The organism is Streptomyces sp. NPDC019890 (assembly GCF_044903445.1).
Taxonomy (GTDB): domain Bacteria; phylum Actinomycetota; class Actinomycetes; order Streptomycetales; family Streptomycetaceae; genus Streptomyces.
The window spans coordinates 400,464-515,806 of record NZ_JBJDQK010000002.1 but is presented as its reverse complement, the minus strand read 5'-3'; the positions used below and the strand labels follow the sequence as shown (position 1 = coordinate 515,806).

At 69.7% G+C, this 115,343-nt stretch carries 94 protein-coding genes, 4 tRNA genes and 1 pseudogene (1 of these 99 only partly in view); 70 read left to right on the top strand and 29 right to left on the bottom strand.

From position 1 onward, the window contains the following. Positions 1 to 303: the start of a mechanosensitive ion channel family protein gene (locus tag ACI2LP_RS06720; RefSeq protein WP_404723449.1), read on the bottom strand. 762 nt of this gene lie to the left of the window's left edge; 303 of the gene's 1,065 nt are visible here — the first part of the coding sequence; it begins with the start codon at positions 301 to 303; its stop codon lies beyond the left edge, outside the window. A gap of 249 nt (positions 304 to 552) precedes the next feature. Between ACI2LP_RS06720 and ACI2LP_RS06715 the strand changes: the two genes are divergently transcribed. After that, positions 553 to 1,089, top strand: coding sequence for an HNH endonuclease (locus ACI2LP_RS06715; protein ID WP_142217192.1), 537 nt, complete (start codon positions 553 to 555; stop codon positions 1,087 to 1,089). Between the two features lie 56 nt (positions 1,090 to 1,145). On the opposite strand, the gene ACI2LP_RS06710 is transcribed toward ACI2LP_RS06715, so the two are convergent. After that, positions 1,146 to 4,061, bottom strand: a complete 2,916-nt coding sequence (locus tag ACI2LP_RS06710) for a beta-N-acetylglucosaminidase domain-containing protein (protein ID WP_404723448.1) — start codon at positions 4,059 to 4,061, stop codon at positions 1,146 to 1,148. Between the two features lie 241 nt (positions 4,062 to 4,302). Here ACI2LP_RS06710 and ACI2LP_RS06705 point away from each other — a divergent pair, with 241 nt between their 5' ends. The 6 genes from ACI2LP_RS06705 to ACI2LP_RS06680 all read left to right on the top strand — a co-directional run bounded on the left by ACI2LP_RS06705 (position 4,303) and on the right by ACI2LP_RS06680 (position 9,817). Continuing rightward, positions 4,303 to 4,497, top strand: a complete 195-nt coding sequence (locus tag ACI2LP_RS06705) for a hypothetical protein (RefSeq protein WP_360876049.1) — start codon at positions 4,303 to 4,305, stop codon at positions 4,495 to 4,497. Positions 4,498 to 4,507: 10 nt separating this feature from the next. After that, positions 4,508 to 6,754, top strand: a complete 2,247-nt coding sequence (gene malQ, locus ACI2LP_RS06700; protein ID WP_404723447.1) for a 4-alpha-glucanotransferase — start codon at positions 4,508 to 4,510, stop codon at positions 6,752 to 6,754. 20 nt (positions 6,755 to 6,774) lie between these two features. Next, on the top strand, positions 6,775 to 7,008 hold the full coding sequence (locus tag ACI2LP_RS06695) for a hypothetical protein (RefSeq protein WP_404723446.1): 234 nt from the start codon (positions 6,775 to 6,777) through the stop codon (positions 7,006 to 7,008). A gap of 184 nt (positions 7,009 to 7,192) precedes the next feature. After that, positions 7,193 to 8,116, top strand: a complete 924-nt coding sequence (locus tag ACI2LP_RS06690) for a DMT family transporter (RefSeq protein WP_404723445.1) — start codon at positions 7,193 to 7,195, stop codon at positions 8,114 to 8,116. A 132-nt stretch (positions 8,117 to 8,248) separates the two neighbouring features. Continuing rightward, entirely contained in the window at positions 8,249 to 8,827 is a 579-nt protein-coding gene (locus ACI2LP_RS06685; protein ID WP_404723444.1) for a dihydrofolate reductase family protein, read from the top strand. Between the two features lie 78 nt (positions 8,828 to 8,905). Beyond that, on the top strand, positions 8,906 to 9,817 hold the full coding sequence (locus ACI2LP_RS06680) for a LysR substrate-binding domain-containing protein (RefSeq protein ID WP_404723443.1): 912 nt from the start codon (positions 8,906 to 8,908) through the stop codon (positions 9,815 to 9,817). Between the two features lie 105 nt (positions 9,818 to 9,922). On the opposite strand, the gene ACI2LP_RS06675 is transcribed toward ACI2LP_RS06680, so the two are convergent. Next, entirely contained in the window at positions 9,923 to 10,525 is a 603-nt protein-coding gene (locus tag ACI2LP_RS06675) for an NADPH-dependent FMN reductase (RefSeq protein ID WP_404723442.1), read from the bottom strand. Positions 10,526 to 10,673: 148 nt separating this feature from the next. Here ACI2LP_RS06675 and ACI2LP_RS06670 point away from each other — a divergent pair, with 148 nt between their 5' ends. The 3 genes from ACI2LP_RS06670 (at position 10,674) to ACI2LP_RS06660 (ending at position 13,659) form a co-directional block, all read left to right on the top strand. Further along, a complete protein-coding gene (locus ACI2LP_RS06670) occupies positions 10,674 to 11,534 on the top strand; it encodes a helix-turn-helix domain-containing protein (protein WP_404723441.1) in 861 nt (286 codons plus the stop codon). 126 nt (positions 11,535 to 11,660) lie between these two features. Continuing rightward, entirely contained in the window at positions 11,661 to 12,545 is an 885-nt protein-coding gene (locus ACI2LP_RS06665) for an SAM-dependent methyltransferase (RefSeq protein ID WP_404723440.1), read from the top strand. Between the two features lie 4 nt (positions 12,546 to 12,549). Beyond that, complete coding sequence (locus tag ACI2LP_RS06660; RefSeq protein WP_404723439.1) at positions 12,550 to 13,659, top strand: terpene synthase family protein; 1,110 nt, start codon at positions 12,550 to 12,552, stop codon at positions 13,657 to 13,659. Between the two features lie 2 nt (positions 13,660 to 13,661). On the opposite strand, the gene ACI2LP_RS06655 is transcribed toward ACI2LP_RS06660, so the two are convergent. The 6 genes from ACI2LP_RS06655 to pepN (ACI2LP_RS06630) all read right to left on the bottom strand — a co-directional run bounded on the left by ACI2LP_RS06655 (position 13,662) and on the right by pepN (ACI2LP_RS06630) (position 20,559). Then, positions 13,662 to 15,029: a cytochrome P450 gene (locus tag ACI2LP_RS06655; protein WP_404723438.1), complete on the bottom strand. Its 1,368-nt coding sequence runs from the start codon at positions 15,027 to 15,029 to the stop codon at positions 13,662 to 13,664. Continuing rightward, on the bottom strand, positions 15,026 to 15,646 hold the full coding sequence (locus ACI2LP_RS06650) for an ATP/GTP-binding protein (protein ID WP_360876071.1): 621 nt from the start codon (positions 15,644 to 15,646) through the stop codon (positions 15,026 to 15,028). The genes ACI2LP_RS06655 and ACI2LP_RS06650 overlap by 4 nt, the downstream gene beginning before the upstream one ends. Next, a complete protein-coding gene (locus ACI2LP_RS06645; protein ID WP_404723437.1) occupies positions 15,627 to 15,986 on the bottom strand; it encodes a DUF742 domain-containing protein in 360 nt (119 codons plus the stop codon). The genes ACI2LP_RS06650 and ACI2LP_RS06645 overlap by 20 nt, the downstream gene beginning before the upstream one ends. Further along, positions 15,983 to 16,399 (bottom strand): roadblock/LC7 domain-containing protein, encoded by a 417-nt coding sequence (locus ACI2LP_RS06640; RefSeq protein WP_404723436.1) that lies wholly within the window; start codon positions 16,397 to 16,399, stop codon positions 15,983 to 15,985. Before ACI2LP_RS06640 ends, ACI2LP_RS06645 begins: the two co-directional genes overlap by 4 nt. Further along, positions 16,396 to 17,817, bottom strand: a complete 1,422-nt coding sequence (locus ACI2LP_RS06635) for a sensor histidine kinase (RefSeq protein WP_404723435.1) — start codon at positions 17,815 to 17,817, stop codon at positions 16,396 to 16,398. The genes ACI2LP_RS06640 and ACI2LP_RS06635 overlap by 4 nt, the downstream gene beginning before the upstream one ends. 171 nt (positions 17,818 to 17,988) lie before the next feature. Further along, a complete protein-coding gene (pepN, locus tag ACI2LP_RS06630) occupies positions 17,989 to 20,559 on the bottom strand; it encodes an aminopeptidase N (protein ID WP_404723434.1) in 2,571 nt (856 codons plus the stop codon). 173 nt (positions 20,560 to 20,732) lie between these two features. Between pepN (ACI2LP_RS06630) and ACI2LP_RS06625 the strand changes: the two genes are divergently transcribed. Further along, the gene (locus ACI2LP_RS06625; protein ID WP_404723433.1) at positions 20,733 to 21,248 is read left to right on the top strand and encodes a DUF1203 domain-containing protein; all 516 of its coding nucleotides are present in this window, start codon (positions 20,733 to 20,735) and stop codon (positions 21,246 to 21,248) included. A gap of 121 nt (positions 21,249 to 21,369) precedes the next feature. Here the strand turns inward: ACI2LP_RS06625 and ACI2LP_RS06620 are convergent, their stop codons facing one another. From ACI2LP_RS06620 to ACI2LP_RS06610, 3 genes are all read right to left on the bottom strand, one after another. Beyond that, positions 21,370 to 22,398: an aspartate-semialdehyde dehydrogenase gene (locus tag ACI2LP_RS06620; RefSeq protein ID WP_360876083.1), complete on the bottom strand. Its 1,029-nt coding sequence runs from the start codon at positions 22,396 to 22,398 to the stop codon at positions 21,370 to 21,372. A gap of 172 nt (positions 22,399 to 22,570) precedes the next feature. Beyond that, positions 22,571 to 25,891: a S8 family serine peptidase gene (locus ACI2LP_RS06615; protein WP_404723432.1), complete on the bottom strand. Its 3,321-nt coding sequence runs from the start codon at positions 25,889 to 25,891 to the stop codon at positions 22,571 to 22,573. 189 nt (positions 25,892 to 26,080) lie between these two features. Continuing rightward, entirely contained in the window at positions 26,081 to 26,626 is a 546-nt protein-coding gene (locus ACI2LP_RS06610; protein WP_404723431.1) for a CGNR zinc finger domain-containing protein, read from the bottom strand. A 118-nt stretch (positions 26,627 to 26,744) separates the two neighbouring features. Here ACI2LP_RS06610 and ACI2LP_RS06605 point away from each other — a divergent pair, with 118 nt between their 5' ends. Genes ACI2LP_RS06605 through ACI2LP_RS06595 form a run of 3 tightly spaced genes read left to right on the top strand, consistent with a single transcriptional unit; the run spans position 26,745 to position 28,604 of the window. After that, complete coding sequence (locus ACI2LP_RS06605; protein ID WP_360876089.1) at positions 26,745 to 27,200, top strand: VOC family protein; 456 nt, start codon at positions 26,745 to 26,747, stop codon at positions 27,198 to 27,200. A gap of 12 nt (positions 27,201 to 27,212) precedes the next feature. Continuing rightward, a complete protein-coding gene (locus tag ACI2LP_RS06600; RefSeq protein WP_404723430.1) occupies positions 27,213 to 28,121 on the top strand; it encodes a pyridoxamine 5'-phosphate oxidase family protein in 909 nt (302 codons plus the stop codon). Positions 28,122 to 28,130: 9 nt separating this feature from the next. Then, a complete protein-coding gene (locus ACI2LP_RS06595) occupies positions 28,131 to 28,604 on the top strand; it encodes an NUDIX hydrolase (RefSeq protein ID WP_404723429.1) in 474 nt (157 codons plus the stop codon). A 37-nt stretch (positions 28,605 to 28,641) separates the two neighbouring features. Here the strand turns inward: ACI2LP_RS06595 and ACI2LP_RS06590 are convergent, their stop codons facing one another. Together ACI2LP_RS06590 and pepN (ACI2LP_RS06585) are read right to left on the bottom strand one after the other, a co-directional pair. Then, the gene (locus tag ACI2LP_RS06590) at positions 28,642 to 29,664 is read right to left on the bottom strand and encodes a hypothetical protein (protein ID WP_404723428.1); all 1,023 of its coding nucleotides are present in this window, start codon (positions 29,662 to 29,664) and stop codon (positions 28,642 to 28,644) included. A 248-nt stretch (positions 29,665 to 29,912) separates the two neighbouring features. Further along, positions 29,913 to 32,492, bottom strand: a complete 2,580-nt coding sequence (gene pepN, locus ACI2LP_RS06585) for an aminopeptidase N (RefSeq protein WP_404723427.1) — start codon at positions 32,490 to 32,492, stop codon at positions 29,913 to 29,915. A 127-nt stretch (positions 32,493 to 32,619) separates the two neighbouring features. Here pepN (ACI2LP_RS06585) and ACI2LP_RS06580 point away from each other — a divergent pair, with 127 nt between their 5' ends. Then, complete coding sequence (locus ACI2LP_RS06580; protein ID WP_404723426.1) at positions 32,620 to 33,255, top strand: DsbA family protein; 636 nt, start codon at positions 32,620 to 32,622, stop codon at positions 33,253 to 33,255. 136 nt (positions 33,256 to 33,391) lie between these two features. Here ACI2LP_RS06580 and ACI2LP_RS06575 read toward each other — a convergent pair whose 3' ends face one another. The 3 genes from ACI2LP_RS06575 to ACI2LP_RS06565 all read right to left on the bottom strand — a co-directional run bounded on the left by ACI2LP_RS06575 (position 33,392) and on the right by ACI2LP_RS06565 (position 36,747). Next, on the bottom strand, positions 33,392 to 34,027 hold the full coding sequence (locus ACI2LP_RS06575) for a superoxide dismutase (RefSeq protein ID WP_404723425.1): 636 nt from the start codon (positions 34,025 to 34,027) through the stop codon (positions 33,392 to 33,394). 182 nt (positions 34,028 to 34,209) lie between these two features. Continuing rightward, a complete protein-coding gene (locus ACI2LP_RS06570; protein WP_404723750.1) occupies positions 34,210 to 35,634 on the bottom strand; it encodes an amino acid permease in 1,425 nt (474 codons plus the stop codon). 387 nt (positions 35,635 to 36,021) lie between these two features. Further along, a complete protein-coding gene (locus ACI2LP_RS06565) occupies positions 36,022 to 36,747 on the bottom strand; it encodes a hypothetical protein (RefSeq protein ID WP_404723424.1) in 726 nt (241 codons plus the stop codon). A gap of 89 nt (positions 36,748 to 36,836) precedes the next feature. Here ACI2LP_RS06565 and ACI2LP_RS06560 point away from each other — a divergent pair, with 89 nt between their 5' ends. Further along, positions 36,837 to 38,612 (top strand): serine/threonine-protein kinase, encoded by a 1,776-nt coding sequence (locus tag ACI2LP_RS06560; RefSeq protein ID WP_404723423.1) that lies wholly within the window; start codon positions 36,837 to 36,839, stop codon positions 38,610 to 38,612. Here ACI2LP_RS06560 and ACI2LP_RS06555 read toward each other — a convergent pair. Beyond that, the gene (locus ACI2LP_RS06555; RefSeq protein ID WP_404723422.1) at positions 38,576 to 40,054 is read right to left on the bottom strand and encodes an amino acid permease; all 1,479 of its coding nucleotides are present in this window, start codon (positions 40,052 to 40,054) and stop codon (positions 38,576 to 38,578) included. The genes ACI2LP_RS06560 and ACI2LP_RS06555 overlap by 37 nt on opposite strands. A gap of 182 nt (positions 40,055 to 40,236) precedes the next feature. Between ACI2LP_RS06555 and ACI2LP_RS06550 the strand changes: the two genes are divergently transcribed. Beyond that, positions 40,237 to 40,722: a ribose-5-phosphate isomerase gene (locus tag ACI2LP_RS06550; protein ID WP_404723421.1), complete on the top strand. Its 486-nt coding sequence runs from the start codon at positions 40,237 to 40,239 to the stop codon at positions 40,720 to 40,722. A gap of 159 nt (positions 40,723 to 40,881) precedes the next feature. Continuing rightward, entirely contained in the window at positions 40,882 to 41,691 is an 810-nt protein-coding gene (locus tag ACI2LP_RS06545) for an Fpg/Nei family DNA glycosylase (protein ID WP_404723420.1), read from the top strand. A 64-nt stretch (positions 41,692 to 41,755) separates the two neighbouring features. Here the strand turns inward: ACI2LP_RS06545 and ACI2LP_RS06540 are convergent, their stop codons facing one another. Beyond that, positions 41,756 to 42,985, bottom strand: coding sequence for a GNAT family N-acetyltransferase (locus ACI2LP_RS06540; RefSeq protein WP_404723419.1), 1,230 nt, complete (start codon positions 42,983 to 42,985; stop codon positions 41,756 to 41,758). A 106-nt stretch (positions 42,986 to 43,091) separates the two neighbouring features. Here ACI2LP_RS06540 and ACI2LP_RS06535 point away from each other — a divergent pair, with 106 nt between their 5' ends. Both ACI2LP_RS06535 and ACI2LP_RS06530 read left to right on the top strand, forming a co-directional pair. Next, positions 43,092 to 44,237: a PP2C family protein-serine/threonine phosphatase gene (locus ACI2LP_RS06535; protein ID WP_404723418.1), complete on the top strand. Its 1,146-nt coding sequence runs from the start codon at positions 43,092 to 43,094 to the stop codon at positions 44,235 to 44,237. A gap of 109 nt (positions 44,238 to 44,346) precedes the next feature. Further along, complete coding sequence (locus ACI2LP_RS06530; RefSeq protein WP_404723417.1) at positions 44,347 to 44,808, top strand: HD domain-containing protein; 462 nt, start codon at positions 44,347 to 44,349, stop codon at positions 44,806 to 44,808. 81 nt (positions 44,809 to 44,889) lie between these two features. Here ACI2LP_RS06530 and ACI2LP_RS06525 read toward each other — a convergent pair whose 3' ends face one another. Continuing rightward, positions 44,890 to 46,056, bottom strand: a complete 1,167-nt coding sequence (locus ACI2LP_RS06525; protein ID WP_404723416.1) for an acyltransferase family protein — start codon at positions 46,054 to 46,056, stop codon at positions 44,890 to 44,892. Between the two features lie 423 nt (positions 46,057 to 46,479). Between ACI2LP_RS06525 and ACI2LP_RS06520 the strand changes: the two genes are divergently transcribed. After that, a complete protein-coding gene (locus tag ACI2LP_RS06520; protein WP_313946321.1) occupies positions 46,480 to 46,674 on the top strand; it encodes a hypothetical protein in 195 nt (64 codons plus the stop codon). Positions 46,675 to 46,799: 125 nt separating this feature from the next. On the opposite strand, the gene ACI2LP_RS06515 is transcribed toward ACI2LP_RS06520, so the two are convergent. Further along, positions 46,800 to 46,870, bottom strand: a tRNA-Gly gene (locus tag ACI2LP_RS06515). A gap of 188 nt (positions 46,871 to 47,058) precedes the next feature. On the opposite strand from ACI2LP_RS06515, the gene ACI2LP_RS06510 reads away from it, so the two are divergent. The 5 genes from ACI2LP_RS06510 to clpX all read left to right on the top strand — a co-directional run bounded on the left by ACI2LP_RS06510 (position 47,059) and on the right by clpX (position 51,729). Further along, positions 47,059 to 47,135, top strand: a tRNA-Pro gene (locus tag ACI2LP_RS06510). Positions 47,136 to 47,312: 177 nt separating this feature from the next. Next, complete coding sequence (gene tig / locus ACI2LP_RS06505; protein ID WP_404723415.1) at positions 47,313 to 48,716, top strand: trigger factor; 1,404 nt, start codon at positions 47,313 to 47,315, stop codon at positions 48,714 to 48,716. A 253-nt stretch (positions 48,717 to 48,969) separates the two neighbouring features. After that, complete coding sequence (locus ACI2LP_RS06500; RefSeq protein WP_360881024.1) at positions 48,970 to 49,575, top strand: ATP-dependent Clp protease proteolytic subunit; 606 nt, start codon at positions 48,970 to 48,972, stop codon at positions 49,573 to 49,575. 41 nt (positions 49,576 to 49,616) lie between these two features. Further along, positions 49,617 to 50,291 carry an ATP-dependent Clp protease proteolytic subunit gene (locus ACI2LP_RS06495; protein WP_360880933.1) on the top strand — a complete coding sequence of 225 codons (675 nt, stop codon included), beginning with the start codon at positions 49,617 to 49,619 and terminating at the stop codon, positions 50,289 to 50,291. A gap of 145 nt (positions 50,292 to 50,436) precedes the next feature. Further along, entirely contained in the window at positions 50,437 to 51,729 is a 1,293-nt protein-coding gene (gene clpX, locus ACI2LP_RS06490; RefSeq protein WP_360880935.1) for an ATP-dependent Clp protease ATP-binding subunit ClpX, read from the top strand. Positions 51,730 to 51,793: 64 nt separating this feature from the next. Here the strand turns inward: clpX and ACI2LP_RS06485 are convergent, their stop codons facing one another. Beyond that, positions 51,794 to 52,771 carry a hypothetical protein gene (locus ACI2LP_RS06485; protein WP_404723414.1) on the bottom strand — a complete coding sequence of 326 codons (978 nt, stop codon included), beginning with the start codon at positions 52,769 to 52,771 and terminating at the stop codon, positions 51,794 to 51,796. A gap of 136 nt (positions 52,772 to 52,907) precedes the next feature. On the opposite strand from ACI2LP_RS06485, the gene ACI2LP_RS06480 reads away from it, so the two are divergent. The 19 genes from ACI2LP_RS06480 to ACI2LP_RS06390 all read left to right on the top strand — a co-directional run bounded on the left by ACI2LP_RS06480 (position 52,908) and on the right by ACI2LP_RS06390 (position 80,522). Next, positions 52,908 to 55,529 carry a valine--tRNA ligase gene (locus ACI2LP_RS06480; RefSeq protein WP_404723413.1) on the top strand — a complete coding sequence of 874 codons (2,622 nt, stop codon included), beginning with the start codon at positions 52,908 to 52,910 and terminating at the stop codon, positions 55,527 to 55,529. A 162-nt stretch (positions 55,530 to 55,691) separates the two neighbouring features. Further along, entirely contained in the window at positions 55,692 to 57,182 is a 1,491-nt protein-coding gene (locus ACI2LP_RS06475) for a bifunctional folylpolyglutamate synthase/dihydrofolate synthase (RefSeq protein WP_404723412.1), read from the top strand. A gap of 6 nt (positions 57,183 to 57,188) precedes the next feature. Continuing rightward, a complete protein-coding gene (locus ACI2LP_RS06470; protein WP_404723411.1) occupies positions 57,189 to 57,524 on the top strand; it encodes a DUF4233 domain-containing protein in 336 nt (111 codons plus the stop codon). 156 nt (positions 57,525 to 57,680) lie between these two features. Continuing rightward, positions 57,681 to 58,094, top strand: a complete 414-nt coding sequence (gene ndk, locus ACI2LP_RS06465; RefSeq protein ID WP_360880945.1) for a nucleoside-diphosphate kinase — start codon at positions 57,681 to 57,683, stop codon at positions 58,092 to 58,094. Positions 58,095 to 58,348: 254 nt separating this feature from the next. Then, positions 58,349 to 59,368, top strand: coding sequence for a rod shape-determining protein (locus ACI2LP_RS06460; protein ID WP_020610253.1), 1,020 nt, complete (start codon positions 58,349 to 58,351; stop codon positions 59,366 to 59,368). A gap of 143 nt (positions 59,369 to 59,511) precedes the next feature. Beyond that, on the top strand, positions 59,512 to 60,477 hold the full coding sequence (mreC, locus tag ACI2LP_RS06455; protein WP_404723410.1) for a rod shape-determining protein MreC: 966 nt from the start codon (positions 59,512 to 59,514) through the stop codon (positions 60,475 to 60,477). A 13-nt stretch (positions 60,478 to 60,490) separates the two neighbouring features. Beyond that, positions 60,491 to 61,159 (top strand): rod shape-determining protein MreD, encoded by a 669-nt coding sequence (gene mreD, locus ACI2LP_RS06450; RefSeq protein WP_404723409.1) that lies wholly within the window; start codon positions 60,491 to 60,493, stop codon positions 61,157 to 61,159. Between the two features lie 16 nt (positions 61,160 to 61,175). Further along, complete coding sequence (mrdA, locus tag ACI2LP_RS06445) at positions 61,176 to 63,344, top strand: penicillin-binding protein 2 (protein WP_404723408.1); 2,169 nt, start codon at positions 61,176 to 61,178, stop codon at positions 63,342 to 63,344. A gap of 3 nt (positions 63,345 to 63,347) precedes the next feature. After that, positions 63,348 to 64,550 carry a rod shape-determining protein RodA gene (rodA, locus tag ACI2LP_RS06440; RefSeq protein ID WP_404723407.1) on the top strand — a complete coding sequence of 401 codons (1,203 nt, stop codon included), beginning with the start codon at positions 63,348 to 63,350 and terminating at the stop codon, positions 64,548 to 64,550. Between the two features lie 107 nt (positions 64,551 to 64,657). Then, complete coding sequence (locus ACI2LP_RS06435; RefSeq protein ID WP_404723406.1) at positions 64,658 to 66,241, top strand: CHAD domain-containing protein; 1,584 nt, start codon at positions 64,658 to 64,660, stop codon at positions 66,239 to 66,241. 52 nt (positions 66,242 to 66,293) lie between these two features. Next, positions 66,294 to 68,219, top strand: coding sequence for a TIGR03960 family B12-binding radical SAM protein (locus ACI2LP_RS06430; protein WP_404723405.1), 1,926 nt, complete (start codon positions 66,294 to 66,296; stop codon positions 68,217 to 68,219). A 44-nt stretch (positions 68,220 to 68,263) separates the two neighbouring features. Beyond that, entirely contained in the window at positions 68,264 to 68,797 is a 534-nt protein-coding gene (locus ACI2LP_RS06425; RefSeq protein ID WP_404723404.1) for a GNAT family N-acetyltransferase, read from the top strand. Positions 68,798 to 68,803: 6 nt separating this feature from the next. Beyond that, positions 68,804 to 70,003 (top strand): hypothetical protein, encoded by a 1,200-nt coding sequence (locus ACI2LP_RS06420; protein WP_404723403.1) that lies wholly within the window; start codon positions 68,804 to 68,806, stop codon positions 70,001 to 70,003. A gap of 124 nt (positions 70,004 to 70,127) precedes the next feature. After that, a complete protein-coding gene (locus ACI2LP_RS06415; RefSeq protein ID WP_404723402.1) occupies positions 70,128 to 70,952 on the top strand; it encodes a TIGR03936 family radical SAM-associated protein in 825 nt (274 codons plus the stop codon). Positions 70,953 to 71,184: 232 nt separating this feature from the next. Beyond that, positions 71,185 to 75,129, top strand: coding sequence for a ribonuclease E/G (locus ACI2LP_RS06410; RefSeq protein ID WP_404723401.1), 3,945 nt, complete (start codon positions 71,185 to 71,187; stop codon positions 75,127 to 75,129). A gap of 341 nt (positions 75,130 to 75,470) precedes the next feature. Further along, positions 75,471 to 76,589 carry a DegT/DnrJ/EryC1/StrS family aminotransferase gene (locus tag ACI2LP_RS06405; RefSeq protein ID WP_404723400.1) on the top strand — a complete coding sequence of 373 codons (1,119 nt, stop codon included), beginning with the start codon at positions 75,471 to 75,473 and terminating at the stop codon, positions 76,587 to 76,589. 44 nt (positions 76,590 to 76,633) lie between these two features. Next, the gene (locus ACI2LP_RS06400; protein ID WP_404723749.1) at positions 76,634 to 77,602 is read left to right on the top strand and encodes a Gfo/Idh/MocA family protein; all 969 of its coding nucleotides are present in this window, start codon (positions 76,634 to 76,636) and stop codon (positions 77,600 to 77,602) included. Positions 77,603 to 77,613: 11 nt separating this feature from the next. Continuing rightward, a complete protein-coding gene (locus ACI2LP_RS06395) occupies positions 77,614 to 79,242 on the top strand; it encodes a glycosyltransferase family 2 protein (RefSeq protein WP_404723399.1) in 1,629 nt (542 codons plus the stop codon). Further along, positions 79,239 to 80,522, top strand: a complete 1,284-nt coding sequence (locus ACI2LP_RS06390; RefSeq protein WP_404723398.1) for a nucleotide sugar dehydrogenase — start codon at positions 79,239 to 79,241, stop codon at positions 80,520 to 80,522. Before ACI2LP_RS06395 ends, ACI2LP_RS06390 begins: the two co-directional genes overlap by 4 nt. A gap of 53 nt (positions 80,523 to 80,575) precedes the next feature. Here the strand turns inward: ACI2LP_RS06390 and wecB are convergent, their stop codons facing one another. Next, the gene (gene wecB / locus ACI2LP_RS06385) at positions 80,576 to 81,664 is read right to left on the bottom strand and encodes a non-hydrolyzing UDP-N-acetylglucosamine 2-epimerase (protein WP_360880979.1); all 1,089 of its coding nucleotides are present in this window, start codon (positions 81,662 to 81,664) and stop codon (positions 80,576 to 80,578) included. A 203-nt stretch (positions 81,665 to 81,867) separates the two neighbouring features. On the opposite strand from wecB, the gene ACI2LP_RS06380 reads away from it, so the two are divergent. From ACI2LP_RS06380 to ACI2LP_RS06370, 3 genes are read left to right on the top strand one after another with little or no spacing between them, the layout of a single operon-like run. Further along, positions 81,868 to 82,983 carry a glycosyltransferase family 4 protein gene (locus ACI2LP_RS06380; protein ID WP_404723397.1) on the top strand — a complete coding sequence of 372 codons (1,116 nt, stop codon included), beginning with the start codon at positions 81,868 to 81,870 and terminating at the stop codon, positions 82,981 to 82,983. 9 nt (positions 82,984 to 82,992) lie between these two features. Then, positions 82,993 to 83,547, top strand: coding sequence for a hypothetical protein (locus ACI2LP_RS06375; protein ID WP_404723396.1), 555 nt, complete (start codon positions 82,993 to 82,995; stop codon positions 83,545 to 83,547). Between the two features lie 21 nt (positions 83,548 to 83,568). Next, positions 83,569 to 85,005, top strand: a complete 1,437-nt coding sequence (locus ACI2LP_RS06370) for a glycosyltransferase (protein ID WP_404723395.1) — start codon at positions 83,569 to 83,571, stop codon at positions 85,003 to 85,005. Positions 85,006 to 85,071: 66 nt separating this feature from the next. Here ACI2LP_RS06370 and ACI2LP_RS06365 read toward each other — a convergent pair whose 3' ends face one another. The 3 genes from ACI2LP_RS06365 to ACI2LP_RS06355 all read right to left on the bottom strand — a co-directional run bounded on the left by ACI2LP_RS06365 (position 85,072) and on the right by ACI2LP_RS06355 (position 89,943). Next, positions 85,072 to 87,321, bottom strand: coding sequence for a glycosyltransferase family 4 protein (locus ACI2LP_RS06365; protein ID WP_404723394.1), 2,250 nt, complete (start codon positions 87,319 to 87,321; stop codon positions 85,072 to 85,074). A gap of 122 nt (positions 87,322 to 87,443) precedes the next feature. After that, positions 87,444 to 88,043 carry an acyltransferase gene (locus ACI2LP_RS06360; protein WP_404723393.1) on the bottom strand — a complete coding sequence of 200 codons (600 nt, stop codon included), beginning with the start codon at positions 88,041 to 88,043 and terminating at the stop codon, positions 87,444 to 87,446. A 55-nt stretch (positions 88,044 to 88,098) separates the two neighbouring features. Next, positions 88,099 to 89,943, bottom strand: coding sequence for a hypothetical protein (locus ACI2LP_RS06355; protein WP_404723392.1), 1,845 nt, complete (start codon positions 89,941 to 89,943; stop codon positions 88,099 to 88,101). A 284-nt stretch (positions 89,944 to 90,227) separates the two neighbouring features. Between ACI2LP_RS06355 and rplU the strand changes: the two genes are divergently transcribed. From rplU to ACI2LP_RS06295, 12 genes are all read left to right on the top strand, one after another. Next, on the top strand, positions 90,228 to 90,548 hold the full coding sequence (gene rplU / locus ACI2LP_RS06350) for a 50S ribosomal protein L21 (RefSeq protein ID WP_015033583.1): 321 nt from the start codon (positions 90,228 to 90,230) through the stop codon (positions 90,546 to 90,548). 14 nt (positions 90,549 to 90,562) lie between these two features. Next, on the top strand, positions 90,563 to 90,817 hold the full coding sequence (rpmA, locus tag ACI2LP_RS06345; RefSeq protein ID WP_307663554.1) for a 50S ribosomal protein L27: 255 nt from the start codon (positions 90,563 to 90,565) through the stop codon (positions 90,815 to 90,817). Between the two features lie 120 nt (positions 90,818 to 90,937). Next, complete coding sequence (gene obgE, locus ACI2LP_RS06340; RefSeq protein WP_404723391.1) at positions 90,938 to 92,374, top strand: GTPase ObgE; 1,437 nt, start codon at positions 90,938 to 90,940, stop codon at positions 92,372 to 92,374. A gap of 240 nt (positions 92,375 to 92,614) precedes the next feature. After that, a complete protein-coding gene (locus tag ACI2LP_RS06335; RefSeq protein ID WP_404723390.1) occupies positions 92,615 to 94,636 on the top strand; it encodes a glycosyltransferase family 4 protein in 2,022 nt (673 codons plus the stop codon). A gap of 251 nt (positions 94,637 to 94,887) precedes the next feature. Further along, positions 94,888 to 96,387, top strand: coding sequence for a D-ribitol-5-phosphate cytidylyltransferase (locus ACI2LP_RS06330; protein ID WP_404723389.1), 1,500 nt, complete (start codon positions 94,888 to 94,890; stop codon positions 96,385 to 96,387). A 162-nt stretch (positions 96,388 to 96,549) separates the two neighbouring features. Further along, on the top strand, positions 96,550 to 98,673 hold the full coding sequence (locus ACI2LP_RS06325; protein ID WP_404723388.1) for a hypothetical protein: 2,124 nt from the start codon (positions 96,550 to 96,552) through the stop codon (positions 98,671 to 98,673). A gap of 138 nt (positions 98,674 to 98,811) precedes the next feature. After that, positions 98,812 to 100,005 (top strand): glycosyltransferase family 2 protein, encoded by a 1,194-nt coding sequence (locus tag ACI2LP_RS06320; protein ID WP_404723387.1) that lies wholly within the window; start codon positions 98,812 to 98,814, stop codon positions 100,003 to 100,005. Between the two features lie 98 nt (positions 100,006 to 100,103). After that, positions 100,104 to 101,231 (top strand): glutamate 5-kinase, encoded by a 1,128-nt coding sequence (proB, locus tag ACI2LP_RS06315; RefSeq protein ID WP_404723386.1) that lies wholly within the window; start codon positions 100,104 to 100,106, stop codon positions 101,229 to 101,231. A 132-nt stretch (positions 101,232 to 101,363) separates the two neighbouring features. Then, positions 101,364 to 101,891, top strand: a complete 528-nt coding sequence (locus tag ACI2LP_RS06310; RefSeq protein ID WP_404723385.1) for a hypothetical protein — start codon at positions 101,364 to 101,366, stop codon at positions 101,889 to 101,891. A 64-nt stretch (positions 101,892 to 101,955) separates the two neighbouring features. After that, a complete protein-coding gene (locus tag ACI2LP_RS06305) occupies positions 101,956 to 103,245 on the top strand; it encodes a glutamate-5-semialdehyde dehydrogenase (RefSeq protein WP_404723384.1) in 1,290 nt (429 codons plus the stop codon). A 78-nt stretch (positions 103,246 to 103,323) separates the two neighbouring features. After that, positions 103,324 to 103,932: a hypothetical protein gene (locus ACI2LP_RS06300; RefSeq protein WP_404723383.1), complete on the top strand. Its 609-nt coding sequence runs from the start codon at positions 103,324 to 103,326 to the stop codon at positions 103,930 to 103,932. 208 nt (positions 103,933 to 104,140) lie between these two features. Continuing rightward, a complete protein-coding gene (locus ACI2LP_RS06295) occupies positions 104,141 to 105,217 on the top strand; it encodes a hypothetical protein (protein WP_404723382.1) in 1,077 nt (358 codons plus the stop codon). Between the two features lie 104 nt (positions 105,218 to 105,321). On the opposite strand, the gene ACI2LP_RS06290 is transcribed toward ACI2LP_RS06295, so the two are convergent. Then, on the bottom strand, positions 105,322 to 106,446 hold the full coding sequence (locus tag ACI2LP_RS06290) for a M48 family metallopeptidase (protein WP_404723381.1): 1,125 nt from the start codon (positions 106,444 to 106,446) through the stop codon (positions 105,322 to 105,324). Between the two features lie 120 nt (positions 106,447 to 106,566). Here ACI2LP_RS06290 and ACI2LP_RS06285 point away from each other — a divergent pair, with 120 nt between their 5' ends. The 7 genes from ACI2LP_RS06285 to ACI2LP_RS06255 all read left to right on the top strand — a co-directional run bounded on the left by ACI2LP_RS06285 (position 106,567) and on the right by ACI2LP_RS06255 (position 110,903). Further along, entirely contained in the window at positions 106,567 to 106,731 is a 165-nt protein-coding gene (locus tag ACI2LP_RS06285; RefSeq protein ID WP_404723380.1) for a hypothetical protein, read from the top strand. Positions 106,732 to 106,850: 119 nt separating this feature from the next. Beyond that, on the top strand, positions 106,851 to 107,012 hold the full coding sequence (locus ACI2LP_RS06280) for a hypothetical protein (protein ID WP_360881018.1): 162 nt from the start codon (positions 106,851 to 106,853) through the stop codon (positions 107,010 to 107,012). A gap of 38 nt (positions 107,013 to 107,050) precedes the next feature. After that, positions 107,051 to 107,674 carry a nicotinate-nucleotide adenylyltransferase gene (gene nadD / locus ACI2LP_RS06275; RefSeq protein WP_360881020.1) on the top strand — a complete coding sequence of 208 codons (624 nt, stop codon included), beginning with the start codon at positions 107,051 to 107,053 and terminating at the stop codon, positions 107,672 to 107,674. Positions 107,675 to 107,693: 19 nt separating this feature from the next. Beyond that, the gene (locus tag ACI2LP_RS06270; RefSeq protein WP_404723379.1) at positions 107,694 to 109,442 is read left to right on the top strand and encodes an LCP family protein; all 1,749 of its coding nucleotides are present in this window, start codon (positions 107,694 to 107,696) and stop codon (positions 109,440 to 109,442) included. A 189-nt stretch (positions 109,443 to 109,631) separates the two neighbouring features. Then, positions 109,632 to 110,063 (top strand): ribosome silencing factor, encoded by a 432-nt coding sequence (gene rsfS / locus ACI2LP_RS06265; RefSeq protein ID WP_360881029.1) that lies wholly within the window; start codon positions 109,632 to 109,634, stop codon positions 110,061 to 110,063. Next, positions 110,060 to 110,725 carry a histidine phosphatase family protein gene (locus tag ACI2LP_RS06260; RefSeq protein WP_404723748.1) on the top strand — a complete coding sequence of 222 codons (666 nt, stop codon included), beginning with the start codon at positions 110,060 to 110,062 and terminating at the stop codon, positions 110,723 to 110,725. Before rsfS ends, ACI2LP_RS06260 begins: the two co-directional genes overlap by 4 nt. Before the next feature lie 105 nt (positions 110,726 to 110,830). Then, positions 110,831 to 110,903, top strand: a tRNA-Ala gene (locus ACI2LP_RS06255). A gap of 97 nt (positions 110,904 to 111,000) precedes the next feature. On the opposite strand, the gene ACI2LP_RS06250 is transcribed toward ACI2LP_RS06255, so the two are convergent. Then, on the bottom strand, positions 111,001 to 111,882 hold the full coding sequence (locus tag ACI2LP_RS06250) for a helix-turn-helix transcriptional regulator (protein ID WP_404723378.1): 882 nt from the start codon (positions 111,880 to 111,882) through the stop codon (positions 111,001 to 111,003). Between the two features lie 193 nt (positions 111,883 to 112,075). Here ACI2LP_RS06250 and ACI2LP_RS06245 point away from each other — a divergent pair, with 193 nt between their 5' ends. Next, entirely contained in the window at positions 112,076 to 113,413 is a 1,338-nt protein-coding gene (locus ACI2LP_RS06245; RefSeq protein ID WP_404723747.1) for an MFS transporter, read from the top strand. Between the two features lie 238 nt (positions 113,414 to 113,651). Beyond that, positions 113,652 to 113,885 carry a hypothetical protein gene (locus ACI2LP_RS06240; RefSeq protein WP_040916346.1) on the top strand — a complete coding sequence of 78 codons (234 nt, stop codon included), beginning with the start codon at positions 113,652 to 113,654 and terminating at the stop codon, positions 113,883 to 113,885. A 226-nt stretch (positions 113,886 to 114,111) separates the two neighbouring features. On the opposite strand, the pseudogene ACI2LP_RS06235 reads toward ACI2LP_RS06240, so the two are convergent. Continuing rightward, a pseudogene (locus ACI2LP_RS06235) lies at positions 114,112 to 114,861 on the bottom strand (glycosyltransferase 87 family protein); the annotation flags it as partial. Positions 114,862 to 115,189: 328 nt separating this feature from the next. Here ACI2LP_RS06235 and ACI2LP_RS06230 point away from each other — a divergent pair. Then, a tRNA-Ala gene (locus ACI2LP_RS06230) sits at positions 115,190 to 115,262 on the top strand. The last annotated feature ends 81 nt before the right edge of the window (positions 115,263 to 115,343 follow it).

Below are 115,343 nucleotides of genomic sequence, written 5' to 3'. Positions count from 1 at the left end.
GCCGATGGCCTCCGAGCGCTGCCGACGCCGCTCGGCGTTGACCAGCAGGCCGCCGAGGGCCGTGCCCTCCACGGCCTGGGCCGAGCGGTTCATCCGCTCGATCAGCTTGGTCAGGGCGCGGCGCATCAGCATGCGCAGCACCAGCGCGACCACCAGGATCAGCGCGATCCGCAGGCTGGTGTTCAGCCAGGTGGACCAGTTTTCCTCCACCCAGCCCGCGGCGTCTCCTGCCTGCTTGGCGGCCTCGTCGAGCGAGACGGGCTCGGAAGACGGGTCAGCGGCCAGTAGGACGGATAGGGGCACGACGGGAACCTCCAGGCATTGCGGGTGGCAGCCATCCACACTAACGGGGCCCACTGGGTGTTCCGTCCCCGTGTTCGAGGGAGAGACGAGGCTCACCTGGGGATGAACCAGTCGTAGTCGCTGTGGTCGAAAACACTTCGAGCCCGTTACCCGCACGTGGTGGCGCTCGGACCTGGCATGAGGCGACACTGAAGAGCAGATCGTCCCGGCGCGAGCCACGCGCCGCCGGCGTACAAGGAGGCATCCACCGTGCCGCACGTTCTGGTCCTCAATGCGTCGTACGAGCCCCTCGGCGTCGTACCGCTTCGCCGCGCGCTCATCCTCGTACTGGAGAACAAGGCTCTCTGCCTCGAGGAATCCGGCGCCTTTATGCACAGCGCGACCCGTGTCATCGCCGCACCCAGCGTCGTACGGCTGAAGCGGTTCGTACGGGTCCCCTACCGGGGGCCCGTTCCGCTCACCCGCAAAGCACTCTTCGCCCGCGACGGCGGGCGCTGCATGTACTGCGGTGGCGTCGCAACCAGCGTCGACCATGTCATTCCGCGCAGCCGTGGCGGACAGCACGCCTGGGACAACGTGGTGGCGGCCTGCCGCCGCTGCAACCATGTCAAGGCGGACCGGCATCTGCGGGAGCTGGGGTGGCGGCTGCACCAACATCCCGCCCCGCCGAGCGGGCTCGCGTGGCGCATCATCGGGACCGGGCATAGGGACCCGCGCTGGCTGCCATACCTGCAGCCGTACGGCGCGGACGATGCGATGGCCCGGATCGACGGCATCTCTGCCTGAAGACCGGGCCTTCGTCGTCCCTCGCGCCGTCGGTCCTCAGGCACCCGTCCGCGCCCTCAGCCGGCTACCGCATATGCCTCCACCGACCACAGTGAGTAGCCGTACTGGGTGGCGCGCGCCTCGCCCTGGACGCGGATGAAGCGGGTGTCGCGGCTGTCCATGCGGACCGCCTCGCGGCCGCCCCTGCCGTCGGTCACCGTCGCGGCCGTACGCCAGGTGCGGCCGTCCGCCGACGTCTGGATGCGGTACTTCGTCGCGTACGCGTCCTGCCAGTGCAGCACCACCTGGCCGACGCGGGCCGGGCGGGCCAGTTCCAGCTGCCACCAGGCGCCGTCCTCGACGGGGGAGGACCAGCGGGTCTTCGGATCGCTGTCGATCGCCGACGCGGCCGGGAAGTCGGCCGTCTCGTCGCCCGACGAGGAGGCGGTCGAGCCCGCGGCCCGCGCCAGGTCGGGGCCCGCCGTGCGCGGATAGGCGCGGACCGTCAGCGTGCGTTCCTGGCCGGCGAAGGACAGCGGTATCCGGTACTCCCCGGCCGGGGTGCCCGCGGGGACCGTGACCTCGACCGGCACGGTCGTCCGCACGCCACGCGGGACCGTCGTCTGCTTCGGCACCGTCACCTTGATCCCCGCCGGGGCCTTGGCGGTGAGCTCGCCGCGGACCTCGGCCGGGCGCTGCGCGGTCAGCCGGACGCCGGCCCGCTGCGGTCCGCCGCCGATCTCCGCGTCCGTCCGGCCGCGTACGAGATCGAGGCCGGCCACCGGCTCGTCGGCGAACCACGGCACCACGGACCGTACGGCGACGGGCTCGGCGCTCTGAGAAACCACACGCACGGCATCCACTCGCAGGCCCTTGGCGTCCGCCTGGGTCCAGCCGCTCGCCGAGAGGGGGCCGAGTGTGCGCCAGCCCTGGCCCGGCACGTGCGCCTCCAGACGGCCGGAGCCCGAAGCGGCGGGCTCGGTCATCGCGGTCACCGCCGCGACCGGCCGGGACCGCTCCAGCCACACGGTGTCGTCCCCGGCCGTCTGCGCGACGCGGTCCGCGCCCGTCCAGGCCGCGGACTCCTTCGCCGCCCGCTCCAGGAAGGGGTTCAGCACGCCCTGCCCGACCGCCGCCCGGCTCGCCGCGAGGGCCTTGCGCAGCGGCTCCAGGTCCAGCGAGGCCCGCCAGGCGGCCGCGCCGTCGCCGCGCACCTGCGCCTGCAGCATGTCGACGGAGAGTTCGCCCGCCCGGCCGTACCGCGCCAACTGCTCCAGCCACGGCCGTACTTCGTCGTCAAGGCGGCCGTCGGCGGGCCCCTTCAGCCGCTGCGGGGCCTGGCGCATCACGGTGAACGCGGCGCGCAGCGCAGCCGCCGCCCGGTCCCTGGCCGCCGCGTCCGTCCCGGTGTGCGAGCGCCAGAAGTCGTCGAGGAGGGGCCTCAGATAGCCGGACTCGGCCGGGTTGAGTATCGACGAGGCGTGGTTGCCGGCCAGCGCGAGCAGCGCCTGACGGGTCGGCTCATTGCCGCCCGCGAGGTCGTTGATGGCGGCCTGCCAGGACTCCTGGGGGCGGTAGCCCCTGGGGTTCCAGGCATAGTCGGCGGCGGTGAACAGCGGGATGCGGGAGGCGGATGCCTGCTCCATCGCGTTGGCGAGCAGCGCCACCGAACCGGCGGCGACGGCCGGCTCGCGGCCGGTGTAGGGGCCGAGGAATATCCGGTCCTGCGCGTAGTCGTTGACGGGGTAGTTGTCCATCGTGACCAGCGGATGGTTGAAAACGCTCCGCGCGCCCGTCAGTTCGCGGCCCGTGATCGTGCGCGGCACCACGCCGACGCCCGTCCAGGCCACCTGGACGCGGCTGTCCAGCTCGTCCGCGAGCGCCCGCCGGTAGTCGGTGGCACCGTCCTGGTAGAACTCCGTCGGCATCAGGGACAGCGGCTCGGCCCCTGGATACCGGTCCGCCAGATGGCGGGCCAGCGCACCCGCGACCCGCGCATGCGCCTTCGCCGCGGCCTTGGGACCCGACCCGAAGGCGTCCGTGTCCTTGCCGCAGTGCCACTCGCTGTAGCTGACGTCCTGGAACTGGAGCTGAAAGGCCCGGACTCCCAGCGCCCACATCGCGTCGATCTTGCGTGTGAGCGCCTTGATGTCGCCGTCGTCGGACAGACACATCTCCTGCGCGGGCGCGACGGCCCAGGCGAGGGTCACATGGTTCTGGCGGGCGCGCTCGGCGAGCTCACGGAACTGTGTGCGCTGGGCCGCCGGGTACGGCTCGCGCCAGCGGGCCTGCCGGAAGGGGTCGTCGCCGGGCGCGTAGAGATAGCGGTTCTGCTTGGTGCGGCCCATGAAGTCCAGCTGGGCCAGCCGCTGTTGATGGCCCCACGGCTGACCGTAGAAGCCCTCCGTCATACCGCGTACGGCCGTTCCCGGCCAGTCGCGTACGAGAACTCCGGCGACGCTCCCTCGCGTGATGAGCTGCCGCAGCGTCTGGACTCCGTGAAAGAGGCCGTCGTCGCCGACGCCGTCGAGCGCGACCGTGTCACGCCCCTGGATCCGGCCGACGGCGATCCGGTAGCCGCCGGAGGGGAGATCGGTGCGTTCGGGTGCGCGCAGGGCGTGCAGCGCCTCCTGTGCGCCCCTGCCGCCGATCCGTACGACGGGTCCGCGTCCCGGCAGCTCGGTGTACAGGGTGTTGACGCCCGACTCGCGCAGCAACTGCTTCAGCAGCTCCACGGCGTACGGATCTGCCCCTTGGTCCGCAACGACGGTCGCCTCTTCGCCGAGAGGCACCGCCGCACCCGCGGCTCGTATGGACTGAGGGCGCGGCCATACGGAGGGCAGCGCGCCCTCGCCCTCAGGGTCCTTGGCGGTGGTGGCGGGGGAGCCCGGGTCGTCGGGGGCGGCGAGCGCGCCGTGCGCGCCGCCGAGCAGGCTGCCGATGACGGCGACCGCGACGGCTGTCGCAGTACGCCTCCTGCGCGCGAGCCGCACGCCCGTCTCCCCTCGGTCCCCTGTTGCTCCGGTCGGTTTCGAGCCCACCACCAGCACACTGAGGGTGTCAATGCGGGTGGCCGTTGTGCACCTTTTGCCTGACGCGATGGGCGGTTTGATCCAACTGACGTGCGGGGAACGGAATGTGACGCGGAACACGTTGACTGATCGTGTACGTCTGCCGTCGTGGCCGCTGGGTAGGGCTCCTGTGTCCCGTTACCGTCAGTCTGGAGTGACCGTCGTGGCCGCATCCGCTCATCTGCTGCTCTCCGCCCTGTCCAAACAGGTCCCGGGCCCCGGCCCGCTGACCAGTGAGCCCCCGCTCCCTGACGCCGCCCCTCTCACCAGCGAACCGCCTCTCGCCGAGGTCACACCCCTCACCAGTGAGCCGACCGCCCCCGGGACGGCCGGAGGCACCCAGTCCCCAGGAGTCTGAAGGAGTCTTCATGGGCCTTGCCCGGCTTGCCGCGCTGCATGGAGTCGCCACGGCGTACGCTCCCTCGGAGGGCGTCAGCGTCCCTGTCCCCGACGCCACGGTCGTCGCGGTCCTCGCCGCACTCGGGGTCGATGCCGCCACGCCCGCGGCGTTACGGGACGCGCTGGCCCGCGCCGAGTCCGCCGCGGCGGAGCGGCTGCTGCCGCCGACGGTGGTCCTGTGGGGCGAGGGCGAGATCCCGCCGCCGCTGACCGAGCTCCCCGAGGGCACGACCGTGCGGGTCGAGCCGGAGGCGGGCGGGACGGTGGAGTGGCTGACGCCTGCGCCGGGGGGCGCGGTCGGGCCTGAACCGCGCGGCCCGGGTGGGCCGACTGCGGCGACCGAGTCCGGCCCCGGTGGACCGACTGCGGCGACCTGGCCCCCTGCGGCCGACGAACGTGGTCCCGGCAGTCCCGCTGCCGCGGCCGAGCGTGGTCCCGGGTGGCACCAACTTCCCTGTGGTGTGCACCAGTTGTATGTCACCGCCCCCGACGGGCGCGCCGCCCGCGCGGCTCTCGTCGTCGCGCCTGTCCGGGCGCCACAGTCCCAGGGGCGCTCGTACGGCTTTCTCGTGCAGCTCTACTCCCTCCTCTCCGCCCGCTCCTGGGGCATGGGCGACCTCGGCGATCTGGCCGAGCTCGCCACCTGGTCCGGGCGGGCGCTCGGGGCCGGGTTCGTGCAGGTCAACCCGCTGCACGCGGCCGTACCCGGCGCACCCACCGACCCCTCCCCGTACCGGCCTTCCTCCCGCCGCTTCCCCGACCCCGTCCATCTGCGGATCGAGGACATCCCCGAGTACGCGAACGTCGGCGCCCACGACCGCAGGCGGCTGGACGCGCTCCGCGAGAAGGCGGACGAGCTGCGCGAATCGGTGCTGCAGAAGGGCGCGTTGATCGACCGGGACGCCGTCTGGGCGCTCAAGCGCGAGGCCCTGGAGATCGTGTACGGCGTCCCGCTGAGTCCCGGCCGCCGCGCCGCCTACTGCGACTTCCTGGCCGAGCAGGGCCGGGCCCTGGAGGACCACGCCACCTGGTGCGCCGTCGCCGAGGTGCACGGCCCCGACTGGCACTCCTGGCCGGCCGGCCTGAAGGACCCGCGTTCGGCCGAGACCGCCCGCGCCCGGTACGAGCTGATGGACCGGGTCGACTTCCACAGCAGGCTCGCCTGGCTCACCGACCGGCAGCTGGCCGCCGCCGGGCAGGCCGCGCGCGAAGCGGGCATGGGTGTCGGCATCGTCCACGACCTGGCCGTCGGCGTGCATCCGGGCGGCGCGGACGCCTGGGCGCAGGGGGAAGTCTTCGCCGCCGGGATGTCGGTGGGTGCCCCGCCGGACGCGTTCAACGCGCGCGGCCAGGACTGGGGCCTGCCCCCGTGGCGGCCCGATGTGCTGGCCGCGTCCGGTTACGCCCCGTACCGCGGACTGCTGCGCGGCCTCCTGCGCAACGCGGGCGCGCTCCGCATCGACCATGTGATGGGCCTGTTCCGCCTCTGGTGGGTCCCGCAAGGCAGCCCGCCCACCGACGGCACGTATGTCCGCTACGACGCGGAGGCGATGCTCGCGGTCCTCGTCCTGGAGGCCCACCGCGCGGGCTCGATCGTCATGGGGGAGGACCTCGGCACGGTCGAGCCGGGCGTGCGCGAGGCGCTGACCCGCCGGGGCGTGCTGGGCACCTCCGTGCTCTGGTTCGAGCGCGACTGGGCGGGCACGGGCCGCCCGCTGCCGCCGGAGCAGTGGCGCGAGGGCTGCCTGGCCACCGCCACCACGCACGATCTGCCGTCCACAGCGGCACGGCTGACCGGCGAGCATGTGGCGCTGCGCCACCGCCTCGGCCTGCTCACCCGCCCTCTGGAGCAGGAGCGCACCGAGGACGCCGCGGACGTCGCCGAATGGCTCGGCGTGCTCGGCGGCCTCGGCCTGCTGCCCGAGGGCACGGGCGACGAGGAGGGCCAGATCCGCGCGGTCTACCGCCTTCTGCTGCGTACGCCCGCGCGCATGGTCGGCATCTGGCTGCCGGACGCGGTGGGCGACCGCCGCCCGCAGAACCTGCCGGGCACCTGGGACGAGTATCCGAACTGGCGGCTGCCCGTCGCGGACGCCGATGCGCGCCCGGTCACCCTGGAGGAGCTGGCGGCCTCGCCCCGGCTGCACGGTCTGATGGAGGTCTTCGGTCCCCGGGCCCTGCCTCGGACGGCACCCCCGGACGCGCGACCCGGATAGGCGTTCGCTACGTTGGCATCGTGGACAAGAAGAACGCTTTGCGCGCCGGCGCCGTCGCGGCCGGTACGACGCTGATGATGCTGCTCCTGTCGTCGCCCGCGCTCGCCCTGACGCCCGACGACGGCGACGACCCGGGCCAGGGCCTGAGCGTGGCCGAGACGCTGGGCCTGTATGTCGCTGCGCCGCTGGCGATCTTCGCGGTGATCGTGGGCCTGGTGATGGTCCTCGACAAGTCCAGGAAGCCGCAGAGCTGATCTTTCCAAGGGCGCCTCGGGGTGAGTCATCCCCTGAGGCGCCTTTGTCGTGCGTCGGCACGCTGACCGTTCAGCCAATCGTTCAGTTTTTCTGAAGTTAATCGTCGAAAGTATTCGATAGACCTAAGGCTTTTCTCGCTGCGACGGTGGATTCACCGGAGATCGACCAGCGAGAGGGGCACTGATGGCAGTACTGGACCGCGTCCGCAGCAGTGAGGCGACGGAGAGGGTGCGAGGGGCCGCGGGCCTCGGGCTTGTGTTCGCCGCCGTCGCGACGGTTGTCTGGTCGGGGAGCTTCGTCACCTCCCGCGCGCTGCACGACTCGGTCCCGCCCGTGCAGGCCGCCTTCTGGCGCTGGATCATCGCGATCGCCGCCGTCGCGCCCTTCGCACTGCGCGAGACCTGGCGGCAACGGCCGCTGATACGCCACCACTTGGGGTATGTCGCACTCGCCGCGCTGCTCGGCGTCGCCGGCTACAACACCCTCGTCAACCAGGCCGGCCTGACCACCCCGGCCGGCCACATGGGCATGATCATGGCCGCCTCGCCCGTCCTGATGGCGGTGTACGAACGCCTCGGCGGGAAGCGGCTCGGGGCGCGCCGCCTGGTCGGGATGGGCGTCGCCTGCGCCGGAGTTCTGCTGCTTGTCGGCAACGGGTCCCCGGCGCCGGCCTTCGCTGCCGGTGATCTGTGGATGTTCGCGGCGGCGCTGAGCTTCGCCTCGTACAGCGCGCTGCTGCGGCGGCGGCCCGCCGGGATCGGACCGCTCTCCTTTCTCTTCACGACGTTCGTGCTGGGTGCGCTGATGCTGGCGCCGGTGTACGGGGTCAGCCTGGCCGTCCAGGGCGGCTTCGAGCCGACGGCCGAGACGGTGGGACCGCTGGTGTACGTCGGTGTTTTCTCCTCCGCCGTCGCCTTTTTCGTCTGGAACAAGGCGATCGCCGCGATCGGCGCGGCGCGCGCCGGGGTCGTCTACTACCTGCAGCCGGTGTGCGTGGCGGTGCTCTCCTTCGCCCTGCTGGGGGAGGCAACCGGACCGGTGCAGATCCTGTGCATGGCGCTCATTCTGGGCGGGGTGATGCTGGGGGTGGCGGGGAGGGCCAAGTGAGGCCGCGGAAAAGGGTGTTGCTTTACCACTACGAATGAAGCACTATGACTGTCGTGGTTGGGCGGCGGGTGTCGCTCTCTTGGCGCATCCCTCGATTCACCCGATGCGCACCACCTCGACGAGAGGTTCGGCTTGCGAAAGCTCGTGTACTACATCGCCGTTTCCATCGACGGCTTCATCGCCGCCCCCGACGGGGACGGCAGCGTCTATCCGCTCAGCGAGGAGTTCACGGCGTACTCCGCGACGGAGTACCCCGAGACCCTCCCCACGCACGTCCGCCCGATGCTCGGCATCGCGGACGCGGCGAACGTGCACTTCGACACCGTGGTGATGGGGCGCCGCACCTACGAGCCGGCGCTGCAGATCGATGTCACCAGTCCGTATGCGCATATGCGGCAGTACGTCGTCTCGCGCAGCCTCAAGGAGTCCCTCGACCCGGCGGTGGAGGTCGTCTCCGGCGACGTGGTCGCGAAGATCCGTGAACTCAAGGCGGAGGACAGCGATCTCGGGATCTATCTCTGCGGCGGTGCGGATCTGGCGGGGCAGCTGCGCGACGAGATCGACGAGTTGCACGTCAAGACGTATCCGGTGGTGCTCGGCTCCGGGGTGCCGATGTTCTCGGCGGAGTACGGCGCACAGGACTTCGAGGTCATGAGCAGCCGGGTCTTCGACAACGGTCTGATCTTCACGACGTATCGCAGGAAGCGGTAGCGCCGCGGTCGGCCGGGTCGACGTGCGACCGGGTCAACATGCGGTCCGGTCGATGTGCGGTCCGGTTAACGTGCGGGCATGACCGAGTGGGACATCAAGAAGCTCCAGATCCTGCGCACGCTCAGCGAGCGGGGGACGGTGACGGCGACCGCCGAGGCGCTGCTGATGACCCCGTCTGCCGTGTCGCAGCAGCTCTCCAACCTGGCCAAGCAGCTCGGCGTGCCGCTCCTCGAGGCGCAGGGGCGGCGGGTGCGGCTCACCGACGCTGCGCATCTGGTGCTGCGGCATGCGGAGGCGGTCTTCGCCCAACTGGAGCGGGCGGACGCGGAGTTGGACGGGTATCTGCGGGGCGATGCGGGTCTGGTGCGGGTGGGGGCCTTTTCGACGGCGGTGCCCGCGCTGGTGGTGCCGGCGGTGCGGCGGCTGCGGGAGGCGCATCCCTTGCTGGAGGTGCGGGTCAGGGAGGCGGAGGCGGCCGAGGCGTACGAGCTGCTGGCGTCCGGGGACGTGGACGTCGCGCTGTCCCTCGCAGCGCACGCGCCGACTGCCCGCGACGGGAGGTTCAGCCGCGTCCCGCTGTTGGCCGACCCACTGGACGTGGCCCTGCCGGCCGGGCACGCGCTGGCGGCGGTCGAGGGGCTGCGGCTGGCGGATCTGTCCGGCGAGCCGTGGATCTTCGGGGGCAGCGGCCCGTGGTCGGAGATCACGCTGGCGGCGTGCGAGGCGGCGGGCTTCGTCCCGGAACAGGCGCATTCGGCGGCGGGCTGGACGGCGATCCTGTCGATGGTGGAGGCGGGCATGGGGGTGGCGCTGGTCCCCCGGATGGCGGCGGAGGGCGGCGCGCGACGGGCGGGGGTGGTGATGCGGGTGCTGACGGGGGAGCAGCCGAGGAGACATGTGGTGGCGGCGGTGCGGAGGGGCGCGGAGGAAGGGAGGGGCGTCGGGAGGGTGCTGGCGGCGCTGAGGGGGGTGGCGGAACGGCTGGGGTGAGCGGCGCGGGCTGACGCCCCCGTCCCCGGGAGCGCCAGACCCGCTGGGCGGGGCCCGTCCCCCGGGAGCGCCAGGTCCGCGCCGCGGGCGGACGCCTCCTGAAAGCTACGCGGCGCCGAAAGGGCGCTCGCGGCGGGCCGTGTGGAGGATCGAGGCCCACCAGTCGAGTTGGGACAGCATGACCCTTGCCGAGGCGTTCGGGCCCTCCGGGTCCTTCAGGGTGGCGTCGGGGGCGAAGAGTTCGTAGTAGCGCGGGAACGAGACATAGTCCCGGATCGTGTGGGCGTGCAGTTCGCCGAAGACCTGGCGCAGTTGTTCTATCGCCAGCAGGCCGCCGCTGGACCCGCTGTATCCCACGAAGCCGACCGGCTTCGCCTGCCACTCCGTGTAGTGCCAGTCGATCGCCGCCTTCAGCGACGCGGGGAAGCTGCGGTTGTAGTCCGGGGTCACCACCACAAACGCATCGGCCGCACGCAGCCGCCGCGTGAGGTTCTCCATCTCCGCGGGGCGGGGCATGGCGGGATCCAGCGCCGGCGGGACCGGCGGGAGGGCGAGCGGCAGTGGCGTGTCCGCCAGGTCGATGACGTCGACCGTGAAGCGGCCGTGCTGCTCGGCCTGTTCGGCGAACCAGTTCGCGACCACCGGGCCGAAACGGCCCTCCCTGACGCTTCCGATGATCACTGCGAGGTTGAGGGGCTCATTGGGCATGGCTGTGTGCTCCGGCTTCAAAGACGTGGGTGACCCCGGCGGTCACCTCGGTCAAAGCTGCCGGGCGCGGCCCGAGCCAGGGAGGCCGCGCTCAGGCTGGTAGCAGCAGGGCCACCATCCCCGCAGCCCCCGCAGGTACCTTCGAAGGGTGAGCGACAACGAGCTCGGCATCTTCCTGCGTACGCGCCGCGAAGCGATCACCCCCGCCCGGGCCGGGCTGCCCGCCGGACCCCGGCGGCGTACGCCGGGGCTGCGCCGGGCCGAGGTGGCCACGCTTGCCGGGGTCAGCGTCGAGTACGTGACCCGGCTGGAGCAGGGGCGCGACCGGCGGCCGTCCGTGCAGGTGCTCTCCGCGCTTGCGGAAGCGCTCCGTCTGACCACGAGCGAGCGCATCCATCTGCACCGGCTCACCAAGGCCGCCGACGGCGGCTTCGCCTGCCTGGGCGGCGCATCCGGCGCATCGCCCAACCGCACCGTCCGCCCCACCGTGCAGGCTCTCCTCGACCGCCTCGAACCCACCCCTGCCGTGCTCCTGAACCGGCTCGGCGAACTCCTCGCCTGGACCGAGGCGTACGAGCGGCTCGCCGGGCCGGTCGGACTGCTCGACGGCACCCCGCCCAGCCTCGTGCGCTTCGTGTTCACCGACCCCCGCGCCCGTACCGCCTACCCCGACTGGGACCGCATCGCCGACGAGCAGGTCGCTGCCGTCAAGCAGGGGCCGTTCCGTGCGGACCCCCATATCGCCGTGCTCGCCGACGAGTTGACGGTCATCGCCGGGTCCGCCTTCGCCGGTCGCGTCGAGCGGATCCCCGGCCTCCCCGAGCCCCGCGGCATCGAACGGCTGGTCCACCCCGAGGCCGGTGAGCTGCGTCTTGCGTACGAAACCCTCGAACTTCCCGTCGACGACGGCCAGCGGCTGATGGTCCGTCTTCCCGCCGACGATGCCACGTCCGCCGCGCTCGACCGCCTCGTCGGCCGCCGCCCGGGTCGGCTCCGCGCACTGGCCTGATGGTGTCAATGTGAAAGCTGTAATGGAGAATTGACGGTGTGACACCAGAGGCGGGGGGTGACAGAAACGATCATTTTCGGGCAGAGTTGAAGCGCCCTGTCACCCCCCAGGACGCACGGAGACCCGATGGAACAGAGCCTCGTCGCGTTCGACGAGACCCAAGTGCCGATCTACTACTCACGTAAGACGGCCGACATCCTGCACAAGTACGGTCCCGGTCCCCGTATCCACTTCCACATGGGCCTGTTCGCCCCCGGTGCGACTCCCAACACCACCGTCTCGCAGCGCGCGCTCAAACGGCGCATCGTTGCTGCCCAGGAAGCCATAGTCGACCACGCGGCCCGCAGCTGGGGCGCGTACGCAGAGCCTCCACGACGCCTCCTCGACATCGGCTGCGGTGTCGGCGGCGGCTCCCTCTACTGGGCCCAGGAGCACGGCACCAAGGTCACCGGACTCACCGTCGCCGGTGAACACATACCGGTCATCGAGCAGTTCGCCCGGCAGGCCGGTGTCGCATCGCTCGTCAGCCCGCGGCTCGTCGACGTACATGACTTCGTACCTGGCCGAAAGAAGTTCGACGCCGCGTATGCGAACGAAAGTTCGGGCTATATGGACCGAGAACGGCTCTTCGAGGTCGTTGCCAAGGCCCTGAGACCCGGCGGCTGGTTCGGCATCCAGGAACACTTCATCTGCCGTCCCGAGTGGACAGAGTTCATCGACGGCTACTACAAGACACGCCTCGGCACCCTCAGCGAGTACATATTCGCCGCCGAGGCCGCGGGCTTCGAGCTGGAGCAGGACGAGGACGTCACCGACCGCGTCGCCGAGTTCTGGGTGCAGTCCATGGCCTGGAACACCGCCGAACTGGACCGTGCCGAGCGCGGCGGCGAGCGGGACGCCTGGTCCCGGGAGCGGCTGATCGAGTCGACGATCACGCACGGCAAGCTGTTCCGCATCTGGCGCGACCACGCGATGGAGACCCGGCTGCTGCTTTTCCGTCTGGGGGGCTGACCCAATGCCTCCCGTGTACGCGAAGGACAGCCGCCCTTCCCGCATCGGCTGGGAACTTCCGCCGTTCTACTGCCCGTTCAACGAGAAGCAGATCCACCCCAAGGCGGCGGAGCTCGAGCAGCGCGCCATCGAGTGGATCGACACGTTCGGCATCTATCCGGACGCGACCGAGCGCGCGTGGGGTCTTGCCACCCACAGCGCGGACTTCACCAGCCGCATCATCCCGTACGGCGACGTCGAGCCGGTGCTGCTGTTCATCGAGTGGAACTACTGGGCCCACGCCGTCGACGACTGGCAGGACTCGGGCTCCACCGCCACCCGCACCGCGGACATCGCCGACCACAGTGTGCGCCTGGTGCGCGCCATCGAGGCGCCGGGGGCACAGCTGTTGCCGCCGGGCCCGTTGACCACCGCGCTGGACGATCTGGTGGCACGCACCCGCGCCATGCTCACGCCCTTCCAGCTGCGCCGCTTCACCGAGGGCACCAGGGACTGGCTGTTCGGCGCCGGATGGCAGACCTCCAACGCCGAGCGCAAGGTGATGCCGTCGCTCAACGACTTCGCGGCGATGCGGATGTCGGTCAACGGTACCCGCTTCACGCTCACCTGGTGCGACGCATCGAACGGCATCCAGGTGCCGGCCGACGTGCTCTACTCCGCGCCGGTCCAGGCGCTGACCGACGCGGCCGGCTTCATCGTCTCCTGCGACAACGACCTCTACTCGTACAACAAGGAGGACCATCAGGACCCCTGGGAGCAGAACCTGCTCAATGTGGTCGCCCGCCACGAGGGCTGCACGCCCGCCGAGGCGATCGGGTCCGCGGTCGCACTTCGGGATCGGGCCATGACCCTGTTCGTACGGCTCAGGGAGCAGCTCTACAACGGCGCGGACGAGCAGCTCACCCGCTATCTCGACTCACTCGGGCACTACGTGTCCGGCTGCATCGAGTGGCAGAACCTGGCGCCGCGTTTTGCCAGTCCCCGCAACCGGAACACACTTCCCGCCGAGGGTGCTTCGTACGACATCACCTGGCGGGACACCCCCAGCGACCCGAGCCTCGAGCCGCTGCCCATCCCGGCGATCGCCTGGTGGTGGCAGCAGCTCGACGCGTGAGCTCAGCGGCCCAGCAGGCGGGCCCACCACGAGCGCCGTGCCGGCCGCTCCGTGTCCGCGGGAACGGACACGGGAACGGGCGGCGCGGCAGCCTCGGGAAGCGGCTGCGCCTTGGGTGTACGGGGCAGCTGCGAGTTCGCCGTCACCGTGCTGCCGCCCGGCACGAACGACACCGGCAGCGAGATCAGCTGCCGCGACATCAGTGATGAGTCGTAACGCAACTCGTCCTCCGGCACGGCAAGTCGCAGATCGGCCAGCCGGGCGAGCAGTACGTCGATGCCGGTGTCCGCGATGGCGCGGCCGATGTCCTGGCCCGGGCACTCGTGCGGTCCGCCGCTGAACGCGAGGTGCGAGCGGTTGCCGTGCACCGGCTGCGACAGATCGGGCCGGATCTCCGGGTCGGCGTTGCCCGCGGCCAGACCGAGCAGCAGCATGTCACCGGCCTTGATCTGCTGGCCGCCCAGCACGGTGTCCCCGGTCGCCCAGCGGCCCAGCACCGTGGAGAGCGGCGGCTCGTCCCACAGGACCTGCTCCAGCGCGTCCGGCAGCGTCATATGACCGCCGGAGAGGCTGGCTCGGAAGCGGCGGTCGGTGAGCACCATCCGCAGCGTGTTCGCGATCAGGTTCGCGGTCGTGGTGAACGCCGCGATCAGCACCAGGCGCAGATGCTCGATGATTTCCTCGTCCGTGAGCGACGTGGAGTGCTCCAGCAGCCAGGAGGCGAAGTCGCGCCCGGGCGCGGCCCGCTTGCGCTGCACCAGCTCCTTCAGCGCGACCGTGACGTACTCATTGCTCGACACCGCGGTCGCGGTGCCCTTGATCATGTCGCGCGCCGCCTCGACCAGACGGGGGCCGTACGAGTCGGGCATGCCGACGAGCTGCGTCATCACCAGCATGGGAAGCGGCTCGGCGAACTCGCCGACCAGATCGGCCTGTCCGCGGTCGATGAAGGTGTCGATCAGCTGGTCGGCGAAGCGCTTCACATAACGGCGGATGCCGCGCCGGTCGAAGCGCTCCAGGGACTCGGTCACCGCGCCGCGCAGCCGCTCGTGCTCCGTGCCGTCCTGGAAGTTGCACACCGGCTGCCAGGCGGCGACGGGAGTGAGCGGGTGGTCCGGCGGGACCCTGCCTTCCTGCATGTCGCGCCAGCGGCGAGAGTCGCGCGAGAAGCGGGACGGCGTACGGGCCACGTCCAGGTTCTCCCGGTGCCCGAGCACCAGCCAGGCCGGCAGATCGCCCTGGACCAGGACGGGTGCCACCGCCCCGTGCTCGGCGCGCAGCTTCTCGTACAGGCCGGTCGGATCGGCCTCGGCCTCGGGGCCGTACAGCCGGTGCGCGGGGCAGCCCGGCGGGGGAGTGGGGGTGCTCACGATGCCTCCGTGGTCACGGCGAGGGACTGCAGATAGCGCATCAGCGTCATCAGTACGTCACGGCTGGAGCCGCGCAGCCGGGCGTCGCACTCGACGATCGGCACGGCCGCCGGCAGATCGAGTGCGCCGCGCAGCTCTTCAAGGGGGTAACTCGGCGCGTCCGGGAAGGAGTTGACGGCCACCACGAAGGGCACCCGGCGCTCCTCCAGACGCCCGATGACGTCGAAGCTCACTTCGAGGCGGCGGGTGTCGACCAGCACCACCGCGCCCAGCGCACCCTCGAACAGGCCGCGCCACAGGAACCAGAAGCGCTCCTGTCCGGGGGTGCCGAACAGATAGAGCACCAGCTCCTCGTTGATGCTGATGCGGCCGAAATCCATCGCGACCGTGGTCGATGTCTTGCGCTCCACCCCATGGGTGTCGTCGACGCCGACCCCGGCCTGGGTCATCGTCTCCTCGGTGGTCAGCGGTCTGATCTCGCTGACCGAGCCGACCAGGGTCGTCTTGCCGACTCCGAAGCCGCCCACGATGACCACCTTGACGGCGGCCGTGGCCGTCTGTGGCAGCACGTCCTCGCTGCGCGGCCCCACGGCCTGCTCAGAGCTTCTGAAGTCCATCGATCACTGCCTCAATCAAAGCGCGGTCGGGGAGTTGGGCGGGCGGGACCGGAGCGCGGGCCACCACCCGGCCCTCGGCGAGCAGATCGCTGAGCAGCACGGTGACGACACTCACCGGGAGGCTCAGATACGCGGAGATCTCGGCCACCGAGAGCGGCGAGTGGCAGAGCCGGACGATCGCGGCGTGTTCCGGCTGCATACCGGGCCGGGGACCCGACTTGGCCACGATCAGCGTGACCAGGTCGAGCGTGGTGGGCGCGGAGGAGCCGCTGCGGCCGCCGGTGATGACGTAGAGCCGCTCGGGGCTGTTGTCTTCCCAGTCCCCGCCCGGGTCGCTCACGCGGTGTGTCCCTCGTGCCGGGGCGGTGTGCTGAGGTGCTCGCCGATCCGCAGCACCAGGTCCCGCATCCGCTGGCCCATCAGCCCGGCGTCGACACCTTCGTCGGCCAGCACGGCGAGAAACGCGCCCTCTCCGGCCGCCATCAGATAGAAGAAGCCGCCGTTCATCTCGATGACGACGAGGTGCATCCGCCCGTCGCTGTGCGGGAGTTCGGAGGCGACCGCACCCGCGAGGCTCTGCAGCCCGGCGCAGGCGGCGGCCAGCCGGTCTGCGGTGTCGTTGTCGGAGCCGTACTGAGCCATCCGGAGCCCGTCCGCGGACAGCACGACCACGTTCCTGGTCTGCGGGACTCCCTCCGCCAGGTCCTTGAGCATCCAGTCCATGTTGGTCTGGTTGGACTGCTGCTGAATCATGGCTGCGTGTTCCCCTTGTTTGTCTGGGTGGGCTCACCGGACAGGCCGCTCTGGAAGGCGGCCAGCCACATGCCGGGCTGCACGGCGGGTGCCGACTCCGGCTCGGGCGCCGCGACCGCGGCCGGTGCGGTGGCGGGGGCCTTGCGACGGCGCTGCGGCAGACCGAGGGCGGTCCGCTCGGTCACCACCGGGACGTCGTCGTCCGGGGTGCTGGGTCCGGTGACCGGCCGCGTCGGCCGCTCGTCGGTGACCGGGACGGCCGCGCGGGGGCCCGAGGAGGTGCCGATGCCGTGCGCGATACCTGTCGCCGATGCGGCGGTGGTGATGAGCTCCTGCGGTACGACGAGGACGGCACGCACACCGCCGTACGCCGAGGAGCGGAGCGAGACCTGGAATCCGTACGCCTGCGCGAGCCTGCCGACCACGGCGAGGCCGAGCCGGGGCGTCTCGCCGAGGTCGTTGACATCGATTCCCTGCTGGGCCTGGCGGAGCATGCGCTCGGCCCGCTTGCGGGCCTCCTCGCTCATGCTCACACCGCCGTCCTCGATCTCGATGGCGATGCCCGACTGGACCTCGACGGCGGTCAGATGGACCTTGGTCTGCGGCGGCGAGTAGCGCGTGGCGTTGTCGAGGAGCTCGGCGAGCGCGTGGATCAGCGGCTCGACGGCGGTGCCGACGACGGCGACCTCGGAGACCGAGTGCAGTTCGACGCGCTGGTAGTCGATGATCCGCGACATGGCGCCGCGCATCACGCTGTAGAGCGGTACGGCCTTGCTCCACTGGCGGCCGGGGCGGGCGCCGCCGAGCACGGCGATGGAGTCGGCGAGCCGGCCGATCAGCGCGGTGCCGTGGTCGATCCGCAGCAGATCGCCGAAGACGTCGGGGGCCTTGCCGTGCCGGTCCTCCATCTCACGCAGTTCCTGGGCCTGTTGGTGCACGATGGCTTGAACTCGACGAGCGATGTTCACGAACGCGCGCTGCGCGGACTCGCGCAGATCCTCCTCGGCGACGACGGCGTCGAGCACCGAGCGCAGCACCGCCTGGTGCTCGGCCGGTGCGTCGAGCGAGTCGAGCACATCCTCGGGGAACTCGCCCTTGCGCAGCCGCTCCACCACCTGGGGCAGCAGCTCGCCGGCGAGCCGCGCGGTCTCGGCCTGCTGCCGCGAGAGCACCGCCTCGCGCTCGGCGAGCCGCTCCCTCAGTTCGGCGAGCTTCCGACCCCTGCGCGCGGTCTCGGCGCAGGCGACAGCGACTACGGCGACGGCCCCGACACCGATCCAGACCACGGGGGTGCGCGCCGAACCGGAGACCAGGGCCGCCGCTACGGCTACGGCCCCTGCGGTTACCACGACGGGCACGAGCCACGCGAGGGAGGCCGCGGTCCGCGGACTTCCGGTCGAGGTTTCCTGTCGGACCATCAGCACCCTCAAACCATCGAACTGGAAAGATCATATGACGACGGTCGGGAAGCATATCCGGCTTCCGTTACTGGAATTGACGCCGGGTCACCGAATTGGCGGGATGTTCATGCAGCCGGCAAACGGAAGGGCGCCGCAGGCCGGACGGCCTGCGGCGCCCCTTCATTCCACTTATGCGGCCGCAGCGTCCGCGGCCTGGGCCTTCAGCGCCCGCTCGACGCCCGAGCGCGACTCCGAAATCAGCCGCCGCAGCGCCGCGTTCGGCTCGGCCGACTCCAGCCATGCGTCCGTCGCATCCAGCGTGGCCTGCGAGACCTGGAGCGCGGGGTAGAGTCCGATCGCGATCTGCTGGGCGATCTCATGGCTGCGGGACTCCCACACGCCCTTGACCGCCGCGAAGAACTTCTCCGTGTACGGGGCGAGCAGCTCGCGCTGATCGGTCTGGACGAAGCCCGCGATGACTGCCTCCTGCACGGCGTTCGGCAGCTTGTCGGACTCGACGACCGAGGCCCAGGCGCCCGCCTTCGCCTCCGCCGTCGGCCGGGCCGCGCGCGCCGTGGTCGCGTGGCGCTCGCCCGCCGCCGTCTTGTCCCGCTCGTACTCCGCCGCGATCTCGTCCTCGTCGAGCACTCCGGCCGCCGCAAGCCGCTCCACGAACGCCCACCGCAACTCGGTGTCCACCGCCAGGCCCTCGATGGACTCCGTGCCGTCGAGCAGCGCCTGCAGCAGGTCGAGCTGCTGCGGAGTGCGCGCGGTCGCCGCGAAGGCGCGCGCCCAGGCCAGCTGGTGGTCGCTGCCCGGCTCCGCCGCACGCAGATGCGCCAGCGTCGCGTCCGTCCACTGCGTCAGACCCGCCTCGCGCCAGTCCGGCGCCGCGTACAGGTCGATCGCCAGCTTCACCTGGCGGTGCAGCGACTGCACCACGCCGATGTCCGACTCCTTGCCGATGCCGGAGAGCACCAGCGAGAGATAGTCCCGCGCCGCCAGCTCGCCGTCACGGGTCATGTCCCAGGCGGACGCCCAGCTCAGCGCGCGCGGCAGCGACTCGGTGAAGTCGCCGAGGTGCTCGGTGACGACGCGCAGCGACTCCTCGTCGAGGCGGACCTTCGCATACGTGAGGTCGTCGTCGTTGAGCAGGATCACCGCGGGACGACGGGTGTTCTGCGGGAACGGCACATCCGTCAGCTCGCCGTCCACGTCCAGCTCGATCCGGTTCGTACGGACCAGCTTGCCGTTGGCGTCGAGGTCGTAGCAGCCGACCGCGATCCGGTGCGGGCGCAGCGTCGGCTCGCCCTTCGCGCCGGGCGGCAGCGCCGGGGCCTCCTGGCGTACGGAGAAGGACGTGACGTACCCCTCCTCGGAGAGCTCGATCTCCGGGCGCAGGATGTTGATGCCCGCCGTCTGCAGCCACTTCTGCGACCAGGTCTTCAGATCGCGGCCGGAGGTGTCCTCCAGCGCACCCAGCAGATCGGACAGCTGGGTGTTGGCGAAGGCGTGGGCCTTGAAGTACGCCTGCACTCCGCTGAAGAACTCGTCCATGCCGACGTAGGCGACGAGTTGCTTGAGGACGGAGGCACCCTTGGCGTACGTGATGCCGTCGAAGTTGACGAGAACGTCGTCCAGGTCGCGGATCTCGGCCATGATCGGGTGGGTGGACGGCAGTTGGTCCTGCCGGTACGCCCAGGTCTTCATGGAGTTCGCGAAGGTGGTCCAGGAGTGCGGCCACTTCGAGTCCGGGTGGTACGCCTGGCAGGCGATCGAGGTGTAGGTGGCGAACGACTCGTTCAGCCACAGGTCGTTCCACCACTCCATGGTGACCAGATCGCCGAACCACATGTGGGCCAGCTCGTGCAGGATCGTCTCCGCCCGCACCTCGTACGCCGCGTCCGTCACCTTGGAGCGGAAGACGTACTGGTCGCGGATGGTCACCGCGCCCGCGTTCTCCATCGCGCCCGCGTTGAACTCCGGCACGAAGAGCTGGTCGTACTTGGCGAAGGGGTAGTCGTAGTCGAACTTCTCCTGGAACCACTCGAAGCCCTGCCGGGTGACCTCGAAGATCGCGTCGGAGTCCAGGAACTCGGCGAGCGAGGGCCGGCAGTAGACGCCGAGCGGAACGGACTGGCCGTCCTTCTCGTAGCTGCTGTGCACCGAGTGGTACGGGCCGACGATCAGCGCCGTGATGTACGTCGAGATCCGGGGCGTCGGCTCGAAGACCCAGACGTCGTCCTTGGGCTCCGGCGTCGGCGAGTTCGAAATGACGGTCCAGCCGGACGGCGCCTTCACGGTGAACTGGAAGGTGGCCTTCAGATCCGGCTGCTCGAACGAGGCGAACACGCGGCGGGCGTCCGGCACCTCGAACTGCGTGTAGAGGTATGCCTGTTGGTCCACCGGGTCGACGAAGCGGTGCAGACCCTCGCCGGTGTTGGTGTACGCGCAGTCGGCGACGACCTTGAGCTCGTTCAGCCCCTGGTGCAGATGCTTGAGTGCGATCCGCGCATCGCGGAAGACGGCGGCGACATCCAGTGCCTTGCCGTTCAGTACGACCTCGTGCACGGCCGGGGCGACCAGGTCGATGAAGGTCTCCGCACCGTCCTCGGCGGAGTCGAAGCGCACGGTGGTCACGGACCGGTAGGTGCCGCCCTCCTGCGCGCCACTGAGGTCGAGATCGATCTCGTACGAGTCGACGGTCAGCAGACGGGCCCGCTGCTGCGCCTCTTCGCGGGTCAGATTCGTGCCAGGCACGCTGTCATCTCCTCGGTTTCGTGACGTTTGCGGCCATCCTTCCACGGGGTGCGGTGCGGCTGCCCGCCTTAATCCGGGTGCCGTGGTGTGCGGGTTCGGCGCGGTGCGGCGGAGCCGAACGCCATGTCCGTTTTCCGCCGGAACGAGGGCCGCGGGAGCGCCACGCTGAACCCATGACCGAGACACAGACCGAGACACTCTGGACCGCGCGGCCCATCGAGCCCGCCGCCCTCAAGCGGCTCCGCGACACCGACGACGCGGGCCGCGCCTGCGTCCCGTACACCGACACCGAGGGAGATGCCCCGCTGCGCTGCTGTCTGCGCCCGAGCGGGATCGGTGAGCGGATCGCCCTCGTCTCGTACGCACCGCTGCGTCGCTGGGCCGCGGAGACGTGGGCCAGTCCCGGCGCGTACGACGAGCAGGGGCCCGTCTTCATCCACGCCGACGAGTGCGAGGGGCCGGGCGAGGACGAGGGCTACCCGTTCGCCCGCCCGGGCGCGCTGCGGACGATGCGGCGGTACGACACGGAGGGGCACATCGTGGGAGGCCGCCTCCTGGAGATCCCGTCGGCGGCGACGGAGGCGTTCGACGCGGCGCTGACGGAGGCGTTCGCGGACCCGGAGGTGGCGCTGGTGCACGTCCGGGCGGTGGAGTACGGCTGCTTCCTCTTCGAGGTCCGGCGGCCGTAGAAACTGGGGCTCCGCCCAGACCCCGCGCTTCAATCTCCCCCAGACTTCGTCCGGGGGGACCCCCACGGGGCTTGATTTGCCCGGGCATATCAAGCCCCGCCGGCGATTGAGGACACGACCGCTACGCGCGCAGCTCGTCCGCCACCAGCTCCGCGATCTGTACCGCGTTCAGCGCAGCACCCTTGCGCAGGTTGTCGTTCGACAGGAACAGCGCAAGGCCGTTCTCGACTGTCTCGTCCACCCGGATGCGGCCGACATACGACGCGTCCTTGCCCGCCGCCTGCAGCGGGGTCGGGATCTCCGAGAGCTCCACCCCCGGCGCGTCCTTCAGCAGCTCGTACGCGCGCTCGATGCTGATCGGCCGCTCGAAGCGCGCATTGACCTGCAGCGAGTGGCCGGAGAACACCGGCACCCGGACACACGTGCCGGAGACCTTGAGCTCCGGGATCTCCAGGATCTTGCGCGACTCGTTGCGGAGCTTCTGCTCTTCGTCGGTCTCGAAGGAGCCGTCGTCGACGAGGTTGCCCGCGAGCGGCAGGACGTTGAAGGCGATGGGGCGCTTGTAGACGCCGGGCTCGGGGAAGTCGACCGCCTCGCCGTCGAAGGTGAGCTGGTCGGCGGCCTCGGAGACTGCGCAGGCCTGGGCCTTCAGCTCGGCGACACCGGCCAGGCCGGAGCCGGACACGGCCTGGTAGGTGGTGGCGACCAGCGCGGCGAGTCCCGCCTCCGCGTGCAGCGGCTTGAGCACCGGCATCGCGGCCATGGTCGTGCAGTTCGGGTTGGCGATGATGCCCTTGGGGCGGTCCTTGATCGCGTGCGGGTTGACCTCGGAGACGACCAGCGGCACCTCGGGGTCGCGGCGCCAGGCAGAGGAGTTGTCGATCACCACGGCACCCTGCGCGGCGACCTTCTCGGCGAGGGCCTTGGACGTCGCCCCGCCGGCCGAGAAGAGCACGATGTCCAGGCCGGAGTAGTCCGCGGTGGAGGCGTCCTCGATGGTGATGTCCTGGCCCTCCCACGTGAGGGTGGAGCCCGCGGACCGCGCGGAGGCGAACAGCCGGAGCTCGTCGACCGGGAACTTCCGCTCGGCGAGGATCTTGCGCATGACTCCGCCGACCTGACCGGTGGCTCCGACGATTCCGACCCTCACGGTGACTCCTTCTGTCTGTGCGTACTGTCTGTGCGCAGATCTGTATGTATGACGCGGGCAGCCTGCCCATCATGCGTATGACCGGGGTCTTCTTGTCCAATCCATTGTCCGGCATGCGAAAAGGGCGGGCGTCCGGGATGGACGCCCGCCCTCTTCAGTCAGCCCACTGCGACTACGGCGTGACCTTCTCGATCACGACGCTGCCGGTGCCCGCGACCGTGCCGCGGCCGTTCAGCAGCTGCACCTCGCCGAAGAACTGCCGTCCCTCGGGTGCCGCGCCGCCCACCAGCACCTCGGCGCTGACCTGCGCCGACGCCCCGTTGGCGAGCGTGACCGGCTTCGCCGAGTCGACCTTGACCGAGCCGAGCGAGGGTGCGAAGAACACATCGCGGTAGTTGTACTCGGTGGTCCCGGCCGGGACGGCGTAGCCGTCGACCACGATGGTGTAGGTGCCGGCGGCCGGCTTGAGCAGGCTCACCGCCTCCTCCGAGTCGCCGTCCGCCGACTGGCCGACCTGCACACCGTTCAGCAGGACAGTCAGGTCCAGGTCGGCCCCGGTGTCGGAGACCCCGCCGATGGCGACGTCCAGACGCTCGACGCCCTCACCGATGGTGACCGTCGACTCCTGCGACTCACCGTCCTTGATGGACGGCCGGGCGACCTTGGCCGAGCCGAGCGAACCGCCCGCGAGCTTGCCGTCGATCGCGGCGAAGCCGTTGGTGACCTTCCACTCGACGGGTGCCGGAGTGCCGACCTTCGCCTCGGGGAGGGTTTTGACGGCCGGGTCGAAGGAGGCGCCCAGCAGGCTGACGTCCAGCTTGTACGGGTTGTCGAGCAGCGGAGACGTACGCCGCGACTCGACCTCGATCTCCCAGACGCCCGGCGTCGGCTCGGGGTACGAGCGCAAGTCCGGACGGCAGGTGTTCGCCGGATTGTTGTAGTTCGGGTAGCAGAAGATCGTCGAGCTGTCCTCGACGCCCACTCCGTACGGGTGGATGCCGATGAACCGGGTCTGGCTGTTGGGGGCCAGACCGCCGAGTGCGACCTCGAGGTTCTTCGCGCCCTCGGGCACCGTGACGAAGTACGACTTGTGGCTGTTGCGCTGCACCGAGCCGGACGCCGAGAAGGTGTACGCAGGCTTCGCGAGCTCCTTGGAGACGACCACGGTCGCCATGATCTGCTTGTCCACGCCCTCGGTGCGCGGGTCGTCCGCCTCCAGGATCGCGCTGTGCACGCCGGCTGCCTTGGGCCTCGCCTCGACCTTGATGGTGACCGGGGTGTTCAGCGGCAGCGTGACCGCGCCGCTGCCGGGCAGGTCGAAGGTGCCGTCGTTGTACTTCCAGTCCAGCTCGTGCCGCACGGGGCGGTCCGGGCCGGTCGTCCTGGTGATGACGACGTCGTAGGTCTTCTTCTGGCCGGCCTTCAGACCGCCTTCGCGGTCGTAGAGGCCGGTACCGAAGCCGGGGGTCTTCAGCGCGAAGTCGATCGCGGTGTCGACCGGGGCCTTGACGCTGTACTCATGGGCCGTGGCGCCGTCCTCGATGGCGTCCCATGCGTCCACGATGTTGATCAGGCCGGAGCCCTGCTCATGCGCCTGCACTCCGGGGATACGGTGCGCGGTGCTGGTCAGCGCCGTGCGCAGCTTCGCCGGGGTCAGCTCGATGTGCCGCTGCTTGGCGGCCGAGAGCAGCAGCGCGCTCGCGCCCGCAGCCTGCGGCGAGGACATCGAGGTGCCCTGCAGCATGGAGTAGCCGGCCGGGAGCTCGTAGCCCGCCTCCTTGACCGGGCTGCCGGGCAGCCAGGTCTGGGTGGTGTTGATGGAGGCACCGGGCGCGGTGATGATCGGCGCGAAGCCGCCGTCCTCACGCGGGCCGCGGGAGGAGAAGGGGAGCATCGCGTACTTCTTGGTCACCGCGGAGCCGTAGTTGGCGGCCCAGGTCTCCTTGGAGATGGCGGCGCCGACGGAGATGACCTTGTCGGCGAGGCCCGGGTCGCCGATGGTGTTGGTGCCCGGACCCTCGTTGCCGGCCGAGATGACCAGCTGGACGCCGTAGGTGTCGATGAGGCGGGTGTAGAGCTCCGCGCGGGCGTTGTTGCCGTCGTTCAGCGCGGGCAGACCGCCGATGGACATGTTGATGATGTCCACGCCGCGGTTGATGACCAGGTCGGCCATGCCCTCGGTGAGCGCGACGTTGGTGCAGCCGCCGCTCCAGGTGCAGGCGCGCGACGAGACCAGCTTGGCGCCGGGGGCGGCGCCGTTCATCCGGCCGCCGAAGAGGCTGTTGGCGGCGGTGATGCCGGCGACGTGCGTGCCGTGCTCGGACTCGATGACGCCGATGTTGACGTAGTCGGCCTTGGCGCCCGCGGCGTTGTAGACGACGTCCTTGCGGACCTCGATGACGAACGGGATCCGCTCGACGACGTCGGTAGCCGGGTCGTCCTTGCCGAAGTAGCCGATCTGGAAACCGTTCTTGTACGGCTTCATCACGGTGTCGTTCGAGAAGTTCCCGTCGTTGTCGAGGTCGACCGTGGCGGTGCGGGTGGCCGGGTCGTACAGCACGCCCCAGACGTCGGTCGTGTCGCCGTCCCGGTTGAGGTCACCGGCCATGTCGCCGCCCTTGGTGGCGGCCTCGGAGAAGAGGTTGAACTTGTACGCGCCCGCGGGGGCGGAGTACGTGCGGCCGTTGACGGCGAACGTCGGGCCGCTCACATCGAGGGACATCCGGCGCCAGGTGGCGTCGCCGTCGGCCACCGGGTCGGTCGCGGTCACCCAGTCGACGATCTTGCGCTCGCCGGTGGTGGTCTTCTGCAGCGCCGGGTGGCCGAGGTCGACACCGGAGTCGAGGATGCCGATGGTCACACCGCGGCCGTCGGCCTTGGGGTGCTCCTTGACGAAGTCCACCGCGCCCGTCTCGAAGGACGGGTTGTACGGGTTCTTCGCCGGGGTGTTCTTGCCGGGCGCCGGGTACGCACCGGCCTGCGCGTCCGCGGTGCCCGCGGCCTTGGTGGTGTCACCGGCCGGCGTCGGGTCGTCCAGCTTGACCTCGTGCTTGAGGTCGATGCCGTGCACGCTGGAGAGCTTGGCGGCCGCCTTGAGCGCGGCCTCCGCCCGGGCGGTGGGGAGGGTGGCCCGTACATAGCCGAGCTGGTCGTACGTCTTGCCGACCACGGCGCCTTCGACGGCGTCGAGCTGCCCCGCGACCTGCTCGGTCGCACCGGGTGCGGTGGCGACCATCACAGTGACGCTCTTCTCGCCCTTGGCCTCGGCATCGGCGAGCAGTTGGGCGTCGGCCGAGCCGAGCTTGTCGGAGGAGGACGAGGCCTTGACGCCGGCGGAGGTGCCCGGGTCGTCGGCGGGCGCGGCGGAGAAGGCCGGCGCGGCGCCCGTGGCCACCAGCGCGGCCACGATCGAAGCTGCGGCCGCGATGCGGGCCGCGCGTCTGTGACCTGGTACGGAGCGCCCTTGTATGGAGCTCTGGGATTCGGGGGTCATCAGCATCCCTGTTTGTGAAAGACGGGGTCCGGAATTCGGTGCCGGATGACCGCTCAGCCTTTCGTAAATGACAGGGGTTTGTGGAGAGTTGGCAGCGGCGGGTTGCGGACATGGCGGAGATCCGCCACTGCGAAGGAAGCGCCACGCAGGGCAAATGGGTGTTTCTGGGGTTTCGCTTCAGACTTTGCTTCAGTCTTCGCGGCTGCGGGCGTAGTGCCGGGACGCCTTCGCGCGGTTGCCACACACCGCCATGGAGCACCAGCGGCGCGTCCCGTTCCGCGAGGTGTCGAAGAAGTGCAGGACGCACGCCTCGTGCGCGCAGGCGCGGATCCGGTCGGGCGCGGTGCGCAGCAGATCGAGATGGCCGCGGGCCGCGGTCCAGCCGGGGCCCCAGGCCGGGTCCGCGAACTCCGCCTCCTCGCCGGGGCCGTCGGCGGTGAGTGTGGCGCGAATCCGCCCGTGGCCCAGCACCTCGTCGAGGCGGGCGACGGCGGCGGGGTCGCCGGGGGTGTCGACGAGGGCGGCGAGGGCGTCACGGGCGGTCAGGGTGCGCTCCAGGGTGGCCGCGTCGGCGCTGAACCGGCCGGCGAGGTCGTTGCTCACCAGCCAGATGCGCAGTCCGTCGACGCCGGTCAGCAGATCCTGGCGTGCGCCGTCGTGCACCCAGCGGGTGTTGAGCAGGTCGAGGGAGACGGGCTCGCCGGTGAGCGGCCGTGGATCGGACATGGCGGGCATCCCTGAGCTCCTCTCCCGACTAACCACTCAAGAGTACGTGACCGGTTGACCTCCTGGTACCTAACCTCTAAAGTCAGATTAAGCGGTTAGCCCGCTCCGACCTTCCGAGAGGTGTGCCATGACGGCGACCAGCGCTCTGCGTACCGGCCATATCGGCCTCAATGTCACCGACCTCGATCGTTCGCTCCCCTTCTACGGGGACGTCCTCGGCTTCGACCTGCTCGGCCAGGGCAAGGAGGACGACCGTCGCTTCGCCTTCCTCGGCCGGGACGGTCAGCTCGTCCTCACGCTCTGGCAGCAGGCGGACGGGGCGTATGCACCCGCACTCGCGGGGCTGCACCACCTCGCCTTCGAGGCGGAATCCATCGAGCAGGTCCGGGCCGCCGAGGTGCGGCTGAAGACCCTCGGCGTCGACTTCGCGTACGAGGGCGTGGTCGCCCACGGCGAGGGCGCGGCCTCCGGCGGGATCTTCTTCCACGACCCGGACGGCACCCGTCTCGAGATCTACGCCCCCTCCGGCGCCGAGGGCGCCCCGGTGCCCACCGCCGCAGCGCCCACCTGCGGCTTTTTCTAGGGAGCGGCCACCGTGGACCCGTATCAGCAGCCGTACCACCACGGCTCGCTCGCCGTTCAGCGGCGCCTGGGCGTGAGCGACCAGGCCGCGCACGTCGGCCGCTCCATCGGCGACGGCATCAAACCGGTCGCCGCCGCCTTCCTGGGGCTTCAGCCCATGCTGGTGCTCGGCGCGGCGGACCCGGCGGGCCGGATGTGGGCCTCGCTGCTCAGCGGTCCGCCCGGCTTCATGCGGGCCACGGGGGCGCACTCCGTCTCGGTCACCGGCCGCGTGCACCGGGCGGACCCGCTCGCCGGCGCACTCGCCGCGGGCCCGCTGCCCGTCGGCACGATCGTGCTCGATCCGCGCACCCGCCGCCGGATGCGGCTGGGCGGCACGGCCCGCCCGTCCGCCCGCGGTCTCGTGATCGAGGCGGAGCGGGTCTTCGCCAACTGCCCCAAGTACCTGCAGAAGCGGGAGCTGTACGAGCCGGATGGGGGCGGCGGCGAGCAGACCGGTGCCGCCAGGCGCGCGGGACAACTGGACCCCGGCCAGCAGGAGTTCATCCGCGCCGCCGACACTTTCTTCATCGCCACCGGCACGCCGGACGGCGTCGACGCCAGCCATCGTGGCGGCAACCCCGGCTTCGTACGCGTCACGTCGCCCACCACGCTCAGCTGGCAGGACTACCCGGGCAATGCGATGTTCCTGACGCTGGGCAACCTGGAGGCCGACCCGCGCGCAGGACTGTTGCTGCTGGACTGGGCCGGTGGCACAACGCTCCAGCTCACCGGTACCGCGCACACCGACTATTCGGACACCGGCGGCCGCAGCACCGTCTTCACCGTCGAGGAAGTCGTCCAGACCGAGGCGGCCAGTCCACTGCGCTGGTCGGCCCCCGAGTACTCGCCCGCCAACCCGAGCGTTCAGGCACCCCTCTAACCTCACCGCATGAACAAGCAGTTGCGGAACAGGGAACTGAGGGTCGCGGCGTACGCCGTGTGCGTACGGGACGACGAGATCCTGCTCGCCCGCTGGGTGGCGCGCGACGGCGCCAAGAAGTGGACGCTGCCCGGCGGCGGCATGGACCACGGGGAGGACCCCCTCGACACCGTGGTCCGCGAGGTCGAGGAGGAGACCGGCTACGCAGCCGAGATGACCGCACTGCTCGGCCTCGACTCCATCCGCCGCCAGTACCCGCGCAAACTCGGAGCGTTTGCCGACTTCCAGGGGCTGCGCATCGTGTACGAGGGCCGGATCACCGGCGGCGAGCTGCGCCATGAGACGGACGGGTCGACGGACCTGGCCGCCTGGCATCCGCTGGAGGCGGTGACCGCTCTCGAACGGGTCGAACTCGTCGACATCGGCCTGGAGTTGTGGCGCTCCAGGCCGCCGGCCGGACGGCTCGCCGGAACCAGCCGATAGCCGGCCGGCACTTCCTCGCCTGTGACCGGGCCGCGGCTCAGCGCGGGAGGACCACGACGTACGCGGCGGGGTCCCGCTCCACCGCCGCCATCAGGGCGGTGCGGACGACGGTCGCCTGCTGCTCCGGCGACTCCCGCAGCTTCTTCGGCGTGAGGTGCACGACGGTGATGCCGAGCCGCTCCAGATGCTCGCGCTTATGGGCGTACTCCGACCACAGGGCGTCCTCGCCGTGGCGGGGCGCGCGGGTGTCCAGCTCGACGGCGACGGCCTGGCCGGGCCAGTAGGCGTCGACTCCGCCGAGATGGGGGCCGCCGGGGAGGCGCAGGTCCACATTCCACACCGGTTCGGGGAGTTGCTGCGTACGCACCAGCTCGTACAGCCGCTCCTCCGCGAGGGCGCGTCCCTCGGCGAGGAGCGAGTCGACGGCGCCGACGACGTGGGGGCGGCTCAGCAGCCGGGCACGGCTCAACTCCTTGACGACGGCGGCGGGTTCGCAGTGCCCGCCGCTGACGGCCTCGGTGAGGAGGCGGCGTACGGCGTCGGGGTCGGCGACCTGCGTGACGGCGTCCGCGAGGGCGCGGGGGACGGGGGCGACGGGTACGCCCGTGATCTCTCTCGGTCCGGGCATCCCGTGCGTGCGTACGAGCCGGGCGCATCCGGTCGAGCGGAGACGGCGGGTGCGGGGCACGAGGACGTCGATCCGGTCGAGGGAGAGCAGCGGCGGGGCCGACGAGAACTGATAGAGCGCGAGCGCGGCGAGCCCGGTGATCATGGCCTCGCCGAAGCCGGGTGCGCTCCGTGCCTCACCCTGCGCGGGAAGGGCGGGCCGCCCGGCGTACAGCAGCGCGCCGTGCAGCCGCTCCTCGCTGGTGGGCGGGCCGGGGTGCAGGAGATACACCCCCGGCAACAACAACTGCCAGGGACCCCCGGGCCGGCACTGCGAGGCGGTCCGCGCGGCGGAGACCCCGTGCGCGCGGAGCTGCGCGGAGGACAGCACGCGGCGCTGGACGTCGGCGAGGTGGCTGAGGGGGAGGGGGGAGAGAGGGGTGTTGTGGTTCATGGGACGGGAATGCCCGCGTCCGGCCCGCTTCCTACCCGCTGTTACAGTCTCGTCGACATTTCGGGACAAGGCAGCCCTAAAGTACGGGCGTTCGACTGCCGAAAGGGCGCGGGGCGCGCGGGAGCGGTGGGGGGTGTGCGGGGCGCGCCCGGCGCCGGGGACTGGCGGCTTCGCGCCGCCGAGCGTGGTGCCGGGGGGCCTGTTCCCCACCCCGCCCCTGAGGGGCGGGGTGGGGTGGGCAAAATCCCTCAGGCCGCGCCCGACGCCGCGTCGCATGCCTGGGCCCGCAGCGCCCTCGCCAGATCGTCCCTCGCCTCCAGCACCAGACGGCGCAGGGCCGGGGCCGCCCCCGTGTGCGTGGACAGCCAGCCGTCCGTCGCCGTCAGCGTCGACTCGTCGTCCTGCAGGCTCGGGAACAGGCCCTTCACCACGTCCATGCCGATCTGGATCGACCGCTCCTGCCACACCCGCTCGATCGCATCGAAGTACTTCGCCGCGTACGGCGCCAGCAGCTCCCGCTGCCCCGGCTGCACAAAGCCCGAAATCGTCGCCTCCACCAGTGCGTTGGAGAGCGAGTCCGACTCCACGACCTGCGCCCACGCCTGGTCCTTCACCGCCGCCGACGGCCGCGCCGCCAGGCAGCGCACCTGGTGGCGCTTGCCCGAGGCCGTGTCGTCGCGGGCCAGTTCCGCCGCGATGAAGGACTCGTCCGCCACCCCGTGCGACGCCAGCGGCTCCACGAACGCCCAGCGCAGCTCCTGGTCCACGTCCAGCCCGTCGATCTTCGCCGTGCCGTTGAGCAGCCCGTCGAGCAGCTGCAGATCCGCCGCCGACGTCGCCGTCGCCGCGAAGAACCGCGCCCACGTCAGCTGGTGCTGGCTGCCCGGCTCGGCCAGCCGCAGCTCACGCAGCGCGCCCTGCGCGAGCAGCCGTCCGCCCTCCTCGCGCCACTGTGGCGCGGCGTAGTGCACCAGGGCGGAACGCGCCCACGCGTGCAGCATCTGCAGCACCCCGATGTCGGACTCCCGCCCCGCGAACCGCAGCACCAGGTCGACGAAGTCCCGCGCCGGCATCAGCGCGTCCCGCGTCAGATTCCACAGCGCCGACCAGCACAGTGCCCGCGCCAGGGGGTCCGTGATGGCGCCGAGACGCGCCCGCAGCGTCGCCAGCGAGCCCTCGTCGAAGCGGATCTTGCAGTACGTCAGATCGTCGTCGTTGACCAGGATCAGGTCGGGCCGCTCGGCGCCCGCAAGCGCCTCGACGACCGTCCGCGGACCGGTGACGTCCACCTCGGCCCTGGCGTAACGCACCAGGTCCGTCCCTTCGTTCCGGTACAGCCCGACCGCCACCCGGTGCGGCCGCAGTTCATCGCCGTCCTGCCCCACCGCGAGCTCGGTGATCCGATCGCCCGCGTCGTAAGTCGCCACGGGAGTCAGGGAGTTGACGCCCGCGGTCTCCAGCCAGGACCGCGACCAGGACGCCATGTCACGGCCGGAGACCTCTTCCAGGACCAGGAGCAGATCGGCCAGGCGCGTGTTGCCGTAGGCGTGGCGCTTGAAGTAGCGCCGCGCGCCCTCCAGGAACGCGTCCTGCCCGACGTACGCCACCAGCTGCTTCAGTACCGACGCGCCCTTCGCGTACGTGATCCCGTCGAAGTTGAGCTTCGCGTCCTCCAGGTCACGGATGTCGGCCGTGACCGGATGCGTCGACGGCAGCTGGTCCGCCCGGTACGCCCACGACTTGCGGTTGTTGGCGAAGGTGATCCAGCCGTTGGCGAAGCGGGTCGCCCCCACCATCGAGAAGGAGCCCATGAAGTCCGCGAAGGACTCCTTCAGCCACAGGTCGTCCCACCACACCATGGTGACCAGATCGCCGAACCACATGTGCGCCATCTCGTGCAGGATGACGTTCGCCCGGCGCTCGTACGACGCCTGCGTCACCTTCCCCCGGAAGATGAACTCCTCGCGGAAGGTCACACAGCCCGGGTTCTCCATCGCCCCGATGTTGTACTCGGGCACGAACGCCTGGTCGTACTTCCCGAAGGGGTACGGGTAGTCGAAGTGGTCGTGGAAGAAGTCCAGTCCCTGCCTCGTCACCAGGAAGATGTCGTCGGCGTCGAAGTGCCTGGCGAGCCCCTTGCGGCACATCGCGCCGAGCGGGATCTCCAGCGTCGTCCCGTCGTCGAAGGTGCGGGTGTAGATGTCGGTCTCGTAGTGGTACGGACCGGCCACGACCGCCGTGATGTACGTCGAGATCGGCTTCGTCCCGGCGAAGCGCCACACCCCGTCCTCGTCCCGCGCGCCCTCGCCGTTGCTCCAGACGGTCCAGCCCTCCGGCGCGGTCGCCTCGAAGCGGAACGGCGCTTTCAGGTCCGGCTGTTCGAAGTTGGCGAAGACCCGGCGGGCGTCGGCCGGCTCGTACTGCGTGTAGAGATAGACCTCGCCGTCCTCCGGGTCGACGAACCGGTGCAGCCCCTCACCCGTACGGCTGTACGCGCACTGCGCATCCACCACCAGCACGTTCTCTTCGGCGAGATTGCTCAGCGCGATCCGCGAGCCGTCGAAGACCGCGACCGGATCCAGCTTCTCGTCGTTCAGCGTCACCTCGGTGACCGCGGGCGCGATCAGGTCCGCGAAGGTCGAGGCGCCCGGCTGCGCACAGCGGAAGCGGATCGTCGTCACCGAACGGAAGGTGCGGGGCCCGGAGCCCTCTGGCGCCTCGCCGACCGCGGAACGCAGGTCGAGGGCCACCTCGTACCCGTCGACGGACAGCAGCTCGGCCCGCCTGCGGGCCTCGTCGCGGGACAGATTCTCACCGGGCACGGGCACTCCTTCGTGTCTCGTTCGAACAGGACCGATCCTCCCATGTGCTCCTGGCACGCGGTATCCGGGAATCGACCGGCGGCAGGTGGCGTTTGCCCGTTCGAGGCGCACGACGTCCCTGATGAGGAGAAGCATGTCCGAGAACGGCAAGACACCCGTGGACTTCTGGTTCGACCCCCTGTGCCCGTGGGCCTGGATGACCTCCCGCTGGATGCTCGAGGTCGAAAAGCTCCGCGACGTCGAGGTCCGCTGGCACGTGATGAGTCTCGCCGTGCTGAATGAACCCAAGCTCGACACGCTCCCGGAGAAGTACCGCGAGGGCATGAAGCAGGCATGGGGCCCGGTCCGGGTCGTCATCGCCGCACAGCAGAAGTACGGCGACGAGGTGCTCGGCAAGCTCTACACCGCGCTCGGCATCCGCTTCCACAACCGCGGCGAGGGCGCGACCCGCGAGGCGATCGCGGGTGCGCTGGAGGAGGTCGGCCTGCCCGCGGATCTGCTCGACTACGCCGACTCGGACGCGTACGACACCGAGCTGCGCGCCTCCCACAAGGAGGGCATCGACAAGGTCGGCCAGGAGGTCGGCACCCCGGTCATCGCGGTCCCGGGCGCGGACGGCAAGCAGCTCGCCTTCTTCGGCCCGGTCGTCACTCCCGCCCCGAAGGGCGAAGAGGCGGCAAAGCTCTGGGACGGCACGCTGATGGTGGCGTCCATCCCCGGCTTCTACGAGATCAAGCGGACGCGCACCGCCGGCCCGAGCTTCGACTGACAGCTCGGCGCCGCACGGTCCCTGACCGGCCTGCGCAGGGAAGGGCCCCCGCGAGTCACGTCCTCGCGGGGGCCCTTCGTCACTCCGCCTGCAGGTGAAGGTTGAGAAGACGATCACGAGCAGGACGATCCATGGCCTACGGCACGATCAGCGGCGTGCGCTCCTTCGCCTCGGCATGGCGCTTCGCCACGTCCTGCCAGTTGACGACCTGCCACATCGCCTCGATGAAGTCCACCTTCTGGTTCTTGTACTGCAGATAGAAGGCGTGCTCCCAGGCGTCGAAGACGAGGATCGGCACCGAGCCCTGGCCGACGTTGCCCTGGTGGTCGTAGACCTGCTCGACGATCAGCCGGCGGCTGACGGGCTCGTACGCGAGAACGCCCCAGCCCGAGCCCTGCGTGGTCGCCGACGCCTTGGTCAGCTGGGACCTGAACTTGGCGAAGGAGCCGAAGGATTCGGCGATCGCGTCGGCGAGTTCGCCCACGCCGTCCTTCTCCAGCGGCTCGCCGCCGCCGTCGCCTGTCATGTTGTGCCAGTAGATCGAGTGCAGGATGTGGCCGGAGAGATGGAACGCGAGGTTCTTCTCCAGACCGTTGATCGTTGACCACTGCTCCTTGTCGCGGGCCTCCGCCAGCTGCTCGAGGGTGTCGTTGGCGCCCTTGACGTAGGCCGCGTGGTGCTTGTCGTGGTGGAGCTCGATGATCTGCGGACTGATGACCGGTTCGAGCGCCGCGTAGTCGTACGGAAGTTCAGGAAGCGTGTAAATGGCCATGTCTCTCCGGTCCCTCGCACTGCTTATTGCACATCATATGCAAGTGCACGTTAGCAGCAGAAGGGGCGGGTGATGATCAGGCGTTGGTCCTGGGACTCCGGAGTGTCAGTGGCCTCCCGGACGCGCAGGACCCCGGGCCCGTGGTGGCCCGGGGTCCTGTGTGCTGCGCCGTTACGGCCTGGTCAGTCGACGCTCGCCTGCGTACCGACCGCCTCCGCGTCCCCGCGGGAAGCGACCTGGCGCACGTACCCGACAACCGCCAGTGCCAGCGTCAGCCCGCCCGAGTAGTACAGCTGCGTACGGGTGTCCGGCTCGCGCGCCATCAGTACGAACACCGCAGCCATCCCCGCCAGCGCCACCCATGTCAGCACCGGGTACAGCCACATCTTCACGACCAGCTTCGACGGGTCCTCGCGCTCCGTGCGGCGGCGCAGTACCAGCTGCGAGACGGCAATGAAGATCCAGACGACCAGGATGATCGCGCCGATCATGTTGAGGAGCCACATGAAGACGTCGTTCGGCCGCCAGTAGCTGAGCAGCACACACGCGAAGCCGAAGACGGACGAGACCAGCACGGCGGTACGCGGCACCCCGCTGAAGGTCCGCCCCAGCGCCCTCGGGCCCTGGCCGCGGGCCACCAGTGAACAGGCCATGCGGGAGGCGCCGTAGACATTGGCGTTCATCGCCGAGAGCAGGGCGACCAGCACGACGACGTTCATGATCTGCCCGGCGCCGGGGATGCCCAGGTGGTCCAGGGTCGCGACGTACGGACCTTTCTCGACGACCTTCGGGTCGCCCCACGGGACCAGCGTGACGATGACCGCCATCGAGCCGATGTAGAAGATCGCGATGCGCCACATCGCCGTACGCACGGCCTTGGCGACGCCCTGCACGGGGTGCTCGGACTCGGCCGCCGCGATGGTGACCGTCTCCAGGCCGCCGTACGCGAAGACGGAGGCGAGCAGACCGACGACGAGGCCTTCGGAGCCGTTCGGCATGAAGCCGCCGTCGCCCGTGAGGTTGGCCGTGCCGGGTGCGTCGGTGCCCGGCAGGATGCCGAGGATCGCCAGCACGCCGACGGCCAGGAAGAGCGTGATCGCGCCGACCTTGAGCGCCGCGAACCAGAACTCGAACTCGCCGAAGTTCTTCACCGCGGCCAGGTTGGTGCCGCAGAAGACCAGCATGAAGAGGGCGACCCACGCCCACTCGGGGGTGCCGGGCAGCCAGCCCGTCATGATCTTCGCGGCACCGATTCCTTCGAGGCCGACGGCCACACAGAGCAGAAACCAGAACGCCCAGCCCGCCGTGAAGCCCGCCCAGGGGCCGATCGCGCGCTCGGCGTGCACGGAGAAGGAGCCGGACGCCGGGTTTGCCGCCGACATCTCGCCGAGCATGCGCATCACGAGCATGACGAGCAGTCCCGAGATCGCATAGGCGATGACGATGGACGGGCCGGCCGCGGCGATGCCCGCGCCGGATCCGACGAAGAGTCCGGCGCCGATGACGCCGCCGAGGGCGATCATCGAGAGATGGCGTTGCTTGAGTCCGTGCGAGAGCGATGCGTCGGCCTGCTGGTCGACGGGCGCGGGCGCGGAGGTCCGAGACATGGGCATGCCCTGTTCACTAGCTGAGGGGGAAGTGATCAGTCTGGGCGTTGGTCCGCTCACGAGGAACGAATGTCCGCTATACGGGCACGATGCTCACACAAGGTGAACACTTACTCACGTCCCACCCGCCCCTCGCGTACCGCCGTACTCAGCGGCGCCGCAGCAGGCGCTTTGGTGGGACCCCACAGTCTCTACGGAGCCCGCCCCTCGCGGTCGGCGTCCCGCCGCGCTGGCGATGGGCGCGCTGCCCGCAGCCTGGAAGCTCATCGGCCGGCGGGGCTGACAACGCCGGCAGCCCTCTGCACACCTGGCAGCCGCTGCCAACTCTTGAAAGCCGTCAACCTGCGAACCGGGCCCGCGGCCAATGAAGGTCGCGGGCCCATTTGCTTACCGTTCGCTCCGGGTCGTCCACCAGATCCCGGTGCCGCCGATCGCGAGGAGCGCGAGTGCGGCCAGGCCGAGCGGCAGTGTGCCGTCCGGGGTGCCGGTGCGCGGCAACTCGGCGGCCGGTGGCTTCTCCGGCCCGAAGGGCACGTTCTCAGTGCCGAGCAGCAGGGGGGTGTCGGGGGCGTTGGGTGTCGGCTGCGATGTGCCGAAGGGGACGGGTCCTTGCTGCCAGAGCAGCTTGTCACCGGTGCCGACGGTGACCGGGAGGCAGATCTTGCCGGTCCTGTGCAGATCGAAGGTCGCGGCGATCCGGTACGAACGGTCCTTGCCCGCCGCGAGGTTGTCGATGACGCAGGCGAACCCGCTGTTGGAGCCCTGAGGCAGGCGTGCCTCGGGGATGGGCGCGCAGCCCTCGACGCCGGTGATGCGCATGCCGTCGAACCCGACGACGGAGAGGGTGATGGGTCCGCTGTCCTTGCTCCCGCTGTTCTTGACTTTCGCTGTCAGGGAGGTCTGTTGGCTCTTGTTGTCGACGTTGATCTTCCCCGGCAGCTCGGTCGTGATCTTCACGTCCGCGGGTGCGGCGGGCCCGGGGGAGCCACCCTTGCTGCTCCCGGGCGTGGGGTCGTCGGCGGCGTGCGCGCTGAGCGGAAGAGTCAGTACGGCCGCCGCAATGACCGCGACGAATACCCCCGAGTATTTTCCGTGCCTTTTCAATCCCTGCATTTCCCAGCCCCCTTGATGCACATCGGGCAGTGCGTACGAGAAGGGTTCCACAAGATTGCGGCGAACTATGCTGTCATGGGGGAAAGTTCATGCTTCTGTCCTGGTCACAGAGGGGTACGACGGGGAGGAAGGGAATGCCGGGTATTCCAGGGCTATTGGTGGTGGGGCGTTACCGGCTGGACGAAAGCATTGGGCAGGGGGGAATGGGGCGGGTGTGGCGTGCGGCCGATGTCATGCTTGACCGGCCGGTCGCGGTCAAAGAGATGCGGATGGACGATGCGGACGCGGAGGACACCCGTATCCGCCGTGAACGCACCCTGCGCGAGGCGCGTGCGACCGCGCGTATCGACCACCCCAATGTGGTGCGCGTCTACGACGTGGTCGAGGAGAGCGACCGGCTGTGGATCGTGATGGAGCTCGTCGAATCCCGCTCCCTGGAACGTCTCCTGGTGGAGGACGGCCCGCTGTCCCCGCGCGAGGCCGCGCGCATCGGCCTCGGCGTGGTGGCGGCGCTGCGCGAGGTTCACGCGGTGGGAGTGCTGCACCGTGACATCAAGCCCGGCAACGTGCTGCTGGGCCGGTCCGGCCGGGTGGTCCTGACGGACTTCGGCATCGCCGCGATCCAGGACGCGACAGCCCTGACAGTGGTGGGGATGCTGGTCGGCTCCCCGGACTACATGGCCCCGGAACGGGTGGGCGGCCGCCCGCAGGGCCCGGCGTCGGATCTCTGGTCGCTGGGCGCCACCTTGTGCGCGGCGGTGGCGGGCCAGTCCCCCTTCGCCCGCCCGACGACGCTGGCGACGCTCCACGCGGTGCTGTACGAGGAGCCCGAACTCCCACCAAGCGCGGGCCCGTTGTCCCCGGTGCTGGCGTCGCTGCTGGTGAAGGACCCGGAGGCGCGCCCGGCGCTGGACGCACTGGAGACGATGCTGACGAGGGCGGCCTCGACGTACGTCCCGACGGTGTCGGTCCCGTCCCCACTGCCACTGCCGCCTGCGCCACTCGTGGAGCCCGCGCCGGGCCCGCGTGAGCACGAGCCCGCACCCGCGCCCGCGGAGCCCGCCCCTCCGGCGGACGGCCCGACACCCGCGCCCGCGCCGGGCGAGACGGAGCGCGACGCCGCACGTACGCAGGGGCACGCAACCCGGGGGCCCGGGGGCTTGCCCCCGGTTCAGGGAAGGGGCGGGGTGGGTGAACAAACTCCCCGCACCCCGCACGCGGAGCCCGCCGCCGTCCCGAGGCCCCGCACCCGCACCCTCATCGCAACCGCAACCGCAACCGCCACCGCCGCCCTCGCCGCAGTCACCGTCACCGTCGTCCTCGTCCTCACCTCCCAGGATCAGGACCAGGACCAAGGTCAGGACCGGCACCCCCACACCAGCCTCGAAGCCAACACGCCACCCCCCACCGTGGCCGGCACCTCCCAAGCACCCCCCACCACCCCACCCCCCGGCACCCGCAGCGAGACCGGCTTCGCCTGGGCGCCCCCCAAAGCCTGGACCCGCAGCGCGAAAAGCCCCTCCAACGTCCACTACCACTCGCCCGACGGGAAACAAGAAATCGCCGCCTCGTACGCTCTCGCACGAGGCGGCGATCTCCTCACCCAATGGCAGCAGTTCGAGCGCGAAAGCCACGACGCCCCCGGCTACCGCAAGCTCCGCCTGGAACGCACCGCCTTCCGCGGCGAATCCGCGATCATCTGGGAGTACGTCTTCACGCAGGACGGCGCACCCTGGCGCGCCCGCCAGCTGGGCTTCACCGCCGGCGGCAAGTCGTACCAGCTCAACATCTGGTACGACGCCGCCGCCCGGCCCGACGCGCTGACCACCTACGACCGGGTGACCGAGTCCTTCACACCGCTCTGATCCAGTTCTACGCCCGCCGACGCACGCCCGAGCCACTCACGACCCACCGCGATCGCGATCACCACGGCCGCCACCAGCAGCGACAGCAGCACCTGCTCCCGCGCATCGCCGCCGTCGTAGACCATGTAGCCCAGCACGAAGAGGATCATCGCGATGGTCAGCCACGTCAGATACGGGAAGAGCCACATCCGCACGACCAGCCTGTCGGGCGACTCGCGCAGGATGATCCCGCGCATCCTCAGCTGGGTGACACAGATGACCAGCCACACGAACAGCGCGACCGCGCCGGACGCGTTCAGCAGGAACGCGAAGACGGTGTCCGGCCACTTGTAGTTGAAGAAGACGGCGAGGAAGCCGAAGACCACCGAGCCGAGGATGGCCGCCCGCGGCACGCCCCGCGCGTTCGTACGGGCGAAGACCTTCGGCGCATCGCCGCGCCGCCCCAGCGAGAACGCCATCCGGGACGCGGTGTAAAGACCCGAGTTGAGGCAGGACAGAACAGCGGTCAGCACGATCACGTTCATGATCTGCCCGGCGTGCGCGATGCCGATCGAGTCGAGCGCGGCGACGTACGAGCCCTTGTCGACGATCGACTTGTCGTTCCACGGCAGCAGCGTCAGCACCACAAAAATGGAGCCCAGGTAGAAGACGCCGATCCGCCAGATCACGCTGTTCGTGGCCTTGGTGACGGCCCGCTGCGGGTCTTCCGACTCGCCGGCTGCCAGCGTCACGATCTCGCTGCCCATGAAGGAGAAGACGACCATCAGCACACCGGTGAGAATCGCGCCCGCACCGTGCGGCATGAATCCGCCGGCGTCCGTCAGATGCGCAAAGCCCGCGCCCGGGTTGTCGGAGCCCGGCAGCACGCCGAAGACGGCCAGCAGACCGATCACCACAAAGGCGGCGATCGCGACGACCTTGATGCCCGCGAACCAGAACTCGAACTCGCCGTACGACGACACCGAGGCGAGGTTTGTCGCCGTCAGCACCACCATCACGATCAGCGCCCAGCCCCACTGCGGGACCGCCGGAATCCAGCCCTCCAGGATCTTCGCGCCGGCCGTCGCCTCGACCGCCAGCACCACGACCCAGAAGAACCAGTACAGCCAGCCGATCGAGAACCCGGCCCAGCGGCCGAGCGCCCGGTCCGCGTAGGCGGAGAAGGAGCCGGAGGTCGGGTTGGCGGCGGCCATCTCGCCGAGCATCCGCATCACGAAGACGACGAGAGCGCCCACGAGTGCGTACGACAGAAGGATGGCCGGGCCCGCCGCGGCGATACCGGAACCGGAGCCGACGAACAGTCCGGCGCCGATCACACCGCCGATGGCGATCATGGACAGATGCCGGTTCTTGAGTCCGGCCTGGAGACCGTCGGAGGCCTGCGGCTTACCGGTTGTACCGGCCTGCTCGCCTTCCTTTATGAGGGTCTGCTGCGAGGTCATGGACGAATCCTTAGGTTTGAGAGCACTCGGGTCACGAGCCCCCGCATTCAAACCCGCGACTCCAGATGTGTGAAGTCCCGTTTTCGGATCGTTAGGTCCGGGCGATAAGCGGAGGCCGGTGACCCCGACAGGTCCTGACCCCGGTCACCGCTACCCAGCCACCCCCGTGCCACACTCGGAACATGCGCGTGTACCTCGGTTCCGACCATGCCGGCTTCGAACTCAAGAACCACCTCGTCGAGTGGCTCACGGCCCACGGCCACGAGCCCGTCGACTGCGGTCCCCACATCTATGACGCCCAGGACGACTACCCCCCGTTCTGCCTGCGTGCGGCCGAGAAGACGGCTGCGGACCCGGACAGTCTCGGCATCGTGATCGGCGGCTCCGGCAACGGCGAGCAGATCGCCGCGAACAAGGTCAAGGGGGTGCGCGCCGCCCTCGCCTGGAGTGAGCAGACCGCCGCTCTCGGCCGTGAGCACAACAACGCGAACGTCGTGGCCGTCGGCGGCCGGATGCACACGCTGGAGGAGTCGACCAAGTTCGTCGAGATCTTCCTCAACACCCCTTACTCGGGTGAGGAGCGTCACACGCGCCGGATCGACATGCTCTCCGCGTACGAGACCACCGGCGAGCTCCCCCCGATCCCGGCGCACCACCCGCAGGGCTGACCCGGGGCTTCGCCCCCGCCCTCGGTGCCGGGGCGCCGGACGAGCCTGACCGCCTGGCCGTCGCGCCGGGCGGGCATGCTGTGTCTTGCCCTCGAGCGCCGGGCGCCGGGTGGGCCGACCGCCCGTCCGGTGCTCGAGGATCCCACTCAGGAGCGCACCTTGCCCGAAGGGCACACGATTCACCGCCTCGCCGAGGATCACCGCGAGCGTTTTCTGGACCGGCAGGTCCGGGTGAGCAGCCCGCAGGGCAAGTTTTCGGACGCGGCCGCTCTCCTCGACCGCCAGATCCTCGAGAGCGCCGAGGCGCACGGCAAGCACCTCTTCCTCGGCTTCGGCCCGCTCGGCTGGGTCCATATCCACCTCGGCCTCTTCGGCAAGGTGAACTTCGGCGACGCCCCCGCGCCCCCGCCGACCGACACCGTCCGGCTGCGGCTCGCGAACCCGCAGTCGTACGTCGATCTGCGCGGCCCCACCACCTGCGCACTGATCACCGACCCGGAGAAGCAGGCGATACACGACCGCCTCGGCCCCGACCCGCTGCGGCTCGCCGACGACCCCGATGGGGCCTGGGAACGTATCTCCCGATCCCGTACGACCGTTGCCGCACTGCTCATGGACCAGAAGATCATCGCGGGTGTCGGCAATGTCTACCGTGCCGAGGTCCTGTTCCGGCACGGCATCGACCCCTACCGCGCGGGCAAGGACCTCACCCACGGCGAGTGGACCGCGATCTGGACGGACCTCGTCGAGCTGATGCGCGAGGGCGTACGGAACAACCGCATCGACACCGTCCGCCCCGAACACACTCCCGAGGCGATGGGCCGCCCGCCGCGCGTCGACGACCACGGTGGCGAGGTCTACGTCTACCGCCGGGCACACCTGCCCTGCCATGTCTGCGGCGGCGAGATCCGCACCGCCGGTCTCGCCGCACGCAATCTCTTCTGGTGCCCCGTCTGCCAGCACCGGTAGCCCGCCCGGGCCCGCCCCCGGTCAAGGGGCGGCGCCGGAAGACGCCGGAAGACGCCGGAAGACGCTAGAAACCGTGCGGCAACCAGGGCGCCGGGTCACTGCCGAACGCGACCGACGCCTCGGCCAGCGCCCCCTGCCGCAGCTCCTGCACCCGCCCCGCTCCCGCCAGCGCCGTCAGCGACACCCCGCCCAGATACGCCGAACCCAACTCCCGTACGGACAGCGCCAGATCGGCATCGTCGTCGGTCCGCTTGCAGGACGCGCCCTTGTGGTCGCCGGTCAGCCGCCAGCGCCCGGCGTTCCACGGGCAGAATTCGTCCGTTACCTCGAAGACGACATCCACCGGCGTCTGGTACGTACGCGCCTCCAGCGCGCTCCCGAGCTCCACCAGCCGTACGAAGAGACCGTCCCGCACCCGCACCTCGCACTGCCGCACGTCATTGACGAGAAGCAGCAGCGGATCGTCCACCGGCCGGTTGCGCACCACCACCTGCACCGTCAGGTCGATGTCGAGGAGGAAGCGCCACAGCACGGCGTACGTCACGGGGTCGAGCGCCTCGATGTGCCGCAGCGTGATGGTGCCCTTCGGGCCACGCGGCCCCCACTCCGGCTTGTTGTGAAAGCGCACGAAACCGACGATCTCGCCCTCACGCTCGGCGACCACGCACTGCATCGGCGATGCGCCGTCCCGATCGCCCGGAGGGTCGAGCAGCGGCAGCCGCTCCCAGCCCGGCTTTCGGGCGAGCATGCCCGGCCGTGAGCCGATGCTGTGTACGTACACCGCCTCGCACTCCCGCGCCACCGCCTGGACGTCCGCGAAGCGCAGGCGGACACCGTCCGCGCCCTCCGGGAGGTCGATCCGCGCCCGGACGGTGTCGATCGTCGCTGACAACATCTGGGTCGCGATGCCGTAGCCGAAGCGACCGTAGATCTCCGGCTCGGAAGCCGTCAGCACAGCGAGCGGCTCGCCCCAGCTACGTACATCGTCCAGTTGGCGCCGCATCATTGAGGTGAGTACCCCACGCCGCCGGTGCGTCGCGGCGACGCTGACCATCGTCACACCCGCGGCAGACACCATCGCGCCGCCCGGGACCGATACCTCGAAGGAGAACGCCCCGGCCGTCCCGACGCACTCGTCCCCGTCCCAGGCGCCGATGGAGCGCTCGGTCTCGGTGAGCGATTCATGCAGCTCGCGCTCTTCCGGGGTCCCCGGCACACCACCGAAGGCGAGCTCCAACTTCCCGTACCAGCCGCTCCATTCGGACGGACGCAGCGCTCGCAACTCGATTGTCATATGCCATGCCTACCAGGGCTGCGGTATCGCGGCGACCCGATATCGAACACATTGTCACCGGGGTCCCCCTGCACGGAAGGCGGGCGGGTGGATAAGGTCCACGGCAATGGCCCGCGGCTCTGCAGCAGACTCGTACACGGCCCGGTTGCGGAAGGCAGTGCACCGGGCTCGCATCGCGCTGCGCAAATCCGGTGTCGACTACTTCCGAGGCGACGGCTCCGACTGGATCGCGCTGGCCGGTCTGCTGCTGACCGTTCCGGCCTTCACCTGGGGCACGATCGTGATGCCCGTCTGGGTCTCCCCGGCGGCGCTGGTCCTGCCCATCGTGGCCGGCGGTCTGCTGCTGCGCCCGGCGAGCCTGCTGGGTCTGTACGCGGCGGCAGCAGGCGCCCTGATCGTCGAGTCGGTCGTGCTCGGCCCGTACACGGAAGGTCCGGCCAGAGTCACCCCCGGGATCGTCCTCACGGTCGCGGCATGCGGTTTCTTCGGCCTGCTCATCGCCCAGTTCCGGGCGCGGGTCGGGGTGCCGTGGCGGCGCGGCGGCACGATGCTTTTCGACCTGCGCGAACGTATCCGGGTGCAGAGCGCACTGCCGCGGCTGCCGAAGGGCTGGCACCGCGAGATGGCCCTGCGCCCGGCGGGCGGCCAGTCCTTCTCCGGCGACTTCGTGGTCGCGGCCCGTACGAACGGCGGCCGCACCCTGGAAGTCGTCCTCACCGACGTCTCCGGCAAGGGCATGGACGCGGGCTCCCGCGCGCTCCTGCTGTCCGGCGCCTTCGGCGGTCTGCTCGGATCCCTGCCGCCGCACGGCTTCCTGCCCGCGGCGAACGGCTATCTGCTCCGCCAGGACTGGGACGAGGGCTTCGCCACCTCCATATATCTCGTGCTGGACCTGGACTCCGGCGACTACGAGCTGCTGTCGGCCGGCCATCTGCCCGCGCTCCAGCTGCACGCGGGCAGCGGCCGCTGGGAGGAGATGGACGCCGAGGGCCCGCTGCTCGGCGTCTACGACGGAGCGCAGTTCGACCCGGTCAAGGGCAACCTGCGGCCCGGCGACGTGCTGATGATCTTCACCGACGGCCTGGTGGAGGCGTCGGGCCGGGACATAAGCGAGGGCATAGACCGTCTGACCGGCGAGGCCGACCGCTATGTGGCGGCGGGTTTCGAGGGCGCGGCCTGGCATCTCATCGAGGCGGTCGCGAAGGACGTCAACGACGACCGGGCGCTGCTGCTGCTCTGCCGGGAGACATGACCTCTCGGCACGGTCCTCGGGCCGTGCCACCACCACCGCTCCGGGCGCCGGTGGGCCACTGTCGCGAGCAGCAACCCTGGGCCGGACCACTGGGCCGTACAGTCGAGCCATGCCACAACTGACCCTCGCCCAGGTCGAGGCGATCGCCCGTGCGGCCCACGCCGGTCAGAAGGACAAGGCGGGCCGCCCGTACGCAGAACATCTCGCCGCCGTCGCCGAGGGCGTACGCGCCCGTGGCGGCAGCGACGAGCAGATCGCCGCCGGGTGGCTGCACGACTCCGTGGAGGACGACGCGCTGTCCAGAGACTGGCTGGACGCGGCCGCCCTGCCACAGCCGGTCAAGGACATGGTCCTCGCCCTGACCAAGCGCAAGGGCGAGGAACTGGAGGAGTACACCGGGCGCATCCTGGCCACACCCGGTGCCCGCCTCGTCAAGGAGGCCGACCTCGCGCACAACGCCGACCCGGCACGGCTCGCCGTACTGGACGAGGCGACGCGCACCCGGCTGACGGCGAAGTACGCGAAGGTGCGCGCCCTGCTGGGCCTGTCGGCGCCGGACGCGCAGCCCTGAGCCGTGCCCGGCCGCCCGGTCGGCCGCGCACGGCTGGACCGCGTCAGCCGCGCGGCGCGACCGCGTCAGCCCCCCGGCGCGTCAGCCGCGCGGCGCGAGCTCCGCCGCGTCCCGCCGGAACGCCCACGCCATCTCCGGCTCCGTCACCCACCGCATCGCCCGCCGCACCGGCGGCGTGCACAGCAGCGTCACCGCGGCCGCCGCGACCAGCGTCACCACGATCTCGCCGCCCGGAGTGCTCAGCCAGGCGTTGTTCTCGAAGACATGCCCGTAGTCCGCGGCCTTGATCAGCAGACCGTGCAGCAGATAGCCGCAGATCGTGCCCGCGCCCAGCACCGTGCACCAGGTCCTGCGCCGCGGCACCCACGCCAGGAACCCGGCCGAGAGCAGCACCGCGCACCCGAAGAACGCCAGCGTCATCACGACCCCCGACCACCACGGCACACCCAGCTCCTGCGCGCTGCTGGAGCGGTACAGCCAGCCCAGATTCATCCGGGGAGCGGCCCAGTACGCGAAGAGGCCCGCTCCCGCGAAGAGCGGCAGGGACAGCAGCCGTACCTCACGGCGCCGCACCAGCTGGAAGTGCTCGGGCTTCAGACACAGTCCCAGCACGAAGAACGGCAGGAACTGCAGCACCCGCTGAAGATTCAGGTCGGCCCCGATGTTCGGCGTCAGCGCGGCGAGCGAGGCCAGCGTGAGCGCCACCGGTAGCGGCCACCGGATCAGCCGCCACAGCGGCGTCGTCAGCCGCCAGATGAACAGCGCGACCAGGAACCAGGTCAGATAGAAGGGGTCGAGCAGACTGATCGGCTGCTCGGGCGCGTGCTGCGCATACCGTCTGAAGAGGGAGTACACCATCTCGAAGACGACATACGGCAGGGCGATCCCGGTCAGCAGCCGTCTGAGCTGGTCGGGCCGGCCGGTGTAACTCCGGGAGAAGTAGCCGGAGATGAGGATGAAGGCCGGCATATGGAAGGTGTAGACGAGCATGTAGAGCGCCCGGGAGGCGCGGCTGCCCTCCATCACCGGCTCCCACGCGTGCGCGACCGCCACCAGCACGATGGCCAGATACTTGGCGTTGTCGAAGTAGGCGTCTCGCCTGGTGGACTTCTCGGTGGGCTTCGGTACGGGTTTCTCGGCGGGGGCGAGGGTGGCCGATCCGGCCGCCTTCGGGGTTGTAGGGACGGGCTCCGACTCCCGGGCCTGGGGGAGCGGGCCCCTGCGATATCCATGCGGAGCGTGAAACATTCGAGGCACCCTAGCCTCGCTGATTCGATTTCGTAAAACCCTCTTCGCATGTCTCACATTCGAACCCGAAACTGCCACCAACCGCCCGCTATGCCCTAATTAATCCACCTTAAATGGTGCATATCGCTATGACCTTGTGACCGCGTGAATTTCCTCACCGCTCGTCTTCGAATTTCTCGTGATCGATGTGTGCGGGCATGGAAACGATCAGGTCGAATTCCCTTCCGTATTTCACCCCGGCGGCCGAGTCGCCCCTTCGCCGACCGGCGCACACGGGCCCCCGGTTGGCGCGAACCCGTCGTCGATGATTCGTCAGGGGCAGGCATGCATGGGCGTGTTGGTGGCACGATGGTCAAGACGGGGGTGTGCTGGGCCGTATGCCCCCGGGCGGGCAAGGTGGACCGACCGAGGGTGTGATCAGTTGTGGCCATTTCACTGTCTGTGGTGCTGCTGTTGGCGATCATCCTCGTGGTGCTGATCCGCGGCGGCTCCATCAAGGCCGGACCCGCGATCGTCGCGGTGCTGTTCGGCTTCTTCCTTGCCTCGACGGGCATGGCGCCGTCGATCAACAGATTCCTCAACTCGATAGCCGACACGATCAACCAGATCAACTTCTGACGTGCGACCCGAACAGTGATCCGAATGGCGATCTGAGTAGCGCTCCGAGCTGTGATCCGAGCTGCGAAAAAGCCTCAGGCCCGGCTCGGGCGATCAACTGCCGAGCCGGGCCTGAGGCCTGAAAGAGCGGGCGACGGGAATCGAACCCGCGTAGCTAGTTTGGAAGACTAGGGCTCTACCATTGAGCTACGCCCGCAGACATCGCACCGCAGGTCACGAGGGCCGCGGTTACGAAGAGCATCGTAGCGGGTCCGGGGCCGCTGCCGCACACCCCATTCCGCGCCACCGTCCCCTCCGGGAGCGTTCCGCGATCCCTCCGGGGGCGTCCTGCGAGAATGCGGCAGCCGCACTGCCTGCGGGCATGTACCCTACGTGTCGCACCGACGGGGTGTGGCGCAGCTTGGTAGCGCGTCCGCTTTGGGAGCGGAAGGTCGTCGGTTCGAATCCGGCCACCCCGACCATCACCACGATCGCTCTTCAAGATCACATTGTGGGCGTCATCCTGCTTGCGGCTACTATGCAAGCTGCGTGCCCGTGTGTCTGAAGATTCTCACGAAGAGCCGGGCAGATCCGCTGAGCCGCCTCGTGTGCGGCGGATGCAGCAGAACCCCAGAATCAGCCACCAAGGAGACCGAACCGTGAAGAGCGCCGTGGAGACCCTGAACCCGACCCGGGTTCGGCTCACTGTCGAGGTGCCCTTCGAGGAGCTCAAGGACAGCCTCGACGCGGCGTACAAGAAGATCAACCAGCAGGTCACGGTCAAGGGCTTCCGCAAGGGCAAGATCCCGGCCCGAGTGATCGACCAGCGGTTCGGCCGTGGTGCGGTGCTGGAGGAGGCCGTCAACGACGCCCTTCCGAAGTTCTACACCGAGGCGGTCAACGAGGCCGAGGTCAACCCGCTGGGTCAGCCCGAGGTCGACATCACCGAGCTGAAGGACGGCGAGCTGCTGGCCTTCACCGCCGAGGTCGACATCCGCCCGGCCATCGAGATCCCGGACTACTCCGGTATCGAGGTCACCGTCGACGCCGTCGAGGTCACCGACGAGGACGTCGACAAGTCGGTGGAGCAGCTGCGCGAGCGCTTCGCCTCCACCAACCCGGTCGAGCGCGCCGCCGCCGAGGGCGACGTCGTGACGATCGACCTCGAGGCCAAGATCGACGGCGAGGTCCTGGAGGACGGCGTCGCGTCCGGCGTTCAGTACACGATCGGCTCCGGCGAGCTGCTCGACGGCATCGACGAGGCCGTCACCGGCCTGGAGGCCGACGGCGAGGCCACTTTCACCTCGCAGCTCAAGGGCGGCTCCGCCGAGGGCAAGGACGCCGAGGTCACCGTCAAGGTCACCGCCGTCGCCGCCCGTGAGCTCCCCGAGCTCGACGACGACTTCGCGCAGCTGGCGAGCGAGTTCGACACCCTCGAGGAGCTCAAGGCGGACAGCCGCAAGCGCCTCGAGAACATGAAGCAGTACGACCAGGCCACCCAGGCTCAGGAGCGCGTCCTCGACGAGCTGCTGAAGCTGGCGGAGGTCCCGATCCCCGAGAAGCTCCTCGAGGACGAGATCAACACCCGCAAGCACAACCTGGAGCACCACCAGCTCGGCCAGATGGGCCTCGACCTCGGCAAGTACCTGGAGATCCAGGGCAAGACCGAGGAAGAGTTCATCGCCGAGACCAAGGAACAGGCCGAGAAGGGCATCAAGACGCAGTTCATCCTCGATGAGCTCGTCAACAAGGAGAAGCTGAACGTCAACCAGGAGGAGCTCACCGAGCACCTCATGCGACGCGCTGCCTCCTCCGGCATGAGCCCCGACCAGTTCGCCCAGGCCGTCGTCGAGGGCGGCCAGGTGCCGATGCTCGTCGGCGAGGTCGCCCGCGGCAAGGCGCTGGCCGTGGTCGTCGAGGCCTCGAAGGTCGTCGACACCAACGGTGAGGTCGTCGACCTGGAGGACGACGAGGACGAGACCGAGGCCGCCGCAGAGACGGTCGAGGCCGTCGTCGAGGGCGAGGACGCCTCCGAGGCGTCCGAGGAGAAGAACGAGGCCTGAGCGCCTCGCGCTGACCCGTACACCGGGCCCCGGACGCTGCGCGCGCCCGGGGCCCGGTCCGTACCGCCGGGGCCTCGCGTGAGCCCCCGGTTACCTTGCGCTCCGAGCGAACAGTTCGGGAAGCGGGATGGCGTTGTCCGACCTGCGCGTTAGGGTCCATGAATACGAGGGCAGGGAGTCCCCGCCCCCAGTACAAAGACGCTGAGACGGCCGAAGCCGTCAGAGACGAGCAGGTGGATACGTGACGAATCTGATGCCTAACGCCGCGGGTGAGCCGTCCATCGGTGGTGGCCTCGGCGACCATGTCTACAACCGGCTGCTCGGCGAGCGGATCATCTTCCTCGGCCAGCAGGTCGACGACGAGATCGCCAACAAGATCACGGCGCAGATGCTCCTCCTGGCTGCCGACCCGGAAAAGGACATCTACCTCTACATCAACAGCCCCGGCGGCTCGGTGACGGCCGGCATGGCGATCTACGACACCATGCAGTACATCCCGAACGACGTCGTCACGATCGGTATGGGAATGGCGGCCTCGATGGGCCAGTTCCTGCTGACCGGCGGCACCGCGGGCAAGCGCTTCGCGCTCCCCAACACCGACATTCTGATGCACCAGGGTTCGGCCGGCATCGGCGGCACCGCCTCGGACATCAAGATCCAGGCCGAGTACCTGCTCCGTACGAAAACGCGCATGGCGGAGATCACCGCCCGGCACTCCGGCCAGACCGTCGAGACGATCATCCGCGACGGTGACCGCGACCGCTGGTACACCGCGGAAGAGGCCAAGGACTACGGCCTCATCGACGAGATCATCTCCGCCGCATCGGGCGTTCCGGGCGGCGGCGGCACCGGCGCCTGAGCCGTACTGCCCCCAGCCCCCGCCCGCTGAACGCCACCAGGATGGTGAACACCCATATGAGTAACTTCTCCGCGAGCGGCCTCTACACCGGCCCGCAGGTGGACAACCGCTACGTCGTCCCGCGCTTCGTCGAGCGCACCTCGCAGGGCGTGCGTGAGTACGACCCGTACGCGAAGCTCTTCGAGGAGCGCGTGATCTTCCTCGGCGTGCAGATCGACGACGCCTCCGCCAACGACGTCATGGCGCAGCTGCTGTGCCTGGAGTCGATGGACCCGGACCGCGACATCTCCATCTACATCAACAGCCCCGGCGGCTCGTTCACGGCCCTGACGGCCATCTACGACACGATGCAGTTCGTGAAGCCGGACATCCAGACGGTCTGCATGGGCCAGGCGGCTTCCGCCGCGGCCGTGCTGCTCGCTGCCGGTACCCCCGGCAAGCGGATGGCCCTGCCGAACGCCCGCGTGCTGATCCACCAGCCGTCCTCGCAGACCGGCCGGGAGCAGCTCTCCGACCTGGAGATCGCGGCCAACGAGATCCTGCGCATGCGCACCCAGCTCGAGGAGATGCTGGCCAAGCATTCCACGACGCCGATCGAGAAGATCCGCGACGACATCGAGCGCGACAAGATCCTGACCGCCGAGGACGCGCTTGCGTACGGCCTCGTCGACCAGATCGTCTCGACCCGTAAGAGCACCGCAGCAGCGGCCGCCTGACGGGTCCGACGCCCTTGGCGCGGTGCACGACAATGTGAACCGCGCCAAGGGGGGCCCGAACGGGGGGCCAGGCAAGGTACCGTCGGATATGAGGCACCAGGAGCCGGCTGAACCAAGCTGCTCCCAGGCGAAGGGGAAGCACCTCGTGGCACGCATTGGTGATGGCGGCGACCTGCTCAAGTGCTCGTTCTGCGGAAAGAGCCAGAAGCAGGTGAAGAAGCTCATCGCAGGCCCCGGTGTGTACATCTGCGACGAGTGCATCGACCTCTGCAACGAGATCATCGAGGAGGAGCTCGCCGAGACCTCCGAAGTGCGGTGGGAGGAACTGCCCAAGCCGCGCGAGATCTACGAGTTCCTCGAGGGTTACGTCGTCGGGCAGGAGCCCGCGAAGAAGGCCCTCTCGGTAGCGGTCTACAACCACTACAAGCGCGTCCAGGCCGGCGAGAACGGCGGCGCGCAGGGCCGGGACGACGCGATCGAACTGGCCAAGTCCAACATCCTGTTGCTCGGACCCACCGGGTCCGGCAAGACCCTTCTCGCCCAGACGCTGGCCCGGATGCTCAATGTCCCGTTCGCCATTGCCGATGCGACGGCGCTGACGGAGGCGGGCTATGTCGGCGAGGACGTCGAGAACATTCTGCTGAAGCTGATCCAGGCCGCCGACTACGACGTCAAGAAGGCCGAGACCGGGATCATCTACATCGACGAGATCGACAAGGTCGCCCGGAAGAGCGAGAACCCGTCGATCACCCGTGATGTGTCGGGCGAGGGCGTCCAGCAGGCCCTGCTGAAGATCCTGGAAGGCACGACGGCCTCGGTGCCCCCGCAGGGCGGACGCAAGCACCCGCACCAGGAGTTCATCCAGATCGACACGACGAACGTGCTCTTCATCGTGGGCGGCGCCTTCGCCGGCCTGGAGAAGATCATCGAGTCGCGTGCGGGCGCGAAGGGCATCGGCTTCGGCGCGACGATCCGCTCCAAGCGCGAGATCGAGGCGAGCGACCAGTTCCAGGAGGTCATGCCGGAGGACCTGGTGAAGTTCGGGATGATCCCGGAGTTCATCGGCCGCCTCCCGGTACTGACTTCGGTCCACAACCTGGACCGCGAGGCGCTGCTCCAGATCCTGGTCGAGCCGCGCAACGCGCTGGTGAAGCAGTACCAGCGCCTGTTCGAACTGGACGGCGTGGAGCTGGACTTCGACCGCCCGGCGCTCGAGGCCATCGCCGACCAGGCGATCCTGCGCGGCACGGGCGCGCGGGGCCTGCGGGCCATCATGGAAGAGGTCCTGATGTCGGTGATGTACGAAGTCCCGTCGCGCAAGGACGTCGCCAGGGTGGTCATCACGGCGGACGTGGTGCACAACAACGTGAACCCGACGCTGGTGCCGCGGGAGCCGCGGATCGTGAAGAACGACGGGCGTCACGAGAAGTCGGCGTAGTGCTCAGACCTACGAAGGGGCGCCCGGCCAACTGGCCGGGCGCCCCTTCGGTTTGTCCCACTGCTCAGAGCTTGACGCGAATCTCGTTGCGGAGGTCGACGGAGAGCTTCACCGCCGTGTCCTTGTCCACACCCTTGGTCTGGTCCCCGGGCGAGACCATCGCCATGGTGCTGTAGTCCGCCCAGGCGCAGAACCAGTCGGTCTTCTGCTTGCCGGTCGCGTCCTTGCCCGTCGCGGCCTGGCACTTCATGATGCCGTTGTCGAACCCGTCGGGACTGACTGCTTCCGGCTCGCCGACCAGCTGGGACCCGTTCTTCGAGTCCTTGGTGGAGCCTTCCTTCATCTTGGCGAAGAACGTGTCCAGCGCTTTCTCGGGGTCGGCCAGCTTCCCGTAAGCGCCGAAGTAGGTGATCCCCTTTGCCGTCGTGATGTTGGTCGGCGTGGTGCTGGGGTCGCTCGGATCGAAGTTGCTCAGATCGGCCGTCGAGTACACACCGACGACCGACTTGCCGCTCTGGATGCCGCTGGCCTCGAGCTCCTTGGTGGTCTTGTCGCTCTGACCAGAGATCTTCGAGCCCTTGTCCCAGCGCTTGTACTCCTTCAGCACGGTCTCGGGCGTCGCGAGCTTGTGCGGGCCGTCGTCCTCAAGACCCGAACGACTACTGCCCAGCAGGAAGTACGCGCCGCCGCCGATCACCGCGAGCGCCACCACCGCAGCCACTACGATCAGGCCCGTCTTCTTCTTCGGCGCGGCCGGCGGGGGCGGGACCTGGCCGCCGCCGTAGGGCTGGCCGTACTGGGGCTGCTGGCCGTACGGGCCCGGCTGCTGGGGCTGGCCCCACTGGCCGGGCTGCTGCTGCGGGGGGACGCCCTGGGGAGGCTGCTGCGGGTATCCGTAGCCGGGCTGCGGAGGCTGCTGCTGCGGGTACCCGTAACCGGGCTGCGGGGCCTGCGGCGGCTGCTGGCCGTAGGGACCCGGCTGACCGTACGGTCCGGGCTGCTGAGGCTGGCCGCCGTACGGGCCCGGCTGGTTGTGGCTCATTCCTGCGTTCCCCTCCAGATACTTATGTAGTTCGAACATCCTGGCCCAAGCGCCGATGCCATGGGGCGGCGGGGGTCACACCGTTACGGAAGATTCCCGTTTCAGTACGGCCCTGTGACACCTCTAAACTGTGCCCGTGACCGAGAACACTCAGCAGCAGCCAGCCAGCAACCCCGAACTGCCGACCCAGTACGCGCCGGCCCAGGTAGAGGGGAAGCTGTACGAGCGCTGGGTAGAGCGCGGTTACTTCTCGGCGGATCCGAAGAGTGAGAAGCCGCCGTACACCATCGTCATCCCGCCGCCGAACGTCACCGGCAGCCTCCACCTGGGGCATGCCTTCCAGCACACCCTCATGGACGCCCTCACCCGCCGGAAGCGGATGCAGGGGTACGAGGCGCTGTGGCTGCCCGGCATGGACCACGCCGGTATCGCCACCCAGAACAAGGTCGAGCAGCAGCTCGCCGAGGAGGGCAAGTCCCGCCACGACCTGGGGCGCGAAGAGTTCGTCGAGCGCGTCTGGCAGTGGAAGGAAGAGTACGGTGGCAAGATCCTCGGCCAGATGCGCCGCCTCGGCGATGGCGTGGACTGGAGCCGTGAGCGGTTCACCATGGACGAAGGGCTGTCCAGGGCCGTCCAGACCATCTTCAAGAAGCTCTACGACGACGAGCTCATCTACCGCGCCGAGCGCATCATCAACTGGTGTCCGCGCTGTCTGACGGCCATCTCGGACATCGAGGTGGACTACCAGGACGACAATGGTGAGTTGGTCTCGATCAAGTACGGCGAGGGCGACGAGACCGTCGTCGTCGCGACCACCCGCGTCGAGACGATGCTCGGTGACACCGCGGTCGCCGTCCACCCCGACGACGAGCGATACGCGCACCTGATCGGCAAGCGGATCAAGCTGCCGCTGACCGACCGTACGATCCCGGTCGTCGCCGACACGCATGTGGATCCCGAATTCGGCACCGGCGCGGTCAAGGTGACCCCAGCGCACGACCCGAACGACTTCGCCATCGGGCAGCGGCACGGTCTCGAATCCATGACGATCATGGACGAGCACGCCGTCATCACGGCGCACGGCCCCTTCCAGGGGCTCGACCGCTTCGAGGCGCGTTCGACGATCGTCGAGGCACTGCGCCAGCAGGGGCGGATCGTCGCCGAGAAGCGTCCGTACGTCCACTCCGTCGGGCACTGCTCGCGCTGCAAGACCACCATCGAGCCGCGGCTGTCGCTGCAGTGGTGGGTCAAGGTCGGGCCGCTTGCGCAGGCCGCCGGTGACGCGGTCCGCGACGGCCGGGTCAAGATCCACCCCGCGGACATGTCGAAGCGCTACTTCGACTGGGTCGACAACATGCACGACTGGTGCATCTCGCGCCAGCTGTGGTGGGGCCACCGGATCCCGGTCTGGTACGGCCCGAACGGCGAAGTCGTCTGTGTCGGCCCCGACGAGCAGCCGCCCACGGGCGAGGGCTGGACGCAGGACAGCGATGTCCTGGACACCTGGTTCTCGTCCGGTCTGTGGCCGTTCTCCACGCTGGGGTGGCCCGAGAAGACGCCGGATCTGGAGAAGTTCTATCCGACCGACGTCCTGCTTACCGGGCACGACATCATCTTCTTCTGGGTCGCCCGGATGATGATGTTCGGTCTGTACGCGATGGAGGGCGAGGCCCCGTTCCACACCATCGCGCTGACCGGTCTCGTCCGTGACGAGTTCGGCAAGAAGATGTCGAAGTCCAACCCCAACTCGGTCGACCCGCTTGACTGGATGGACGCGTACGGCTCCGACGCCGTCCGCTTCACCCTGGCCCGTGGCGCCAACCCCGGGGCCGATGTGCCGATCGGCGAGGACTGGGTCCAGGCGTCCCGCAACTTCGCCAACAAGATCTGGAACGCGACCCGCTTCGCGCTGATGAACGGCGCGACGGTGGAAGGCGAGCTGCCCGACCCGGCGCAGATGTCCGCCACGGACCGGTGGATCCTCTCCCGCCTCAACACGGTGGTCGCGGAGGTCGACGCGTACTACGACGACTACCAGTTCGCGAAACTCTCCGACTCCCTCTACCACTTCGCGTGGGACGAGGTCTTCGACTGGTACGTCGAGCTGTCGAAGACGACGTACTTCGCGGGCGGCGAGGCGGCAAAGGTCTCCGCGCGCGTCCTCGGCGAGGTCCTCGACGTCACCCTGCGCCTGCTGCACCCCATCGTCCCCTTCGTCACCGAGACGCTGTGGACCACGCTCACCGGCAAGGAGTCCGTCGTCATCGCCGACTGGCCGGCCGACAGCGGCTTCCGGGACGAGGCGGCCGAGCGGGAGATCGAGCTGGTCCAGCGGGTCGTCACCGAGGTCCGCCGGTTCCGCTCCGACCAGGGGCTTCAGCCGGCTCAGAAGGTCCCGGCCAGGCTCACCCTGGACGGCACCGCGCTGGCGCCGCACGAGGCCGCCATCCGGCAGCTGCTGCGGCTGCAGCCGGAAGGTGAGGGCTTCAGCGCGACCGCGACCCTCCCGGTCGCGGGGGCCACGGTCGCCCTCGACCTGTCCGGCACGATCGACGTCGGCGCGGAGCGCAAGCGTCTCGCGAAGGACCTGGCGGCGGCCGAGAAGGAGAAGTCGCAGGCGCACGCGAAGCTCGGCAACGAGGCGTTCCTCGCGAAGGCCCCGGACAACGTGGTCGAGAAGATCCGCACGCGGCTTGCCAATGCCGAGGCGGACATCGAGCGGATCATGGCTCAGCTGGACCGGCTGCCGCAGGCGTAGCCGTACGCCGGAGCCGGTGCGTGTGAGTCGGCACGCGTGAGGCAGTACGTGAGAGGCCCTGGGGAAACCCGGGGCCTCTCGTATGTCCGGCGTCCGGATGCCGACAGCGCCGAACGGGGCGGGGCGAACATCCTGTCAGTGCTCCTCCGTAGACTGGACCGCGTGAGTGAGCAGCCCGACCCATTCGACGAGATCGTCGACTCCGAGACCGACCGTGACCCCGATCTGGCGGTGATCGAGGCCGGCAGCCGTACCCTGCGCGCACAGGCCGGGTTGCCGGGGGGCGACCCCGTGCCCGCCCGGCCCGCAGACCCGGAGGTGGACAAGTCGCTGCGCGAGGTCGAGGCAGACCTGGCGACGCGCTGGGGCGAGACCAAGCTGGAGCCCTCGGTCGCCCGCATCTCGGCGCTGATGGACGTGCTGGGCGAGCCCCAGCGTGCGTACCCCTCGATCCACATCACGGGGACGAACGGCAAGACGTCCACAGCCCGCATGATCGAGGCCCTGCTCGCCGCCTTCGACCTGCGCACCGGGCGGTACACCTCGCCGCACGTGCAGTCGGTCACCGAGCGGATCAGCCTGGACGGCGCCCCCATCGAGGCCGAGCGCTTCATCGAGACGTACAACGACATCAGGCCGTACGTCGAGATGGTCGACGCGGCCCAGGAGTTCCGGCTGTCCTTCTTCGAGGTGCTCACGGGCATGGCGTACGCCGCCTTCGCCGACGCGCCCGTGGACGTGGCGGTCGTCGAGGTCGGCATGGGCGGCAGCTGGGACGCGACGAACGTCATCGACGGGTCGGTCGCCGTCGTCACGCCCATCGATCTGGACCACACGGACCGGCTCGGCGGCACTCCCGCCGAGATCGCCGTCGAGAAGGCGGGGATCGTCAAGCAGGACGCGACGGTCATCCTGGCGCAGCAGCCGGTGGACGCCGCGCAGGTGATGCTGAAGAAGGCCGTCGAGGTCGACGCCACGGTCGCCCGTGAAGGCATGGAGTTCGGCGTGGTCTCCCGGGAAGTCGCCGTCGGCGGCCAGCTGGTGACCCTGCGCGGACTCGGCGGGGAGTACGGCGAGATCTTCCTCCCGCTGTACGGGGCGCACCAGGCGCACAACGCCGCGGTGGCACTCGCGGCGGTCGAGGCGTTCTTCGGCATCGGCTCCGAGCACGCCCGCACGCTGGACCTGGACACGGTCCGCAAGGCGTTCGCCGCGGTGACGTCGCCGGGCCGTCTGGAGGTCGTACGCCGCAGCCCGACGGTCGTCCTGGACGCCGCGCACAACCCGGCGGGCGCCCGCGCGTGCGCCGACGGGGTCACCGAGTCGTTCGGCTTCTCGCGCCTCATCGGCGTGGTCGGTGCGAGCGACGACAAGGATGTGAAGGCGCTCCTCGAAGCCTTCGAGCCGATCTTCGCGGAGGTCGTTGTCACGCAGAACTCCAGCCATCGCGCGATGGACGCGGACGAGCTGGCTTCGGTCGCGGTCGAGGTCTTCGGCGACGATCGGGTGGTCGTCGAGCCGCGTCTCGACGACGCGCTGGAGGCGGCGATCACGCTCGCCGAGGAGGAGTCGGAGTTCGCGGGCGCGGGTGTGCTGGTGACCGGCTCCGTGATCACGGTCGGCGAGGCCCGGCTGCTCCTGGGAAAGGGCTGACATCCGATGCGTACGCTCTGTGCTTCGACCCTGATCGGCGAGTTCTTCGTGATCGGTTTCGCCGGACTCGTGGCCATGAAGTCCGACGACCTGTCGGTGGCCACGGTCTGGACGGTCAGCGGCATCGGGATGCTGCTCTCGCTGCTGCTGTGCGGGATGATCGGCCGTCCCGGCGGGGTGCAGCTCGGCTGGGCGCTCCAGATCGGGCTGATCGCCGGCGGCTTCGTGGTGCCGACGATGTTCTTCCTGGGCGCGGTCTTCGCGGGCCTGTGGTGGGCGTCGATCCGCTACGGCCGCAAGATCGACGAGGCGAAGGCGAAGTGGGCGGCCCAGGCGGGCTGAGCCGGAGGCGCGGGCGGCTGCGCGCGGCTGCCCCCCGCCCTGCCACCGGGGGCAGCCCACAGACCCCGTTCGAGGAGCAGGGTCCGGGGCTCGGACCCGGCAGACGCACCGGTAGCCTCGGACTTCCGCACATCCGTTTTTTAAGGAGCCCCCACCGTGAGCCAGCGCACGCTCGTCCTGCTCAAGCCCGACGCCGTACGCCGCGGCCTGATCGGCGAGATCATCGGCCGTATCGAAGCCAAGGCCGGCTGGACCATCAGCGCGCTGGAGCTGCGCACCCTCGATCAGGAGATCCTGGAGCAGCACTACGGCGAGCACAAGGGCAAGCCTTTCTACGAGCCGCTGGTCGAGTTCATGGCCTCCGGCCCGGTCGTCGCGCTCGTCGTCGAGGGTGAGCGGGTCATCGAGGGCCTGCGCGCGCTTGCCGGCCCGACCGACCCGATCGCTGCCGCGCCCGGCTCCATCCGCGGGGACTTCGGCACCATCGTGCGGGAGAACCTCATCCACGCCTCGGACTCCGAGGAGTCCGCCATTCGGGAACTCAAGATTTTCTTCCCCGGACTTTCCTGATTGGCCGTCAGCCATACAGAGCTCTCCACCTGGGGCGACCGATGGAATTTCGGTCGCCCTGCGGTGTACATGAGCTCTTTGCGGGAACGCATCGCTCCGACACCTCGTCACCTATTAAGAGGTGGACTCACCGCGCGGTGTCCGTGCAGGCGGCACTACGATGAAGCCTCCACGCCACAGCACCCACCTCGCCATCCTAAAAAGCCATCAACGCTCGATTTGGGAAGGCCAGACGCATCCTCATGGGGAACAACATGTCGTTCATCGGCCGTGACATGGCTGTCGACCTCGGGACCGCCAACACGCTGGTGTACGTCAGGGGCCGGGGGATCGTCCTCAACGAGCCGTCCGTCGTCGCCATCAACACCAACACGGGCGGCATTCTCGCGGTCGGCGCCGAGGCGAAGAAGATGATCGGCCGGACACCGGGCAACATCGTTGCCGTCCGGCCGCTGAAGGACGGCGTCATCGCCGACTTCGAGATCACCGAACGGATGCTCCGCTACTTCATCCTGAAGATCCACAAGCGCCGGTATCTCGCCCGTCCGCGTGTCGTCGTCTGTGTGCCCTCGGGCATCACGGGTGTCGAGCGCCGCGCGGTCATCGAGGCGTCGACGCAGGCGGGCGCCCGCCAGGTGCACATCATCGAGGAGCCCATGGCCGCGGCCATCGGCTCCGGACTCCCGGTCCATGAAGCCACCGGCAATATGGTCGTCGACATCGGCGGCGGCACCACCGAAGTCGCCGTGATCTCGCTCGGCGGAATCGTCACAGCACAGTCCATCCGCGTCGCCGGCGACGAGCTGGACAACGCGATCATCCAGCACATCAAGAAGGAGTACTCGCTCCTGCTCGGCGAGCGGACCGCCGAGAGCATCAAGATCACCATCGGTTCCGCGTACGACATGGACAAGGACGAGCACACCGAGATCCGCGGCCGTGACCTCGTCTCCGGTCTGCCGAAGACCGTGGTCATCTCGGCGGCCGAGGTCCGCAAGGCGATCGAGGAACCGGTCAACGCGATCGTCGACGCCGTCAAGACCACGCTCGACAAGTGCCCGCCGGAGCTCTCAGGCGACGTCATGGACCGCGGCATCGTCCTCACCGGCGGTGGCGCCCTGCTGCGCGGCCTCGACGAGCGGCTGCGCCGCGAGACCGGCATGCCCATCCATATCGCCGAGGATCCACTGGACTCGGTGGCCCTCGGATCCGGAAAGTGTGTGGAGGAGTTCGAGGCGCTCCAGCAGGTACTGGACGCCCAGCCCCGCCGCTAGCGGAGCTCGGGGATCGGCACGATCCTCCCCCTGCGCCCCTGGTGGGCGTGGGGGGACCCCGGTACGGGTGCCTGCCAACCCGTACAGCGGATCGTTGATATACAGACCTCAACATTCCTACGAGGAAGGCACGGCCGTCGCACGTGAGGGACACACGAGAGAGCCGGCTGCTCCTGGTGCTGCTGATCGCCATCGCGTTCGCTCTGATCACGGTGGATATCCGCGGTGGCGAGGATTCACCGGTCGACGGCGCCCGGCAGGCCGCCGCCACGGTCTTCGGACCCGTCGAGAACGGCGTCGCGACAGCGATCGACCCGATCGGCAACGCGATCGGGGCCGTACGTGACTCCGGCAAGCGTCATGACCGCATCAGCGAACTGGAGCAGGAGAACGCCGCGCTGAAGCAGCGGCTCGGCAGCGACGACCGTAACCGCAGTCGGGCCAATGAGCTCGACAACATGCTCAAGAAGGCCGGCGCGGGCCAGTACGGCATCAAGGGCGCCGAGGTCATCGCCATAGGAGCGGCCCAGGGCTTCTCCTGGACCGTGACCATCGACGTCGGCGCGAACGACGGCATCAAGCGCGACATGACCGTACTCAACGGCGACGGGCTCGTCGGCCGGGTCACCACGGTCGGCCCCGAGACCGCGACCGTACTGCTCGCCAACGACCCGAAGTTCACGGTCGGCACCCGGATGGAGAAGACCGACGAACTGGGCTTCGCCACCGGCCAGGGCGACCGGCCGCTGCTGGTCCAGCTGCTCAACGGAAAGGCCAAGGTCAAGAAGGGCGACCGGCTCGTCACCTTCGGCTCCCAGGCCGACAAGCCGTTCGTGCCCGGCGTCCCGGTCGGTGAGGTCGTACGCGTCGACCCCTCCGGCGGCGACCTCACCCGGAACATCTACGTCCGCCCGTTCGTCGGCTTCACCAAGCTCGACATCGTCGGCGTGGTCGTCCTGGCCCCCCGGTCCGATCCACGTGACACGGTGCTGCCGCCCAAGCCGGCTGCCCCCAAGCCCACGCCGACGGTCACGGTGACGGTCACCCCGTCACCCGGCGACGAGACCCAGGGCGACGTCAACGCGGCCGACCAGAACGACGAGCGGTAGGAGCTGATCCGTCATGCGTTTCAACCGGATGCTGCTCTCCACGACGCTCGTCGTGGTCGCCCTCGTCGTCCAGGTCTCCGTCCTCGCCCGCCTCCAGCTCCCCGGCGCCGTCCCCGACCTGCTGCTGCTCGTCGTCCTCGGACTCGCCTTCGTGTACGGGCACATGGCCGGCGCCTTCATCGGCTTCGGCGCGGGACTGCTCGCCGACCTCGCCCCGCCCGCCGACCATGCCGCCGGACGCTATGCCCTCGTGCTCTGTGTGATCGGCTACCTCGCGGGCCTGGTGCGCCCCGACAACGGCCAGCTCAGGTCGGCCACCGGACCGATGGTCGTGGTCGTCGCCGCGGCCGTCGGATCGACGCTGCTGTACGCGAGTGTGGGCGCCCTCGTCGGCGACACCGCGGCCCGCCATGTGGGCCTGGGCAGCCTGCTGTTCACCGCCGCCGTCTACGACCTGCTGCTTGCGCCCTTCACCGTGCCGGTGATCATGGCGCTCGCCAGACGCGCCGAGAACGATCCGCTCGCCGAGAGCCAGAACAGCGGCGGCGGGGACGTCACCAGCGGCTGGCGTCCGTCCGGCACCGGACTGCGCATCGGCAACCAGCGCGGCGGACTGCGCGGCAAGGCCGCCAGGACGCGGGCGGCACGGGCCGGTCGCATCAAGGGAGTCAAGCGACTGTGATCGAGGGGGCAGCAGCGTGAGCAATATTCCGGAGACCGGGCGGACCCCCCGGGTCCAGATCCGGCTTGTCGTCATCCAGGTACTGGTCTTCTCCCTCCTGTTCACCCTCGGCGGACGTCTGTGGTACCTCCAGATCCGCAACGGCCAGGAGTACACCGACGAGGCCAAGAGCAACCACGTCCAGCAGGTCGTCCAGCCCGCCGTCCGCGGCTCGATCCTCGACGCACGCGGCATCCCCCTCGCCGACAACGAGACCCGCCTCGTCGTCTCCGCGTCCCGCACCGAGCTGCTGAAGATGAAGGACGACGGCAAGGGCGTCCTCACCAGGCTCGCGGGCGTCCTCGGCATGAAGCCGAAGGACGTCATGGACAAGGTCAGGCTCTGCGACGCCAAGACCCCGCAGCCCTGCTGGAACGGCTCGCCGTACCAGCCCATCCCGGTCACCGACGAGGCCACCACCCAGCAGGCCCTGCAGATCCGGGAGCGCGCCGAGGACTTCCCCGGCATCACCGCCGAGCCCACTGCCGTACGCCGCTACACCGCGCCCGGCAAGACCAACACCGCGCAGGTCCTCGGCTATCTCTCGCCCGTCACGGACGAGGAGATCACCCAGGCCAAGGACACCGACTCGCCGTTCCTGCGCTCCGACCAGGTCGGCCGCTCGGGCATCGAGCGCACCTACGACAAGGAGCTGCGCGGCAAGGCCGGAGTGACCCGCTACGAGGTCGACAACCTCGGCCGGGTCATCGGCCAGGCCGCCAAGGACGAGGCCCAGCCCGGCGCGAACCTCGTCACCTCGATCGACGCGCGCGTCCAGGGCGTCGCGGAGTACGAGCTCAACAAGGCGATGAAGACCGCCCGCCAGGAGTTCGACAAGAACACCGACGAGAACTACAAGGCCGACGCCGGTGCCGTCGTGGTGATGGAGAACAAGACCGGCCGGATCATCTCGATGGCCTCCCAGCCGACGTACGACCCCAACTCCTGGGTCGGCGGCATCTCCGGCAAGGACTACGCCAAGCTCACCGGCAAGGACTCCAACTATCCGCTGCTGAACCGAGCGATCCAGGGCCAGGCGGCCCCCGGCTCGATCTTCAAGGTGATCTCGTCGACCGCCGCGGTCAACGCCGGCTACCCGTTCGACGGCGACTACCCCTGCCCCAGCTCGTACTCCGTCGGCGGCCAGGTCTTCAAGAACTTCGAGTCGAAGGGCTACGGCAGCATCGACCTCGGCAAGGCCCTGGAGGTCTCCTGCGACACCGTCTTCTACGGCATCGCCCACCGCGAGTGGCAGAAGGACGGCGGCACCAAGCCCAAGAAGCGCACCAACGACTGGTTCTACAAGACCGCCCACCAGTTCGGCCTCGGCAAGGAGACCGGCATCGACCTCCCCAACGAGGTCAGGGGCCGCGTCCCGGACCGCCAGTGGAAGCAGAATTTCTGGGAGGCCAACAAGGACGGCTGGTGCAGGCAGGGCAAGAAGAACGGCGACTACGTGGAGAGGATCGCGTACGAGAACTGCCTCGAGGGCAACCGGATGCGCGCCGGTGACTCCGTCAACTACTCCATCGGCCAGGGCGACACCCTTGTCACCCCGATCCAGATGGCCACGATCTACGCCGCCATCGCCAACGGCGGCACGCTCTACAACCCCACCATCGGCAAGGCCGTCATCAGCGCGGACGGCAGGAGCGTCCAGGAGATCAAGCCGAAGTCGCACGGCAGACTGCCGATGGACGCCAGGACGCGGGACCAGATAGACAAAGCCCTCGCGGGAGTCACCACTCGCGGATCGGCCGCCTGGCGCTTCGGCGGCTGGCCGCAGGACAAGATCCCGATGCACGCCAAGACGGGCACGGCGGAGGTCTACGGCAAGCAGACGACCTCCTGGTTCGTCTCGTACACCCCCGACTACACGATCATCATGACGATCGCCCAGGGCGGTACGGGCTCCGGTGCCTCGGGTCCCGCCGTGCGCAAGATCTACGAGGCGATGTACGGACTCGACGAGGAGGGCGGCCAGGACCTGAAGAGGGCCCTGCTGCCCGCGCCGCAGAAGTCCCTGCCGAAGATCCAGCAGGACGGCTCCATCGAGGCCCCGGAGATCAAGCCGTACGAGCCGGCGGAAGAGCCGCCCCCGGACGAGAACCAGCAGCTCGCGGGACCGCCCGCGCGGAGGGACTGAGCCATGGCCGGCACGAGTGGCTTCTCCGTCTCCGGCTACGGGCCCAAGCGCGGTGGCCTGTGGTCCCAGCTCTCCGCCCGCGACTCCGTGGTGCGCAGGCTCGACTGGCCGCTGCTGTTCTCCGCGATCGCGCTCTCCTTCGTGGGCTCGCTGCTGGTGTGGTCGGCGACCCGGAACCGCGAGACGCTCAACCAGGGCGACCCGTACTACTTCCTGTTCCGCCATGTGCTCAACACCGGCATCGGGTTCGCCCTGATGATCGGCACGATCTGGCTCGGGCACCGCACCCTGCGCGGCGCGGTCCCCGTGCTCTACGGCCTGTCCGTGGTGCTCGTGCTGCTGGTGCTCACACCGCTCGGCGCGACCATCAACGGCGCGCACGCCTGGATCGTGATCGGCGGCGGATTCTCCCTGCAGCCCTCGGAGTTCGTGAAGATCACGATCATTCTGGGGATGGCGATGATGCTGGCCGCGCGGGTCGACGCGGGCGACCTGGCCCATCCGGACCACCGGACCGTCGCCAAGTCCCTGGGGCTCGCCGTCCTGCCCATGGCCATCGTCATGCTGATGCCGGACCTCGGCTCGGTGATGGTGATGGCGGTCATCGTGCTCGGGGTGCTGCTCGCCTCCGGCGCCTCCAACCGCTGGATCCTCGGGCTGATCGGGGCCGCAGTCATCGGCGCGGTGCTGGTCACCGCGCTCGGACTGCTCGACGAGTACCAGATCAACCGCTTCGCGGCGTTCGCCAACCCTGAGCTCGACCCGGCGGGTGTCGGCTACAACACCAACCAGGCGCGGATCGCGATCGGCTCCGGCGGACTGACCGGCACCGGCCTGTTCAAGGGCTCCCAGACGACGGGCCAGTTCGTCCCCGAACAGCAGACGGACTTCGTCTTCACGGTCGCCGGCGAGGAACTCGGCTTCCTGGGGGCCGGCCTGATCCTGCTGCTGCTCGGCGTGGTGCTGTGGCGCGCCTGCCGCATCGCACGCGAGACGACCGAGCTCTACGGCACGATCGTCGCCGCGGGGATCATCGCCTGGTTCGCCTTCCAGTCCTTCGAGAACATCGGGATGACGCTCGGCATCATGCCGGTGGCCGGTCTGCCGCTGCCGTTCGTGTCGTACGGAGGCACGTCCATGTTCGCGGTCTGGATCGCGGTCGGGCTGCTCCAGTCGATCCGTGTGCAGCGGCCGATAACGGCATAGCGCGTGCCGTGGAAGTCCCGCCTGCCCCGCGGCCGGGACTTCCGAAACCCGCCCCGGGTGAACAGTTGAGGCTGCCACCGAGGCTCCCGGGCAACTAGATTCGGTTCATGGCGGATACGAAGCGCGAGATCGAGCGGAAATACGAAGCCACTCCCGAGACCCGGCTGCCGGATCTGACCCGGGTGCCCGGGGTGTCGGCCGTTGTCGACAAAGGCGTCGCCGAGCTCGACGCCGTCTATTACGACACGGCCGGCCTGCGCCTCGCCGGCTCCTCCATCACCCTGCGCCGCAGAACCGGCGGCGACGATGCGGGCTGGCACCTCAAACTGCCCGTCGCGCCCGGTGTACGGGACGAGATCACCGCGCCGCTGTCCGAGGAGATCCCGCGCACGCTCGCGAGCCTGGTCCGGGCCCGCACACGCGACGCCGAACTCGCCCCCGTGGTGCGACTTCTGTCCTCCCGGGACATCCGCCACCTGGTCGATGCCGACGGCAAGCTGCTCGCCGAGCTGAGCCGCGACTCGGTCCGCGCCGAGCGCCTCACCGACGGTGGCCGTACCGCGGCCTGGGACGAAATCGAGGTCGAGCTCGCCGACGACGGAGATCCGGCCTTTCTGGACGCGGTCGACAAAAAGCTCCGCAAGGCAGGCGTGAAGCCGGCCGAGTCACCGTCGAAACTGGCCAGGGCGCTGACGGAGACCGCGCCCAAGGCGGGCAAGCGCGCGAAGAGCGAGGGCCCAGCCGCCGAGCAGCCTCCGAGGACCGCCGAGCCGGCCCCAGGGACCGCCACAGCCGCGCCGGCGCCAGGGACCGCGGGCGCGCACATCCTCGCCTACCTGCGGGAACAGCGCGACGCCCTGCTCGCCTACGACCCCGCCGTGCGCCGCGACCTTCCCGACTCCGTCCACCAGATGCGGGTCGCCACCAGACGGCTGCGCAGCGCGTTCCGTTCGTACCGCAAGATCATCGACCGCGCCGTCACCGACCCGATCGGCGAAGAGCTCAAGTGGCTCGCCGCGGAGCTGGGCGTCGCCCGCGACCAGGAGGTGCTCACCGAGCGGCTGAAGTCCCGGATCGACGCCATGCCCCGGCCCCTGCTGCTCGGCCCGGTGCGCGGGCGGCTGCGCATCTGGACCGTCGCCCACGGCTCGGGCTCGCGGCGCCGGGCCGTCGCCGTGCTCGACAGCAAGCGCTACCTCACCCTCCTCGACTCCCTGGACGCCCTGCTCGCCGACCCGCCGCTGCTCAAGGCGGCGCGCGGCGCGGCCGCCCGGATCATCCCCAAGGCGGTCCTCAAGGACTACGACCGGCTGGCCACCCGGGTCGACCACGCCCTGGAGCTCCCGGCCGGAGAAGCACGGGACCTCGCCATGCACGACGCCCGCAAGGCCGCCAAGCGCGCCAGGTACGCGGGCGAGGCGGCCACGCCCGCGCTCGGCAAGGTGGCCAAGAAGTTCGCCAAACGGATGAAGGCCGTGCAGACGGTCCTCGGCGACCACCAGGACAGCGTGGTGGCCCGCGAGGCCCTGCGGAATCTTGCCATCCAGGCCCATGCGGCGGGGGAGAGCGCGTTCACCTGGGGCCTCCTGTACGGACAGGAGCAGGCGCAGGCGGCCGAGCGCGAGCGGGAGCTGCCCGAGGTCTGGCGCAAGGCGGCGGATCCGGATCTTCGGGCGGCGCTGGCGGGCTGAACGTCAAGGTAGCCTTGATGGTCACCCATGCCCGCTCACGAAGGTTCGCGAGATGCCTGCCGACTCCGTCTTTCCTCAGCTCGAGGCGTTGCTCCCGCATGTCCAGAAGCCGATCCAGTACGTCGGCGGAGAACTCAACTCCACTGTGAAGCCGTGGGACGAATGCGACGTTCGCTGGGCGCTCATGTACCCCGACGCGTACGAGGTCGGACTGCCCAACCAGGGCGTCATGATCCTCTACGAGGTGCTGAACGAGCGTGAGGGCGTGCTCGCAGAGCGCACGTACAGCGTCTGGCCGGACCTCGAAGAGCTGATGAGGGAGCACAAGGTCCCGCAGTTCACCGTGGACTCGCACCGCCCCGTCCGCGCCTTCGACGTCTTCGGGCTGAGCTTCTCCACCGAACTCGGCTACACCAACATGCTCACCGCCCTCGACCTCGCGGGCATCCCGCTGGAGTCCAAGGACCGGACCCTGGACGACCCGATCGTGCTCGCGGGCGGCCACGCCGCCTTCAACCCCGAGCCGATCGCGGACTTCATCGACTGCGCCGTCATCGGCGACGGCGAGCAGGCCGTGCTCGACATGACCGGGATCATCCGCGCCTGGAAGGCCGAGGGCCGCCCGGGCGGGCGCGAGGAGGTCCTCTTCCGCCTCGCCAGGACCGGCAATGTCTACGTGCCGGCCTTCTACGACGTCGAGTACCTGCCCGACGGCCGCATCGGCCGCGTCGTACCGAACAAGTCGGGCGTCCCGTGGCGCGTGTCCAAGCACACCGTCATGGACCTCGACGAATGGCCGTACCCCAAGCAGCCGCTCGTGCCGCTCGCCGAGACCGTCCACGAGCGGATGTCCGTCGAGATCTTCCGCGGCTGCACCCGCGGCTGCCGCTTCTGCCAGGCCGGCATGATCACGCGCCCCGTCCGGGAGCGAAGCATCACCGGTATCGGCGACATGGTCGAGAAGGGCCTCAAGGCGACCGGCTTCGAGGAGGTCGGCCTGCTGTCGTTGTCCTCGGCGGACCACAGCGAGATCGGCGACATCGCGAAGGGCCTGGCCGACCGGTACGAGGAGGACAAGATCGGCCTGTCCCTCCCGTCCACCCGCGTCGACGCCTTCAACGTCGACCTGGCCAACGAACTGACGCGCAACGGCCGCCGCTCGGGTCTGACCTTCGCCCCCGAGGGCGGCTCCGAGCGCATGCGCAAGGTCATCAACAAGATGGTCTCCGAAGAGGACCTGATCCGTACGGTCTCGACGGCGTACGGCAACGGCTGGCGCCAGGTGAAGCTGTACTTCATGTGCGGCCTGCCGACCGAGACCGACGAGGACGTGCTGCAGATCGGCGACATGGCGGTCAACGTCATCGCCGAGGGCCGCAAGGTCTCCGGCCAGAACGACATCCGCTGCACGGTCTCCATCGGCGGCTTCGTGCCGAAGCCGCACACGCCCTTCCAGTGGGCCCCGCAGCTTTCGGCCGAGGAGACGGACGCGCGTCTGGCAAAGCTGCGCGACAAGATCCGTGGCGACAAGAAGTACGGCCGCTCGATCGGCTTCCGCTACCACGACGGCAAGCCGGGCATCGTCGAAGGCCTGCTCTCGCGCGGCGACCGCCGCGTCGGCGCGGTGATCCGCGCGGTGTACGAGGACGGCGGCCGCTTCGACGGCTGGCGCGAGTACTTCTCGTACGACCGCTGGATGGCCTGCGCCGAGAAGACGCTGCCGGACTTCGGCGTGGACGTCGACTGGTACACGACGCGCGAGCGCACGTACGAGGAGGTCCTGCCCTGGGACCACCTCGACTCCGGTCTCGACAAGGACTGGCTCTGGGAGGACTGGCAGGACGCGCTCGACGAGACGGAGGTCGAGGACTGCCGCTGGACGCCGTGCTTCGACTGCGGTGTCTGTCCGCAGATGGACACGCACATCCAGATCGGCCCGACCGGCAAGAAGCTCCTGCCGCTGACGGTCGTCAAGTAACAACCGCCTGGCCGGGGCCTGTCGGGCCCCGGCACAATGGCGCGATGCGCCAGCTGATCGCGCCCGACGTCCGCGTCCACGAGTTCTTTCTTGTCGCGGCGAAGGAGTTCCTCGCCGAGGGCGCCGATCCGAACACCCTGCTGGCGCACGAGATCGAAGAGTTCGGCGGCACGTGGCACCGTCCGGACGCCTTCGCCGGGTACGTCGCGCGGCTGGCCGCCGAATCGCTGGAGGAGACCCCGCGTCCTCAGGGCTGGGTCCCGCACACCAATCTCTGGTACGTCGAGGGCGACACCTATCTGGGGCGGCTCGCGATACGCCACCGGCTGACCCCGTTCCTGCACGAGTTGGGCGGGCACGTCGGCTATGCCGTACGCCCGAGCGCCCGGCGGCGCGGGCACGCCACCGCGATGCTGCGCGACTGTCTGCCGTACGCGCGCACGCTCGGCATCGAATCCCTTCTTGTCACCTGCGATGCCGGCAACGTCGGTTCGCGGAAGGTGATCGAGGCGAACGACGGGGTGCTGGAGGACCAGCGCGGCGAAAAGCGCAGGTACTGGATCCGAACGGGGCTGTAATGCGTCATGGCTGACATGGAGTCCGAGAAGTCGCCCCAGACATACGGGAGTCACCAGGCGCCCGCGCACTACGAGCCCGGAGACGGCTGTCTGACCACAGTCGTCCGGATACCCGTGCGGATCGTGGTGCTGCTGGTGGTCGTGCCCGTGCGGATGGTCTGGGATCTTCTCGTTGTCTGCGGCCGCGCCGCTGAGCGCGTGCTGCTGCGGCCGCTGGGGCGGGCGCTGGCCTGGGTGTTCGAGAATGTATTCACTCCGCTCGGGCTCGCCACGACCTGGCTCGCCGTCTTCATCGGCAAGGCGCTGTTCGTCTGGCCGTGGGTGGCGCTGTGGCGGTATGTGGTGGTGCCGGTGGTGACGTACGGGCTGGTGGTGCCACTGGTGTGGGTCTACCGGCAGCTGCTGACCCCGCTCGGACATGGCATCGCATGGCTCGTCGAGCATCTGCTCGTCGCGCCCGCGGGCTGGCTCTACCGTCGGCTGCTCACTCCGCTCGGCCACGGCGTCACCGCGGTGCTGGCCTGGCTGGGCAGGGCGCTGTTCGTCTGGCCGTGGGTGGCGCTGTGGCGGTATGTGGTGGTGCCGGTGGTGACGTACGGGCTGGTGGTGCCGCTGGTATGGGTCTACCGGCAGTTGCTGACCCCACTCGGCCACGGGCTCGCCTGGCTGCTCACCATGATCGGACGTGGGATCGTCTGGCCGTGGGTGGCGCTGTGGCGGTATGTGGTGGTGCCCGTGGTGACGTACGGGCTCGTGGTGCCCGCGGTGTGGATCTACCGGCACATCCTCGCCCCCGTCGGCCGCGAGATCGCCGCGGCCGTCGGCGTCGCCTGGCGCATCGCCGGATATATCTCGCGCGCCGTCGGCAGGGCGATCAAATGGTTCGCCTGGAACGTTGTCGGACGGCCGGTGCGCTGGTTCTACCAGAGTGTCTGCACCCCCGTCGGGCACGCGGTGCGCGACACCATCTGGCGCCCCGCCAAGAAGGCCGCCGCCGAGGCGGGGCTGGCCGTCCGGGGCGCGCTCCAGGCGGCCCGGGACACGGTACGGGCCGCTCGCGAGGCGATATGGTCGGCCGGGCGCGACCCCGTCCGGCTTCGTCAGCCCATGGAACCGGGGGTGCGGCAGGCGCGTACTCTGGGTAGTACAACGACTGTTCCCGGCGCGGCGGCCGACCCAGAGATCTCCCTGCACAAGCGGGGGTGAGCCGGGCAGGCCCCCAGGGAGCACCCGCACGTCCGAGGGCGGCGCGCCCCCCGCGCCCGCCCCGCACCTAGGAGAAGAACCACTGGGCAAGCGACAGCCCGAAGGCCCGCCGCCCGCACCCGCGGTGCAGCGCATTCGACTGCGCTACACCAAGCGCGGCCGCCTCCGGTTCACCAGCCACCGTGACTTCCAGCGCGCCTTCGAGCGTGCGCTGCGCCGTGCCGAGGTGCCCATGGCGTACTCGGCGGGCTTCACGCCGCACCCGAAGGTGTCGTACGCCAATGCCGCACCCACCGGCACGGGCAGCGAGGCCGAGTATCTGGAGATCGCCCTCACCGAGCACCGGGAGCCGGACAAGCTCCGGCTCCTGCTCGACGAGTCGCTGCCGACCGGACTCGACATCACCGACGCCGTCGAGGCCCGCACGTCCGGGCTCGCCGACCGGCTCACCGCCTCCGTGTGGGAGCTGCGGCTCGACGGGGTGGGCGTCGAGGACGCTTCGGCGGCCGTATCCGCCTTCCTCGGCGCCGAGACCGTCGAGGTCCAGCGCAAGACGAAGAACGGCATGCGGACGTTCGACGCCCGCGCTGCCGTGGCGGACCTGCAGGCGCTTCCCGCGCAGGCCGAGGCGGGCCCCGGATCCACCGGGGCGGCTGACGCCGCGCTCATCAATAGGCCCGGGGACGGGCCCTGTGCGATACTGCGGCTGGTTGTTCGGCACGTGACACCTGCCGTGCGACCCGACGACGTCCTGTCCGGTCTCCGAGCTGTGGCCGACCTGGCGCCGCCGGTCCCCGCAGCGGTGACCAGGCTGGCGCAGGGGCTCTTCGACGAGGAGTCCGGCACGGTGACCGACCCGCTCGCGCTCGACCGCGAGGCAGTTCCGGCCGCTCCACCCACGGCCGCCGGAACAGCCACCGCGACGGCGCACGAAGGTCCCGCCGCGTAAGGGCAGTCGTTGTAGCGCAGCCCTGGCACTCGGGAGCCACCTGGGTCGGGCCGCGCACCGAACAGAAGACTTTCGCCAGGCCGTGCGTACATCGCGTACGGAACCGGCGAGCCATACATCAGCTCCCGTGCGGCGCCCGCGCCCCGGACGGCGGCACCGCGCACATCACGCGGGCCGTGGCCGGACCGGAATCAGGCGTGGCGCCCGGGAGCGCGACGGGAGAACCGCCCGCATGCTCGAGCCGAACGAACCCGGTACTTCCGGGGACAACCAGAACGAAGAGAACAACACCCCCAGCGACACGCTGCCGCCTCGCCGCAGGCGCCGCGCCGCGTCGCGTCCCGCGGGTCCGCCGACCGCTGCGGCGTCCACGCCCGCGTCCCAGGTGACCGCGGACGTCACGGACACCGTTGGCGAGACCGCTGCCGCATCGCCGCAGACTGCTGAGGCCGCTGAGCCGCAGGTGGAGGAGGCTGCGGCGCCGCGTGCGCGTCGCCGGGCCACTCGTAAGGCGACTGCGCCTGCCGGTGCGCCCGAGGCTGCTGAGACCGCCGATGCCGCATCGCCGCAGACTGCTGAGGCCGCTGAGCCGCAGGTGGAGGAGGCCCCCGCGCCGCGTGCGCGTCGCCGTGCGACCCGTAAGGCGACTGCGCCTGCCGGTGCGCCCGAGGCCGCCGGAGCCGCCGAGACGGCCGAGACCGCTGAGGAGCCGCAGGCGGAGGAGGCCCCCGCGCCCCGAGCGCGTCGCCGTGCCACCCGTAAGGTCACCGCGCCCGAGCCGGTCGCCGAGCCCGCTGCCGCCGAGGTCGCCGCCGAGGACGAGACCGCGGCCGAGGCCCCCGCACCGCGTGGCCGTGCGCGCCGCCGTGCGTCCGCCCCCGCCGGTGCGCCCGAGGCCGCCGAGACGGCCGAGACCGCTGAGGAGCCGCAGGCGGAGGAGGCCCCCGCGCCCCGTACCCGCCGTCGCGCCACCCGTAAGGTCACCGCGCCCGCCGGCGCCCCGCAGGCCGTCGAGGCCGCAGAGACCAACGAGGACGGCGTCGTCGCCGGGGCGGGCGAAGGCCTGCCCACGGGCGCCGTCGCGCAGATCACCTCCGACGAGGCCGAGGTCGCGGCCGCCGAGAAGGCGGCGACCCGGGGGCGTGCGCGCCGTCGCACCGCCGCGCCCGAGTTCACCGCGCAGCCGGAAGAGGCCGCCAAGAGCGAGGGCCCCGGACGTGGCCGCCGTGCCACACGGCCGGCCGTGGCCGTGTTCCAGGCCCCGGTCTTCACCGAGCCGATGTTCCAGACCCCGGAGACGGCCGCCGCTGCTGCCGCCGCAGCCGTGGAGACGGAGCCGGAGGAGGACGAGGAGACCGCCGAGCCGGTCGCCGAGACCGCCGCTCCCGAGCCCGCCGGCCGTCGCCGCCGACGCCGCCGTGGTGAGCCCGCCGAGCCGGTCGAGGCCCCCGCGCCCGCCGCGCAGGCGCAGCCCGAGGCAGAGACCGAGCCCGAGCAGGCCGCCGAGGCGGCCGAGGGCGAGGAGTCGGACGAGTTCGAGGACCGCCCCTCGCGCCGTCGTCGCCGTGGTGGCCGCCGCCGCCGTCGTGGCGAGTCCGCCGAGGCCGACGAGACCTCGGAGGAGCAGTCCGACGAGGTTGCTGCCGAGGAGGCGCAGTACGAGGACGACGCGGAGGAAGAGGAGCACGGCGAGACCGAGACTCCCTCGGCCGCAGGCACCTCCAGCAGCCGTCGCCGTCGTCGTCGCCGCCGTCGCAGCGGTGAGGCCGTGGCCGAGGACGAGACGGCCGCGACCGACCCGGAGCGCACGGTCGTCAAGGTCCGTGAGCCCCGTCCCGCGCGCGCCAAGAGCGACGAGCCGTCCGACGAGGTGCAGTCCATCAAGGGCTCGACCCGTCTGGAGGCGAAGAAGCAGCGCCGCCGCGAGGGCCGCGAGCAGGGCCGCCGCCGGGTGCCGATCATCACCGAGGCCGAGTTCCTGGCCCGCCGCGAGGCGGTCAACCGGGAGATGATCGTTCGCCAGAGCGGTGAGCGGACCCAGATCGGCGTCCTCGAGGACAACGTGCTCGTCGAGCACTACGTCAACAAGGAGCAGGCGACCTCGTACGTCGGCAATGTCTACCTGGGCAAGGTGCAGAACGTACTGCCGTCCATGGAGGCCGCGTTCGTCGACATCGGCAAGGGCCGCAACGCCGTCCTGTACGCCGGTGAGGTCAACTTCGAGGCCCTGGGCATGGCCAACGGCCCGCGCCGCATCGAGGCCGCCCTCAAGTCCGGCCAGTCCGTTCTCGTCCAGGTGACGAAGGACCCGATCGGTCACAAGGGCGCCCGCCTGACCAGCCAGGTCTCGCTGCCCGGCCGGTACCTGGTGTACGTGCCCGAGGGCTCGATGACCGGCATCAGCCGCAAGCTGCCCGACACCGAGCGTGCGCGTCTGAAGACCATCCTCAAGAAGATCGTCCCCGAGGACGCGGGCGTCATCGTCCGCACCGCCGCGGAGGGCGCGAGCGAGGACGAGCTGCGCCGCGATGTCGAGCGCCTTCAGGCGCAGTGGGAGGACATCCAGAAGAAGGCCAAGACCGGCAACGCCCCGACGCTGCTCTACGGTGAGCCGGACATGACCGTCCGGGTCGTCCGCGACATCTTCAACGAGGACTTCTCGAAGGTCATCGTCAGCGGTGACGAGGCCTGGGAGACCATCCACGGCTATGTCGCGCACGTCGCGCCGGACCTGGCCGACCGTCTGCAGCGGTGGACGAGCGAGGTCGACGTCTTTGCGACCTACCGGATCGACGAGCAGCTGATGAAGGCGCTGGACCGCAAGGTCTGGCTGCCGAGCGGCGGTTCGCTGGTGATCGACAAGACCGAAGCCATGGTCGTGATCGACGTCAACACCGGCAAGTTCACCGGTCAGGGCGGCAACCTCGAAGAGACCGTCACCAGGAACAACCTGGAGGCGGCCGAGGAGATCGTGCGTCAGCTGCGGCTGCGCGACCTCGGCGGCATCGTCGTCGTCGACTTCATCGACATGGTGCTGGAGTCCAACCGCGATCTGGTCATGCGGCGACTGCTCGAGTGCCTGGGCCGTGACCGTACGAAGCACCAGGTCGCCGAGGTCACCTCGCTGGGCCTGGTCCAGATGACCCGTAAGCGGGTGGGCCAGGGTCTGCTGGAGTCCTTCTCCGAGACCTGCGTCCACTGCAACGGCCGTGGCGTGATCGTGCACATGGAGCAGCCGACCTCCATCGGCGGCGGAGGCGGCAAGCGCTCCAAGAAGCGCGGCCGCGGTGGTGCGGAGCACGTCCACGAGCACGAGGTGGCCGCCGAGGCCACTGAGGCCGAGACCGAGGCGGAGCTCGCCGCCGAGGTGGCCGCGCCGGTCCCGTTCGCCGAGCCCGAGTTCGTGCCGGACGAGGAGCTGTACAGCAGCCCCGCGGAGGCCGAGGCGGCAGCGACGCGTGGTCGTGGCCGCCGCCGGGCGACCCGTAAGGCGTCGGCTCCGGCCGGTGCCCCCAAGGCCGCCGAGGCGGAGATCGTCACCGAGGCCAAGGCAGAGGCCAGGACGGAGGCCGCGGCAGAGCCCAGGACCGAGCTCGCGGCCGAGGTTCCGGCGCAGGCCGCCGAGGCGCAGGCACCCGCGGAGGAGGCGGCCCCGACGGGCCGTACCCGCCGCAGGGCCACCCGCAAGGCGACCGCCCCGGCCGGCGCGCCGAAGGCCGCCGCCGAGGCCGAGGTCGTCATCGAGGCCAAGACCGAGGCGAAGGCCGAACCGAAGGCTGAGGCCGAAGAGGCGCCTGCCCAGGCACCGGTCGTCGACGAGGCCCCTGTCGCGGTTCCGCCGCGTGCGCGCCGCCGGGTGACCCGCAAGGTCACCGCCCCGGCCGGCTCGCCCTCGGGTGCCGAGGACGCAGCGGTCGTCGTGGTCCCCGCGACGGCGGAGCCTGCGGCCGAGCCGCAGACGGACGGCGCCGAGCCGGACGCCGACGCTTCGGCCCCGGCCAAGAAGGCGGCCCGCAAGACCGCCAAGAAGGCCACCGCGAAGAAGGCCGCCACCAAGAAGACGGCAGCCAAGAAGACCGCGGCGAAGAAGACGACCGCGAAGAAGGCCGGTGCGAAGAAGACAGCGGCGGCCGAGCAGCAGGCTCTGCCGGCGGTGACCGCCTCCACCGAGGGCTGAACAGCTGAACAGTTGATGAGCCCTCAGTGAACGGACCGTGTCCCATCTCGCAGACCGCGGGATGGGACACGGTTTTTGTCTCCGAATCGATGCACTGCTCCGTTAACAGCCCCGAAATTGACTAGGAAATCCCTGATAATGTGACGGCGGTCGCTGCCGGGTGAGGGCCCCGTTCCGGACACTACGGTGGGTGACCGGCCCGGTTCGGGACAAGACCGGTCCCAGATCCTCGGTAGGGCGTTGGCTTTGCGCCGGAGGGGTACAGCGCGGCCTCGCGAGACGTCCGCTCCGCCCCTGACCTCTGCCACAAAGAGCTCTTGCGGTGTTCAAGGAGGACGTCCATGACGAGCAGCAACCAGCAGCCCATCCCCGCTGCCCGCCCGGTCATCGGTGAGGAAGAGATCGAGGCCGCAGTACGCGTACTGCGCAGCGGCAGGGTCGTACAGGGCCCTGAGGTGGCCGCATTCGAGGAGGGCTTCTCGGAGCTGGTCGAGGGGCGCCACTGCGTGGCCGTCAACTCGGGTACCTCCGCGCTGCACCTCCTTCTGCTGGCTTTGGGCATCGGCCCGGGTGACGAAGTGATCGTTCCTTCGTTCTCCTTCGCCGCGTCCGCGAACGCCGTCCGGCTCGTCGGCGCCGACGTCGTCTTCGCCGACATCGAGCCCGGCAGCTTCGGCCTGGACCCGGCGGCCGTGGAGGCAGCCATCACGCCGCGCACCGCCGCGATCATGCCGGTGCACCTGTACGGCCACCCCGCCGCGATGGACAAGCTCATGCCCATCGCCGCCAAGCACAAGCTGGCCGTTGTCGAGGACGCCTGCCAGGCGCACGCGGCTGCGCTGAACGGCACCCCGGTCGGCGCGTTCGGCTCCGGCGGCACCTTCAGCTTCTACCCGACGAAGAACATGCACTCCCTCGAGGGCGGCATGATCTCCACGGGTGACGCCGAGATCGCCCGCACCCTGCGCCTGCTGCGCAACCAGGGCATGGAGCAGCGGTACGCCAACGAGATCGTCGGCGCCAACATGCGTATGACGGACGTCGCCGCCGCCGTCGGCCGCGTACAGCTGTCGAAGCTGAACGGCTGGACCGAGCAGCGCATCGCCAACGCCGGGTACCTCACCGAGCACATCACCGCGCCGAGCGTCACGACCCCGACGGTCGCCGAGGGTGCGCGCCACATCTACCACCAGTACACGATCCGGATCAGCGGGGACCGCGACGCCGCCATGGCGAAGCTCACCGAGGCGGGCGTCGGCAATGCTGTGTACTACCCGACTCCGATCCACCGGCTGAAGCCGTACTGGGAGCCGGACCAGAAGGCCGGCCGCAACTGGGACCTGCCGGAGACCGAGCGTGCGGCCGCCGAGGTCGTCTCGCTCCCGGTGCACCCCTCGCTGTCCGGCCAGGACCTCGAGCGCATCGTCGCCGCCGTGAACGAGCTTGGAGAGAACCTGTGACCATCGCCCAGGGACTGCGGGCCGGCCTCATCGGCCTCGGCTCGATGGGCCGCCACCACGCCCGCGTGCTCACCGGCCTGGATGGTGTCGAACTCGTCGCCGTCGTCGACCCGATGGGGGACAAGAACGGCTGGGCGCAGGGCGCCCCCGTGCTCTCCACCGTCGAGGAGCTGATCTCGCTCGGCATCGACTACGCGGTGGTGGCCTGCCCGACCGCGCTGCACGAGGAAGTCGGCCTCAAGCTTGCCGAGGCCGGTGTCGGCGCGCTCGTCGAGAAGCCGGTCGCGGACACCGTCGATGGTGCCCGCCGCCTCGTCGAGGCCTTCGAGTCGCGCGGCCTGGTCGCCGGCGTCGGCCACATCGAGCGCTGCAACCCTGCGCTGCGCTCGCTGCGCCAGCGCCTGGAGGCCGGTGAGCTCGGCGACGTGTACCAGGTCGTCACCCGCCGCCAGGGCCCCTTCCCGCACCGCATCGCCGATGTCGGCGTGGTGAAGGACCTCGCCACCCACGACATCGACCTCACCGGCTGGGTGACCGGCCAGACGTACACCTCGATCTCGGCCCGTACGGTCTCCAAGTCCGGCCGTCCGCACGAGGACATGGTCTCCGCGGTCGGTCAGCTCTCCGACGGCACCATGGTCAACCACCTGGTCAACTGGCTGAGCCCGCTCAAGGAGCGCTTCACCTCGGTCACCGGTGAGAAGGGCTGCTTCATCGCGGACACCCTCACCGCCGACCTGACCTTCTACTCGAACGCAGCGCAGGCCACCGAGTGGGAGGCACTGCAGGCGTTCCGCGGTGTGGCCGAGGGCGACATGATCCGTTACGCCATCCCGAAGCGCGAGCCGCTGCTGGTCGAGCACGAGCTCTTCCGTGACGCCGTGCTCGGCAAGTCCGACGACATCTGTACGTTGCGCCAGGGTCTTCGTACGGTCGAAGTGGCGGCAGCCGTGCTGGAATCCGCCGCCAGCGGCATCACAGTCGATCTCTCCGCGCACACCGCGGCCCAGTAGGGCGAGGAGCCTTGACCAGTCCTGATGTTTCCGTCGTCGTCGCCGTGTACAACACGATGCCGTACCTGACGGATTGCCTTAACTCCCTTGTCGGGCAGAGCATTGGCTTGGACAGGCTTGAGATCGTGGCCGTCGACGACGGTTCCACGGACGACAGCGCAGCGGAGCTCGACCGCTTCGCGAAGAAGTACCCGGACACCGTCAAGGTGATACACCAGGCGAACTCCGGTGGCCCGGCCGCGCCCAGCAACAGGGCGCTGGACCTGGTCACCGGACGTTACGTCTACTTCATCGGCTCCGACGACCACCTCGGCAAAGAGGCGTTGGAGCGGATGGTGGCCTACGCCGACAAGCACGAGTCCGACGTCGTGATCGGCAAGATGGTCGGCACCAACGGCCGCTATGTCCACCAGGCGCTCTTCAAGAAGAGCAACCCGGACATCAGCATGTTCGACTCGGCGCTGCCGTACACGCTGGCCAACACCAAGCTGTTCCGCCGTGAGCTGGTGGAGAAGTACAACCTGCGGTTCCCCGAGGACCTGCCGGTCGGCAGCGACATGCCGTTCACCATCGAGGCGTGCGTCAGGGCCGGCAAGATCTCGGTGCTCGCGGACTACACGTACTACTACGCGGTGAAGCGCGGGGACGCGAGCAACATCACCTACAAGTCCAGCCATCTGTCACGGCTGCGCTGCACCGCGAGGATCCTGCATCACGCCGCCGGGCTGGTCGAGGCGGGGCACCGGCGGGACACGCTGTTCGAGCGTCACTTCAACTGGGAGCTCTCCAAGCTCCTCAAGGGCGACTTCCCGGCGCTGGACGCGGGGACCCGGCGCGAGGTGGCCGCCGGTATCGCCGAGCTGGCCGACGAGTACCTCACGGACTCGCTGAGCGACGCCCTGCCGGTCATGCGGCGGGTCAGGCTCACCCTGGCCCAGCGCGGCGCGGTGGACGAGCTCACCCGGGCGATCGAGGCGGAGGAGGAGAACGGCGCTCCGCCGTTCCACCTGGAGGACGGCCGGGCCTACGCCCGCTACCCGGGCTTCAGGGACCCCGTACTGAACATCCCCGACCGGGTCTTCGAGGTGACCGGGGAGTCGGTGGCCGCCCAGCTCGCCTCGGGCACGGAGCTGGTCTCGGCCGAGTGGGAGCAGGACGGCGAGGATCTCTCGCTGGCCATCGCGGTACGGCTCGGGCTGACCGGCGACACCGAGTCGGCCGTCATCCGTCTCATCCAGGGCTCGATGCCCAAGAGCGCGGACAAGGCCGGCGGCCGCCGGCTGCGCGTCGGTCATGAACTGCCTGCCCCCGTGGGGGAGTTCGCCCAGGAAGTGACGGCCGACGGTGCCGGCACGATCGTCCGTGGGCGGATCCCGATAGAGCCCCGTCAGGCCTCGCTCGGGGTGCGCGTCCATGTGGACGTCGCGGGATCGACGTACGAGATCCCCGTGCGTGGCAAGGACAAGCCCATGCCGCTGGCCCGGCGCTGGCGCAGCGGCACCGCGTATCGGGTGGGCGCGCGTGTGAACCAGAAGGGCAGGATGGTCATACTGACCGGCCTGCTGTTCCCGCCCGAGAATAAGGTGTGGCCGCGTGTGCGGCCCCTGCTGGTCCGGTTGAAGAGGAAAGTAACCCGATGAATATCTGTGTAGTCGCGCTCGGCAAGATCGGGCTGCCGCTCGCCGTGCAGTTCGCCGCCAAGGGCCACAAGGTCATCGGCGCCGATGTGAACGAGAAGGTCGTCGAGCTGGTCAACGCCGGCACCGAGCCCTTCCCCGGCGAGCACGACCTCGACCGTCTGCTCAAGGAGACCGTCGACGCCGGACTGCTGTCGGCCACCACCGACACCGCGGCCGCAGTCGCCGAGTCCGACGCCGTCGTGGTCGTCGTCCCGCTGTTCGTGGACGCCGAGGGCGTGCCGGACTTCGGCTGGATGGACTCCGCGACCAAGGCGATCGCCGCCGGACTCAAGCCCGGCACCCTCGTCTCGTACGAGACCACCCTGCCGGTCGGCACCACCCGCACCCGCTGGGCGCCGATGCTGGAGCAGGGCTCCGGGCTCACCGCGGGCAAGGACTTCCACCTGGTCTTCTCGCCGGAGCGGGTGCTCACCGGCCGTGTCTTCGCCGACCTGCGCCGCTACCCCAAGCTCGTCGGCGGCATCGACGAGGCCTCCGCCAAGCACGGCGTGGAGTTCTACGAGCAGGTGCTCGACTTCGACGAGCGCGACGACCTGGCGCAGCCGAACGGCGTCTGGGACCTGGGCACCGCCGAGGCCTCCGAGCTGGCGAAGCTCGCCGAGACCACCTACCGCGACGTCAACATCGGCCTGGCGAACCAGTTCGCCCGTTTCGCCGACAAGAACGACATCGACGTCAAGAAGGTCATCGAGGCCTGCAACTCGCAGCCCTACAGCCACATTCACCAGCCCGGCATCGCCGTCGGCGGCCACTGCATCCCGATCTACCCGCGGATGTACCTGTGGAACGACCCGGAGGCCACCGTCGTGCGTTCGGCGCGCGAGGCGAACGCCGCCATGCCGGAGTACGCCGTGGACCTGCTGGCCGCCGCCTACGGCGACCTGGACGGCGTGGGCGTGCTGGTGCTCGGCGCGGCCTACCGCGGCGGCGTCAAGGAGACGGCGTTCTCCGGCGTCTTCCCGACCGTCGAGGCGCTCAAGGCGCGCGGGGCCGTCCCCTTCGTCTCGGACCCGATGTACACGTCCGAGGAGCTCACCGCGCACGGTCTGACCCCGCACGAGGGACAGGTCGTCACCGCGGCCATCCTGCAGGCCGACCACGCCGAGTACCGCGAGCTCGCGGCCTCCGACCTGCCGGACGTCCGCGTCCTGGTCGACGGCCGGCGCACCACCGACCCGGCACGCTGGGAAGGCGTACGCCGCGTCGTCATCGGCGGCTGATACGAAGGCCCCGGTCACCTCGCAGGAGGTGACCGGGGCCTTCGCCGTACGTACTAGCGCTTGTGCTGCTCCAGGAACTCCACCACGCGGTGGGCCGCCCGGCCGTCGCCGTACGGGGTGCCGCGCTCGGCCGCCGGGGCCGGCCGGGTGGCGATCTTGGCCCACTCGGCGGCGTCCAGCTCGTGCGGGTTCGGGACCAGCTGGTTCCAGCCGCCCTCCAGCGTCTCGACCCACTCGGTCTCCGGGCGGATCGTGGTGCAGACGCGGTCCAGCAGGAACGCCTCCTTCTGCAGACCGCCCGAGTCCGTGACCACACCGGCCGACCCGAGGACGGCCGCGACCAGGCCTGCGTACGGCAGCGGACGGCCCGAGTGCAGCGAGCCCTGGTTCAGCTTGATGCCGTGCTCCTCGGCGCGCACGACGAGGCGCGGGTGCGCCAGCAGCGCGACCGGCACCGGCAGGCTCGCGAGCGAGTCGACGATCGCCGCCAGGCGCTTCGGGTCGTCGGTGTTGTCCGGGCGGTGCAGCGTCGCCAGCAGGTACGGCGCCTCGGGGTCGATGCCCTCGGGCAGCACGGGCTTGGGGTGCTCGCCGGCCAGCACTGCGTCCCTGATCCGCAGGCACACGTCGACCATGACGTCACCCGCCAGCACGGAGCGCTTGCTCAGCCCCTCGGCCGCCAGGTGACGCATGGCCTCCTCGGTCGGCGCGAGCAGCAGGTCGGCGGCGTGGTCGGTGAGGATGCGGTTGTGCTCCTCGGGCATCCGGCGGTTGAAGGAGCGCAGCCCGGCCTCCAGGTGCGCCACCGGCAGGTGCATCTTCACGGCGGACAGCGCACCGGCGAGCGTCGAGTTCGTGTCGCCGTACACCAGGACCCAGTCGGGCTGCTCGGCGTCGAGGACCGGGTCCATCGCGGTGAGCACACCGCCGGTCTGGGCGCCGTGGCTGCCCGAGCCGATGCCCAGATGTACGTCGGGGTCCGGAATGCCAAGGCCCGAGAAGAAGACGTCGGAAAGGTCGGCGTCATAGTGCTGACCCGTGTGAACAATCACATGCTGGTGGTCGGTTTCCGCGAACGCGGCGGCGATCGGTGCGAGTTTGACCAATTGGGGACGAGCGCCGACGACGCTGATGACCTTCACCGTGAACTGCTCCTCGATACCTTGGGTTACCGGCCCCCCGGCGGGGCCGAAGACCGAATTCCGTCCGATGATAAAGTGACGCCTCGACGTGTGCTCCGGGGAGGAAGTCGGTAATGAATCAGGCAGCATCCAGGGATGCGGCCGTAGTCACGCCGTGGTATCCCACACGTGAGCTGCCTTTCCGAGGATCCTTCGTCCAGGCAATGGTCGGTGCGACGGCCCCGGGCTGTGACAGCTTCGTGGTCTACCACTGCGACCCATGGGTCGCCCCGATGGACGCAGCCACCACTCAAGCGGTGGAAACGGCCGGTGGCAAACTGGTGACCCGTGCCGCGCACCGCGTGCCCACCGCCGGCGGCGCCGAGCTGGTGCAGTTCCCGGTCACCACCCCGCGCGGCCAGGACTACGGCGCACAGTCCCGCAGTCACGAACGGCAGTTGCGCGCGGCCCTCGGCGGCAAGCCCATCGACGCCCCGGTCGTGCACGCCCATGTCGGGCTCCCCAGCGGCTGGGCCGCCCTGCAGAACGCCCGGCCGGACGCGCGGGTCTTCGTCACCGAGCACGCCTCCTTCCTTGAGCGGGTTTTCCAGGACCCGGACGCCGTGGAGCTGTACGACGAGCTGCTGGCCCGAGTCACCGGCTTCTTCGCGGTCGGGGACAAGGTCACCGAGGTGCTGAGCAGGCAGTTCCCGCACCACGCGGAGAAGATCCTGCGCATCCCCAACCCGATCTCCTTCGACGAGAGTCGCCCCGCCCCGGTCACCGAGCTGCGCAAGTGGCTGTACCTGGGCAGCATGGTCGAGCTCAAGGGCGTCAACTGGCTGGTCGAGGCCTTCGCCGAGTGCTACGCCGAGGACCCGACGCTGACGCTGACGCTGGTGGGTGAGGGCCCGCTGCGGCGGACGCTGACCGACCGGGTCGCCGAGCTCGGGCTGAGCGACGCCGTCGACCTTCCCGGCTCGATCCCGCACGAGCAGGCGCTGGACCTGATGCGCGAGCACGACCTGCTGGTGCACCCGAGCCGGTACGAGACCTTCGGCATGACCATCGTGGAGGGCATCGCCGCCGGTATGCCGGTGCTGGTGACCCGCTGCGGAGGGCCCGAGAAGACGCTGGCCGGCATCGAGGACGCGGCCGGCGAGCTCATCGATGTGGAAGAGAACGCCGAGTCGATCAGGGACGGCTACTGGCGCCTGCGCAGCCGCTTCGACAGCAGCGGTCTGGATCTGAAGCGCGCCCAGGACCAGCTGGCCGCGCAGTACGGCTACGAGGCCGTCGCCCAGGCGCACTACCGTCTCTGGTTCCCCGACTCCCCGTGATGGAGTGACATGCAGGTCCTGTTCCTGGCTCTCGGCGCCTCCCGCAAGCGGGCCGTGGTCGAAGAGTCGGCGGAAGTGGTGGCGCGCGGCGACCGTGCGGTCGTCCTGGTCGGCGCGCGCAAGCCGTGGCTCGACCAGGGCTTCGCCCCCGAGGTCGAGCTGGTGACGGCCGACGAGCTGGAGGCGAGCCATCTGCCGCGCCGGCTGGAGCGCCTGGTGCTCTACCGCGTGCCGCGGCTCGTGGTGCGAGTGGCCGGCCGCGGCCCGCTCCGCAGCAGGGCCAAGCGGGCCCTCAAGGCCTACGAGCGCCGAGTGGCGGGCCGTATACACCGCAGGGTTTTCGTTCCGCTGCACCGCCGGGTGTGGCCGAAGCTCGCCGACCGGATGGTCTGGCGCCACTTCTCGCCGCGCAAGGGCCCGGAGCTCATGGTGGTGGCCGATGCGCTTTCGGTGCCCCGTGCCGTACAACTGATTCAGGCGTGGGAGTCGGAGGGCCTGGCAGTCCCCAGGGTCAGTTACGGCATCGACTCCGACGTGTCCCCGCAGACCTCAGCCGCTCGCTGATTTCGACAACGAGGAAGATTCATGAAGAACCGCAGCGGCCGGCGGCCCCGCGTGCTCTACCTGGCGTTCTACTTTCCGCCTTCCCGGGCCAGCGGCGTGTACCGCGCCAGGGCGACGGCCAACCATCTGGTGGAGAAGGGCTGGGACGTCACGGTCTTCGCGTCGCCGCTGGACTTCCTCTACAAGAGGATCGGCTCGGTCGACGAGGGTCTCTCCGAGACCGTCGACCCCCGCATCCGGGTGGAGCGTCCGGAGCTCAACCAGTACACCTGGCAGCAGGATCTGCGTGAGTTCAGCTGGCTGCGCCGCAGCTTCCCGCTGATGGCGAAGCGCGTGTACCAGTTCAGCCAGACGAAGCTCTTCCCGGAGCGCTATTCGTCGTGGGCCTGGGCCTCCGTCGTACGGGCGCTGAAGCTGCACTCCAAGAAGCGCTTCGACATCGTGGTGGCCACCGGCAACCCGTTCGCGTCCTTCGGTGCGGCGTGGCTGTTCAGCCGGCTCACGGGTGTTCCGTACGTCATGGACTACCGCGACTCGTGGACCCTGGACCTCTTCCACGACGAGCCCGCCTTCCCCAAGGGCCACATCGCCTGGGCCTGGGAGAAGCGGATGCTGAACAGGGCTTCCGCCTCAGTGTTCGTGAACGAGGCGCTGCGGGGCTGGCACGCCGAGCGGTATCCGGAGGTCGCGGACCGCATGATGGTCGTCCCCAACGGCTGGGACGCCGATGTGATTCCGGCGGCGCCGGAGCCTTCCGGGGCCGAGGAGCAGCCCGCGACCGTGGTGGAGCCCTCCGCGGACGGGTCCACGCGTCCGCTGAAGTTCGCCTACCTCGGCACGCTCACCGTCAAGCAGCCGGTAGAGGAGATGGCGGAGGCGTTCAAGATCGCCCGCCGTCACCCGGACCTCGCGGACGCCGAGCTGCAGATCCACGGCCATCTCGGCTTCTTCAAGAACAGCCCGGCCACGCTGAAGAAGAAGCTCGGCCTGGACGAGGAGGGCCCCGAGAACGGCGCCGAGGACACCGGTCTGCGCTACTGCGGCCCGGTCTCCAAGACCGAGGTCGGCGGGGTCTACGAGGACGCCGACGTGCTGGTCTTCCTGGCCGGCGGCGGCAAGTACGTGACCTCCGGCAAGATCTTCGAGTACATGGCCTTCGGGCACCCGATCGTCTCGGTTCACGCGCCGGGCATCGCCGCCCAGGACGTGCTGGAGGGCTACCCGCTCTGGTTCAACGCCGACAGCCTGGACGTGGACGCTCTCGCGGCTTCGATGGTCGCGGCGGGCAAGGCCGCGCGTGATCTGACGCCGGAGCAGCGCGAGAGCGCGCGTCGGCACGCGGACAAGTACCAGCGTGACGCGGTGCTCAAGCCGTTCGAGGAGCAGCTGCGGACCATCATCGGCCGCGAGCCCGCCGAGGCTTCGGCGAGCACTTCGCAGAGCGCTTCGGAAAACTAGAACCGCAACGGCGAAGGCCCCGACCGGAACTCCGGTCGGGGCCTTCGCCGTTGGCGGCTCGGAAGCTCACTCGCCCTTCGGGGCGTAGATCTCCCGGTCCAGGTGCATGGTGACCGTGAGATGCGGATGGGCCTTGGCCCACTTCCAGCCCGTCACCGTGGAGTTGATGTCGCTCACGAACACATGGTCGGCGAGATCGAGACGCAGCTCCGGGAGGGCCACACGCTTGGCCATACGGGACAGCAGCTGCGGCCGGATCTCCTTGTACCCACGGTTGAAGATCTTCTTGTGGAAGGCGTTGGCGGCCCGGGTGTGCGCCCGCTGCACGGACGCGACGGCGAGCTCCGGGCCGATGGACGCGCGGTTGCGGGCAGCCATCTTCCGGGCCTTGCGCAGCACCGCGCGCGGGGCGCGGTAGACGAGGAAACGCTCGCCGCGCGGGATGCGCAGCTTCTTCTCGGCGTCCTCGATGCTGATCACGGGGACGCGCGCGTCCAGCTGTGCGCGCTGCCAGAAGTTGTCGGCCCGGCCCGCGACGAGGGTCACCTCCACGCCCACCTCGACAAGGAAGTTGGCGAATTCCACGATGCGCCGGGGCTTGCCGGGGGGCGTCAGCGCGAGGATGACCGCGCGCCCGATCGGCTCCGTCGGCGCGGCGGTCTTCGGCGCGGTCTGCTTCGGGGCCTGCTCCTCGACGGCGGGCGCACTCTCGGGCGCGTTCACGACCGGGGCCGCCACCTCTGCGGCGGGCAGCGGGGTGCCCTCGTAGACCGAGATGAGCTGCTTGGCCACCGCCTCGGTGCCGTACCTGCTCTCCAGGACCTCACGGGCCGCCGGCAGGTCGATCCCGGCCGTGTCCTGGCGCAGCTGCCAGTAGGCGTCGGCGATGACCCTGGGGTCCTCGCTGACGTCCATGAACGCGCCGGCCCTGGACTCGATCCCGGCCAGGCTCTCCTGCGGGCCACCGCTGCGGGTGGCGAGGACGGGCAGCCCGGCGGTGACCGCCTCGACGACCGTCATGCCGAAGGTCTCGCCCTTGCTGGCGTGCACCAGCAGATCGTGACGGTGCATCAGTTCGTTGACGTCCTCGGGGGACACCGGCGGCAGAATGCTGACCCGGTCGGCGAGGCCGAGCTCCTTGGCGCGGGCGGCGAGATCCTCCTCGCGGGGCCCGTGGCCGACCAGGGTGAGGGTGGCCCGCGGCTCCTTCTTCGCCACCAGCGCGAAGCCCTCAAGGAGTTCGTCGACGCCCTTCGGCTTGATCAGACGGCCCACGTACAGCCAGCTGAGCAGCTCCGGCGAGCGCTCGGGGCCGGGGGTGAAGCGACCGAAGTCGATCATGTTCGGTACGACGCTGAGCTTGTGCGCGTACGCCGGGAACTCCTCGGCGATCTGGTCCCGCAGCCGGGTGCTGACGCACAGGAACGCGTCTGCCCGCACCAGCACCTCGCCGTACAGCTCACGGGCGGCGGGCTGCGCGAAGACCCTGTCGAGGAAGGACGAGTGCTCGGTGACGACCACCCGCGCGTCCGGCTTGGCCAGGTGGAGGGCGAGCACACCGCCGTAGATGCCGGTGTGGGCGTGGATGAGCGGTGCCTCGATCTTCCCCGTGGGCAGCGCGGGGAGGAGCGCCTTCTCCTGGGCGGCGACCCAGGGGCTGTAGTTCTTGCGGTTTATCAGCGGCACCGGGACCCGCACGACCGTGCCCTCGGGGCTGTCCACGACCGGGATGAGGTCCCGGCGCTCCTGGAGGCGGTCCGTGGTGACCTTGATCGCGTCGTTGAGCGCGGGGTGGGCCCTGCCCGACCAGTCCTCGGTGTGCAGGACCGTGACCCGGTCGAACTGGTCGGCCACTGCCGCCGTCATCGCCTGAACGAAAGACCCGGCGTACGGGTTGTTCGGCGACGGGTACCAGGGGGTGATCACCGCGAGGTCCGAAGGCCCGGCGGTGTGGCTGTCCGTGTTGGCGGGCTCCAGCTCCAGCGTGAGCTCCGGCCGGCGCTTGGCGGCCGCCCAGGCCACCGGCAGCGCGTGTGCGTCACCGGCGATCAGCCGCTCGGCCTTGGCGAAGGGCCCCGACTTGTCGGAGACCAGCTTCTTGGCGGCGGGCCATGCGGAGCCGTGCTTGTCGCGGGAGAGCCGCACGACATCCACGCCGTCCAGGCGCGAGAGTTCGTCGGTGGTCTCCGCCCACTCCTCGCCGTCCGTGACGACCAGCACGATCTGCGACCCGGACGACGCAAGTTCCTTGACATGCTCGCGTGCTGCCCGAACCCGGTACGTTCCGAGCGCGAGATAGAGCACGTGGCTTTTCATCTGGTTCCCTTCGCACAACATGACGCAGGGGCCCAGCGTATCGAAGCCTGAAGCGGGCTCTGCGGCCGAGGAGAGCGCATAGGTGTGACGTCGGACGGGTCAGCCGCGCTCGTCGAGCACGGTTAGCTGCGCTCGCTGAGCACGCCGTCCTTCTCCACATACACGGCACCGGTCTGCGGGCACTCCCACACACCCGCCTCGCTCTCGCGCTCGACCAGCCGGACACCGACCCGGCCGACCCAGCCGATCTGCCGCGCCGGTACGCCGACGACCAGCGCGAAGTCCGGCACGTCCTTGGTGACGACGGCGCCCGCGGCGACCATGGACCAGCGCCCGATCCGCACCGGCGCGACACACACGCAACGCGCACCGAGCGAGGCACCCTCGGCGACCTTGACGCCCACGGCCTCCCAGTCGCCGCCGCGCTTCTGCTTGCCCTCGGGGTCGACGGAGCGCGGGTTGTGGTCGTTGGTGAGCACCACGGCGGGGCCGACGAAGACACCGTCGCCGAGCTCGGCGGGCTCGTACACCAGGGCGTAGTTCTGCAGCTTGACGTTGTCGCCGATCTGCACACCGGTCCCGACATACGCACCGCGACCGACGACACAGCCCTCGCCGAGCTTTGCGCCCTCGCGGATCTGGGCGAGCTCCCAGACGCTGCTTCCGTCGCCGATCACGGCGCTCTCGTCGACCTGGGCGGTGGGCTGGACCCTGTAGTTCACTTCTCTGCCTTCCGGTGCGCGGCTTCGCCCGGCGAGCATACGGCGCGCACCGCGCTCAGCGCCGCTGGACCCAGGCCTTCCGCAGCTGGAGCGCCAGGTACAGGGCCGCCGTGCTCGGGACCAGCGTGCGGTACCAGCTCACCTCCGGGGACCACCAGGCGTACGCCGCCGCTGGGACGAGGATTGCCAGGCCCGCCGTCCGCAGCACCCACCAGCGTCTCGGGCGTGGGACGGGGAGGGCCGGGGTGCCCAGGTCCGTCGACATGGTGTCGCGGATGCCCTTCAACACCCCACGGCGGCGGAGGAGTTGGGCCCCCGGGGCGCCGTCCAGGATCTCGTCGCGTTCGCCGAAGCCGTCCGGGAGCGGGGGCAGTCCGAGCGCCGCCACCAGTGCCGACTGGCGCCCGGCCGGGTCGTTCGTGCCGCGTAGCAGGGTGATCAGGGGGCGCTGGTCCGGCACCGGGAAGAGCGCGGCGAGCGCCCCCGCGGTGGCGGTGGCCTCGGCGTGGTCGGTGACGGGTGCCGAGGGGTCCCACAGATGGGACGCGCGTGGCTTGCCCTTGTGGAAGAGCGTGAAGCCGCAGCGGTCGGCCGTGCGGCGCAGGACCAGGGCGGGCCACTTCTCACCGGTGGTGAAGTTGTCGGCGGCGGCCGTCAGCAGTTCCTCGCCGGCCGCGAGGGTCGCGCGCTTGCCGGGGGACGGGTCGGGGACGAGTTCGACGTAGCTCATACGGGCCGGGGCCGGGGAAGGGGAAAGGGAGGGCGCCGGGGCTATACGGAGGGAGACGCCGCACATCAATGCCGCCTCGGCGACCTCGTCCGGCGGGGCCGCGGCTATCGCCAGCGAGCGCGGAGCGGGGACCGGGGGGACGGCGGCCGCCCGGGTCGTGGGCCCCGGCGGCCTGCCGAAGAAGGGGGTCGTGGAGGCGACCTGCATCCGTACACCCAGGCGGAACTCCAGGAACTCCTTGCGGCTTTCGCCGACGTACGCCCACGGGTACGCGCGCGCGTGCACGCCGATCGCCCGGAAGACCTCCAGGGCCTCGCTCCAGCGCTCGGCGAAGATCAGCAGCAGGGCGAGGTGATTGCGGAACCCTGCGGCCTCCGGGTCGCCCGGCGCGTACCGGGCGGAGAGCTCCAGGGCGCGGGTGACGGCGGCCTCGATGCGGGCGCGGTCGATCGGGCCGTCCTCGGTGGAGTCGTCGGAGACCACCTCGTACTCGATGGCGGCCAGCAGCGGCAGCGCATGCAGTTTCGAGCCGGGCAGCGCTCCGGCGGCGGCCCGCTCGGCGAAGTCGAACATCTCCTCGTGCGAGCCGTACCACTTGTCGCAGAGGTACTGCAGCGCGGTGGCGTGGCAGCCGTAGTGGTGCGGGGCGCGGGCGACGGCCTCGGCCCAGTAGGCGTCGAACACATCGCGTGGCGCCTGGATGCCCCGTGCGTGCGTGAGCGCGATCTCCCAAGGCACCGGGTCGGTCGGGTTCAGCGCGGCCGCCGCGGAGATCACCGGAATCGCGTCGTCGAGCAGCGTGAAGAAGGCCCGGAACTGGTCCTCGGACACATGCCGGGCCCGGTAGCCGGTACGTATCTCCCAGGCCTGCTGGATACAGAGATCCGCCTTCACGAGCACCGCGTCGGGGTCCTCGGGCGACCGGGCCAGCCAGCCCTCCAGCCAGCCCGGGTTGTGCAGCGCGCTCTCGGCCAGCCTCGTGACGCACACACTGCGCCGCTCCCACTGGGCGCCGAGCCGGGTCTCGGCAAGCAACTCGCGGGCCGGAGCGGCGTCGCCGGCCGCGGCGGCGCTCAGCGAGGCGCGCAGGGCGGGATCGGCCACGGCATCGACGGTGACGGCCTCGTCCGGCGGCAGATCCGCGCCCACGGCCGAGCCGTGGCGGAGCATACGAGGCATGGTGATCAGGGAGCGCAGAGACACGAGCGCACATTCAACAGGCCACGGCGGACATCCACCAGGGATTCATGGCGCGTACCCGGTTTGACCCCCTGGGGCGGGCCCCGTAACCTTGACCCTCGGTGTGTTTCCATGCACGCCCACCCCTGAGCAACTCCCTCCCGACGGCTCCGCCGGTTCGGGAGAGGCCGCTCGTCCTTCCGGATCGCCGCAGGCTTCGGCCTGTGCGAGCGGCTGGCATCAGAGGTTCCGTTCCGAGCGAGAGAGAGATCCGCGTGTACGCCATCGTGCGCAGCGGTGGTCGCCAGCACAAGGTTGCTGTCGGCGACATCGTTGAGGTTGACAAGATTTCCACTGCCAAGGTTGGCGACACGGTCGAGCTCTCGACCCTGCTCGTTGTCGACGGTGACGCCGTGACCAGCGACCCGTGGGTGCTGGCCGGTATCAAGGTCACGGCCGAGGTCGTGGACCACCACAAGGGCGCGAAGATCGACATCCTTCGCTACAAGAACAAGACCGGCTACCGCCGTCGCCAGGGTCACCGTCAGCAGTACACGGCGATCAAGGTCACCGGCATCCCCGCGGCTGCGAAGTAAGGGACTGAGGAGAGATGGCACACAAGAAGGGCGCATCGTCCACTCGGAACGGGCGCGACTCCAACGCTCAGCGGCTCGGCGTGAAGCGCTTCGGCGGTCAGGTCGTGCTCGCCGGTGAGATCCTGGTCCGCCAGCGTGGCACCCACTTCCACCCGGGTGCGGGCGTCGGTCGCGGTGGCGACGACACCCTGTTCGCGCTGCAGCCCGGTGCCGTGCAGTTCGGCACGCACCGTGGCCGCAAGGTCGTGAACATCGTTCCGGTCGCCTGATCGGAAGCTTTGCGAGGGCGGACTTCACTTCCCGTTCGGGAAGTGGGTCCGCCTTTCGCGTGTTGTGCAAGAGACACAGCACGTCTCAGACATTTCCGTACTTACTGGAGGCACGTACCCATGACCACCTTCGTGGACCGCGTCGAGCTGAATGTCGCCGCGGGTAACGGAGGCCACGGCTGCGCCTCCGTACACCGGGAGAAGTTCAAGCCGCTCGGCGGCCCCGACGGCGGCAACGGCGGCCGTGGCGGTGATGTGATCCTGGTCGTCGACCAGTCGATCACCACGCTCCTCGACTATCACCACAGCCCGCACCGCAAGGCCACCAACGGCCAGCCCGGCGCCGGCGACAACCGCTCCGGCAAGGACGGCCAGGACCTGGTCCTGCCCGTGCCGGACGGCACCGTCGTACTCGACAAGCAGGGCAATGTGCTCGCCGACCTGGTCGGCCAGGGCACCACCTTCATCGCGGGCCAGGGCGGCCGCGGCGGCCTCGGCAACGCCGCGCTGGCCTCCGCCCGCCGCAAGGCGCCCGGCTTCGCGCTGCTCGGTGAGCCGGGCGAGACGCGTGACGTGGTCATGGAGCTCAAGACCGTCGCCGACGTGGCGCTGGTCGGCTACCCGAGCGCCGGCAAGTCCTCGCTGATCTCGGTGCTCAGCGCGGCCAAGCCGAAGATCGCGGACTATCCCTTCACGACGCTGGTGCCGAACCTCGGCGTGGTCACCGCCGGATCGACCGTCTACACCATCGCCGACGTCCCCGGCCTGATCCCGGGCGCCAGCCAGGGCAAGGGCCTGGGCCTGGAGTTCCTGCGCCATGTCGAGCGCTGCTCGGTGCTGGTGCATGTGCTGGACACCGCGACGCTGGAGTCCGACCGCGACCCGGTCTCCGACCTCGACATCATCGAGGAGGAGCTCAAGCAGTACGGCGGGCTCGACGACCGCCCGCGGATCGTCGTCCTCAACAAGATCGACATCCCGGACGGCCAGGACCTCGCGGACATGATCCGCCCGGACCTGGAGGAGCGCGGCTACCAGGTCTTCGAGGCCTCGGCGGTGGCTCGTACGGGCCTGAAGGAGCTCTCCTTCGCCCTTGCCGACATCGTCGCCAAGGCGCGCGCGGCCAAGCCGGTGGAGGAGGCGACCCGTATCGTCATCCGCCCGAAGGCGGTCGACGACGCGGGCTTCACGGTCGTCAAGGAGGAGGACGGCCTCTTCCGGGTGCGCGGTGAGAAGCCGGAGCGCTGGGTGCGCCAGACCGACTTCAACAACGACGAGGCCGTCGGTTATCTGGCCGACCGCCTCAACCGCCTCGGTGTCGAGGAGGAGCTGATGAAGGCCGGTGCCCGTGCGGGCGACGGCGTGGCCATCGGCCCCGAGGACAACGCGGTCGTCTTCGACTGGGAGCCCACCATGATGGCGGGTGCGGAAATGCTGGGCCGACGCGGCGAGGACCACCGCCTTGAGGCCCCGCGTCCGGCGGCGCAGCGGCGCCGGGACCGCGAGGCGGAGCGGGACGACGCGCAGCGCGAGTTCGACGAGTTCGACCCCTTCTAGGGCCGAGCGCGGTCGGCCGACGCCCGCCGCGCCGGTTTGTCAGCTTGTGCCCTGTCCCGCGCGGCCCGCGGGACAGGGCACAGTAGGTGTGTACGGCGAGTTCGTCCCGTTCTGCTCCACCGCATCCTGCTAAATCGTCGGATCAGGGCAACCTCCCGGCCACCAGGCCCGTCTAGCTGGCGTGACGGGGCCTCATTTGTACGTCACCCGAGTCTCAGCTGAACGGAGCACCAAGGGCCGATGAAGATCTCCTTCCTGATCCATACCGTTTACGGTATTGGCGGGACGATCCGCACCACCCTCAACCTCGCCGAAGAGCTGGTGAACCGGCACGAGGTGGAGATCGTTTCGGTCTTCCGGCACCGTGACGTCCCGCTCTTCAACATCGACCCCCGGATCTCCGTCGTCCCGCTCGTCGACACCCGTCCGAACTCTCCGACGAACGAGAAGGAGCACCCCTTCCAGCTCCAGCCCGCCGCGTTCTTCCCGCAGAGCGAGGCGCGTTACAAGGAGTACAGCCGCCTCACCGACGACCGCGTGCGCGCGCACTACGCCGCCTCCGACGCGGACATCGTCGTCGGCACCCGGCCCGGACTCGTCGCGTACATCGCGCAGTTCGCCCCCGACGGGGCGGTCCGCATCGGCCAGGAACACATGACGCACAACCACCACAAGGCGGCGCTGCGGGCCGAGATGTACGAGCATCTCGCCTCGATGGACGCCTTTGTGACGGTCTCCGAGGGTGACGCCGTGGTCTGGCGGGAGAAGATGCCGCTGCCCAGTACCCGCGTGCTGTCCATCCCCAACAGCGTCCCCGAGCCGCAGATCGCTCCCTCCGACGGGACGGGCAAGGTCGTCGTCGCGGCGGGCCGCCTCGCGTCCGAGAAGCAGTACAACGTCCTCATCAACGCCTTCGCCAAGGTCGCCGAGGTGCGGCCGGACTGGGTGCTGCGCATCTACGGCGGCGGCGACCAGCGCCCCAGACTCCGCGACCAGATCCTGAAGATGGGCCTCTACAACAAGGTCCACCTGATGGGGCCCCATTCACCCATCGAACCCGAGTGGGCGAAGGGCGCCATCGCCGTCTCCACCTCGCGCCACGAGTCGTTCGGCATGACGCTCGTGGAGGCCATGCGCTGCGGTCTGCCGATGATCTCCACCGACTGCGACTACGGACCGCGCGAGATCATCAAGGACGGCGTGGACGGCCTTCTCGTGCCGGTCGGCGATGTGTTGGCCATCGTCGACGCGCTGCTCAAGCTGATCGACGACGAGGATCTGCGACGCCGGCTGGGCACGGCCGCGCGGGAGAGCGCCCGCCGCTTCGACCCCGCGCAGGTCGTCAAGGAGTACGAGAACCTCTTCGAGGAGCTGGCCGCCGCCACATCGCAGCGCGGCCCGGTACCGGACTTCGCGCCCGTGGCGGACTGCGTCGTGCGCCGCGACGGCGAGCTGGCCATCACCCTGGTCGGCCCGCGTTCGGCGGCCGATGACGCCGGGCTGCAGCTGCTGTGCGTACGGACCGCGGGCAGCACCGAGGTCCGCACCTTCCCCTTCGGCCCGGACGGGGTCGCGACGATACCGGCCGACGAGCAGCTCGGTGAAGGTGTCTGGGAGCTCTTCGCCGAGTCGGCGGCGACCGGTGCGCGCGCCCGCCTCGGCAGCCGCAATGTCGACCAGCGTGGCGCCATGCACGCCGCCGAGCGGCTGGTGCCCGGCGGCCCCGTCCGCAACCTTGTGCCGTATGTCGACAAGGCCAGGGGCACGCTCGTGCTGCGGTCGTGGGTCCGTCCCATGCATGCCGAGGTCTCTCACGTCCGGCTCGTCGGCAAGAAGATCGCCCTGTCCGGCAGCCTGCTCGGCCCGGCGACGGTGGTCGGCGACCCGGTGCTCGTACTGCGTCGTCGCGGCAAAGCGCACGAACTGACCTTCACCGGGCAGTGGGACGGGGAAAAGGGCTTCCACTTCACCGTTCCCTGCGCGGCGCCTGCCGCTCAACAAGTCACCGCGCACGATATCTGGGAGGTATTTGTCTGCTATGCACCGAATGCCCAACCGGTCAAGGTGGGCAGGGTGCTTGACGACGTGGTGATGAAGAAGGACATCTACAACTATCCGCTGACCATCCTCCCGAAGAAGAGGAAGGGGAGTCTTGTGCGCGCGCTCGCGAAGAATGTCCTCAGGAGACCGAAGCAGCGGGTGCGGGTCCGCTTCCTCTACACGGCATCCAATGATCTGGCTCTCAACGTGGTTGATCTGTAGAGATTTCCCGTACATGGATTCCGAGAGTCGGACTTGTTAAGGCTTTTTGGGTGCAGGAGTGATGCGCAACCCGTTCCCGTGTGGTGTCCGTCACCCGGCCAATCGCCGAGCATGGCCTAATCCGCCCTGTTCACAAGGCAAACAACAGGTTGCGTAGCGGTGTGGAGTGAAAGGCGACCGCCTTGCGAGACGGTGACGCAGAGTGCAACTATCGGAATGTTCCCCAGCCCCCGCAAGGTAGGTCGTCGTCTGTGTCAGTGCAGCCCATAGCCAAGCCCCGCACCACAGCAGTCGTGCTCGCCGGTGGTACCGGCCAGCGCGTGGGCCTGTCGATCCCCAAGCAGCTGCTGAAGATCGCCGGCAAGGCTGTCATCGAGCACACGCTGACGATCTTCGAGCAGGCCGAGTCCATCGATGACGTGATCGTGCTGATGGCGCCGGGTTTTGTGCCTGACGTGGAGAAGATCATCGCAAAGGCCGGACTGACCAAGGTCACCCGGGTCATCGAAGGCGGCTCGACCCGCAACGAGACCACCGAGCGCGCGATCGCCGCGCTGAGCGAGGGACTTGCCGACGGCGAGGACCGCAACGTCCTGTTCCATGACGCTGTCCGTCCGCTTTTGTCACAGCGTGTGATCCAGGACTGTGTCGACGCCCTCGACCGCTACCAGGCCGTCGATGTCGCAATCCCGTCGGCGGACACGATCATCGTGACCCGCACCCACGGCGAGGATGGCGAATTCATCACCGACGTCCCCGACCGCTCGCGGCTGCGCCGCGGTCAGACGCCGCAGGCATTCAAGCTCTCCACCATCCGCAGGGCGTACGAGGTAGCGGCGGGCGACCCCAACTTCCAGGCCACCGACGACTGTTCGGTGGTCCTGAAGTATCTGCCGGACGTGCCGATCTATGTCGTCGCGGGCGACGAGTACAACATGAAGGTGACCCAGCCGGTCGACGTGTTCATCGCCGACAAGCTGTTCCAGCTGGCCACGACCACCTCGCCCCGGCAGGCGGACGAGGCGGCGTACCGCGAACTGCTCGCGGGCCGCACCCTGGTCGTCTTCGGCGGCTCGTACGGCATCGGCGCGGACATCGCCGAACTGGCCAAGCGGTACGGCGCCCATGTGTACGCGCTCGGCCGCTCCACCACCGGCACGCATGTCGAGAACCCGGAGCATGTCGACGACGCCCTCTCCAAGGCGTACTCCGAGACGGGCCGGATCGACTACGTCATCAACACCGCGGGTGTGCTGCGCATCGGCAAGCTCGCGGAGACGGACAACACCACCATTCAGGAGGCGTTGAACGTCAATTACCTGGCGCCGGTCCAGATTGCCCGTGCCTCGTACAAGTATCTGGCGGAGACCAAGGGGCAGCTGCTCCTGTACACCTCCTCCAGTTACACCCGCGGGCGCGCCGAGTACAGTCTCTATTCGTCGACCAAGGCGGCCATGGTCAACCTGACCCAGGCCCTCTCCGACGAATGGGCCGGCGAAGGAATTCGCGTGAACTGCGTGAATCCGGAGCGCACGGCGACCCCGATGCGCACCAAGGCCTTCGGCCAGGAGCCGAGCGGTTCGCTGCTCTCCTCCGAGGCGGTGGCCAGGAGTTCTCTCGACGTCCTGCTCTCCGAGCTGACCGGCCACGTCATCGACGTACGGCAGCAGGACCCGACCCGCGAGGCCAGCGAGGCGTCCGGGTTCGAGCAGGCATTGGCATCCGTCCTGGATCGTCAGGAAGATGTGTAATAATTACGAATAATTGAATTTAGGGCCTCTGTGGTCGCCGAAATTGCGATCGCAGAGGCCCGAATTCGTGAAGCCTGGTCTTCGCGATTGCTTATTTAATGTGGTAAAACCGGCACCCCCTGGAGCAGGTTCTTGATTTCGACCGCCATTCGTCTGGCCCGCGTGGGCAGCGGATCTGAATTGGTCGCCGCAGTCCTTCTGGGACTGGGCTTTCCGTGCGCGCTCATCGCCGCGCTGATTCCCAGTTTCTGGGGCTTCGTCGCGGCCGCTGTCGTGACGTATGTCGCGGACTGGTACCTGCATCAGCGGGGCAGTTATCTCGTCAACAGACTGAACAAGATCAAGTTTGGTCTGCCGATGCACTTCCTGGTGCGTCAGCTGCTGCTGGTGCTGCTGCTGTCCCGGCTGAACCTCGCCGAGCAGACGCTCTTCTACGTCGCGGTCGGCGGCTTCCTGCTCATCTTCGGCCTCCAGGCCCCGCACGGCGCCCTGGCCACCCTGATCCGGCTGCGCCGCACGATGCCGGTGGTGACGCGCAATGTCGACCTGTACGGCCTGAAGATCCCGGACGCTCCGCCGAAGCTGCTGCTGCACCGTTCCTCGGAGAAGATGCTCCACCTGGACATCCCCGCCGTGGCGGGCGTGCTGGCCGCCACCCGGATGGACACCGCCGTCGTCGCGTACGTCGGCCTCGGCGTCAGCGTCGGCCTGGCCGTCCTCTACACCGCGGCCCTCTTCCGGTACATCCGGGCGAGCCGGCGCGTGCCCACCGCTGCCAAGGTGCTCAAGGGGATCGACGCGTGGCTGAACGAGTACCGGCCGACCGTGGTCCTGTACTTCTCCGGCTCCAAGGAGTCGGCGTACCAGGTCAAGATGTGGGTCGAGACGATGGAGCAGCTGGAGGCCCGGCCGCTGATCATTCTGCGCGAGCGCTACATCGTGCCGCAGCTCGGTGAGACCTCGGTGCCGGTCATCTGTGTGCCGGGCGGCATCCATCTGATGAACATGGACCTGTCCACTGTCCGCGTCGCGCTGTACCCGGCCAACGTCGGCAAGAACATCCACATCCTGCGCGTACCGACCATGAAGCACGTCTTCATCGGGCACGGCGACAGCGACAAGGTGGCCAGCGTCAACCCGTTCAGCAAGGTGTACGACGAGGTGTGGACGGCCGGCCGCGCGGGCCGCGACCGCTACGCCCTCGCGGACATCGGCGTACGCGACGAGGACATCGTCGAGGTGGGCCGCCCCCAGCTGGCCTCCATCAAGACCGGGACCGGCACCCCGAAGAACCCGATCCCGACGGTCCTGTACGCCCCCACCTGGGAGGGCTGGGACGACAACCCGGGCAACACCTCGCTGCTGCTGGCCGGCGAGAACATCGTCAAGGGCCTGCTCGACGCCGAGCGTCCGGTCCGCCTGATCTACAAGCCGCACCCCTTCACCGGCACGCGCAGCGCCAAGGCCAAGGCGGTCCACACGCGCATCATGGCGATGGTCGACAAGGCCGCCGCCGCCCGCGCCGCCGAACCCCGCTGGGCCAAGGAAGCCGCCGCCGCACAGGCCGACCAGGCCGCTGCGCAGGCGACGCTGGCCCGTGTCGAGGCGCGGCTGGCCGAGCTGTCCAAGCCCGGCCGGCCGGGCGGCGACGAGTCGGAGGTCTCGCGGGTCTCGCTCGCCGACCCGCAGCGGCTCGCGGAGATCAAGAGCCTGCGGGCCGAGTGGAACGACGCGTACTGGCGCTCGTTCGGCTGGTGGGAGCACAAGACGGTGACCGGCTCGCAGCCGCATCTGTACGACTGCTTCAACGAGGCGGACGGCATGGTGTCCGACATCTCCAGCGTGGTCTCGGACTTCATCGCGAGCGGCAAGCCGTATGCCGTGACCGACTCGGCCGAGGTGGGTGCCGATGAGTTCAAGCGGCAGAACACCGCCGTACGGGCCGCCGTCATCCTCTCCAACAGCGCAGAGGAACTGGGCGAGTTCCTGGACGCCGTCGCCGATCCGGCGGCGGACGCCCTCGCGGAGGCGCGGCGTGAGCTGAAGCGGTATCTGCTCGGGCCCGACGAGCCGACCTCCATCGAGCAGTTCAACGCCGCGGTGGCGGCGCTGGCCGCCCGGTCCGAGGCGCGCAACGCGGGCTCCGGACAGCAGCTGGTCGAGCTGTCGATGGACGACGCGGCGGAGGTTGCCGCGGAGGACGCCGCGGCCGGTGAGGGCGAGAGCGCTACCGGGACCGAGACCGAGTCCACCGCAGCAGGCTTGGACCCGTCGGTCGCCCGCTGACGTACCGGGGCACTTGCAACGGACGACGGCCCGCACTCCTCTCGTACGGAGCTCATACAGAGCTCGTACGGACAAGGAGTCGCGGGCCGTTTCGCGTCCTGTAACAGGACGGCGCAGTGGCAGCGGCAGGATGGGGCCATGAACGGCAACGAACCCGATGTCAGTGTGATCATCGGGGCCTATGACGCCATGCCCTACCTGGTGCGCTGCCTGGAGTCGGTCGAGGCACAGACCATCGGCGCCGACCGGATCGAGATCGTCGCCGTCGACGACGGTTCGACGGACGGCACGGGGGAGTGCCTGGAGGAGTTCGCGGCCCGCAGCAAGGCCGAGATGCGAGTGGTGCGGCAGGCCAACTCCGGTGGCCCCGGCGGCCCGCGCAACCTCGGGCTCTCGCTCGCCCGCGGCCGCTATGTCTTCTTCCTCGACGCCGACGACCACCTCGGTGACGAGGCGCTGGAGCGGATGGTCGCGGTGGCCGACCGGGCCGGCACCGACGTGGTGCTCGGGCGCATGGAGGGCGTCAACAGGGGCGCCCCCCGGTCGATGTACCGCAAGAGCGCCGAGCGGACGGACGTCTTCTCCTCCCACATCAAGTTCACGCTGAGCGCGCAGAAGCTGTTCCGCCGCGAGCTGCTCCTGCGCCACGATCTGCGCTTCGACGAGGGCATGCGGCTCGGCGAGGACGCGCTGTTCACCATGGAGGCGTATCTGCGGGCCGACGGCGTCTCCGTCGTCGCCGACTACACCTGCTACTACCTGGTCGGCCGGGACGACGGCAAGCACGTCACCAAGGGCGTCGACCACGCGGCCATCATCGAGGCGGCGCACGCCCTGATGAAGCTGATCGCGGCGCATGTGCCGCCCGGTGACCGACGTGACCTGCTGATGGTCAGGCCCTTTGTGACCTCGCTGCTGCCCCAGCTGGGGCCGATCGTGCTGAAGCAGCCGGACGAGCGGGGGCGGGACAAGCTCGGCCTCGTGGCACCGCTGATGGATGCGTACTGGACCGACGGCGTGGCGCGCCGCCTCAAGGTCGGCGAACGGCTGCGGCTCACCTGTGCCCCCACGGGCCGCTTCGACGTCCTCAAGGACGTGCTCGCCTTCGAGCGTGCCGGGAGCGTACCCGGGGTGGTGCAGCGGGACGGGCACCGGTATCTCGCGTATCCGCACTTCGGGGCGGGAGTTGAGGGATTCCCCGACGCGGTCTACAAGGTGCGGGTCGCCGAGCAGGTCGGTGGGGAGCGTGTCACGCCGCTCCGGGCGGATTCGGCGCCGGGCCCGCGAGGAGCCTCCTTCGTACGGCGCCTGGTGCACCGCCTGTCGAGATGAGCGGTGACAGGGACCGCTGCGCGCCCGGGCGGCCACCGCCTGTCCAGCGAGTGGAATACGCGCGCACCCGCCGCGCGCGCTGGCATAGATTCGGCTCTGTGACAGTGGCAAGACAGCAGGTAACGCAAGCGCGCAGGATCGTCGTCAAGGTCGGCTCGTCCTCGCTGACCACCGCGTCCGGCGGACTCGACGCCGATCGCGTCGACGCCCTCGTCGACGTGCTCGCCAAGGTCCGCAGCGGCGGCGAGAAGGAGATAGTGCTGGTCTCCTCCGGCGCCATCGCCGCGGGTCTCGCACCGCTGGGCCTGGCCCGCCGCCCCAAGGACCTGGCCCGCCAGCAGGCCGCCGCAAGCGTCGGTCAGGGACTGCTCGTCGCCCGCTACACGGCCTCGTTCGCGCGCTACGGTGTACGCGTCGGCCAGGTCCTCCTCACCAGCGACGACACCAGCCGCCGCGCCCACTACCGCAACGCCTACCGGACCCTGGACCAGCTGCTCGACATGGGCGCCGTCCCCGTCGTCAACGAGAACGACACGGTGGCCACCGACGAGATCCGCTTCGGCGACAACGATCGTCTCGCGGCCCTCGTCGCCCATCTCGTACGGGCCGATCTGCTGGTCCTGCTCTCGGACGTCGACGGCCTCTACGACGGAGACCCGGCCAAGTCCGGCAGCCGGCGGATCGACGAGGTGCGTGGCCCGGACGACATCGCCCATGTGCAGATCGGCAGCGCGGGCAAGGCCGGAGTCGGCACCGGCGGCATGGTCACCAAGGTCGAGGCGGCCAGGATCGCGGCGGCCGCAGGCGTCCCCGTCGTCCTCACCTCCGCCGTACGGGCCGCCGACGCCCTCACCGGCCGCGCCACCGGCACCTACTTCCACAGCACCGGACGCCGCTCCGCCGACCGGCTGCTGTGGCTCGCCCACGCCTCGACCCCGCAGGGCTCGCTGACTCTGGACGACGGTGCGGTACGGGCCGTGGTGCAGGGCCGGAAGTCGCTCCTGCCGGCCGGAATCGCCGCGGTCGAGGGCGAGTTCAGCGCCGGGGACCCGGTCGAGCTGCGCGACACCGAGGGCCGGGCGGTGGCCCGCGGGCTCGTCAACTTCGACGCCAAGGAGATCCCGCAGCTGCTCGGCCGCTCCACCCGCGAGCTCGCCCAGGAGCTGGGCCCGGAGTACGAGCGTGAAGTCGTACACAGGGACGATCTGGTCGTCCTACAGCCCTGAATCGGCTGAAAGACCGGTCTTCCGACAGGCACCTTCAGCAAAAGCGCCCCATGCTCCGTCCCGGACTGGTCAACTTTGTTGCGGAGGAATGGCGGGGTACAGCAGGACGACACATGCAACAGGAGGCCGCCGGTGAGACGAGCGCGCCCAGGGGATGTGCCCCGCGGGTCGGGGGGCATCCCTCACGCCCGTAGGGCCGTGGGCGAGGAACGCGCCCTGACCAGCGTCGGTGCGGGCGCGGACTTCGACGACGTCAACGACGCCGAAGCGGGCCGGGAGACCGGATCCGAGACGGGCGCACACAGCAGGGAACGTGTGCAGTCGAAGCTGTGGCACATCACGCTCAGCGTCTCCGGAGCCGAAGCGCCGCTGAAGGAGGTCCGGCGTGGTCTGGAACAGCTCGCGCACGACCACCCCTTCCTGCTGACCAGCCGGTATGCCAACGACCACGCGGAGATCCGCTACTGGGAGGAGGCGCGGGACCTGCACGACGCCGCGGCGGTCGCGCTGCGGCTGTGGGGCGAGCACCGCTCCAGCGCCAGGCTTCCGCCGTGGGAGATCGTCGGCCTCGAGGTCATCGACCGCCAGACCTACCACCAGCGCATCGCGGAGGGGTACGGCCCGCCACCGGCCGCCCCCGTGGGCGTCCATCCCTTCTGAGGCTTCTGTCTCGCAGTGCGGAATACGTGAGGGGCGCCCGCTGGAGTGGCACTACCCTGCGGGTATGACGACGTCGCCGCTTTCGCCGTACGACAACCTCTCCCCGGTCGCCCAGGCCGCCTACCGGGCCCGTGGCGCGGCCGCGGACCTCGCGCCACTGCCGCGGTCGGCGAAGGACGACGCGCTGCTGGCGATCGCGGACGCGCTCGAGGTCCGTACGAGCGAGATCGTCGAGGCCAACGCCGAGGACATCGCCCGCGCCCGGGAGGCGGGCACCAGCGAGTCGATCATCGACCGGCTCACCCTGACCCCGGAGCGGGTGCGGGCCATCGCCGCCGACGTGCGGCACGTGGCCGCGCTGCCCGACCCGGTCGGCGAGGTGGTGCGCGGCTCGACCCTGCCCAACGGCATCGACCTGCGCCAGGTGCGCGTCCCTCTCGGCGTCGTCGGGATCATCTACGAGGCCCGGCCGAACGTCACCGTGGACGCCGCGGCCCTCTGCCTGAAGTCCGGCAACGCGGTGCTGCTGCGCGGCTCCTCGTCCGCCTACTCCTCCAACAGCGCGCTGGTGAAGGTCCTGCGGGATGCCGTCGGCGGCTCGGGCCTGCCGGCCGACGCGGTGCAGCTCGTGCCCGGTGAAAGCCGCGATTCCGTACGGGAGTTGATGCGCGCCCGCGGCCTGGTCGACGTGCTCATCCCGCGCGGCGGCGCCTCCCTCATCCGTACGGTCGTCGAGGAGTCCACCGTCCCGGTCATCGAGACCGGCACCGGTAACTGCCATGTGTATGTCGACGCCGAGACCGACATCGACATGGCCGTCGACATCCTGATCAACTCAAAGGCGCAGCGCCCGAGCGTCTGCAACGCCGCCGAGACGCTCCTGGTCCACCGGGACGTCGCGGCCGCATTCCTGCCGCGCGCCCTGGACGCGCTGGCCGACGCCGGGGTCACCGTGCACGGCGACGAGCGGGTGCTGGAGTACTCCGACGCCACCAAGGCCACCCTCGTGGCGGCCACGGCGGAGGACTGGGAGACCGAGTACCTGTCGTACGACATCGCCGCCGCCGTCGTCGAGTCCCTGGACGCGGCCGTCGCCCACATCCGGCTCTGGTCCTCCGGGCACACGGAGGCGATCGTCACCACCTCGCAGGCGGCGGCCCGCCGGTTCACCCAGTTGGTGGACTCGACCACGGTCGCCGTGAACGCGTCCACGCGGTTCACGGACGGTGGCCAGTTCGGTTTCGGTGCCGAGATCGGAATTTCCACGCAGAAGCTGCACGCACGCGGCCCGATGGGACTGCCGGAACTGACCTCGACGAAGTACATCGTGACAGGAGACGGTCACACTCGGTAGCTGGCGGCAGGGTTACTCGGGCAGCCGGAGTTCGGACTCTGTCTGCCCAAACCGACCGGCCAGGTCTACTCTGAATGCGTGCCGGACGACGTGGGGGGCAGGCCGTTCCCGGACGGCTGGGAGCCCGACGACGACCGCGGGGGCGCGGACGAGGACTTCGCCACCGTGGTGTTCGACGAGGACTTCGTACGGGCCGCCGAGTTCCATGAGCCGACCGCCGTCGAGCGGCTTCTGGCTGCCGCCCAGGCCCGCGCCGAGGCCGAGGCCGCACGGGGCAGATCCCGCGGCGGAGTGCCCGACGAAGAGCTCTACGACGACGGGTACGGCCTCGGTGAGTACGGCCGGGAGCGGGCGTACGACGACGGCACGGACTTTGACGACGACGAGTACGTCGGGCCGTACGGCAGGCACGGCGGTGCGTTGCGCCCCTACCGCGGCAGCGCCCGCTGGCACCGGCCCGTGGCCTGGATACTCGCCCTGGTGATGGGCATCGGAATGGTCGCCCTCGCCTTCACGGCCGTCTACCGAGGGGCCGCGGGCAACCGCCAGGACCGGGTGCCGCCGCCCGCCACGACCGGCGTCGACGCCACACCCTCGAACGGCTCGGCCACGGACCGGGTGAGCGGGCCCTCCGCCTCCGCTGAGTACTCCGCGCCGCCGGTCTCAGCCGATCCTCGCACCCCCTGACCCCCTGCCCGTGAACCCCTGACCCCCTGGATGCGCACATCCTGACCTTTCTTGATCTTCTCGACCTCCTTGGAACGGCCTCTGATCAGCCCTTGAGCAGCTCCTCCCCAGCCGCTGTACGAGCTCTTGAACGACCGCGTGAGAACTCGTCAGAGTTTGTCGTGCACCACGGCGTTTACCGTGGCCCCGCCGGACCTACCCTGAAAGTATGGCTGGGCGCAGAGACCCGCCTGAGGGGACACCCGAGGGGCTCCCCGGCGGTGGTGAGGACGAGTACCGATCCGTCGTCTTCGACGAATCGTTCGTACGGGCTGCGCGGCTGCAGGAATTCTCCGCACAGGAGCGGATGGCCGAGCACTCCCGCGCCGTGCGCAGCCTCCCCGCCTGGGGCCGCAGGACCGGGGCCAAGCAGATCCTGGTGCTAGTCCTGCTGATCGCGATGGCCTTCGGCACCGCGATCTACCTGGGCATCCGGCATCCGTACCAGACCCCGGCCTACAAGCCGGCGGAACCGTTGCGTATCACCTTCATTCCGCTCGCCCCTCAGGGCCCGGTCCCTGGCGGCACTCCCGCCGACCTCTATGCACACAGCCCCGCCGCGAACTTCCGCATCGGTGCCGCGGGCATCAATCTGCCCGGCGCCCGGCACACCAAGAGCTTCTCCGAGGGCCAGGTGATGACGGCTCTGACCACTGCGAAGGACTACCTGGTGGAGTCCTCACTCGACCCCGATGTCCTCACCGGCGCCTCGGTGCGGCCGGTCCGGTTGCTGCTCGACCCGGACCAGTACGGCCAGTTCGACCGGAGCATGACCTCCTCTGCCGCCGACGGCCGCCACGCCGCCAGTGGATGGCTGGTGCGCTACGACCCGGCGAAGGTGGCGCTGGCCGATCCCCAGGTGAGGGTGCAGGGCACGCTGCGCGTCGCCGAGGTGGGGCCCGACGCCCTCGAGGTGACGTCGGACCACACCTTCGCCTACGCACTGCGGCCGACCGGGGTGAACAGCACGCGGGCGGGCGATGCCTCGCTGTTCACCGTCCGGCGCGAGCTGCACTTCCGCTTCGACCGGGACGATCTGCGCCAGCACCGGGCGGAGGTGCTGGTCAGCTACGTCCAGGCCGGGCCCCAGGCCTGCTCGGCGGACATGACCGGCGTCCTGCGCCCACTGCTCGCCGGCGAGCGGGCGACGGCGTCCGGGCCGGCCGGAACCGACCCGTACGCGACGGGCCGACCCACCGCGGCGCTCTGCGGCACGCTGGCACCGGGCGCGCAGCCGTCGCCGTGACCGGCGCCGTGTGCTCGCCGCAACCCGGTGATCCGCGCCCGTCGTGCCCGGGCTGAGCGCTCGCCGTGCCGTCGCGCTCCGTCCCTGGCCCGGCCCGCGTCGCCTCAGCCCTCGCCCGGACCCCCGCCGCTCTCGCTCGCAGGGCCGCTGCCGTTGCCGTTCGCCTTGCTCTCACCGGAGCTTCCGCCGGAGCCCGAGCCGCCGGCGCCCGCGCCGGTGAACTTGTCCCGCAGCTTCCCGCCCAGGTCGCCCGCGCCGCCGGCTATGTCGCCGACCAGCTTCATCAACGGGTCCTTGCTCGTGCGCACCGTCTCCGCATAGTGCGACGCGGACTCGCGGAACGAGTCGGAGACCGAGGCGTCCTTGTCCTCTGTACGCCGCGGGTAGTGGCCGTCCATGATCCGCTGGTAGTCGCGGCTCGCAGCCCACTTCTTCAGCTCGGCGGCCCGCACCGTGGTGAACGGGTGCGAGCGCGGCAGCACGTTGAGGATCTTCAGCACGGAGTCGCGCAGATCGCCGCCCGCCTCGTACTCCTCGGCCTGCTCGAGGAACGCGTCGACGTTCATCTCGTGCAGATGGTTGCCACCGGCGATCTTCATCAGGCCGCGCATCGACGCCTGCAGGTCCTGGCCGACCAACAGCCCGGCGCGGTCCGCCGAAAGCTCCGACTTGCGGAACCACTCACGCAGCGCCGTGACGATCGCCATGATCGCGACACTGCCGAGCGGAATCCATGCGATCTTCAGCGCGAGGCTGGTGAGGAAGAGCAGTATCGTGCGGTAGACGGAGTGGCCGGAGAGTGCATGGCCCACCTCGTGCCCGACGACGGCACGCATTTCCTCCTCGTCGAGCAGCTCCACCAGACCGGTGGTGACCACGATGATCGGCTCGTCCAGGCCGATACACATGGCATTGGGTCGCGGGTCCTGCGTGACGTACATCGCGGGGACCTTCTCCAGGTCCAGGATGTAGCAGGCGTCCCGGAGCATGGTGTTCAGATGCGCGAACTGCGCATCGCTCACCCGCACCGAGTCGGAGAGGAAGAGCAGTCGCAGGCTGCGCTCCGGCAACAGCCCGCTCAACGCCTTGAATACGGTGTCGAAGCCGCTGAGCTTGCGCAGGGCGACCAGCGCCGAGCGGTCCGCGGGATGTTCGTACGCCCGTGAGGAGATGCCCTGGAAGCGCTTGCGCTGCCTGCTGGGCACGTTCTCGTTACTGCTGTCTGTCATTCAAGCCCCCTGATGCCCCTGTTTGGTGCGAGTACTGGCTCGTCCCCCTGACGGACCCCAGCGTAGGTGCTGGGGTTACGGTGTGGCGGGGGCTGTGGATAACTGAGGAGTAGACCCGACATGCCGGACACCGCCGCACTGCTCGCCACCGCATCCGAGCAGCAGGGACTGGGCAATACGCTGCGCATCCTGCTGATCGCGTCGATCGTCGGAGCCGCCCTGCTCGCCTGGTTCCTGCTGCGCGGCTACCGCGGTGACGGCGCCGACGACCGTGACAACGACTGAGTCGGCGTGAGCGTGCCCGGGCGGCCCGCATACGATGTGCGCGAAGTCTCTCCGCTCCGTCGGATAGTCGCCTGAACCCGTCCCGAGCTCCGACTCCCGATCGATAGGTACTGCTGAAGATGAGCCTCGCCAGCACCGCCGCCAACCTGGTCACTCTCGCCGAAGGCGGCGAGCACGGTGGCAACCACGAAAGCCTCAGCCCCTACCTCACCGGTGGCGGCGCACTCTTCACACTCCTGCTGCTTCTGTGGATCACCACCCGCTTCAATCGCGACCGCTGAGCCCGGGCCGAGCCGTCGTGCCAGTAGGCTCTGCACGCATGGGAGAGCAGAAAGTGCCTACCGGTCCCGGTTCCGGCAAGCGCCGAATCGGCGTGATGGGCGGGACGTTCGACCCGATCCACCATGGACACCTGGTGGCCGCCAGTGAGGTGGCCGCCCTGTTCCACCTCGACGAGGTGGTGTTCGTACCGACCGGGCAGCCGTGGCAGAAGAGCCACAAGGCGGTTTCTCCGGCCGAGGACCGCTATCTGATGACGGTCATCGCCACGGCGTCCAACCCGCAGTTCTCGGTGAGCCGCATCGACATCGACCGCGGCGGGCCGACGTACACGATAGACACGCTGCGGGACTTGCACTCGCTCAACAAGAACGCGGATCTTTTCTTCATCACCGGAGCCGACGCTCTCTCCCAGATCCTGGGCTGGCGCGACGCCGAAGAGCTGTTCTCGCTCGCCCACTTCATCGGTGTGACCCGGCCGGGTCACGACCTGACGGACGATGGGCTGCCCGAGGGTGGGGTTTCCCTGGTGGAGGTTCCAGCGCTGGCGATCTCGTCGACCGACTGCCGGGCGAGGGTCGCCGAAGGCGATCCGGTCTGGTACCTGGTTCCGGACGGTGTGGTGCGCTACATCGACAAGCGCCAGTTGTACCGCGGCGAGTGAGCCACGGAGAGGGGCACCGTTGAACGACCAGCAGAATCCATACGACCCGTACTACCAGCAGCCGCAGATCATCGGCTACGACGAGTACGGGCAGCCGGTCTATCAGCAGCCCCAGCAGTACGACCCCTACGCGCAGCAGCAACAGCAGCACCCTCAGCAACAGCGCCCTCAGCAACCGCAGGGACCAGACCAGGGCTACGGCTACGACCCGTATGCCCAGCAGCCGCCGGGGACCGACCAGGCCCAGCAGTACGACCCGTACGCCCAGTACCCCCAGCAGGGCCAAGGACAGCACGGCCAGGGACAGCAGGGATACGGATACGGCTACGACACCGGTCAGCAGCCCGCGGTCCTCGACACCACCCAGCAGTGGAACATCCCGCAGCAGCAACAACTGCGGCAACCACAGCAGCAGGCTCCGGCCGAGCCGCCCGTGCGGGCACCCGGGCCCGACCAGGGGCAGGCCGCCGTGCCCGGGCAGCGCCGACCCGAGGCCGAACGTGAATACGGCACCGAGCAGTTCTCCTTCATCGAAGAGCCGGACGAGGACTCCGAAGATGTCATCGACTGGCTGAAGTTCACCGAGAGCCGTTCCGAGCGGCGCGAGGAGGCCAAGCGCCGCGGCCGCAATCGCTTCGTCGCGCTCGTGGTCGTGCTGGCGCTCGCCGTCGTCGGCGGCGTCGGCTACCTCTGGTACGCGGGCAAGCTGCCCGTGATCTCTGACACGGAGAAGAAGAGCAACACCGCGACGGGACCGCAGAAGCGGGACGTGATCGTGGTGCATCTGCACAACACCAAGAAGAAGGGCACTTCGACCGCCCTTCTCGTCAACAACGCCACCACCAAGCAGGGCACCACCGTCCTGCTCCCCAACTCCCTCTCCGTTGCCAACGACGACGGCACCGCCACCACGCTCGGCAAGTCGGTCGACGACGACGGATCGACGGGCACGCGCGAGGCGATCGGCACCCTCTTGGGCGCCAGGATCACCGGCACTTGGCGGCTCGACACCCCGTACCTGGAGAACCTCGTCGAGCTGGTCGGCACCATCGACCTGACCACCGACACCGAGGTGCCCGGCGCGAAGAAAGGCGAGGCGCCGCTGGTGAAGAAGGGCGAGAACCAGACGCTGAACGGGCGCGCAGCCGTCGCGTACGCCACCTACCTCGGGCCCGGCGAGGCCGAGGCAAAGCAGCTGCAGCGCTTCGGCCAGGTCATGCAGGCCGTCCTGAAGAAGTTCCCCGACGACCCCAAGTCGGCGACCGTCACGGTGGAGACGCTGGCGCAGATCCTCGACCCGTCGCTGCGCGAGAGCGACCTGGGCGCCGCGCTCGCCAAGCTCGCCGAGCACGCCAAGGGCGGCGACTACAAGACGGCGCTGCTGCCCGTCCAGCAGGACGGCACGCTCACCGCGCAGGCCGCCGACAGCGTCGTCAAGGACATCCTGGGCGGCGAGGTCACCGCACCGGACAAGGGCGCGGCCGTGCGCGTGGGGATCAAGAACGCCACCGGGAACGCCGGCTTCACCGAGAAGGCCCGGATCGCCCTGGTCAACGGCGGCTACGCGGTCCTCGACGGCGGCAAGGCAGACACCGAGTCGACCTCGAAGGTCACGTACGGGAACGAGGCACAGAAGGCGAAGGCGGTGGAGGTCGCCAAGACCCTGGGCCTGCCGGCGAGTGCGGTCAAGAAGGGCGCCGCGGCCGCCAACGCGGATGTCTCCGTGGTGCTCGGCAAGGACTACAGGCCGACCGGCCAGGACGAGTGATCGACCGGCGACGGGCGACCGCGATCGGAGATCGACCGGCGAGCGATCGAGGGGCTGTCGAGGACTGATCAAGGCGGGCGACCCGGCTCGTGATGAAGGCTTGCCGTCAAGGTCGAACAATCCCGGCATGGGCTGTCGGTGGTCCGTGAGACCCTTGAGGGGTACCTGACCGCCGACGAAAGCCTGCTTGTGACCGCCACGGACCGCTCCATCGAGCTCGTCAACACCGCCGCTCAGGCGGCTGCCGACCGGCTCGCGCACGACATCATCGCCTACGACGTCAGCGATGTGCTGTCGATCACCGACGCTTTTCTGCTCGCCTCCGCGCCCAACGACCGCCAGGTCAAGTCGATCGTCGACGAGATCGAGGAGCGGCTGAACAAGGAGCTCGGCGCCAAGCCGGTGCGCCGCGAGGGCGACCGCGACGCCCGCTGGATCCTGCTCGACTACGTCGACATCGTCGTGCACGTCCAGCACAGCGAAGAGCGCGTCTTCTACGCCCTGGAGCGGCTGTGGAAGGACTGCCCGGAGCTGCCTCTCCCCGAGGACGCCCGCAAGACCCGCGGCAAGGCCGAGGAGCACGCCCGGCTCGCCGGCGGACCGGACGGTGAGCTGAGCTGAACGGCCGCGACAGGAGCAGCAAGCGAGAGCGGGGTCGCCGTGTCGTTCTGTGGCGGCACGGCCAGACCGCGTGGAACCTGGAGCGCCGCTTCCAGGGGTCCACGGACATCACGCTGACCGAGAGCGGGGTCGCCCAGGCGCGCCGGGCGGCCCGGCTGCTCGCCTCCCTGCGGCCCGACGCGATCGTCGCCTCCGACCTGAAACGGGCGGCGGCCACGGCCGGAGAACTTGCCGGGATCACCGGACTCGACATCTCCTATGACGCCGCCCTGCGCGAGACATACGCGGGTGCCTGGCAGGGCCTGACTCACGACGAGATCGTCGCGCAGTACGGCGAGCAGTACGCCGCCTGGAAGCGCGGCGAGCCCGTGCGCCGCGGTGGTGGCGAGCTGGAGACCGAGGTTGCCGACCGGGCCGCTCCCGTGGTGCTGCACCACGCGGAGAAACTGCCCGACGACGGCACGCTCGTCGTGGTCAGCCACGGCGGCACAATCCGGACCACCATCGGTCGGCTGCTCGGCCTGGAGGCTCATCACTGGGAGAGTCTCGGCGGCCTCTCCAACTGCTGCTGGTCGGTGCTCGGCGAGGGCGCGCGCGGCTGGCGACTGCTCGAGCACAACGCCGGCACCCTCCCGGAACCGGTCCTCGGCGACGACGACTGACCCCACCCGGGCCCGGCCGTCGGCACCCCACCCCCGGATTTCACTTTCCGGCAGGTCGCAGGCTAAAGTTCTTCTTGTTCGCAGCGCGGAGCGCGAAGAACACGCGGGGCTATAGCTCAGTTGGTAGAGCGCCTGCATGGCATGCAGGAGGTCAGGAGTTCAATTCTCCTTAGCTCCACAGTCGAGATCCCGCTCGGTCGATTCGTTCGACCGGGCGGGATTTTCTGCTTCCCGGTCGCCCGGTCGCCCAGTCGCGCCGTCGCGCAGTTCCCGCATCAGTCGCGCAGTTCCCGCAGCAGCTCTATCCGTCGCAGGCTCTCCTCGTCGTTCGGTGTGTAGGCGACGATCCGGCACTCCGGCATTCCGTTGATCGACAGCGATACGGAGGTCATCCGCACCTCGCCTGTCTGCTCGTGCCGGAACGTCTTCACGCGCGGACCCGGCGGCAGGACGTTCCCGCTCTCCCACAGCTCGGCAAACCAGTCGCTGGCGGCCGAGAGCCGGTGGACGAACGACTCCCAGGCGGGCTCGCCCACATGCCGGCCGTACGCACCACGCAGCTGCGCCACCATCAGCGGCAGCTCCGAGTCGCGGAAAACCACCGGGCAGGCAGGCTCGGGCAGCGTGAAGAGCGTCCACAGCACGTTGCGTATGCCGAACGGCTCTGCGCGGTTGAGCGCAAACAGATCGCGGTAGGCGGGGTTGGTCGCGAGCACGTCGTACCGCGCGTTGTAGACCACGGCGGGACGCGGGTCGAGGGCGTCGATGATGCCCTGGATCTCCGGGCTGACGCTCTCCGCCGCCTTCTGCGGGTGCGGGGCGTACGGCACCTCCGCCAGGTGGTAGAGATGCTCGCGCTCCGGCTGGTCGAGGCGGAGTGTACGCGCCACGGCGTCCAGGACCTGGGCCGAGGCGTTGATCGGGCGGCCCTGTTCCAGCCAGGTGTACCAGGTGACGCCGACGCCCGAGAGCTGGGCAACCTCCTCGCGGCGCAGGCCCGGCGTACGTCGTCTCAGGCCCGGCGGCATGCCCACGTCGGCGGGCGTCACCCGCGCCCGGCGGCTGCGCAGAAACGCGGCCAGCTCGGGTCTGCGGCGATGGTGCGCCGCGCCCGTGGTGTTCGTCGTCGTCGCCGTCATCGTGGTCACATCCCCCATGGTCGAGGTCGGCGCCGGCCGTTGCCAGGTGCTGTCAGTACCAGCATCAGCGGGCTCTCGTTACCCGTACCGGAACGCCGTCAGGCTCTCTGCCATGACGACGACCCCGGTACAAACTCCACGGTTCAGTAGACACCCAGCCACTGACAACCGGCCACGGCTGCTGCTCGCGATCGTGCTTGCCGCGCAGTTCATGGCGCTCCTCGACACCTTCATCGTCAATGTCGCGGCCCCCACCATCCGGACCGAACTCGACGCGTCCGGCGCGGGGTTGCAGCTGGTCATCGCCGGGTACACCATCTCGTACGCCGTCCTGCTGATCACCGGCGCCAGGCTCGGCGATCTGCTCGGGCACCGACGGGCCTACCTGGGCGGGCTGTTGCTCTTCACCGCCGCCTCGCTCGCCTGCGGACTCGCCGCGGGCACCGGCCAGTTGATCGTCTTCCGGCTTGTCCAGGGCGCGGGTGCTGCCCTGATGATCCCCCAGGTGCTCAGCCTGATCCAGCGGAACTTCACCGGCGAGGGACGGGTGCGGGCGCTCGGCGCGTACTCCGCGGTCCTGGCCACCGGAGCCGCCGCCGGGCAGGTCGTGGGCGGTGTTCTGGTCAGCGCCGACCTCTTCGGCGCGAGCTGGCGGCCGGTCTTCCTGGTGAACGTCCCCATCGGCCTCCTACTGCTGGTGCTCGGCGCGCGGGCGCTGCCCAAGGACCGGCGCGACGAGCCCGAGCGCGCCCGCGGCCTCGATCTGCCCGGCCTGGTGCTGCTCGCCGCGGTCGTATCGCTCTTCACGGTGCCGGTGGTGCTCGGGCAGGAGCAGGACTGGCCGCCCTGGTCCTGGCTCTCGCTCGCGGCCTCCGCGGTCCTTTTCGGTCTCTTCCTGGCGTACGAGTCGCGGCTTGCAGGACGTGGCGGCGCACCGCTGATCACCCCGCGCGTGCTGCGCATCCCGGGCATGGGCCGTGCGGTGCTGCGAATCACACTCGTGATGGCGGTGAACGCCGGCTTCCTCTTCACTCTGACCCTGCATGTCCAGGGTGGTCTCGGCCACAGTGCGCTCCGCGCGGGGCTGACGTTCGCGCCCACCGCGCTGATCTTCGGAGCGGTGGGTCTGACCTGGCGGCGCTGGCCCGCAGTTCTCCAAAAGGCCCTGGTCCCGGGCGGTTTCGTGCTCACCGCGCTCGCGTGTGTCGCGGTCGGCGCGGTGCTGCGGGACGGCGGGGACGGCGGACTGTGGCTGTATGCCGCCTTCATGGGCGTCGGCGCCGGTCTGGCGCTCGCTTACAGCCCCACGCTCACGGGCGCGCTCGCCACCGTACGGCAGCAGGACGCGGCGGACGCCAGTGGTCTGTTGGTGACGGTCACGCAGCTCGGCCAGCTGATCGGCGTCGCCGCATTCGGCACACTTTTCCTGAATCGGCAGACAGTACCCGGGGCGCAAGGGTCCGCGGATGCCCTGTGGGTGTGCGCCCTCGCGCTGGCGGCGGCATCGATCTTGGGTGCGGTGGCCGGTCTCGTACGCAAACGCCAATGACCCTCTTGCGTGGTCATGGCAGAATCGGACGGCCGGAGGGGACACCGGCCAGTACGGGAGGGAGAGCACGATGTCCGCCAGGAACAGCGAGGAGGCCGATGACCTGCTTGCCACGGCGGAGGAACGTGCTCGTCTCAGCTGCCCGTCCTGCGGATCGGGGCATGTCGCCCAAGTCCTCGGCGACCATGGTGGAGTTTCTTACGTGTGCACGGCCTGCGGCCACAGCTGGAGCTGAATGATGGGTGCACACAGGCGGAAATGCGACTGGTGCGGCAGTGGTACGCCCATCGTCCGGGACATGGACCCGATCAATCCGGAGTACCAGTACTGGTGCGAGGAGTGCGCGCGGGCGCTGATCATAAAAGGCGACCCCATCGAGACCTACCGGGAACTCGAGGGGGAGCCGATCTACGGGCGGCTGCTGGATGAGCACTGCACGCTGAAACGGTTCTATTCGTTCGCCACAGCATGACCAGAATGGTCGCGGCCGTGAGCGGATAGAGAGCGGAAAGGACCATCTGGCTTCCGTTCTGGGCGAGTTCGAGTCGCCCTTGGCCGTGGGGCACCCACCACAGGGCGTACGAAAAGAACACCAGCCCCGCCGCTGCGGCCCACCCCGTCCTGCCGAGTGCCGCCACCAGGAGCACCATGGGCACGCACCACACCCAGTGGTGACACCAGGAGATCGGACTGATCAGCAGCGCCGTCGCCGCACCGGCCACGATCGCGCTGGCGCGATCGCCGCGCAGCGCGCACTCCACGCCCACCCCGAGCCCCGCCAAAGCGACGAGAGCGGCCGTCACGGCCCACAACGGCTCCGGATCGGGGGTGTGCAGCGCCCGGGCGAGCACACCGCGCAGCGACTGGTTGGCGGTGTCCTCGGCGCGGCCGACGCGGTCGGCCGCGAAGACCATGCCGGTCCAGAAGCGCTGGGAGTCGTACGGAAGGGCGACGGCGGACGCGAGGGTCGCGCCGAGAAAGACCGTGGTCGCGGTCGTCGCCCGCCGCAGCCATGGGTTCGGGCCCCCGCGCCGGGCGCGTACCAGTACCAGCCCTGCGATCAGCGCGAGCAGCGCGAAGAGCGCGGGAGTGAGCTTCACGGCGGCGGCGAACCCGATGCCCGCGCCCGCCCACCGGTGCCCTTCGCGGCGGGTGAAGTCCCACAGCACGGCAACCGCGATCAGCAGATTGATCTGGCCGTACCGCACCGTGGCCCACACCGGCTCGCACCACACGGCCGCCGCCGCCACCCAGAGGGTCGCCGTGGGCCGGTCCGCGCGCGGGTGGGTCAGCCGCAGAGAGAGGTTGACGAGGGCCACCAGAAGCAGCAGGTTCGCGGCGGTCGCCAGGGTGCGCATCTCGGGAACGCCGAGCAGCGTGAGCGGCGTGAACAGCAGTGCGGCGAACGGCGGGTAGGTCGACGGGAGGTTTGCCTCGGTGGTGCGCATCGCATAGAGGTCCGCCCCGGCGCGTACGGTCGCGCCCGCCGCCCGGTACACCATCAGGTCGATCATCGAGACGTCGGCGGCCCGCTGCGCCAGCCAGAAGGCCGTGAAGGAGAGCAGACAGACTGCTGCGGCGGCGAAGGCGGAACGTTGGGCTCCGGGCCGCGCGATCATGGTCACGAAACGGGACATTACCGGACCAGTTCGTACAGGCCGGAAACGATTTGGTGAAGCACCGGGGGGAGCGTGTACTCTTGCTGACGTCGCCGCGGGGGGGAACCTTCACACAGGAAACCCCCAGCTGGAAGGCCGGCAAGGCGGCACATCGCAAGGGGCTATAGCTCAGTTGGTAGAGCGCCTGCATGGCATGCAGGAGGTCAGGAGTTCAATTCTCCTTAGCTCCACTTCAAGCAGACATAGGGAAGCGGGGGGGGGGGGAGGGGGTGGGGCGGGCCCCTGTGGGGGTGGAAAGAGGCGGGCGCCCC

What these genes read in the sequence shown, in the direction of transcription:
- malQ (WP_404723447.1), top strand. Translation starts at nt 4,508, where the DNA reads ATGGGCCTTGCCCGGCTTGCCGCGCTGCATGGAGTCGCCACGGCGTAC.
- ACI2LP_RS06690 (WP_404723445.1), top strand. Translation starts at nt 7,193, where the DNA reads ATGGCAGTACTGGACCGCGTCCGCAGCAGTGAGGCGACGGAGAGGGTG.
- ACI2LP_RS06680 (WP_404723443.1), top strand. Translation starts at nt 8,906, where the DNA reads ATGACCGAGTGGGACATCAAGAAGCTCCAGATCCTGCGCACGCTCAGC.
- ACI2LP_RS06675 (WP_404723442.1), bottom strand. Translation starts at nt 10,525, where the DNA reads ATGCCCAATGAGCCCCTCAACCTCGCAGTGATCATCGGAAGCGTCAGG.
- ACI2LP_RS06665 (WP_404723440.1), top strand. Translation starts at nt 11,661, where the DNA reads ATGGAACAGAGCCTCGTCGCGTTCGACGAGACCCAAGTGCCGATCTAC.
- ACI2LP_RS06660 (WP_404723439.1), top strand. Translation starts at nt 12,550, where the DNA reads ATGCCTCCCGTGTACGCGAAGGACAGCCGCCCTTCCCGCATCGGCTGG.
- ACI2LP_RS06650 (WP_360876071.1), bottom strand. Translation starts at nt 15,646, where the DNA reads ATGGACTTCAGAAGCTCTGAGCAGGCCGTGGGGCCGCGCAGCGAGGAC.
- ACI2LP_RS06640 (WP_404723436.1), bottom strand. Translation starts at nt 16,399, where the DNA reads ATGATTCAGCAGCAGTCCAACCAGACCAACATGGACTGGATGCTCAAG.
- ACI2LP_RS06635 (WP_404723435.1), bottom strand. Translation starts at nt 17,817, where the DNA reads ATGGTCCGACAGGAAACCTCGACCGGAAGTCCGCGGACCGCGGCCTCC.
- ACI2LP_RS06625 (WP_404723433.1), top strand. Translation starts at nt 20,733, where the DNA reads ATGACCGAGACACAGACCGAGACACTCTGGACCGCGCGGCCCATCGAG.
- ACI2LP_RS06615 (WP_404723432.1), bottom strand. Translation starts at nt 25,891, where the DNA reads ATGACCCCCGAATCCCAGAGCTCCATACAAGGGCGCTCCGTACCAGGT.
- ACI2LP_RS06610 (WP_404723431.1), bottom strand. Translation starts at nt 26,626, where the DNA reads ATGCCCGCCATGTCCGATCCACGGCCGCTCACCGGCGAGCCCGTCTCC.
- ACI2LP_RS06605 (WP_360876089.1), top strand. Translation starts at nt 26,745, where the DNA reads ATGACGGCGACCAGCGCTCTGCGTACCGGCCATATCGGCCTCAATGTC.
- ACI2LP_RS06595 (WP_404723429.1), top strand. Translation starts at nt 28,131, where the DNA reads ATGAACAAGCAGTTGCGGAACAGGGAACTGAGGGTCGCGGCGTACGCC.
- ACI2LP_RS06590 (WP_404723428.1), bottom strand. Translation starts at nt 29,664, where the DNA reads ATGAACCACAACACCCCTCTCTCCCCCCTCCCCCTCAGCCACCTCGCC.
- ACI2LP_RS06580 (WP_404723426.1), top strand. Translation starts at nt 32,620, where the DNA reads ATGTCCGAGAACGGCAAGACACCCGTGGACTTCTGGTTCGACCCCCTG.
- ACI2LP_RS06575 (WP_404723425.1), bottom strand. Translation starts at nt 34,027, where the DNA reads ATGGCCATTTACACGCTTCCTGAACTTCCGTACGACTACGCGGCGCTC.
- ACI2LP_RS06570 (WP_404723750.1), bottom strand. Translation starts at nt 35,634, where the DNA reads ATGTCTCGGACCTCCGCGCCCGCGCCCGTCGACCAGCAGGCCGACGCA.
- ACI2LP_RS06565 (WP_404723424.1), bottom strand. Translation starts at nt 36,747, where the DNA reads ATGCAGGGATTGAAAAGGCACGGAAAATACTCGGGGGTATTCGTCGCG.
- ACI2LP_RS06560 (WP_404723423.1), top strand. Translation starts at nt 36,837, where the DNA reads ATGCTTCTGTCCTGGTCACAGAGGGGTACGACGGGGAGGAAGGGAATG.
- ACI2LP_RS06555 (WP_404723422.1), bottom strand. Translation starts at nt 40,054, where the DNA reads ATGACCTCGCAGCAGACCCTCATAAAGGAAGGCGAGCAGGCCGGTACA.
- ACI2LP_RS06550 (WP_404723421.1), top strand. Translation starts at nt 40,237, where the DNA reads ATGCGCGTGTACCTCGGTTCCGACCATGCCGGCTTCGAACTCAAGAAC.
- ACI2LP_RS06540 (WP_404723419.1), bottom strand. Translation starts at nt 42,985, where the DNA reads ATGACAATCGAGTTGCGAGCGCTGCGTCCGTCCGAATGGAGCGGCTGG.
- ACI2LP_RS06535 (WP_404723418.1), top strand. Translation starts at nt 43,092, where the DNA reads ATGGCCCGCGGCTCTGCAGCAGACTCGTACACGGCCCGGTTGCGGAAG.
- ACI2LP_RS06530 (WP_404723417.1), top strand. Translation starts at nt 44,347, where the DNA reads ATGCCACAACTGACCCTCGCCCAGGTCGAGGCGATCGCCCGTGCGGCC.
- ACI2LP_RS06525 (WP_404723416.1), bottom strand. Translation starts at nt 46,056, where the DNA reads ATGTTTCACGCTCCGCATGGATATCGCAGGGGCCCGCTCCCCCAGGCC.
- ACI2LP_RS06500 (WP_360881024.1), top strand. Translation starts at nt 48,970, where the DNA reads ATGCCTAACGCCGCGGGTGAGCCGTCCATCGGTGGTGGCCTCGGCGAC.
- ACI2LP_RS06495 (WP_360880933.1), top strand. Translation starts at nt 49,617, where the DNA reads ATGGTGAACACCCATATGAGTAACTTCTCCGCGAGCGGCCTCTACACC.
- ACI2LP_RS06485 (WP_404723414.1), bottom strand. Translation starts at nt 52,771, where the DNA reads ATGAGCCACAACCAGCCGGGCCCGTACGGCGGCCAGCCTCAGCAGCCC.
- ACI2LP_RS06470 (WP_404723411.1), top strand. Translation starts at nt 57,189, where the DNA reads ATGCGTACGCTCTGTGCTTCGACCCTGATCGGCGAGTTCTTCGTGATC.
- ACI2LP_RS06460 (WP_020610253.1), top strand. Translation starts at nt 58,349, where the DNA reads ATGTCGTTCATCGGCCGTGACATGGCTGTCGACCTCGGGACCGCCAAC.
- mreD (WP_404723409.1), top strand. Translation starts at nt 60,491, where the DNA reads ATGCGTTTCAACCGGATGCTGCTCTCCACGACGCTCGTCGTGGTCGCC.
- rodA (WP_404723407.1), top strand. Translation starts at nt 63,348, where the DNA reads ATGGCCGGCACGAGTGGCTTCTCCGTCTCCGGCTACGGGCCCAAGCGC.
- ACI2LP_RS06435 (WP_404723406.1), top strand. Translation starts at nt 64,658, where the DNA reads ATGGCGGATACGAAGCGCGAGATCGAGCGGAAATACGAAGCCACTCCC.
- ACI2LP_RS06430 (WP_404723405.1), top strand. Translation starts at nt 66,294, where the DNA reads ATGCCTGCCGACTCCGTCTTTCCTCAGCTCGAGGCGTTGCTCCCGCAT.
- ACI2LP_RS06425 (WP_404723404.1), top strand. Translation starts at nt 68,264, where the DNA reads ATGCGCCAGCTGATCGCGCCCGACGTCCGCGTCCACGAGTTCTTTCTT.
- ACI2LP_RS06420 (WP_404723403.1), top strand. Translation starts at nt 68,804, where the DNA reads ATGGCTGACATGGAGTCCGAGAAGTCGCCCCAGACATACGGGAGTCAC.
- ACI2LP_RS06410 (WP_404723401.1), top strand. Translation starts at nt 71,185, where the DNA reads ATGCTCGAGCCGAACGAACCCGGTACTTCCGGGGACAACCAGAACGAA.
- ACI2LP_RS06405 (WP_404723400.1), top strand. Translation starts at nt 75,471, where the DNA reads ATGACGAGCAGCAACCAGCAGCCCATCCCCGCTGCCCGCCCGGTCATC.
- ACI2LP_RS06400 (WP_404723749.1), top strand. Translation starts at nt 76,634, where the DNA reads ATGGGCCGCCACCACGCCCGCGTGCTCACCGGCCTGGATGGTGTCGAA.
- ACI2LP_RS06390 (WP_404723398.1), top strand. Translation starts at nt 79,239, where the DNA reads ATGAATATCTGTGTAGTCGCGCTCGGCAAGATCGGGCTGCCGCTCGCC.
- ACI2LP_RS06380 (WP_404723397.1), top strand. Translation starts at nt 81,868, where the DNA reads ATGGTCGGTGCGACGGCCCCGGGCTGTGACAGCTTCGTGGTCTACCAC.
- ACI2LP_RS06375 (WP_404723396.1), top strand. Translation starts at nt 82,993, where the DNA reads ATGCAGGTCCTGTTCCTGGCTCTCGGCGCCTCCCGCAAGCGGGCCGTG.
- ACI2LP_RS06370 (WP_404723395.1), top strand. Translation starts at nt 83,569, where the DNA reads ATGAAGAACCGCAGCGGCCGGCGGCCCCGCGTGCTCTACCTGGCGTTC.
- ACI2LP_RS06365 (WP_404723394.1), bottom strand. Translation starts at nt 87,321, where the DNA reads ATGAAAAGCCACGTGCTCTATCTCGCGCTCGGAACGTACCGGGTTCGG.
- ACI2LP_RS06355 (WP_404723392.1), bottom strand. Translation starts at nt 89,943, where the DNA reads ATGCTCCGCCACGGCTCGGCCGTGGGCGCGGATCTGCCGCCGGACGAG.
- rpmA (WP_307663554.1), top strand. Translation starts at nt 90,563, where the DNA reads ATGGCACACAAGAAGGGCGCATCGTCCACTCGGAACGGGCGCGACTCC.
- obgE (WP_404723391.1), top strand. Translation starts at nt 90,938, where the DNA reads ATGACCACCTTCGTGGACCGCGTCGAGCTGAATGTCGCCGCGGGTAAC.
- ACI2LP_RS06335 (WP_404723390.1), top strand. Translation starts at nt 92,615, where the DNA reads ATGAAGATCTCCTTCCTGATCCATACCGTTTACGGTATTGGCGGGACG.
- ACI2LP_RS06320 (WP_404723387.1), top strand. Translation starts at nt 98,812, where the DNA reads ATGAACGGCAACGAACCCGATGTCAGTGTGATCATCGGGGCCTATGAC.
- ACI2LP_RS06305 (WP_404723384.1), top strand. Translation starts at nt 101,956, where the DNA reads ATGACGACGTCGCCGCTTTCGCCGTACGACAACCTCTCCCCGGTCGCC.
- ACI2LP_RS06295 (WP_404723382.1), top strand. Translation starts at nt 104,141, where the DNA reads ATGGCTGGGCGCAGAGACCCGCCTGAGGGGACACCCGAGGGGCTCCCC.
- ACI2LP_RS06290 (WP_404723381.1), bottom strand. Translation starts at nt 106,446, where the DNA reads ATGACAGACAGCAGTAACGAGAACGTGCCCAGCAGGCAGCGCAAGCGC.
- ACI2LP_RS06285 (WP_404723380.1), top strand. Translation starts at nt 106,567, where the DNA reads ATGCCGGACACCGCCGCACTGCTCGCCACCGCATCCGAGCAGCAGGGA.
- ACI2LP_RS06280 (WP_360881018.1), top strand. Translation starts at nt 106,851, where the DNA reads ATGAGCCTCGCCAGCACCGCCGCCAACCTGGTCACTCTCGCCGAAGGC.
- nadD (WP_360881020.1), top strand. Translation starts at nt 107,051, where the DNA reads ATGGGAGAGCAGAAAGTGCCTACCGGTCCCGGTTCCGGCAAGCGCCGA.
- ACI2LP_RS06250 (WP_404723378.1), bottom strand. Translation starts at nt 111,882, where the DNA reads ATGGGGGATGTGACCACGATGACGGCGACGACGACGAACACCACGGGC.
- ACI2LP_RS06245 (WP_404723747.1), top strand. Translation starts at nt 112,076, where the DNA reads ATGGCGCTCCTCGACACCTTCATCGTCAATGTCGCGGCCCCCACCATC.
- ACI2LP_RS06240 (WP_040916346.1), top strand. Translation starts at nt 113,652, where the DNA reads ATGGGTGCACACAGGCGGAAATGCGACTGGTGCGGCAGTGGTACGCCC.